We start from the raw sequence: 114991 nt of genomic DNA, 5'->3' as shown, positions 1-114991 counted from the left end.
AGACCAGGGTCGCGAGGGCGACATTCCAGGCCAGTCGACGTTGTTCCTTGCGCGAATAACCGCGGGTCAGGCTGATGAAGCAGGACAACACGAAGAAGGGGCTGTAGAGCACCAGCATCTTCAGGTAAACGCTGAACAACACGTGGAGCATGGGGCAAGCTCACTGGCGAGGGAAGTCGAGGAGGAGTCTATCAGGCGCTGCGGGGTCTGTCGGCTCAGGACGTCTGAGCCGTTGCCTGATTCTGCTGATCGCGCTGTGCGACCCAATGCTCGATCAGTTCGCGCAATTGTGAAAGCTCGACGGGCTTGGCCATATGGCCATCCATGCCGGCCTGGCGTGCGCGTTCTTTGTGTTCGGCCAGGATGTGTGCGGTAAGTGCTACTACCGGTGTGCGAGTTCGCTGGTTGCCGACCTCCCAGGCACGCAATTGCTGGGTGGCGGAGAAGCCATCGAGGATTGGCATTTCGCAGTCCATCAACACCAGGTCGTAGCGCTGGGCCTTCATCGCTTTCAAGGCTTCTTCACCATTGCAGGCGGTGTCCGGCTGAAGGTTGAGCTTGCCGAGCATGCCGCGAATCACTTTGGTTGAAATGCTGTTGTCTTCGGCCACCAGAATGCGGAAATCGCTCGGCACCTTGACCGCCGCAGGCGCGCCGCTCGGCAGTTGCTGCGAGACCGCCAGGCCTTTGCTGCGTTGGCTCAGTTCGTCCGCCAGCGTGGTCTTGAGGGTGTAGCCGGCCACGGGTTTGGCGAGGATGCGTTTGATCCCGGCATTGCGCGCGATGACCTTGCTCGGCGCGTTGCTGATGCCGGTGAGCATGATCAGCAGAATGTCGTGATTCAGGCTCGGGTCTTCCTTGATCTTCGCCGCCAGTTGCATGCCGGTCATGCCGGGCATGTTCTGGTCGAGCAGGACCACGTCGAAGTAATCGCGCAGGTGCGCCTTGGTGCGCAGCAGGGCGAGGGCTTCCTTGCCGGAAGGTACGGCGCTGACGTTCAGACCCCAGGCGCTGCATTGCTGCACGAGGACTTTGCGGCAGGTGTCGTTGTCGTCGACCACCAACACGCGGGCGCCTTGCAGCGGGCCATCGAGATCGCAGGTCGGGTGTTCGAGGCGCTCCGGGTCCAGCGGCAAGGTCAGCCACAGTGTGCTGCCCTGATTGCTGCCGCTCTTGATGCCGAACTCGCCGTGCATCAGCAGGATCAATTGGCGGGCGATTACCAGCCCCAGGTTACCGCCCAGGCGGGTGGCGGAAAGGAAGTTCTTGCTGTGCAGTTCGGCATGCAGAAGGGCTTCTCGTTCTTCGGCATCCATGGGTTGCCCGCTGTCTTGCACGGCAATGCGCAGGCGCGGTTTGTGGCTGCGTTCGTCGAGGGCAACGACGATCAGGATTTCGCCTTCGTCGGTTTTCTTCAGGGCGTTTTCCAGCAGGCTCAGCAGTGTCTGGCGCAGACGCGTCGGGTCGCCGCTGATCACGCGAGGGACCTGTGGCTGGATGAAGCTGATCAGCTCGACGTTCTGTTGTTCGGCCTTGGCGCGGAAGATGCTCAGGCAGTCTTCGATCAGTGCGTTGAGGTCAAACTGCACATCGTCGAGTTCGATTTGTCCGGACTCGAGCTTGGAGATGTCGAGGATTTCGTTGATCAACGTCAGCAGTTCATTGCCGGCGCTGTGGATGGTTTGCACGTAGTCGCGCTGTTTGACCGACAGCGGGGTGCCCAACAGAAGTTCGGTCATGCCCAGCACGCCATTCATCGGGGTGCGGATTTCGTGGCTGATCTTTGCCAGGAATTCGGCTTTGGCATTGATCTCGGCATTACTCGCTGCCAGGTCACGGCTGACGCTGAAGCGGTCTTCGGTGATGCTGCGCTGGCGTTCGCTCAAGGCGATGCTCATCAGCACGCCGCAGATGCAGATGAAGGCCATCAAGGTCATGATCAGGCCTTGCGGTGCAACCAGGGTCAGCCCCAGCAACGCCGGCAGGATGATCAGCGTGCCGACGTTGAACACCACCATCGCAGCCACGAACAGGCGTGCCGGCCGATAACCCTTTTGCCAGTGATAGGCGCTGACAAAGAGCATGCTCAGGCCCGCCAGGGCAACCAGCGCATAGGTGATGATGTTCAGCGGCAGGGTGTCGACGAACAGCAACAGCAGGCTGCACAGGACAATGAACAGGATGTCCCCCAGCAGTAGCTTGTTCAGTGGATGCGGGCCGAGCGGGGCGAAGAAGCGGTAGGCGAACATCAGGCCGCAAGGGGCCGTCAGCAGCAGCGACAGGTAGGCGCCGGGTGTTTGCACGGCATGCCAGTCGGGTAGCCATGGGCCTGCCAGGTTCAGCAGCAGCACCAGGCTGAGCAGTAACAGTCCCTCGCACGCTGCCAGCCAGACGCTGCTGCGCGAGCGGCTATAGCCGTAGCGCGTGAGGTTGTACAGGATCAGCATCGCGATGCAGCCAAAAAACAGGCCATAGATCAGCGTCTGGTTCTGGTTCGCCGCCACCATCACTGCTGATTGCAGGGTGATATAGGGGCGCAACTCGTGTTCGGAAACCAGTCGCAGATAGACGTCGAGAGGTTTGTCGCTTTGTGGAAGCGGCAACATGAAGTCGCTGCTGGGGAGTGGTCGCTCGCTCTGCGGTTGCTCGTTGCCGCTGGTCAATTGCTCGACCAATGTGTCGCCATCCAGAACGTAGAGGTTCAGGTGCGACAAATCGGGGGCGAAGATGCGCAGCAGTTGTTCGTGTTTGCCGGGGCTGAGCTTGAAACGTAGCCATAACGCGCCACTGGGTTCGGCAGCGGTGATTTGGTCGAGTTCAATCGGGCTGAATTGGTTGGTGTAGCGAGCCGAGCGGATATCGCTCAGTTGCAGGTCTGCCTGTTCGTCGAGCAATACCGCCCAGCCACTGCCTTGCGCGGCCTGGGCCGGGAGCATGCAGAGCAGGGTCAGCAGAGTGACGGTGAAGCCTATGGCAATCCTGAGCCAGCGCACGGCGAAATCCCTTCGTAGGTTGATGCCAGATTATAACTATGCGCGGCGCCGGAATAGTACGGCAAGGGCCATAGGCCCCTGCCTAGCCGAATGGATAGCTTATTCCTGATTTTCGCCACGCTCACGGGCAATGGCGCGGTAGCCAATGTCCTTGCGGTAGAAACAGCCTTCCCAGTTGATTTTGGCGGCCAGCTTGTAGGCCTGCTGCTGGGCGGCATCGACGCTTGCGCCCATGGCGGTGGCGCAAAGTACCCGACCACCGGCCGTCACAACCTTGCCGTCCTTGAGTGCGGTACCGGCGTGGAAGACTTTACCTTCCAGCGCAGCGGCGGCATCCAGGCCTTCGATCACGGCGCCCTTGGCGTAATCGCCCGGGTAGCCGCCAGCAGCCAGTACGATACCGACGCTTGGACGTGGATCCCACTGAGCTTCGACCTTGTCCAGTGCCTGTGCCAGCGCCGCTTCGACCAGCAATACCAGGCTCGACTGCAGGCGCAGCATTACCGGTTGGGTCTCGGGGTCGCCGAAACGGCAGTTGAACTCGATGACTTTCGGGTTGCCGGCTTTATCGATCATCAGACCAGCATAGAGGAAGCCGGTGTAGACGTTGCCTTCTTCGGCCATGCCACGCACGGTTGGCCAGATCACCAGGTCCATGACGCGCTGGTGAACTTCGCTGGTGACCACCGGGGCAGGGGAGTAGGCACCCATGCCGCCCGTGTTCGGGCCGGTGTCTGCGTCGCCAACACGTTTGTGGTCCTGGCTGGTGGCCATCGGCAGCACGTTCTTGCCGTCGACCATGACGATGAAGCTGGCTTCTTCGCCATCGAGGAACTCTTCGATGACCACGCGCGAACCGGCGTCGCCAAAAGCGTTGCCGGCGAGCATGTCGCGTACGGCGTCTTCGGCTTCGCTCAGGGTCATGGCGACGATCACGCCTTTACCGGCTGCCAGGCCGTCGGCCTTGATCACGATCGGCGCACCTTTTTCACGCAGGTAAGCCAGGGCAGGCTCGATCTCGGTGAAGTTCTGGTAGTCGGCCGTCGGGATCTTGTGGCGAGCCAGGAAGTCCTTGGTGAATGCCTTGGAACCTTCCAGCTGGGCGGCGCCAGCGGTTGGGCCGAAGCAGTCCAGGCCACGTTGGCGGAACAGATCGACTACGCCTGCGACCAGCGGGACTTCCGGACCGACGATGGTCAGGGAGACGTTTTTCTCGGCAAAGTCGGCCAACTGCTCAAGGGCCAGCACGTCGATAGCGACGTTCTCGCACTTGGCTTCAATGGCAGTGCCGGCGTTGCCCGGGGCAACGAAGACTTTCTGTACGCGCGGATCCTGAGCGACTTTCCAGGCCAGGGCGTGTTCACGGCCACCGCTGCCAATGATCAAAACATTCATTTCAAAAACCTCGGATGACGCTAATTCTGTGGGGGCTGATCGTTCCCACGCTCTGCGTGGGAATGCCTCTACGGACGCTCTGCGTCCGAGGGACGCGGAGCGTCCCGGGCTGCGTGCCCACGCAGAGCGTGGGTACGATCAAGCAAAGTAATCAGTGACGGAAGTGGCGCATGCCCGTAAAGACCATGGCGATACCAGCCTCGTCTGCGGCCGCAATCACTTCGTTGTCACGCATCGAGCCACCCGGTTGAATCACGGCGGTGATGCCAACCTTGGCGGCGTTGTCGATGCCGTCGCGGAACGGGAAGAACGCGTCCGAGGCCATGACCGCGCCCTGCACTTGCAGGCCGGCGTGTTCAGCTTTGATGGCAGCGATACGCGCAGAGTTCACGCGGCTCATCTGGCCAGCGCCGACACCGATGGTCTGACGGTTCTTGGCGTAGACGATGGCATTGGATTTGACGTACTTGGCGACTTTCCAGGCGAAGATCAAATCGTTGATCTCTTGCTCGGTCGGTGCGCGCTTGGTCACAACCTTCAGGTCTTCGCTGCCGATCATGCCGATGTCGCGGCTCTGTACCAGCAAACCGCCATTGACGCGCTTGTAGTCCCAGGCAGCGGCACGATCCGCCGACCATTGGCCGCAGGCCAGCAGGCGAACGTTGGCTTTTGCGGCGACGATGGCACGGGCTTCGTCGCTGACCGATGGGGCGATGATCACTTCGACGAACTGACGCTCGACGATGGCTTTGGCGGTTTCAGCGTCCAGTTCACGGTTGAACGCGATGATGCCGCCGAAGGCCGACTCGGTGTCGGTGGCGTAAGCCAGTTCGTACGCCTGGCGGATACCGCCTTCAGCGTCCGGGCTCACGGCAACGCCGCACGGGTTGGCGTGCTTGACGATCACGCAGGCTGGTTTGACGAAGCTCTTCACGCATTCCAGCGCGGCGTCGGTATCAGCCACGTTGTTGTACGACAGCTCTTTGCCTTGCAGTTGGGTCGCGGTGGCGATGCCAACTTCGGCTGGCTTGGCTTCAACGTAGAACGCCGCGCTCTGGTGCGGGTTCTCGCCGTAGCGCATTTCCTGAGCCTTGATGAACTGGCTGTTGAAGGTGCGCGGGAATTCGCTGCGACCTTCGGTGGTGAGGGTGTCAGCGGCCTGGTTCACGGTGCCCATGTAGTTGGCGATCATGCCGTCGTAGGCGGCGGTGTGTTCGAAGGCCTTGAGCATCAGGTCGAAACGCTGAGCGTAGGTCAGGCCACCGGCCTTGAGGCTTTCCAGCACGCTGGCGTAATCGCTGGCGTTTACTACGATGGCCACGTCTTTGTGGTTCTTGGCAGCGGAGCGGACCATGGTCGGGCCGCCGATATCGATGTTCTCGATGGCGGTCGGCAGGTCGCAACCTGGCTTGTTGATGGTGGCTTCGAACGGGTAGAGGTTAACGGCGACCAGATCGATCGGCTTGATGCCGTGCTCGTTCATGATCGCGTCATCGATACCGCGACGACCGAGGATCCCGCCGTGGATTTTCGGGTGCAGGGTTTTCACCCGACCGTCCATCATTTCTGCGAAACCGGTGTAATCCGCGACTTCCACAGCGGCTACGCCATTGTCCTGCAGCAGCTTGAACGTCCCGCCGGTGGAGAGGATCTCGACGCCGAGGGCTTCGAGTTCCTTGGCGAATTCGAGGATCCCGGTCTTGTCGGAAACGCTGATCAAGGCGCGGCGGATCGGCAGGCGGGTGGTCTGGTCGGTCATCTCAATTTCCATCAAAAGCAAAGGAAGTCAGCAAAAAAGGCGACCGGTTTTACGCGGGCGCCTTTCTGGTTTGATTGAATGCTTACAGCAAATCGTACTGCTTGAGTTTCTTGCGCAAGGTGCCGCGGTTCAGTCCCAGCAGCTCGCTGGCCTTGGTCTGATTGCCCTTGACGTAGTTCATCACGCTTTCGAGCAGGGGAGCCTCGACTTCGGAGAGCACCAGGTTGTACACATCCGTGACGGCAGCGCCTTCAAGGTGGGCGAAATAATTGTGCAGCGCCTTCTCGACACTCCCGCGAAGGGTCTGGCCTTCTTCGCTCGGTGTATTGAGGTGCTGTTTCAAATTTACGTTGTCGCTCACGGGTGCTGTTCCACTCACTAAAGTCTCGGTCATCATCGTCATGCGGCCACCCCTTCTCCGTCCCCTGTCAGGCTCTTGTAGCGCTCGGCGAAGAACTCCCGAACGTTGGCGCATTGTGTTTCCGTACCATCCAAACGATTGAAGTGGGCGCGAAACTCCCTGGCGCCCGGCAGGGTTGCGAGATACCAGCCGACATGCTTGCGGGCGATGCGTACGCCCATGACATCTCCATAGAAAGCATGGAGCGCGGCCAGATGCTCAAGCAGAATACGTTCCACCTCGATCAATTCCGGTGCCGGGAGTTTTTCGCCGGTACGCAGATAATGCTCGATCTCACGAAAAATCCATGGCCGCCCCTGGGCAGCCCGGCCTATCAGCAGGCCATCGGCACCGGTCGCGTCAAGCACGTGCCGGGCCTTCTCGGGCGAGTCGATATCGCCATTGGCGAAGACCGGAATCGACACCGCCTGCTTGATTGCGGCAATGGTGTCGTACTCGGCTTCACCGGTGTACAGATCGGCACGGGTCCGGCCATGCACCGCCAGTGCCGTAATGCCTGCCTGTTCGGCGATCTTCGCCACCGTCAGGCCATTCTTGTTCGCACGGTCCCAGCCCGTACGGATCTTCAGCGTGACCGGCACATCAACCGCCGCCACGACGGCGTGCAGGATCTCGGTCACCAACTCTTCATCTTTCAGTAACGCGGAGCCGGCGGCCTTGTTGCAGACCTTCTTGGCCGGACATCCCATGTTGATATCAATAATCTGGGCGCCCAACTCGACGTTGGCGCGTGCTGCCTCCGCCAGCATCTGTGCATCGCCACCGGCGATCTGTACCGAGCGTGGCTCGGGATCACCTTCGTGGACCATGCGCAGACGCGATTTGCGGGTGTTCCACAAACTCATGTCGCTGGTGACCATTTCCGAGACTACAAGCCCTGCGCCCAGTCGTTTGCACAGCTGACGAAAGGGCTGGTCGGTGACTCCTGCCATCGGGGCGAGAATCAAGCCGTTGTGCAATGTATATGGGCCGATGCGTACCGCCGACATAGGACTTCCCTGTTGTGGGGTCGGATCATGAGAGTTCGAAAAAGGGTTGGCATGATACCCGCTCTCGATGACTGGATAAAGGCTGAATTGGATAAAATCTGAACAGTTATTCCGTTATTGCCATCAGTTTGGTTCGAGGCGCCGGGAGTCGGAAAATTGCCGTCAACGGCGCGAGACTCGGTGCCGAGTGAAGCGATTCACTCGGGCGAGTGGAAGCTCAGGCTGTAGTTCACGGCTTTTGGGCCGGGATCGAGGATGTCCAGGGCAATATGGATCGGTGTTTGCGGTGGCATTTCTGCGAGGTCCGCGAGGTCGCCATTGAGGTATTCGCCCGGTTTGAAGCGGCGGCTGGCGATCAGGTGGCCATTGAGGTCGGCAAAGCGCAGTTCCAGCAATGGGAATGGCTGCGAGAAAGACGCGCGGTTGTAGATGATCGCGTCGACCACCAGTGCGCCGCTGAAGTCCGGGTGGCTACGGACCACCAGATTGCTGCTTTTGATTTTCGCGATATCGACCTTGGACGGCACGCTGCAGCCAATCTGCGGGCACACTTTCTGGAACCAGGGGCGGTATTGATCCTGACGGGCCAGTTCGTCGAAGTGATAGGCGATGTACTGGCCAGCAAGGGCTGCTGAGCCCAGCAGGACCATCAGGCTCCAAAAGAGCCGGCGACCCCAGGGGGAGCGGCGTTTTTGCCAGTCGAGTTGCAGCGGGTCGTCGATCAGGTCCTGCAGCACCTCGTCATGCATGGCTGGTTCGTTGCGCGTGCGCTTCTTGCGTACGGGCTCGGCTTCAGGGGTTTCGTCGTCGATATCGTCATCGGTCGCGGACAGGCGTTCGTGTTTCGCTGCAGGCTCCGGCGTCTCGAAGGGCTGGTCGAGGCGCAGTTGCGGTGCCTCGGGCTCATCGTCCAGATCGACCAGCTCGAGCGACAGCGAGGGTTCGGTGCGCGAGGGTTTTTCCGGCTCGTCGGCGATGTCTGCCGATCGATGGTTCTCGGCCGGTGCGTGCGTGTTTTCGCTGGCCTGCGCGCGTTCGGCGGCTGAATCGCTGAACAGGCTGTCGGACCAAGGCTCTTCACCTTCGGGCGTATCCCGACGGGCACTCAGCGAGTCTTCCTTGTGCTTGCGCTCATGATGGCCGAACTCTTTGGTAGGCTGGATTTCCCGTTGTTCGAGCTTGGCGAGTTCTTCGTCAAGGTCGAGGCTGTCCAGATCCAGTTCGGCGGCTGTCCACTGCTTCTGGCTGATGGCCCGTTGCGTGGGCGGCTCAACCGGTGGCGGGGTCGTGAGGGCGATAGCTTCCTTGCCCATGCGTTGCTCGAGCAGCTGCCGTGCAGCATTGAACACTTGCAGGCAAGAGCCGCAGCGAACCACCCCACGGGCCACGCTCAATTGGGCGTGGCTGACGCGGAAACTGGTCTGGCAATGCGGGCACTGGGTGACGAAGCTATCGGTCATGCGGCCATCCGGAGTATGCAGGCGCTCATTTTAGCGCCGACGGCCGGTGATGCGCACCCAGCCATCGCGATTGGCAATCGGGTCCAGATCAAAGTCCTTGGCATAAGCCTCTGCGACTTCCGCGCCTTGCTCGGCAAGGATGCCCGACAGTGCCAGGCGACCGCCGGGCTTGACCAGGCTGGAGAGTTGCGGGGCCAGGGAAACCAGTGGTCCGGCGAGAATGTTGGCCACCAGCACGTCAGCCTGCACTTGCGGCAAATCTTGAGGCAGGTACAGCGGGAACAGCGCTTCGTCGATGTTGTTGCGCCCGGCGTTGTCGCGGGAGGCTTCCAGTGCCTGCACGTCGATGTCGGTGCCGACCGCTTCCTTGGCGCCCAGCAGCAGGGCAGCGATCGCGAGGATCCCCGAGCCGCAGCCGAAGTCCAGTACGTGGCAGTCTTTCAGGTCCTGGCCGTCGAGCCATTCCAGGCACAAGGCGGTGGTCGGGTGGGTCCCGGTGCCGAACGCCAGGCCCGGATCAAGCAGCAGATTGACCGCATCAGGCTCGGGCGCAGCGTGCCAGCTCGGGACGATCCACAGGCGCTGACCGAAGCGCATTGGCTGGAAGTTGTCCATCCAGCTGCGTTCCCAGTCCTGGTCTTCGATGACTTCGCTGTGATGCTCGGGCAGCGGGCTGCCGGTCAGCAGCTCAAGGTGAGCCAGCACGCTGGCGGCTTCGGTGCCACCTTCGAACAGGGCAAGCAGGTGCGTGTGCGACCACAGTGGGGTGGTGTTCAGTTCCGGCTCGAAGATCGGCTGATCTTCGGCGTCCATGAAGGTTACCGAGACGGCGCCCACTTCAAGGAAAGCGTCTTCGTAGGTTTCGGCTTGTTCTGGGCTGATGGCGAGACGGACTTGCAGCCAAGGCATGGCGGGCACCTTTGAAAAATGTAATGTGCAGCCTAGCGGGCTGCGAGAAGCGCGCAAGTTTACGCGAGAGCGGCGCAGAAGACGACCGGCTTGCCAGGGATATACCTGTGGCGAGGGAGCTTGCTCCCGCTGGAGCGCGAAGCGGTCCAAAAATGGGCGCCTCGGTTTTACCTGGGACACAACTGTTGGATGGTTTGCGGCTGCTTCGCAACCGAGCGGGAGCAAGCTCCCTCGCCACAAGGGTTCTGCATTCAGTAATCCCGGATACAACAAAGCCGCTCGAAAGCGGCTTTGTTGGTCTGGATCAAGCTTTAGTGTTGTGCAGCCAGCTTGTGTTCCAGGTAGTGGATGTTGACTCCACCTTTGCAGAAGCCTTCATCGCGGGTCAGGTCGCGGTGCAGCGGGATGTTGGTCTTGATCCCGTCTACCACGATTTCGTCCAGCGCATTGCGCATGCGCGCCATGGCTTCTTCACGGGTTGCCCCGTAAGTGATCAGTTTGCCGATCAACGAATCGTAGTTCGGTGGAACCGCATAGCCGCTGTACAGGTGCGAATCAACCCGCACACCGTTGCCGCCCGGGGCATGGAAATGCTTGACCGTGCCTGGGCTTGGCATGAAGGTTTTCGGGTCTTCAGCGTTGATCCGGCATTCCAGTGCGTGACCGCGGATGACCACGTCTTCCTGGGTGAACGACAGTGGGTTGCCGGCGGCGATGCTGAGCATCTCCTTGACGATGTCGATGCCGGTGACCATTTCCGAAACCGGGTGCTCTACCTGGACACGAGTGTTCATCTCGATGAAGTAGAAGCTGCCGTTCTCGTACAGGAACTCGAAAGTGCCCGCGCCACGGTAACCGATGTCGATGCACGCCTTGACGCAGCGAGCGAAGACTTCCTGGCGAGCCTTCTCGTCGATGCCCGGTGCCGGCGCTTCTTCGAGAACCTTCTGGTGGCGACGTTGCAGCGAGCAATCGCGGTCACCCAGATGGATGGCATGGCCCTGGCCATCGGAAAGTACCTGAACTTCCACGTGACGTGGGTTGGTCAGGAATTTTTCCAGATAGACCATCGGGTTGCCGAACGCCGCGCCTGCTTCGGAGCGGGTCAGTTTGGCCGAGGAGATCAGGTCTTCTTCTTTGTGCACAACGCGCATGCCACGACCACCACCGCCGCCAGCGGCTTTGATGATCACCGGGTAACCGACTTCGCGACCAATGCGCAGAGCGGTTTCTTCGTCTTCCGGCAGCGGGCCGTCGGAACCTGGAACGGTTGGAACGCCGGCAGCGATCATGGCGTGCTTGGCCGAAACCTTGTCGCCCATCAGGCGGATGGTTTCAGCTTTCGGGCCGATGAAGGCGAAGCCGGAGTTTTCCACCTGTTCGGCAAAGTCGGCGTTTTCCGCGAGGAAACCGTAGCCTGGGTGAATGGCGGTGGCGCCGGTCACTTCGGCAGCGGCGATGATCGCTGGAATGTGCAGGTAAGAGTGCGCGGCCGATGCCGGACCGATGCAAACCGACTCGTCTGCCAGACCCAGGTGCATCAGCTCCTTGTCGGCCTTGGAGTAAACGGCGACGGTCTTGATGCCCATCTCTTTGCAGGCACGCAGGATCCGCAGGGCGATTTCACCGCGGTTGGCGATCAGAACTTTTTCCAACTTCGCAGGTTTCAACATCGTTGGCTCTCCGCGGTTCAAACGATGGTGAACAGCGGTTGGTCGTACTCAACCGGCTGGCCGTCTTCGACGAGGATGGATTCGATCACACCGCTGGTTTCAGCTTCGATGTGGTTCATCATCTTCATGGCTTCGACGATGCACAGGGTGTCGCCTTTCTTCACGCTCTGGCCAACTTCAACGAAGGACGGCGAGGACGGCGAAGATTTGCGATAGAAGGTGCCAACCATTGGCGAACGGGCAACGTTGCCGTTCAGCACTGGCGCAGCGGGAGCGGCGGGTGCAGCGGCAGCAGGCGCGGCAGCAGCGACAGGTGCCGGAGCCGGAGCGTGCATTGGCGCAGGAGCGTAGTACTGCTGAGCCGGGGTTTTGCTGTGGCGGCTGATACGTACGGACTCTTCGCCTTCCTTGATCTCGAGCTCGTCGATGCCGGACTCTTCCAGCAGTTCGATCAGTTTCTTAACTTTACGGATATCCATGAATCATCAACTCCCAAGGGTCGGTCAGGGGCGTTTAACGCTTGTTGTTCAAGCTGTTGCCTGTTTTTCAAGCTGCTCTAGGGCGGCCTCCAGGGCCAGTCGATAACCGCTGGCGCCAAGGCCGCAGATCACTCCCACCGCAACGTCGGAGAAGTAAGAGTGATGGCGGAAAGGTTCGCGTTTGTACACGTTAGACAAATGCACTTCGATGAATGGGATGCTCACCGCCAGCAGCGCGTCACGTAATGCGACACTTGTATGCGTAAAAGCTGCTGGATTGATCAAAATGAAGTCCACACCCTCGCCGCGAGCGGCGTGAATGCGGTCGATCAATTCATACTCGGCGTTACTTTGCAGGTAGAGCAAATGGTGGCCGGCATTGCGCGCGCGCTGTTCCAGGTCCTGATTGATCTCGGCCAGGGTCACAGCCCCGTAGACGCCCGGTTCGCGGGTGCCGAGCAGGTTCAGGTTGGGTCCGTGCAAAACCAGTAGGGTCGCCATTGGCTGTTCCTTGTTATCTGTGTGCAGTTATCAGAACCCGGCGACTATGCCGCAAAGCCTTTGTGACTGTCCAGTTCTCTGCAATAGCCAGCACAATGACCGATGATTGCGCGATTTATGTGACCAACTGATTAAATCTGGTCATTCGCTTTAGCGACACGTTCGGCGAAGTCCCTGGCGTTGATCTCGCCAACCACCCGCACATCGCCACGTTCCTTGCCATCCTTGCCGAAAAACATCAGCGCCGGAGGTCCAAACAGCTTGTAACGGTCGAGCAGGGCGCGTTGTTCGGCGTTGCTGGCGGTAATGTCGAAGCGAACCAGTCGATAACCTTTAAGGCGTTCAACGACGTTGTTGTCGTTAAGCACCTCGTGTTCGATGACTTTGCAGCTGATGCACCAGTCGGCGTACCAGTCGAGCAGCAGCGGGGTGTTGGTGGATTTTGCTTCAGCCAGCACTCGATCGAGTTCCGCCGGGGTGCTGATGGTTTGCCATTCGCTCGGGTTTTGAACTTGAGCGCTGCCAGGAGCATTGATGACTTTTGGCTGGCCGATCGGATTGAGCGGATCGGCCTGGCCGCTGAAGGCGCCGTACCAACACGCCAACCCGTAAAACACCAGAAGCATTCCGAGCAGTTGGCCCAGGCGTTTTCGCGGCGGTTTATAGCCAAGCTCCAGCGCCCCGAGAAACAAGCCGACCCCGACCGCCAGCAGACCGATCAGCAGCAAGGTGATGGGACCCGGCAATACCCGGCTCAGCAAACCGATTGCCAACCCCAACAGCAACACGCCAATCGCGTTTTTCACGTAGATCAGCCACGGGCCGCTTTTCGGCAGCCAGGCCGCGCCGCCGGTGGCGACCAGCAACAGTGGCGCACCCATCCCCAGGCCCAGAACGAACAGCTTCAGCGCACCGCCCAACGCATCGCCGCTGGCGCTTATATACAGCAGTGCTCCGGCCAAAGGTGCAGATACGCACGGCGAGACCAACAGGCTCGACACCACTCCGAGCACCGCCGCGCCCCACAGCGAACCCCCTTCGGTGCGACCGGCAATGCGGTCCAGGCGGTTGCTGATCGCGTGGGGCAATTTCAGTTCGAACACCCCGAACATCGCTAAGGCAAACACCGCGAAGAACAAGGCAAACGGCACCAACACCCACGCCGATTGCAGGCGTGCCTGAAGGTTGAGCTGGGCACCGAACAGCCCCATCAACGCGCCGAGCACAGCGAAACAGGCGGCCATTGGCAAGACGTAGGCCAGCGACAAATTAAAACCGCGCAGTCCGCCGACCTGACCGCGCAACACCACACCGGAGAGGATCGGCAGCATCGGCAGCACGCATGGGGTAAAGGTCAGGCCAAGACCCGCGAGGAAGAATAGCGCCAGTTCGCGCCAGCTCCAGCCCGCGGCACTGGCGGGAGGGGTAATGGCTGCACCGTCGATCGTCAGGCGTTCGGTTTCCGGTGGATAACACAGGCCTTTATCGGCGCAGCCCTGGTAGGTGACGGCCAGCGTGAAAGCCCGCTGATCGGCGCTGCTGCGTGGCAGGTCTACGTCGAGAATGCCGTGGTAGACCTCGACATCGCCGAAGTACTCGTCGTGCTTTTTTTCGCCTGAAGGCAGTTGTGCGGCGCCCAGGCCAATGTCGGCGGGCTCGCTGTGAAACTGGAAGCGATGCCGGTAGAGGTAGTAACCCTCGGTGGCGACGAAACGCAGTTTGATCGATTGCGGCGTGCTCTCCACCAGGCTCAGCTGAAAAGCTTCGCGCACGGGCAGGAAGTCGGCGCTGTTATTGATCGAGCCCAGGGTCGAACTGGGGCGACTGTCCAAAAGGCCGGCGGCATTCACCGGCAGGACCAGCACTAACAGCATCAGGCAGAGCAGACGGCGCATGACAATCTCGCGTATCGGAAGTGAGCGCATGATAGCGGACAGATTTGCATCTGTGGCAGATCGGCCTTTGTGGCGAGGGAGCTTGCTCCCGCCGGCCGGTCCGCGCTCGGGCGCAGCAGTCGTGAAACCTGAGTATGCGGCGTACCTGACAATACCGGATCGCAACATTTAGGGCTGCTTCGCACCCCAGCGGGAGCAAGCTCCCTCGCCACAGAGATTTTGCCAGGCTCAGGGTTTGTGTCAGACGCGGAAGGCTTGAACGGCGGTATGCAGCTGCCCACCCAGCACCAGCAGATTCTCGCCTTGACTGCGGCCTTCCTCGATACGCACCAGATAATCCCCACCCAACTGGTGAATCCGCTCACTGTGATCGCGAATCTCACTGACGGCGCCACTTTGCTGCGCCGTGACATCGGCGATGCGCACCGCGGTGTCGGCAATGGTCTGGATGGCTCCGACGATTTTATCCAGTGCGCCGTCAGCGGCTTGTGCCTGGTTGGCGGTGGCTTCGGCATGTTCGACCTGGGCGCGCATGCCTTCCACCGATTGTCGTGCGGCCAGTTGCAGGCCGGCAATCAAGGTCTGGATTTCTGCGGTAGCACCGGCAGTGCGTTGCGCCAGTGAACGAACCTCCTCGGCAACCACCGCAAAACCGCGGCCCATTTCCCCGGCGCGGGCGGCTTCAATTGCCGCGTTCAGGGCGAGGAGGTTGGTCTGATCGGCAATCGAGCGAATCACCGTCAGTACGCCGCCGATGGTGGCCGACTCTTCGGCCAGATGCTCGATCATTTGGGCGTTGCCCTGAACTTCGCCGACCAGCGCGTGCAGTCCGGTCAGGCTCAAACCGATGACTTTTTGCCCGTGCTCGACCGCCAGACCGGCGTGACGGCTGGCGTCGGCAGCCTGGCTGGCATCGCCGGCGACTTGTTGAATGGTCGCTTCCAGCTCACCCAGCGAGTCGCGGATCAGCGCGGTGTCGCCGGCCTGATGTTCGGCGCCACTGTGCAAGTCGCTGCTCAGTTCGGCCAATACCCGGCTGCTGCCGGCAACCTGTTCGGCGTTCAAACGGATTGTCCCGACCAGATCCACCAGATAAGCGCGCAGGCGATTCAGCGACTCTTGAATGTCCTGTAGCTCACGGTTGGTTGCGCCGAGATGGATGTCCCGACTGAAGTCGCCTTCGGCCCAGGTCGACAGCGCTGGCGCCAAATTGGTCAGCACGCGGGCGAGGCGACGTTGCAAGGTGTCGATCAACAGCGCGATCAGCAGGATCAGGCCGATCATTACGCCCTGCATGAGCCGCACTTCACCCTGGATTTGCCCATGCTGCGCGCGCACGGTCGGTTCCAGCCCGGCGATGGCCTGCTGCACGGCGGCAATTTTCAGGTGGGTGGCGGCGCTGAGGTCGGCGCGTTTCTGAATCTGTTCGCGGGTCCGGCCGAGTTCGGCGGGGTAGCGGCTGAGCAGGCTGGCGAGTTCGCGTTTTAAGCCGGTGCCGGCATCTTCGGCGACGGTTTTTTCGGTGTTTTCCAGCCCCATCATCGCCGAGAAATCGTCGGTATTCGATTCTTTGCTGGCGGTCACGCCAAGCAGCGGCAGCGCTTCGATCAGCTCGGCCTGAGTGCGGATGCTACTGACCTCGCGCTCGACATCGGCCGCCAGTTCGCTGCGGCCACTGCTGACCAGTTTGTTCCGGGCCAGCGAGAGTTTGCCCACGTGCTGCGAAGCGATAAGCAAGGGGGGTAGATAGGCGGCAGCGGCAGGCGTATTGGCGCTGGTGGCGTATTGGCTGAGTTGCTCCAGGCTGGCGCCCAGTTCGCGCTCGGCCTGGAGCAGCAAGGCTTGCGGATCACCCGCCAGTTTGCCGGCGGCCAACAGGTCTGTCTTGCTGAAGTCATCGAGGCTGGCAAGGCTCGGCCGCACGCTGTCAGCCAGGTCGGCCGGCAGTTCGTCGAGTTCTTTTTGCAGGTTTTCGATGGTCTGGCTGGCGCTGCTCAGGCGAAGGGCATCGCCGCTGGCCAGGTAATCTTCGACGTTACGCGCCACTTGATTTTGAAAGTGCTGCGACAGGCCCAGGTAGCGCTCCATCAACAGATAAGGACGCTCCAGGGCTTTTTGCGACCACCAGAGTGTGGCGCCGAGTGCGAGGCACACCGCGACTAGAAGCAGGGTATTGAGATTGGTCAGCAACTTCAGGCGCATCGCGGTTCTACCAACGACAGAATGGTAAGTGCCTGAAGTTATTGCGGTTGTATTACAGGGTTATGACCGAATCAGTGGATTCAGGTGAAAAAGTGGCACTTTGATTCGACGACCGCGCCGCTTGAACGCGATTGCGTCCGGCGTGCTTGGCGCGGTACAGCGCCTCGTCTGCCTGGCTGGCCATCATCAGGCTGTCGCACTCTTCATGCAGGTCCACCACGCCGGCACTGAAGGTGCACCAGAGGTCTTGCGGCTGGGCCGGGTAGTGGATCTCGGCAAAGCGCTGGCGGATTTCATCGAGCACTTTATAAGCCGATTCGATATCGGTGTCCGGCATCACGATGGCGAACTCTTCACCACCATACCGTCCGATGAAGTCGGTCTTGCGCAGGCGTTGCTTGAGAAACAGTGCCAGGCTCTTGATCACCCGGTCGCCCATGGGGTGGCCGTGGCTGTCGTTGACCCGCTTGAAATGGTCAATGTCGAGCATCGCAAAACTCAATGGCTTGTTCTCGCGGCGGGCGCGGAAGCTGCAGTCTTCGAGTAATTGCAGAATATGGGTGTGGTTATAGAGGCCGGTCAGGCTGTCACGGACCATCCGCGCCTTGAGGTTGCGCGCCCGGGCCGCACGGTTGCGCACGGTGGTGATCAGGTGCCGCGGCTTGATCGGCTTGGTCAGGAAGTCGTCGCCGCCTTCGCTCATGGCGTCGAGCTGCTTGTCCAGGTCGTCTTCGGCCGACAAGTAGATGATCGGCACGCTGACGTAACGGTCATTGTGCCGGATCACCTTGGCCAGTTCGGTGCCGGTGCAGGCCGGCATGTACATGTCGAGGATGATGAGGTCCGGCTGGAAATCCGCCAGCTCGGCCATCGCCTGAATCGGCTCGATCAAGGTGCGGGTGACGATCCCGGCGCTGTTGAGCAGGCGCTCGGTGTGCAGGGCCTGGGCACGGGAGTCGTCGATGATCAGCACTTTATAAGGTTCGTACTGGGCGACGCAGGTCAGCACTTCGATCTTTTCCAGCAGGCTCGACGCTTCGAGGGTGCCGGTCAGAAACTCCTGGCCGCCGGCGCGTACGGCCGCGAGGCGGGTCGGGGTGTCGGTTTCCAGCAGGCTGAAAAACAGCAGCGGCAGTTTCTGCTCCAGGCCTTCCTGGGCTTCGGCTGCCAATTGCAGGCCCATACCGGGGCCGCTGAAGTCGACGTCCATGACAATCGCTGCCGGCAGCCGCTCGACCATCGAGGAGCGAAACGCCGCCACGCTGTCCAGCGATTGCGCGCTGAGACCGAAAAATTCGAGTTGCTTGGCCAGTCGCTCGGCGCGGTCGTGATCGTGCAGCATCACGTAGATCGGCTTGCGCAGTGGCGGTAAAAAGGTTTGTTCGAGCTGGTCGCCATGCCGCAGGCCAGTGCGCGACAGGCGCTGCATCAGGCGATTGAGGTCGGTGATCAGCCCGCTGCTCAGGCGCCCGCGGTTAGCGTCGACGGCCGCAAGCGACTGGCTGATGCTGTGCGCCAAGTGGGTGTGTTCGGGTTGTTCGAAACGTTCGGCGAAACGCAGCAGCCGCAGGTTCGCTTCACTCAGCTCCGCCAGGTCGGCGCCTGACCATTCGCAGCGTTGCAGGCGCTGCCATATCTCAAGAATCTGACGTGCTTGATGAATTACCCGCTGGGCAAAGTGGTGCTTGAGGCGCTCACGGCTGGGGTCTTCTGGCTCGGTCATATCCTGACTACTAGTTAGGGTGCATGCTGAGGTCGACTGGTGGCTCTATGCTAGCACCTCTTTCCAATGCCATGAGTGTCGTACATCAATAAACTGTAAAGCGACGTTATTCAGTTCCTGACCGACTGGTCGCATAGGATCAACGCTGTGCTTCATTTATAGTGGCTGCTCGACTCGCGGCCACTGTGCGATCCACGGTCTGCCGGGCAGGTTTAATCTGCTCGCAGCAGAGCACGATGGAGTAGGGTTGTGGTCGAACCGACGAACTCAAGTGATTGAAAGGATATCGCCATGCTGGACTGGAAGAACCGCACAGGCAGCGCGCCTGAACGTGCCGCCGAACCCAAGTCGGCAACCCGCAGCTATTTAGGTGGCCTGCTGTTCAGCCGCGCATTGGCCACCTTGATCGGCCTGTATTTGCTGGTGGTCCTCGCCGTGGGCTGGTACTGGAGCCATGAACCTGCGCTGTTTCCGGTTCAGCAGAACGCACAACTGGCCGCCGAGAAGGAAGGCAAGCAAATGGTCATCGGCTACACCACGGTCGAAACCCTCAAGACCGTCGCCGGTACCTTGCTGCACAAGCCGGGTGGCTATATTTCCAACGACCGTTTTCCACCAGGCGTGTGGCTGGACGACATGCCGAACTGGGAATACGGGGTACTGGTGCAGGTACGCGATCTGACTCGCGCCTTGCGTAAAGACTTTGCCCGTTCGCAATCGCAATCGGCTGAAGACGCCGATCTGGCCAAGGCCGAGCCGCGTTTCAACTTCGATAACAAGAGCTGGATGCTGCCGTCCAGCGAGTCGGAGTACCAGGAAGGTATCAATTCCCTGAGCCGCTACCAGGCTCGCCTGTCCGATCCAACGCAAAAAAACGCCCAGTTCTATGCGCGTGCCGACAACCTGAACAACTGGCTGGGTGATGTCGCGACCCGTTTGGGTTCGCTGTCGCAACGGCTGTCGGCCAGTGTTGGCCGGGTCAAGCTGAACACCGCGCTGAAAACCGAAACCCTGGCGCCGGGTCAGGTGCCGCAGCTGGATGAAGAGCGGGTGGAAACCCCTTGGCTGCAGATCGACGACGTATTCTATGAAGCGCGTGGTCAGGCCTGGGCACTGTCGCATTTGCTGCGCGCCATTGAAGTCGATTTCGCCGATGTGCTGGCGAAGAAGAACGCCACGGTCAGCGTGCGCCAGATCATTCGTGAGCTGGAGGCGTCCCAGGAAACAGTCTGGAGCCCGATGATCCTCAACGGCAGCGGTTTCGGGATTTTGGCCAACCACTCGCTGGTCATGGCCAACTACATCTCGCGGGCCAACGCGGCAGTTATCGATTTGCGTCAATTGCTCAATCAGGGCTGAGTCATGGTTGATAACCTGAATGAGGCTGCGCACCGCGCGGCCTCGGACGCCGAACAGATCGCCTGGGTCGACGAGCAGGACACCCTGCTCGGTTCGCTGGTGCGCTCGGACTTACGCTTGCGCGGGCTGATCGGGCGTGGCACTTACATCATGCTGTTCAACTCGGCCGGCGAACTGTGCGTGCATCAGCGCACGTTCAGCAAAGCCATCTATCCGGGGTTCTGGGATGTGGCGGCGGGCGGCATGGTGCTGGCGACTGAAACCTACGCCGAATCGGCGGCCCGTGAACTGGAAGAAGAGTTGGGCGTCAGTGGGGTCGAGCTGACCGCCCATGATCATTTTTTCTTTGAGGACACCGGCAACCGCCTGTGGTGTTCGGCGTTTTCGGCAGTCTGGGACGGGCCATTGATCCTGCAGCCGGAAGAAGTGCTTCAAGCCCGCTTTATTCCTGTCGAACAGGTGATGCAGGAAATCACGCAGAAGCCTTACTGCCCGGACTCTTTGGCGGCGTTGAAGCGCTATCTGCGCGCGCGCGGGGGTGACGCTCTGAAGGGCGTCGCAAAAGATCTATAAAATGGCGCCGATTGGCTCTTAGCAAGTGCGCTTTTTGCCGTTACACTGCGCGACCTTTTCAAGCTGAACCGGCACTCCTTTTTTGTAAGGGCGTCCGGTCCAGTAGCGCTGCCCCTGCCTGAGTGGGGCTTCGCGGTCGATAGCACTTGCCAAAGTTGCTGCGACCAGTCTTTGTCCTCCCAAGAGGATTGCCGGTGGCCAAAAAAGCCGCATCCTTCGCCGCCCTTGGTGGCCTGGTATTTTCCACCGACGCAGGTCGACATTGCCCGGACTGTAGCCAGCCGGTGGCAGCCTGCATCTGCAAACAAACCGTTATCCCGGCCGGCGACGGCATCGCGCGCGTGCGCCGCGAAAGCAAGGGCCGGGGCGGCAAGACGGTGACCACCATCAGCGGCGTGCCGCTGGCTGAAGACGCGCTCAAGGAGCTTGCCACGACGTTGAAGAAACGTTGCGGCACCGGTGGTGCGTTGAAGGACGGGATCATCGAGATCCAGGGCGATCATGTCGAGCTACTCTTGGCAGAGCTGATCAAACACGGTTTCAAAGCGAAGAAATCCGGCGGCTAGCAGCCTCTGTGAAAACCACCCCGACTTGATGCAGTCCTGATCGATTCAGGTTGAACGTCGTCTCCATGGTTTTCACAGAGCCTGTTCTGACCGGTTTCTAAACTCAGCGCTGCAAGTGTGGTCTATCCCGCTTGCAGGCTAATCGTCATTTTTTCACTTTAGACTGCGCCAGCCCTCAACCCGGGTGGCGCTCTTTGACTTCTTTATAGGGGACTTCGATGTCCGTACGACGCACACGCAAAGACGATGGCAGCCAATGGACAGTTGCGGACAGCCGCAGTGTTTACGGGATTCGCCATTGGGGGGCCGGGTATTTCGCGATCAGTGACGCCGGTCGCGTAGAAGTTCGTCCGAACGGCCCGAGCAGCGCACCTATCGATCTGTTCGAACAAGTCGCACAGCTGCGCAAAAGCGGCCTGTCCTTGCCACTGCTGGTGCGCTTCCCGGACATCCTGCAGGACCGTGTCCGTCAGCTGACCGGCGCCTTCGACGCGAATATCGAGCGTCTGGAATACCAGAGCAAGTACACCGCGCTGTACCCGATCAAGGTTAACCAGCAGGAAGCGGTGATCGAGAACATCATCGCCACCCAGAACGTCTCCATCGGCCTGGAAGCCGGTTCCAAGCCGGAACTGCTGGCCGTGCTGGCCCTGGCGCCAAAGGGCGGCACCATCGTCTGCAACGGTTACAAGGACCGTGAGTTCATCCGCCTGGCACTTATGGGCCAGAAGCTGGGCCACAACGTGTTCATCGTGATCGAGAAAGAATCCGAAGTCGGCCTGGTGATCGAAGAGGCTGCCTCGCTGAAGGTCAAGCCTCAAGTCGGCCTGCGGGTTCGCCTGTCGTCCCTGGCATCGAGCAAATGGGCTGACACGGGCGGCGAAAAATCCAAGTTCGGGCTGTCTGCTGCCCAGTTGCTGTCGGTAGTCGAGCGCTTCCGTGCGGCCGGTCTGGATCAGGGCATTCGTTTGCTGCACTTCCACATGGGCTCGCAGATCGCCAACCTGGCGGACTACCAGCACGGCTTCAAGGAAGCGATCCGTTACTACGGCGAATTGCGCAACCTTGGCCTGCCGGTGGATCACATCGACGTGGGTGGTGGTCTGGGCGTCGACTACGACGGTACCCACTCGCGCAACGCCAGCTCGATCAACTACGACATGGACGATTACGCCGGTGTCGTGGTCGGCATGCTCAAGGAATTCTGCGACGCGCAGAGCCTGCCGCATCCGAACATCTTCTCCGAGAGTGGGCGTTCGCTGACGGCTCACCACGCCATGCTGGTGGTACAGGTCACCGACGTCGAGAAACACAACGACGACGTGCCGATGATCGAGAACAAGGAAGAGCTGCCGGAAACCGTGCAATGGCTGGTCGACCTGCTCGGCCCGACCGATATCGAGATGGTCACCGAAACCTACTGGCGCGCGACTCACTACATGAGCGATGTGGCCACCCAGTACGCCGATGGCAAGCTGACCCTGGCCGAAAAAGCCCTGGCCGAGCAATGCTACTTCGCTGTCTGCCGTCGCCTGCACAACTCGTTGAAAGCCCGTCAGCGCTCGCACCGTCAGGTGCTCGACGAACTCAACGACAAGCTGGCCGACAAATACATCTGCAACTTCTCGGTATTCCAGAGCCTGCCGGACACCTGGGCCATCGGCCAGGTCCTGCCGATCCTGCCGCTGCACCGTCTTGATGAAGAGCCGATGCGCCGTGCCGTGCTGCAAGACCTGACCTGTGACTCCGACGGCAAGATCAAGCAATACGTCGACGAGCAGAGCATCGAAACCAGCCTGCCGGTACACGGGCTCAATGATGGCGAAGACTACCTGCTGGGGATTTTCCTGGTGGGTGCTTACCAGGAAATTCTCGGTGACATGCACAACCTGTTCGGAGACACCGACTCGGTAAACATCTACCAGAATGCCGACGGCAGCGTTTACCACGCCGGTATCGAAACCCACGACACCATCGAAGACATGCTGCGTTACGTGCATTTGTCGCCGGAAGAGCTGATGACGCACTACCGCGACAAAGTGGCCAGCGCTCGAATCAGTGCCACCGAGCGCACTCAGTACCTCGATGCCTTGCGCCTGGGTCTGACTCGTTCGTCTTACCTGTCTTCTTGAGGTAGCGAACCGCTGTGACCAGGTTGTCGGAAAATACTCCGCGTAGTGCGGAATTTTCGGAGGACCTGGCACGGCATTTCTTTATTTTTGTAGCGATTTGCCGCGTTGGCGCACTATCAACGCTGTGTGGTCTTCATTTCGCGTAGGTCATTTCCTAAGTTGTACTTCGGCACTCTACTCGGCCATGTCTCTCAGCGAGAATCCCCGGCCGTCCCTCCTGTAGAGAAACGCCGATGTTCGATCCCGTCAACGAGCCGTCATTTCGTCTGGAGATAGCGGGTCAGCCCCAACCCTTTGTTGTTGTCGCCTTTACCGGCTGCGAGTCCATCAGCCAACCCTTTGCTTTCCAGCTGGATCTGCAGTTCGATGAGCCGCGGCTGGACATGGCGAGCCTGATGTTTCGCTCGGCGTACCTGGGGTTTGGGGGCGCGGGCACCGGTATCCACGGACAGATTCATGACCTTGCCCCGCTTCATGACGACACGGTGCCGGCGCTCTGGCGTCTGTGCCTCGGGCCGAAGCTGGCCTGCCTGGCGCAACGCTGCAACCAGCGAATTTTCAGCGGACTGTCAGTCCCGCAGATTCTGGTGCAGGTACTGAAAGAACACGGTATAGACGAAAAAAACTGTCGATTCGAACTCCGGAACGACTACCCCGTGCGGGAATTTTGCACCCAGTACCGTGAGTCGGACTTGGCGTTTCTTCAGCGCCTGTGCGAGCAAGAGCGGATTCACTACCACTTTCAGCACCGCAAGCACGGTCATTACCTGATTTTTGCCGACACTCGGCGCAGTTCGTCTCCAGGTGCCGGCACACCCTTTGATACCCAAGGCACGACACCCGCCGTCAGGCGTTTCACGGTTCATGCTCATGCCGATGGGGCACGTCACGATGGATTGCCGAAACCTGTTGCAGAAGGCGAAACGGACCTGCCGAACCTGCGTAGCGGCATGCTGATGCCGCTGTCGGGCCATCCGTTTGCCGACTGGAATCACCTGTGGTTGCTGACCCAGGTCGAGCATTCGGGCAGTCAGGCGCAGTTGCCGTACTACCGCAACCGCATTGATGCGATTCCCTGGGAGGCGCCGTTCGTAGCGTTTCGTCCAAGCGAGAAGCCTCAGATGAACAGCCTGCAACGTGGCTGGGTGGTCAATGTCGACGAACCTCGCAGCGACGCGGCCCAACGCATCGCCGTGCAGTTCGATTGGCTTTATCAGGGCGAGGGTGCACGGCCCAGCCATTGTTGGCTGCCGGTCTCGCCCCAGCTGTCTGCAGAGTCGGTTGCCGGTTTGACGGCGGGGGTTGAGGTCTGTGTGAGCTTTATCGAGGGCGACCCGGACCAGCCATTGATCACCGGCATATTTCAGGGGGCGCCGTTGAATGTCGACGGCGTGTTGCCTGTCGAAACCTCCCCGCCTTCAATGGCCGGGGAGGCGCTCCCGGCACGGGAGGAATTGCCGCCCGATGATCGCCATGACTTGTTGGCATTGGTTCAGAGCAGTCAGCCCTTGGTATTGCTGTGTTTGATACCCGGCGGGGGGAGTTTCATGCATTGCCGGCAAGCGATCTGCACCTGCCGCACAGTGGCAGGGCTTGGCCAAAGTGGTGCGGCATGATCGCTGCCCGGTCGGCTCAATGGCTTTTGCTGGATGTACCAGGTTCGCCGCAGGCAGGGTGGAGCCTGCAGCAGCGGTTTGCCGACGTACCGTGTTATGCGTTGTTCGAGAGCACCGACCTGCATGCATTGCGCGACCAGGGGCCGCAGTTGATCGAACTGTCGGCGCAATCGCCGCTGATGCAATGTTGCCACGACGAGCCAGCGGACTGGCCGGGGTTGCTGCTGGTCAGCTCTGCATCCCCGGAGCAATTGCTCGGGCACCTTCGACGTATGCTCACGGTCACGTTCGGGCTTCATTACAAAGGCTTGCTCAGCTACTACAACCCCTTTATCGCCAGTTACTTTTTTGATGCCAGTGATGCCCGCGAGTTGAGTCGCTGGCTGGGGCCGATCGATAAACTGTACTGGCACGGTGGAACCTGGGAGGACCGGGCGATCGGCAGTCTGGGTTGGTTGCATTTGGTCAATCCGCGATTGGCCGTCAGTGAACTGGCCATCGAAGACAGCCTCAGCCTTCGCCAGCAGAACAAGTTGCAAACCTGCCTGCTGGAGCGCCATGCGTGGCACTGGAGTCGCTCGACGGGCCACGACTTTGGCACGATCTGGTCTTTTGTGCAGGAAGGACTCGAACAGGGCTTCAGCGAGCAGACGGTGCTCGATGGCTGGTTACGATTACGTTTGCAATACCCGTCAGCCACACCCGAAGAACACCTGCCGGGGCGCACTCAGCAAGAGCGGCTCGACAGCTTGCGCAACCGCTGGCAGAGCCATCGTTCCTGAACTCACCGCACTCTGCAGGCCAAATCACGATGAAGAACTGCACTCGTAGCAGCTGCCGAGAGCTGGAACTGCACGCTGTTCAGACGGTGAACCAGCCATCATTCTTGCGCAGGTTCCAGGCGAATGCCCCAAGCATCAGGCTGCGCAGCACCATGAACAGCAGGAAGGTCAGCCATAGTCCGTGGTTGCCGAACCCTTGCAGTGCCCAGGCAAATGGCAGCAATAGCAGCACCGTCAGCAGCATGCCGTTGCGCATTTCCCGGGCACGGGTGGCGCCGATGAACAGGCCGTCGAGCAAGTAGCTCCAGACGGCGATCAGTGGCAGTGCGGCGAGGTACGGCAAGTAGACGAACGCAGTGTCGCGCACGCTCTGGATGTTGGTCTGCATCTCTATGAACAAATGCCCGGCGCAGAAGAACAGCAGCGCAAAACCCAGGCTGGCAATCAATGACCAGCCGCAGGCAACCACCAAGGACCGACGCAAAGCCTGACGGTCATGGGCACCGATGGCATGGCCGCACAGAGCCTCCACCGCGTGGGCCAGGCCATCCAGGGCATGGGCGGTCAACAGCAAGCCATTGAGCAATAATGCATTGGCCGCCACCGTCGCATCGCCGAGCCGTGCGCCTTGCACGGTCACCATGAAGAACACCGATTGCAGCGCCAGACTGCGAATGAAAATGTCCCGGTTGACCGCCAGCAGCGGCCGCCAGCTCTGCCACAGCGCCAGTGCTGCCCAGGCGATATGCCCGGGGTAGGCGCGCAGGGCGTTACGGGTCATGGCCAGGCCGAGCAGGGCGCCGGTCCATTCGGCGATCACTGAAGCACGGGCCGCCCCGACAACGCCCCATTGCAGACCCAAGACGAACCACAGGTTCAGAGCGATGTTCACCAGGTTGGTGGTCAGCAGAATCGCCAGCGGTGCGCGGACGTTCTGGGTGCCGAGGAACCAGCCGACCAGTGCATAACTGGCCAGCGCTGCCGGTAAGCCAAACAACCGGGTGTGGAAGAACTCGCGGGTCAGTTGATCGAGCTCGGCAGAGGGCTGCATGAAGTGCAACGCCACGCCACTGAGCGGTACACCCAGCATCCCGAGCAGCAGCGCCAGCCCCATCGCCAATAGCAAGCCTTGCAGCAGGATCTGCCGCAGCGCCGCGCCGTCACCGCGCCCGGCTGCCTGCGCTGCAAACCCGGTCGAGCCCATGCGCAGAAACCCCATGGCCCAGGCCAGAAAGGTGTACAGGCTGGCGCCCACCGCGACAGCACCGAGCTGATGTGCGTGGGGCAGGTGGCCGACCACCGTGCTGTCGACCAGCGCCACCAGCGGCACGGAAATGTTCGAAAGAATCATCGGCGCGGCAAGTGCCCAGACGCGGCGATGGGTCGCACGATCGCGCCAGTCGGTGATCAACGTAGACATTCAGGCTCCTTTCGAGAGCGGGCATTGTAGCGGCAGATCCCGGCGTCGTTGGGCGCTTGTTGTGGGGCGTCGGTCAATCTGCCCCACATGGAATCTCGGTGTTAGTGAACCACCCAGCTCAACACCCACAACCCCAGCACCAGCCAGATAATCCCTGCGATGATCGACGCACGCATGAACGCGCGGACCGCCGAGTACAGCAGCATCAAGCCGATGATCAGCACGAGAATGCTGATCATCGAGGGCTCCATGCCCAGTGCTCGTGACAGCCCGTCGACAAAATTGCCGCTGGCGTGAGTCAAGGCACTGAACAACCCACTGAGCGTATCGACGATGAACCGGATGACCGAACCCAGCGCCTGGCCAAGCCATTCGAAAAAGCTATCTACCTGCATGTGTACGTCCTGATGAAAGAGTGGGTGCCGGCGCTGAGCGCTTTGGCCATTGTCAGGGCTGGCGAGCACCCTTGAAGCATAGAGGTTTGGTGGTTTGAATTTGCGAATAGTAACTGAACGTCTGCACCCACTGGGCAAGCTTCTGCGTTCTGTACTGGCTAGAGTCAGAATCGGGCTTTTAGTCCCTCCCACCCCTTCAAGTCTAAACACACACGCGGGTTTGCTCGTGAACTGTCACGAAACGACAGCAGTGTTCGGCGCTTGCCTTCATCCGCCATCCGCCCGAAGCTATACGCCTTCAGGAGAGCCCGATGAACCTTGTTGAACTGACCGAACGCCTGCACTGCATCCGTGACCGCAACGACTGGCGGCAATTTCACAGCCCGAAGAACCTGGCCATGGCCGCCAGTGTCGAAATGGCCGAGCTGGTGGAAATTTTCCAATGGTTGAGCGAAGACCAGTCGCGCCAGTTGCCAGCGGACAAACTCGCGCATGCCGGTCAGGAAGTCGGCGATATCGTGCTTTATCTACTGCTGCTGTGCAGCGAGCTGGGGTTGGACATGGAACAGGTAGTACGCAGCAAGCTGGCTGACAGCGAACGGCGGTTCAGCTGATGAGCGACCGTCATTTCGATCAGCTGGCGACCCGTTTCGCCGAAAAAATCTACGGCGGTGCCAAAGGCGCGATCCGTCTGGCGGTGCTGCAGGCCGACCTGGCCGAAACCCTGCCGGATCGCCCGTTGCGGGTGCTGGATATCGGCGCAGGTCTCGGACACATGTCGTTATGGCTGGCCCAGCGCGGCCATCAAGTGACATTGGCCGAGCCTGCCGAACCGATGCTCGAAGGCGCCCGCCAGCGCTTCGCCGAGGCCGGGCAAGCGGCGACGTTTATCCAGGCTCCGTGGCAAGAGCTGCTCGGTCAACTCACCGAGCCTTATGACCTGGTGCTGTGCCACGCGGTGCTGGAGTGGTTGGCCGAACCCCACGCGATTCTGCCGGTGCTGCATCAACTGACGACCAAAGACGGCTGGCTGTCGCTGGCGTTCTATAACCGCGATGCGCTGATTTACCGCAACTTGCTCAAGGGTCATTTCCGCAAGATGCGCAAGAACGATATGGCCGGCGAGAAGCAGAGCCTGACCCCGCAGATGCCTCTGGATCCGCGAGAGCTGGCGACGCAACTGGAAGGTTTGTGGCAGGTCGAAACCCAAAGCGGAGTGCGGGTTTTTCATGACTACATGCCGGTAGAGTTTCAGGCCCGTGCCGAACTGATCGACTTGCTGGAAATGGAGCTGGCCCACCGCCGTCACCCGAGCTTTGCGGGGCTGGGGCGTTACCTGCACTGGATCTGTCGCCCGGTCTGAACCGTGGTTTGTGTGGAGAGCATCATGAAACGCCGTTTGGGATTGATCATGTTGTGTCTGGGGCTCGGTGCCTGTCAGGGCAGCAATCCATATGTCGCCAGCTCCAACCCGCTGCCGCCAGCCCCGCCGCACGCTGCCAACACCTTTGATCGCAGCGCCTATCCAGCGGCGCCGCGTGATTACAGCCGTTACCAAAGCTGGGCCTGGCTCAACGGCCGGTTGCCCAACGGTTCGGTCTTGGCCGACTCGGCGCAGATTGCCGAAGCGGTGAGCAATGCGCTGGATCAACGGGGTTTGCGTCCGCTGCACGACAATCGTCCGGCGGACCTGTGGGTCAGCGCCGACCTGCATCAGGAAACCCGCCTGAAGCAGGTCCAGGAGGATTACGGTTATGGCGGCTACGGCGGTTATAACCGTTATGGCAATGGCTACGGGATGTACAACACGGTGCCGATCGTTCGTACCTATCAGGTGCAAGTGCTGGTGATCCGGGTGGATTTGTTCGACGCCAGCACCGGGCAACCGGTCTGGAGTGCCAGCGCTGAAGCGGGCCTTCAGGGCAACGAAATAGAGCGTGGCGATGCGTTACGAACCGCTGTGGAAAAGGCGGTAGCGGCGTATCCTCCTAGTTAGGTTCCCTGCTTAGGACCGGAGAAAAATCATGTCCCGCCGTCTCTCATTACTGGCTTGCGCCGTGCTGCTCGGCGCCTGCCAAACGACACAGGTCAATCACGATTTTGATGCCAGCCGCGACTTCGCCGCCTATCGCAGTTGGGCCTGGAAAGAGCCCTCCGTGCAATACCGTCCCGACGATCCGCGGATCAAGAGCGACCTTACCGAACAACGGATTCGCCAGGCGGTTGCCGATCAACTCGACCAGCGTGGTCTGCGCCCGGCCGCTGCCGGTGCCAAGGCTGACGTCAATGTACGGACCTACCTGATCGTCGAGGATCGCCAGCAGCAAATCACCACCAACTATGGCGGTGGTTGGGGTGGCCCCTGGAACGGCTACTGGGGCGCACCGATGTACAACGAAACCCGCAACGTCTCCTACAAGGTCGCCACGCTTCAGATCGACCTGCTCGATGGCAAGGATGGCAAGCTGGTCTGGCGTGGCAGTGATGAGCAATTGCTCAGCAGATCGCCGCAGCCCGCCGACCGCAGCGCCGCGATTCGCGCGACGGTAGGGCGGATATTGAGCAACTACCCGCCGAAATAAATGCGGGAATATGACTGGCCGACCTTTCAAGGAGCTGCCCTCACCACCGGAGGTAGCGCTCGGCAGTGCGCCGGCAAAGGAGTGCTCGATGTCTCCCCGTTTGCGGTTTCGCAGCCCCGCCGGGCAACGTGGTGCTATTGGATTGCTCGCGCACTGGCCTGGATCCGCTAGTCGTGCGGCTCGACTAGCGCTATGTACATAGTAGGAAAGTAGGTCTACTTTCAATTCAGGCCTGTACAGCTCGCCGCTGTCGGTACAGGAAGTGACAGTCTTCGGACAGGGCATGGAGGCGCACGTGAACAAGCCTACCTCTGCGGTAAAAGTGCTGGTGGTCGATGATCAACCGCAGATCGTGGAAGAGCTTTGCGAGTTTCTTGAAAGCAGCGGTTACCGTTGCGTCCCTTGTGAGTCCAGCCAGCAAGCCATCGCGCGCTTTCGTGAAGATGTCGACATCGGCCTGGTCCTCTGTGATTTGCACATGCCCGGGCTCGACGGTATTCAACTGGTTCAGGAGCTGCAACGCATCGCCGGCAAGCACCGGGCATTTGAAGCCATCATGCTCACCGGTCGTGCCGACAAACAGGATGTGATCAAGGCTTTGCGCACCGGGATCGCTGACTACTACCAGAAACCGATTGATCTGGATGAGCTGCTGGAAGGGTTGAGGCGTCAGGAAGTCGCGCTTCACGAACGGCAAAAAAGTGTGGAGTTGGGGCACTTGAATCAGAAGCTGCGAGACCTTTCCGAATCGATCGATGACCTTTATCAGGACCTTGATAAAGTTCGTCGTGCTCCGCTTGTGCCGTCGGGTGGGGAGGTTGATCGGGAGCATATGCCGGCGATCTTTGATCAGCTGTCGCCTCGTCAGCTCGATGTTGCGCGGTTGGTGGGCAAGGGGCAGACCAATTACCAGATTGCCTGTGAGTTGGGGATTACCGAGAACACGGTGAAGTTGTATGTGTCGCAGGTGTTGCGGTTGACGCATATGCATAATCGGACGCAGTTGGCGTTGGCTTTGTCGCCGGGGAGTTCTGGGGGGCGGGGGCGGGTTACGGCGCACTAGGCTCTGGTGTACATATCCGTTGCTGCGGTAACGGCCGCTTAGGGTTCCGCTCTTACAGCGTGTCACTTTTGCAGACGCCCAAAAGTAACCAAAACGCTTCGCCCCAAGCGTACGGCACCTCGCCTAGGCTCGGCGTTCCCTCGCTCCGGTGTCCATCAGGGGGCATCGCCTACGGTCTGCTTCGCGACGACCTCCTCTCGATGTGTCCGGCTGCGCCGTACGGCGCTACGCGCCCACCCCCTGATGAACACCTCCACTCGGCCTGCCGAAGGGGCGGGTGGATCAAGATCAACGGCAACAGCACGGCGGCCTGACAGCCGGCCTGAGTGGTTGGGGTGTGTAGGACTTGAGATCGTTCCACTCCGCGTGGGAATGCCGCCAGGGACGCTCCGCGAGCCGACGCAGAGCGTGGGGACGATCACTTATCTGTAGGAGCAAGGCTTGCCCGCGATGACGGTGTCGTAGGCAGCGTAGAAACATCTGACAAGTCTTTAGGGTTGCCGCTCGGAAGCGCCACCTCTAGCCTTCAAGCGTCGCTGCCAATTCAGCGTCCGGGCGTCGCGGCCCGAATAACTTGGTATATCCATTTCATATTCGGAGTACCGACATGACTACATCCATCCCCAATCCCCCCGAACACGACGACGTTTCCCCCTATGACTCTCCCGACTCAAAAAAGCTCCACGACGCTGCCCATCGAGCCCTCGATCATTACCTGAAACCGACCCTTGTGAAGCTGCGTTTCAGCGATCTGCATTCGGATCGGTTGTTTGCGGTCAACCCGGGTATCGACAATGAAAGCCTGCTGGCGAACGCTTCGGAAGACCTGGCTTCGGTCAAGGCCATGGCCGCTGATCTGGCGTTCGAGATCGAAGGGTCTCGACGCAATGTGGCGTTGGGTATTTGCAGGATGATCGACGGGATCCGGCTGCTGGTGGATCGAGCACTGGACAATCTGGACCCTGAAGAACCGGCGGAGTATGTCGTCAAACCTTGAGTGCTTCCTCGAAGGGCATCTGATGACATGGGCTACCAGCCGTTTCATCAGATGCCCTTCAAGACCCAAACGCCCGGCCAATAGCAGTGAAACCCGGGCCGGCCAAAACGATCAGCAAGGCGGGAAACAAAAACAGCATCATCACCACGGACATCTCTTCCACCACCTCGCTGACGCAGCGTCGGCCATCGGGCAGGCGCGTCAGTTGGATCACCACGTCGAGTGCCGCGCAAATCATCTGTCGTAGTGTGCGTTCGGCGATCTGACGTCCGGTCAGGCCCACCAAAGTCTCCAGGCGCAACAGTGCGTCCTGAGCATTGTTGGCGTGGACAGTGCTCATCGAGCCGTCGTGACCGGTGTTCATGGCGGTCAGTACATGGACAATGTCAGCGGCCTGTTGCGTTTGCAGGTTCTGGACCTGTTCCACAAACCTGTCTATCACGTGCGTCTGCTGGAAACCCTGGACAATCTTTTTCCTAAGCCGAGGATTCACAGGGTCAGTCCTTGAGCGTTCGTGTTTTTCCCCGATGCAAAAATTGACGTCATGCATTTGGCATTTTTTGGTGGTGTCTAAATGATGGCACCTGTATATTGCCCGCGCCTGAACCAGCCCCCGCTGGTTGGCCGGTATGGATGCCTGAAAGAAGCTGGGCGCGCCTGCTGAAAAACGCGTCTTCTATAGGCTTCTGAAGGGAATCTGCATTGAACACCTCTTGCCTGCGCCGCTCGTTGTTGGCGCTTTCCGTGGCTGCCGCCGCGATTCACACCCCTGCCATTGCCGCACCTTTGAACCTGATCAACGACGGCTCGATCAAGGTCTATGGTGACGGTGCTTTTGGCATCAAGGATCAGGGCAGCGTTGTCACCAACAACGTCCTGAATTCGGGCGATATCGCTGTCAGCGGAATGAACGCGACCGGGATGGCACTGATCGGTACCCGCATCGGTAACGTTGTGATCAACCAAGGCACGATCACGGCCACGGGTGCCAACGCTGAAGCGTTGCGACTGGATGGCGCTTCGTTCGCGCTTACGTCCAGAGACACCTTCTCGAGCATTAACAACACTGGCCTTATCTCCGGCGAAAGGTTTGGCATCCATATCCGTAACCAGGTGGATACCTATCCTCTCCTGTCGATCAGCCAATCCCGTGGCTCGATCGAAGGCGGCGATGCAGCCATTCAGGTCGACGACGGAAACGCCTATTTCTACTGGAATGGCGGTAACGTCAAAGGCAATCTGATGGGCCTTTCCGGCGTGAAGATCAATGGTGATGTGAACTTCGACGGTTCGACCATCAAGGCTGGCTACATCACGGTGGAAAAGGGCGAGCTGACGCTACAGCAGGCCCACACCACGATCATCGGCGAATTCGACATGGAAGAGCCGAGTTCGGTGCTGCATATGTTCCTGGGCAACGACACCAACCCCAATCTTCCGGTGCTCAAAGTCACCGGCCTGGCAGACATCGGCCCAGGTGCTCGTCTTGAGTTGAAGGCGCGCTCCGAAGACTTCCGTACGGCTAATGGCGGTACCCGTTATACCTTGATCAGCTCCGGTAAGCTGGAAGGCGGCGAAAACCTGACGGTTTCGTCTTCTTCGGCGTTGCTGGAAGTGAAGAGCTACGGTGTCGAGGGCAACGACGTGAAGGCATTGGTCGATGCCAAGGGTGATGCCGTCGTGGGGCAAAACGTTCTGAATGCCGGTGGTTCCTCGAACGCCGCCAGCGCGGCAGCGCGTGTCTCGAATGGCTTGATGACCAAGCTGGATGAGCACGATCCAGTGTTCCAGGCCTTCGCCAACGCCAGCAGCGACGCCGAACTGGCCAAACTGGCTGAAAAGCTCACTCCTGACGTCAGCGGCGGTGCGACCCAAGCTGCCGTCAGCGGACAGTCGTTGATCAACAGTGTGATCAACGCGCGCTCCAGCAGTGCCCGCAGCGGTTTGTCCTCGGGTGATGTGTTGGCCGAAAAAGGCGTGTGGCTGCAAGCCTTGAACAGTGATGCCGATCAAGGTTCGCGCGGCGGTGTCGCTGGTTATAGCGCCAACAGCCAGGGTATCGCCGTGGGCGCTGACGGTCAGTTGAATGCCGACACCACGCTGGGTATCGCTTACAGCTACCTGAACAGCAACGTGACGTCCGACGCCGGGAGCAAGACCGATGTAATCGGTAACGCGCTGACGCTGTACGGCAACTGGACTCACGACAATTTCTTTGTCGACACCTCGCTGACCTATGGCTGGAACACCAACGAGTCCAAACGCTACATCGCCGGCACCCGTGCCAAGGGCGATTACGACAGTGATATCTTCGGCGTGAACGCGTTGGCCGGTTACACCTTGCGCTTCAATCAGCAGGTAGTGCTGGAGCCGCAGATCGGTGCGCGCTATGCCAACGTAGCGATCGATGCGTACCGCGAGAAGGGCAGTTCGGCCGCGTTGAGTGTCGGCAGCCAGCGTTATGAAGTGGGTGAAATGGGCCTCGGTGCACGCCTGGCCGCCGCCTTCGATGTCGGCGCCGGCAGCCTCCAACCCGAAGCCAAGGCCATGGCGTGGCACGACTTCATCGGTGATCAGGCTAACGCGACCTCGACCTTTGTGCTCGGCGGCACACCGTTCACCACCAGCGGTGCGAAACCTGCGCGTGACAGTTATGAACTGGGTCTGGGCGCCACCTACCGGATCGGTGCCTGGAGCGTGGGCGGTTCGTATGATTACCTGACCAAAGCCGACTTCAATGCAGACACCTTCACCGCCAAGGTTCGCTACGACTTCTGATTGATTGGCTGTAACCCAAGCGACCCGCCATGAGGGGGTCGTTTTGTTTGTGGCGGTAGTGGCTAAGGCGCGGCGTATACTGCGCGCCTCATTTACTCAGTGGAGAACAGCATGCCGGCCCCTGTCTGGTGGTTGCTTTGCCTGCCTTTTGTCGCGGGTGCGTTTTTGCCCTTGCAGGCCGGTATCAATGGCCAGTTGGCCAAACAGGTGTCGAGCGTACTGGCCGCTGCGTTGATTTCGTTTTTTGTCGGCACCGTGGCGTTGTTGCTGCTGGTCCTGATCCAGCGCGAAACCCCGGCATTGGAGACACTCAAAAGCCTGACCTGGTGGCACTGGAGCGGTGGTCTGCTCGGCGCATTTTTTATTACCACGGCGGCTTTCGCGGGGCCGCGCATCGGCGCCATGCTGTTCATGGCGCTGGTGCTGGCCGGGCAACTGGGGATGGCGATGACCCTGGATCATTTCGGCTGGGCCGGGTTTCGCGAAGCACCCGTCAGCGCCGGCAAAATTGCCGGGCTGGTGTTGATTATGGCGGGTGTGTTCTTTATCAGGCGCGGCTGATTCGGCGCGGCTGAGCCGTCTCAGGCAAGCGGTCGCCAGGTGCCGGACATGTGTTCCAGATCCCCGGCGCCGATCACCTTGAAGTCACCGCTTGAGCCGGCAACGCTGGCCAGCAAGGAGACCTCACTGGGCAAGCGCACCGGCTTCTTGAACTGCACGGCAATCTCGATATTCGAGGTCGGCAGATGCCCGCTCAGGGCAGCGAGGGTGCGCGCCTTGATCCACAATCCGTGGGCGATGGCCCGGGGGAAACCGAAGAGTCTGGCGCTGAGAGCGCTCAGGTGAATCGGGTTGTAGTCACCGGAAACCCTGGCGTAGCGTCGGCCAATCTCACTGGGCGCCCACCAGCGGGTGACCTCGTTCATGGTCAGAGCAGAATCCGTCGACGGCTCGATTGCTTCGCCGGGAAGCTTCACGCCTTTGCAGAGCATCTGGCTTTCGGCTTCCCAGAGCGGCCCGAGTGCGTCGTCAATCGTGGTGATCAACTCAAACACCGCGCCCTTGGCGTGGGGTTGCAGGTTCTGCACCCGCACGCTTACCCGTACTCGATCGACTGCGCCCAAGGGACGCAGAATGCGGATGCGATTGGCCAGGTGAACCAGCCCCAGCAGTGGAAACGGAAACGTCCTGGCAGTGAGCAATTGCATCTGCAAGGCGAACGCCAGCATATGAGGATAGGTCGGTGGTAACAGGCCGTCATCGGTAAACCCGCACACCCTGCGATAGGTTGCCAAACGCTTGAGGTCAACGTTGACCCAGCAACGAAAGCCATCCTCGGGCAGGGTGGTGCCGGTGATCTTGCGCCGCGTCGCTGCCCGCCAATACAACTCGGGCATGTACGGTGTTCTGCTTTGCGAATGCCAATCCGTTGTCATGTTCAGGCCCCTAATACACTTTGCCCACACACCCGCAGCGCTTGCCCGCTGACCGCGCCGCTGCCGGGTTGGGCAAGCCAGGCCACGGCTTCAGCAACGTCTTGCGGCAGTCCGCCTTGGCCCAGTGAACTCATGCGTCGCCCCGCCTCACGCAAGGTAAATGGAATCTGCGCGGTCATTCGGGTTTCGATAAAGCCTGGGGCGACGGCGTTGATGCTGATTCCGCGCGCTGCCAACAGTGGCGCCCAGGCCTGTGCCAGACCGATCAGCCCGGCCTTGCTCGCGGCGTAATTGGCTTGCCCGCGATTGCCGGCGATGCCACTGATCGACGCCAGCAGAATCACCCGAGCGTTATCGTGCAGGGCGCCGCTGTCGAGCAGCGCTTTGGTCAATACTTGCGGTGCATTCAGGTTCACTGCAAGCACCGCATCCCAGAATTCCGGCGTCATGTTGGCCAGGGTTTTATCGCGGGTGATGCCGGCGTTATGGACCACAATGTCGATGCCGTTCGGCAATTGCTCGATCAATTGCGCGGCGGCGTCTTCGGCGCAAATGTCGAGGGCGATGCTGTGGCCGCCGAGGCGGGCGGCGAGGGCATCGAGATCGGTCTTGGCCGGTGGCACGTCGAGCAGCACCACCTGCGCACCATCGCGGGCCAGGGTTTCGGCGATCGATGCGCCGATCCCGCGAGCCGCGCCCGTGACCAGCGCCGTGCGTCCCGCCAACGGGCGAGTCCAGTCCTGGACCTGAGTGTCGCAAGCGTTCAGCCGCACCACCTGTCCCGAGACATAAGCACTCTTTGGCGAGAGGAAAAACCGCAGCGCCCCTTCGAGTTGGCCTTCAGCCCCGGCCCCGACATACAGCAACTGCAAGGTGCCGCCATTGCGCAACTCTTTGGCCAGCGAGCGACTGAAGCCTTCGAGTGCACGTTGGGCACTGGCGGCGAACGGGTCGCTCAAGGTCTCCGGTGCCCGTCCGAAAATCACCAGATGGGCGCTGTGCTCGAGGTTTTTCATCAGCGGTTGAAAGAATTCACGCAGCTGTTTGAGCTGCCCGGTCTGCATCAGGTCACTGGCATCGAACACCACGGCCTTGAGCTTGGGACCGTAGCTGTAAATCTGCTCGGTGAGTTTGTTGGCAAACGCGCTGACGTTCTGCGTCAACGGGCCGCCACCGATCAACAGCGCGCCATTGACGGGCCGTAGGCGACCGGCCTCCCAGCGTTCCAGACGAACCGGCGACGGCAGGCCAAGGGCCCCGACCAAGCGGTGGCCGAGGGCCGAATTGGCGAAGTCGATATAGCGGTCAGACATGGAAGGCTCTCCGGCAGTGGGGGTTCAAGGTGTGGACCATGAATTGCGATCAGTCGTTCGACCCACGAGATAAGGCCTACGCTTGTGGGTTATGCCTTTCACAGAATAGGAGCTTTTCATGACTCAGCTGCGCCGCGTTGCGATCATCGGCGGTAATCGCATTCCTTTTGCTCGCTCCAACGGGCCGTATGCCACTGCCAGTAATCAGTCAATGCTGACGGCGGCGCTCGAAGGCTTGATCGAACGCTACAACCTGCATGGCCTGCGCATGGGCGAAGTGGTGGCGGGGGCGGTGCTCAAGCTATCCCGGGACCTCAATTTGACCCGTGAATGTGTTCTCGGCTCGCGACTGTCACCGACCACCCCGGCCTACGACATTCAGCAGGCCTGCGGCACCGGGCTGGAAGCAGCGTTGCTGGTGGCGAACAAGATTGCCCTGGGGCAGATCGACTGCGGCATTGCCGGTGGTGTCGACACTACTTCGGATGCGCCGATCAGTGTCAGCGAAGGATTGCGCAAGATTTTGCTGCAAGCCAATCGTGCCAAGAACACCGGCGACAAGCTCAAGACTTTCCTGCAATTGCGTCCCCGGCATTTGATCCCCGAGTTTCCGCGTAACGGCGAGCCGCGCACAGGGCTATCGATGGGGCAGCATTGCGAGTTGATGGCGCAGACCTGGAACATCCCCCGTACCGAGCAGGATCAGTTGGCGCTGGAAAGCCACCAGAAAATGGCCGCGGCCTACGCCGAGGGCTGGCAGAACGATCTGATGACCCCATTCCTTGGCCTGACCCGCGACAACAACCTGCGCCCGGACGTGACGCTGGAAAAAATCGCGTCGTTGAAGCCGGCATTCGAAAAGAGCGACAAAGGCACGCTCACCGCCGGCAACTCGACACCGCTGACCGATGGCGCGTCGCTGGTGCTGCTCGGCAGTGAGGAGTGGGCGAAAGAGCGCGGCCTGCCGATCCTCGCTTACTGGCGCGACGGCGAAGCGGCAGCGGTGGATTTCGTTAACGGCGCCGAAGGATTGCTGATGGCGCCGGTCTACGCCGTGCCGCGTTTGCTGGCGCGCAACGGCCTGACCTTGCAGGACTTCGACTACTACGAAATCCACGAAGCCTTCGCCGCGCAAGTGCTCTGCACCTTGAAGGCCTGGGAAGACCCGGACTACTGCAAAACCCGGCTCGGCCTCGACGCCGCGCTAGGCTCGATCGACCGCAGCCGACTCAACGTCAAAGGCAGTTCACTGGCAGCCGGGCATCCGTTTGCCGCGACCGGTGGGCGCATTGTCGCCAACCTTGCCAAGCTGCTGGACGCCGCCGGGAAGGGCCGCGGGTTGATCTCGATCTGCGCTGCCGGAGGTCAAGGTGTGACGGCGATTATTGAGCGCTGAGAACAGCAGTGTTTTGTTGTTCGGCCAACACCCGATTGCGGTTGGCATAACGCTCGGCCATCACCGAGCAGACGATCAACTGCAGCGGGTGATAGATCATGATCGGCAACAGGATCAGACCGAGCCCCGGGTTGGCACCGAAGATCAGCGCGGCCATCGGTGCCCCGGCGGCCAGGGATTTTTTGCTGGCGCAGAACACTGCGGCGATCTCATCGGCGGGACTGAACTTCAGGGCGCGGGCGGTGCGGGTGGTCATCCACAGAATGATCGCCAGCAGCAAGGCACTGCCGACCAGTGCGCTGAGAATCACTGTATTGCCCTGTTGCTGCCACATGCCGGAGACCATCGAGTTGCAGAACGCCGCGTAAACCAGCAGCAGGATCACCAGTTTGTCGACGATGTTGGTGTAGCGCTTGTGTCGACTGAAAAACTTGCCGAACAGCGGCCGCAGCAACTGACCCAGTACCAGCGGCAGCAGCAACATGGCACAGAGATCGAGCAGGGTTGAACCCAGGTCGATACCGCCAGCACCGCTGCCCACCACCAGGCTCACCAGCAACGGCGTGAGGAAAATCCCCAGCACGCTGGACAGGCTGGCATTGAGAATCGCCGCCGGCACGTTGCCGCCGGCGCTGCCGGTCAAGGCCACGGAAGAGGAAATGGTCGAGGGCAGGGCGCACAGGTAGAGGAACCCGAGCATCAGCAGCGATGGAATGTGCGAGCCCAGCAGCTTGTCGCTGACCAGCCAGATCAGCGGGAACACCAGAAAGGTGAAGCCCTGGACCATCAAGTGCAGGCGCCAGTTTTTCAAACCGTGGCGGATCTGCTCGCTCGACAGGTTGACCCCGTGCAGGAAGAACACCAGGAACACGCCAATGTTGATCACCCACTCAGCATGCATCGCGCCCCCCGTTGCACCGAAGCGCGGGAAGACCCAGGACAGCAGCGTGGCGATCAGCATCCCGCACAGGAACCAGTCGGTGACCACGCGTTTGAGGTGTTTGAAGGCATGCATAACGGGCACCGAAGGCATTGTCAGAAGGGGTGACCTAGCCTAAGGTCAAGACTTCCGCCCGTCTTGCGACATAAGGCCAATCAATGCCGGCTAACGGACAAATTTCCCTCGAACGGACCATCCCGACCCTGACAGCGTTGCCGCGCCCGCTATATGCCCGTGCGGAAAGCCTCAGCGCCGGCTCGTGGACGCCACCTCATCGCCACGATTGGGTGCAGTTTTCCTACGCCATCAGTGGCGTGCTCGGCGTACACACCGCCGAGGGCAGTTTCTTTGCGCCGCCGCAGTGGGGGATCTGGATTCCGGCTGATCTGGAGCACCAGGTGGTGACTTCGATGCGTGCCGAAATGCGCAGTCTCTATGTGCGGCGCGAGGCGTGTGCCTGGGCGGACGAGCGTTGCCGGGTGCTGGAAGTCACGCCGCTGGCGCGTGAGCTGATCAAGAGTTTTTGCCTGCTGCCGGTGGACTATCCAGAGGGCGACAGCCGTGAAGCACGCTTGGTCGAGGTGCTGCTGGATCAGCTGGCGAGCCTGCCGGAAGTCGGTTTCTCTCTACCGTTGCCACGTCACCCGCGTTTGCTTGGGTTGTGCAACGAACTGATCGAAAGCCCTGAACAGAACGTGACGTTGCATGAATGGGCCGAACGATTGGGGACGTCGGAGAAAACCTTGATGCGCCTATTCCAGCGTGAAACCGGATTGAGTTTCCGCAGCTGGCGCCAGCGCATGCGGCTGTTGTCGTCATTGAGTTTGCTGGAAGACGGTAACAGCGTGACCACGGCGGCGCTGTCCAGCGGCTATGACTCGACCTCGGCGTTTATTGCGGCGTTTAAAGGATTGTTCGGGTTTACCCCGGGAGAGTTGTTCAGACAGTGAAGCCGCGGTGCGACCCTGTGGCGAGGGGGCTTGCCCCCGTTCGGCTGCGAAGCAGTCGCAAATCCAACCACTGCGGTGTGCCTGAAAAGATGCGGTCGCTGATTTCACGACCGCTTCGCGCTCGAACGGGGCGTTGCGGCGTTCCGACAAGCCCCCTCGCCACAAGTGTTCGGCTCTCTTATGTGCGGAACCGCCGAACCAACCCGTCCAGTTCATTCGACAACCCCGCCAGACTCTGGGAGTCGAGCCGTGCCGAGTTGGCCAGTTCGGCCACCAACTGCGCATCGCCATGGATCTGGCTGATGTGGCGGTTGATGTCTTCGGCGACCTGATGCTGTTCTTCGGCGGCGGTGGCGATCTGGGTGTTCATGTCGCGGATCACATCCACCGACTCGCGAATCTGCCCGAAACTGTTGCGCGCTTCGCCGATCCGGCTGACCGACTGTTGCGACACCTCGAGGCTGGCGTGCATTTGCTGGGTGACCTGACTGGTGCGCTTGGCCAGGTTGCCGAGCAGTCCGTCGATTTCCGCGGTGGAATCGGCCGTGCGTTTGGCCAGTGCGCGAACCTCATCAGCCACCACCGCAAAACCACGACCCTGCTCGCCAGCGCGAGCCGCTTCGATCGCGGCGTTCAGTGCCAGCAGGTTGGTTTGCTCGGCGATGGAGCGAATGGTGCCGAGGATTGACTGAATGTCATTGCTGTCGCGTTCCAGCTGCTGCATCGACTGCGCCGACTGTTCGATTTCCTGGCTCAGCTTGTCGACGCTGTTCACCGCGGCATCGATCTGTTGCTGACCCTCACGGGCCTGACGCTGGCCGCTGTCGGCCGACTCGGCGGCCTGGCTACAGGAGCGCGCGACTTCGTTGGCGGTGGCGACCATCTCGTGGAACGCCGTGGACACCATGTCCACCGCTTCACGTTGGCGCCCGGCGGCGTCAGCCATGTCGCTGGAGACCCGAGTCGCGCTTTGCGAGTTGGCAAGGATTTTGGTCGCAGCGCCGCCGATGTGCTGGATCAGGCTGCGAATCGCGGCGAGGAACTGGTTGAACCAGTTGGCCAGTTGCGCGGTTTCGTCGCTGCCACGGATCTGCAGGTTCTGGGTCAAGTCACCTTGACCTTGGGCGATGCCTTCCAGACCGCTGGCGACGCTGCGGATCGGCCGCACGATGAGGCTGGCGAAACTGGCGCCGACCACGGCGAAGAATACGGCCAGTACGGCGGCGATGATCGCGATCAGCCAAGTCAGCGCAGTGGCAGAGCTCATCACGTCGGTTTGCTTGATCAGGCCGATGAAGGTCCAGCCCAGTTGCTCCGACGGCCAGACGTTGGCCATGTAGCGCTCGCCGTTCAACTCGACTTCGACCAGACCTTTGCCAGCCTTGGCCAGTTGCGCGTAACCGTCGCCCAGGCTGCCCAGCGCTTTGAAGTTGTGCTCTGGCTGTTTCGGGTCGACCAGCACCGTGCCGTTGTTTTCCATCAGCATCAGGTAGCCGGTTTCACCGAGCTTGATCTGTTTGACGATCTCGGTGAGCTGCTTGAGCGTCACGTCGATGCTGACCACGCCGCCATTGGCGCCGAGCTTGTTGTCGAGGGTGCGCACGGTGCTGACGTAAGTCGCATCATCCTGAGCCCAGTAATAAGCCTCGGTGCGAAACGGTTTGCCCGGTTTGGCTTGCGCCGCCTTGTACCAGGGACGTTGGCGCGGGTCGTAATTGGCCAGTTTCGGGTCATCGGGCCAGGACACGTAACCCCCGGCACTGGTGCCGACGATGGCGTACGCGTACGACGGATGACTGGCGCCCAGATCTTGCAGCAAGGCAAACACCTGCTTGTCCATCTCGCCTTGCGGAATTTCCGTCGCATTGGCGCTCATGTAGGTTTTGAGGCTGGCGTCGGTGTTTTTGATCAGCGGCTGGGAGGCCAGGTAGTTGACGTTCTGGCTGATGCCGTCGAAGAACAGTTGCATGGCGTTGCTGACCTGACGGATCTCTCGACCGCTGCCGTCGACAAAGTTATCTTTGGCATCGCTGCGCAGGTTCATGACCACCAGGGTGGCAACCAGCACAACCGGCAAGCAGGCGATGATTGCAAATGCCCACGTCAGTTTTTGTTTGATGTTCATCCGCGCTCCAGTTTTTTTTCTTATTAAACCCACGCAGTACTGACGACTCGCGGATTGTCGGACAAATTCCTTTCTCTTTGATGGCTTCGGCCGCCAGAGGCGGAAATTGAGGACTATTGGTAAAAATCCTACAAGGAGTGGCTTGGCTGATCTCAGACTCTGTCGCAAATGCCTGCTGATCCAGTCGCCAACGTGCAGCTGACTCTCGGCTATGATCTTCGTCGCTCAGCAGGATTTGCCTGACTAATCTGGCACATTGGGTGCATCTGCAACGTTCATAGGTCGGCAACCCCTCCCCGACGGGAGAGGATTGCCGTATAACGAGTGACATTCGCGTGTTTGGTAATAAAGGACCCACAATAAAAGCTGATGAAGACTCCAAAACGCATTGAACCGCTGATCGAGGACGGTCTGGTTGACGAGGTGCTGCGCCCACTCATGAGTGGTAAAGAAGCAGCTGTTTATGTGGTGCGCTGCGGCAACGAGTTACGTTGCGCCAAGGTTTACAAGGAGGCGAATAAACGAAGTTTTCGTCAGGCGGCCGAGTATCAGGAAGGCCGTAAGGTCCGTAACAGCCGTCAGGCTCGCGCGATGGCCAAGGGCTCCAAGTTCGGTCGTAAAGAAACCGAAGACGCCTGGCAGAACGCCGAGGTAGCAGCATTGTTCCGTTTGGCCAGTGCCGGGGTGCGAGTACCCAAGCCGTTCGACTTCCTGGAAGGCGTGCTGCTGATGGAACTGGTGGCGGACGAGTACGGCGATGCCGCGCCGCGTCTCAATGACGTGGTGCTGGAAGCGGATCAGGCGCGTGAATACCACGCCTTCCTGATTTCGCAGATCGTGCTGATGCTGTGTACCGGTCTGGTGCACGGTGACCTGTCCGAGTTCAACGTACTGCTGACCCCGGATGGTCCGGTGATCATCGACTTGCCCCAGGCAGTCGATGCTGCTGGCAACAACCACGCGTTCAGCATGCTGGAGCGCGACGTGGGCAACATGGCCTCGTACTTCGGGCGCTTTGCGCCGGAGTTGAAGCGGACCAAGTACGCCAAGGAAATGTGGGCCCTGTATGAAGCCGGCACCCTGCACCCGGCCAGCGTCCTGACCGGTGAGTTCGACGAGCCGGAAGAGCTGGCGGACGTTGGCGGCATCATGCGTGAGATCGAGGCCGCACGCCTTGACGAGGAGCGACGGCAAGCGGTTCGCGCCGCAGACGACGCCCCACCGGGCAAAACCGAAGAACCGCCTCCACCGTGGATGCAGTGATCGGTTGAATAAAAAATCCGGCTTCGGCCGGATTTTTTGTATTGAGCGAATGCAATCAACGCCGGGTCAGCAAGACCCCGGATTCCATGTGGTGCGTCCACGGGAACTGATCGAACATCGCACAGCGGGTGATGCGGTGGGTGTCGTGCAATTGGGCGATGTTGGCCGCCAGCGTTTCCGGATTGCACGAGATATACAGAATGTTCTCGAAGCGTCGGGTCAGCTCGCACGTGTCCGGGTCCATGCCGGCGCGCGGTGGGTCGACGAACACGCTACCGAACTCGTAGCTCTTCAGATCAATGCCGTGCAAACGGCGGAACGGGCGAACTTCATTCAGCGCTTCGGTCAGCTCTTCGGCAGACAGACGCACCAGGGTGACGTTATCCACAGCGTTTTCACTGAGGTTGCTCAGCGCCGCATTCACCGAGGTCTTGCTGATTTCGGTGGCCAGCACTTTGCGCACGCGGGTCGCCAGCGGCAGGGTGAAGTTGCCGTTACCGCAATACAACTCCAGCAAGTCGTCGGAACGATCACCCAGAGCGTCGTAAGCCCAGTTGAGCATCTTCTGGTTCACTGTGCCGTTCGGCTGGGTGAACGCGCCTTCCGGTTGGCGATAGCTGAAGGTGCGACCACCGACTTCAAGTTTCTCGACCACATAGTCATGGCCGATCACTTCGCGTTTGCCCTTGGAACGACCGATCACGCTGACGTTGAGGTCCGTGGCCAGTTTCGACGCGGCCGCGTGCCAATGCTCGTCCAGCGGGCGGTGATAACACAAGGTGATCATTGCATCGCCGGCCAGGGTGGTCAGGAACTCCACCTGAAACAGCTTGTGGCTCAGGGCGGCGCTGGCTTGCCAGGCGGCCTTGAGCTGCGGCATCAACTGGTTGATGCGCAGGCTTGCGATCGGGAACTCTTCGATCAGGATCGGCGTGCGTTTGTCTTCCTGGGAGAACATCGCGTAATGACGCTCGCCGGCTTCGCGCCACAGGCGGAATTCGGCGCGCAGGCGAAAGTTCGCCAACGGCGAGTCGAACACCGCAGGTTCTGGTGCATCGAACGGCGCCAGCAGGTCACGCAGGCGCGTGGCCTTTTCTTCGAGCTGAGCGGTGTAAGCCTGGGAATCGAAAGTCATGCGCTGAACCAACCCAACTTGATCACGAACAGAATCGACAGAACCACCAACGCCGAGTTCAGTTCACGGCCACGGCCGGACAGCAACTTGATGGCGGTCCAGGAAATGAACCCGAACGCGATACCGTTGGCAATGGAGTAAGTGAACGGCATGGCCAGCGCGGTAACGACCACGGGAGCGGCAACGGTGATGTCGTCCCAGTCTATTTCCGCCAGGCCGGAGGTCATCAGTACGGCGACGAACAGCAGCGCTGGTGCGGTGGCAAAGGATGGAATGCTGGCAGCCAGCGGTGCAAAGAATAGCGCCAGCAGAAACAGGATCGCCACGACTACTGCCGTCAGGCCGGTACGGCCACCGGCGCTGACACCCGCAGCCGACTCGATGTAGCTGGTGGTGGTCGAGGTGCCCAGCAGGGAACCGGCCATGGCCGCGGTGCTGTCAGCGATCAGCGCACGGCCCATTTTCGGCATGTGGCCGTCCTTGCCCATCAGACCGGCGCGCTTGGCAACGCCGATCAAGGTGCCGGAGTTGTCGAACAGGTCGACGAACAGGAAGGCGAAGATCACGCTGAACAGACCGATGTCCAGCGCCCCCTTGATGTCCAGTTGCAGGAAGGTCGGCGCCAGCGAAGGTGGCATCGCCATCACGCCGCCGAACTGTGTGAAGCCCAGGGCGATGGAAACGATGGTCACGGCCAGGATGCCGATCAGCACTGCACCGCGCACTTTCAGGGCTTCGAGGGCGACGATCAGCGCAAAACCCAGGGTCGCGAGGATCGGTGCCGGTTGTTTCAGGTCGCCGAGGCCAACCATGGTCGCCGGGTTGCTGACCACGATGCCGGCGTTGTGCAGGGCGATCAGCGCCAGGAACAGACCGATACCGGCGGCAATCGCCGAGCGCAACGCCAGCGGGATGCTGTTGATGATCCATTCGCGGATGCGAAAGATCGACAACAGGAAAAACATGACCGCCGAGATGAACACCGCCCCCAATGCCACTTGCCAGGTATGGCCCATGTGCAGGACAACGGTGTAGGTGAAGAAGGCGTTCAGGCCCATGCCCGGCGCCAGCGCGATCGGGTAGTTGGCGATCAGGCCCATCACCGTCGAGCCAATGGCCGCTGCCAGGCACGTCGCGACAAACACCGCGCCCTTGTCCATGCCGGTCTCGCCGAGGATGCTCGGGTTGACGAACAGAATGTAGGCCATGGCCAAAAAGGTCGTGATACCGGCAAGAATCTCGGTACGCACGTTGGTGTTGTGTGCCTTGAGTTGAAACAGCCTTTCCAGCATGCCTGCTCCCCGTGGCGCGCCCGGCGCCGTGAATGTATCGACTTCAACAGCAAAGCACAGGCCGTGCCAGGCGCCTGAGTATTTTCTGTCGGTCGGAAAAAGCCGCGCATCATACCAGCAGCGTGCGGCTATGGCTGCCTAATGGCGTTGATCGTCGGCGATGTTTTGCAGTTTGAGGGAGTGGGGCATACTGCGCGCTGGTTTTGGGAGTGGATATGTCTTCTATAAAGAACAGGATGATTCTGGCTTTTGGCTTGTCTGGCGCCATGTTGCTCGGTGCGCACACCGCACTGGCAGCGTCCGCACCACCGCTGAGCGAAGTCAAGGTGCTCAAGGTCCAGTCGACCTCCTGCGGCATTGAAGATATTGCACCAGGGCAGGAGACGACGAAGTGCGATCACGCAGGCTCCAACATCAAGATCTACGTGCTGGAGATCGGCTACGGCCGCCTGCCGAATGCAACGCTGGACGGCTTTGAAGTCAATGGCGTGCGGGCGCCTGTCTGCGCCTATGGCAACGGCAATCTGACGGAATGCTCCGGGGTGGCCAGCAAAATCGTCGGCAACCTCTACACCTTTGATCTGGCGGGTAAGCAGGAAGGCACTTTCACCTTCAGCAATACCTCGATCAATGCACCGGGCAATACGATGTCGACGCAGCTGTACATCAAGTAACTTTCACTGGGTAACAGCAGGCTCGAACATCTGTCAGCAAAGCTGACTACGCTTTAAGGATCACCCTGTGGACGCAGACCATGACCTTTAGAGCCCTGATTACCCTTGCCGAAGGTATCGACGACCTGCAAGCCGTGACACTGATCGACGTGTTGCGCCGGGCGAAAGTCGAAGTGGTGGTAGCGAGCATCGAATCACGGCGCATGCTCACCTGCGCCCGTGGCACCCGTCTGACTGCCGACGCGATGCTGGTCGATGTGTTGGCGCAACCTTTCGATCTGGTCGTTTTGCCGGGTGGCGCCGTCGGCGCACAGCGCCTGGCGGCTCATCAACCCTTGCAGCAGCTGGTCCAGGATCAATCCGCCGCCGGGCGCCTGTTTGCCGGTATCGCCGAGTCGCCGGCGCTGGCGCTGCAAGCCTTTGGCGTATTACGTCAGCGGCGCATGACCTGCCTGCCCGCGGCCAGTCATCAACTGCTCGGCTGCACATTCGTCGATCAACCCGTGGTCATCGACGGCAACTGCATCACCGCTCAAGGTTCGAGTGCTGCCCTGGCGTTTGCGTTGGTGCTGGTTGAACGACTGTGTGGCAAAGCCGTCAGGGCTGCGGTGGCGGGGGAGTTGCTGGCGTAGCGGCTTTCACGCCTGGGCGGCGAAACGCTCGATGGGGGGCTGTTCGCGGTGCTCGGCTTGCCAGAGATCGTAGTCAGTCTGAACGCCTAGCCAGGTTCTTGCCTTGCCGATACCGGCGCGCTCCAGCCGTACCGCCAGATCCGGGCTGATAGGGGCATGACCATGAAGCACCCGCGAGAAATGCGGGCGGGCGTAGCCAAGCCGCTTGGCCAGTTCGGTGATACTGACGCCGAGTTCCGGCAACACATCCAGCAGAAGTGTTTCGCCAGGGTGTGGCGGGTTGTGCATAGGCATGTCCTGCCTCCTGTTCAGTGATAGTCCAGATAATCGACCAGTTCGATGTCTGAACCGATAAAACGAAAAATCAGCCGCCAGTTCCCGGAAACGTTCAGTGACCAATAGGTCTGAAGATCGCCCTTGAGCGGATGCAGTCGCCAACCGGGAAGGTCCAGGTCGCCCGGGCTCAGTGCACGATCCATGAACGGCAACATGCGGGCCAGGCGTTTCGCATGATCGGCGCGGATCCCGCGAGTCGAACCGGTTTCATAGAAGCCACGAAGGCCTTTGTGCTGAAAGGATTTGATCATGGCGTCAGTGTAAGGCGATACATTACACCTTATGCACTAACTATGTACCGCCCTGCGTCGCCTAAATGCTGCTTTGTTCACCTGGCAAACTCTCGGTACTGGCCTTCGTTTCATCCACCGGCACATGCATGCGGTCGCGTTGGGCCAGGGTCGGGAACAGTTTGATCCATGTCCCGGTGACCAGCAGCGTACCGATCCCGCCCATGACCACCGCCGGTACAGTGCCGAACCAGTGGGCAGTGAGTCCGGATTCGAACTCGCCCAACTGGTTCGAGGCACCGATGAACAAGCCGTTCACCGCGCTGACCCGGCCGCGCATTTCGTCCGGGGTTTCCAGTTGCACGAAGGACGCGCGGATCACCATGCTGATCATGTCGGCGGCGCCGAGCACCACCAGCACCGCCAGCGAGAACCAGAACGAGGTCGACAGACCGAAGGCGATCGTTGCGACGCCGAACACCCCGACGGCGGTGAACATTACGCGTCCGACGTTGCGCTCCACGGCAAACCGCGCCAGCCATAACGACATCAACAAGGCCCCGACCGCTGGCGCCGAGCGCAGCAGCCCGAGTCCCCAGGGACCGGTCAGCAGAATGTCCTTGGCAAATACCGGCAGCAGCGCCGTGGCGCCCCCGAGCAATACCGCGAACAAATCCAGGGAGATCGCACCAAGAATGTCCGGGCGGCTGCGAATGAAGCGAATCCCGGCAAGCAACGAATCCAGGGTCGCCTTGCCCTTGTTCAGCGGGGTTTGCCGTGCGGGCAGGTTGAGCATCAGGGTGCAGGCAATGAGGTACAGAATCACCGTCGGGCCATACACCCAGACGCTGCCGAAGGCATACAGCAAACCGCCCAGTGCTGGCGCGACGATGGTGGCCGATTGTTGCGCCGACTGCGCAGCCGCAACGGCGCGGGGGAACAGCGCGCTGGGCACGATGCTGGGCAGCAACGCCTGGGTGGTCGGCATTTCGAACGAGCGGGCGGCGCCGAGCAGGAACGCGAGGATGAAGATCATCTCGCGGGTGACATGGTCGGTAGCACTACCGATGGCCAAGGCGAGGGCGATCATTGCCTGCAACGATTGGCAGATGGCCGCGACCTTGCGCCGGTCATAGCGGTCTGCCACATGCCCGGTGTGGAGCATGAACAACACCCGCGGCGCGAACTCCACCAGCCCGACCAGACCCAGGTCCAGCACGTTGCCGGTGAGTTGATAGAGGTTCCAGCCGATGGCCACCGTCAGCATCTGAAAGCCGCTGGCGGTGAATACTCGTGCCAGCCAGAACGCAATGAACGGGCGGTGATGGCGCAACAACAGCGGGGCTTGGGTCGGCATCGGCGGGTAGTTCTGAACGGGGAAAAATCGAGATTATCACCAACTTGTAACCTGAAGTTGCGTGCGTCGGGAATTTAGTTAGCTAGACACCTATCCTGGAGCCCGCGTCGTACCTTCGCCACAGCGAATACCGCAGCCCTGAACAGAACGGTGAGGCAACCTGTCACGCGGCAAAAGACCACACAGTCGGGCGCTGAAAATGGGACTACTCTTTCATCGTTACTTGATCCAGATCAAAACCCTTGGTGGATTTGCTCTGGCGGCCAGATGGCTAGACTCCCTGCGTTGCGATGGTTGTAAAAAACAACGAATTTGAATTCGCCACACTCCATAACCGTGGGGGCGGTGGGTGCAGGCTCCCAGCCAGCAGCCGTATTACCAGACAGAGGAAGACTTATGTTCGGCTTGGAGGCACTTGATCTCGCCCGAATTCAGTTCGCGTTCACCATCTCGTTTCACATCCTGTTCCCGGCGATCACCATCGGCCTGGCGAGTTACCTGGCGGTGCTCGAAGGCTTGTGGCTGAAGACCCACAACGATACCTACCGTGATTTGTATCACTTCTGGTCGAAGATCTTTGCCGTCAACTTCGGCATGGGCGTGGTCTCCGGATTGGTCATGGCCTATCAGTTCGGCACCAACTGGAGCCGCTTCTCGGACTTTGCCGGTTCCGTCACCGGGCCGCTGCTGACCTATGAAGTGCTCACGGCGTTCTTCCTCGAAGCCGGTTTCCTCGGCGTCATGCTGTTTGGCTGGAACAGGGTCGGGCGCAAGCTGCACTTTTTCGCCACGGTCATGGTGGCCATCGGCACGCTGATCTCGACGTTCTGGATTCTGGCCTCCAACAGCTGGATGCAAACCCCGCAGGGCTACGAAATCGTTAACGGCCAGGTGATTCCGGTGGACTGGCTGGCGGTGATTTTCAACCCGTCGTTCCCGTACCGCTTGATGCACATGGCCACCGCAGCTTTTGTGGCCACTGCATTCTTTGTCGGCTCGTCGGCGGCCTGGCACTTGCTGCGCGGCAGGGACAATCCGGCGATCCGCACCATGCTGTCGATGGCCATGTGGATGGCCCTGATCGTCGCGCCGATTCAAGCGGTGATCGGTGACTTCCACGGTCTCAACACGCTCGAGCATCAGCCGGCAAAAATCGCCGCGATCGAAGGACACTGGGAAAACGTCGGCAATGAGCCGACCCCGCTGATCCTGTTCGGCTGGCCGGACATGAAAGCCGAGAAGACCAAATTCGCGGTAGAGATTCCGTACCTGGGCAGCCTGATCCTGACTCACTCGCTGGACAAGCAAGTCCCGGCACTCAAGGAGTTCGCGCCTGAAGACCGGCCGAATTCGACCATCGTATTCTGGTCGTTCCGGATCATGGTCGGGTTGGGTTTCCTGATGATCTTCACCGGTCTGTGGAGTCTGTGGCTGCGCAAGCGTGACAGGTTGTATTCGAACCGTGCGTTCCTCTACCTGGCGCTGTGGATGGGGCCATCGGGCCTGATCGCGATACTCGCCGGTTGGTTCACTACCGAGATCGGTCGTCAACCATGGGTGGTGTACGGGTTGATGCGAACTGCCGACGCCTCATCCATGCACAGTTTCTTGCAGATGAGCATTACGCTGGCGCTGTTCGTCGTGGTGTATTTCTCGCTGTTTGGTGTCGGTCTGGGCTACATGATGCGCCTGGTGCGCAAAGGGCCGAAGATCAACGAAGGTGCCGAACCGAGCCACGGTGGTCCCGGGCAGCAACGCACACCGGCCCGTCCGCTTTCCGCTGCCGATGAAGGCGACGAAAACGGCGACGCCAGCCTGAACAAGGGGAATTGAGTCATGGGTATTGATCTTCCGCTGATCTGGGCCGTGATCATCATCTTCGGGATCATGATGTACGTGGTCATGGATGGTTTTGACCTGGGAATCGGCATTCTCTTTCCCTTCATCAAGGGTCATCGTGACCGCGATGTGATGATGAACACCGTCGCGCCGGTCTGGGACGGTAACGAAACCTGGCTGGTCTTGGGTGGCGCAGCGTTATTCGGCGCCTTCCCGCTGGCGTATTCGGTGGTGCTGTCGGCGCTGTACCTGCCGCTGATCCTGATGCTGATCGGCTTGATCTTCCGCGGTGTGGCCTTCGAGTTCCGTTTCAAGGCCAAGGACGACAAGCGGCACATCTGGGACAAGTGCTTCATCGGTGGCTCGCTGACGGCGACGTTCTTCCAGGGTGTGGCGCTGGGGGCATTTATCGACGGCATTCCGGTGGTCAATCGGCAGTTCGCGGGCGGTACGCTGGACTGGCTGACACCGTTCTCGCTGTTCTGTGGCGTGGCGCTGATCGTCGCTTATGCGCTGCTCGGTTGCACCTGGCTGATCATGAAGACCGAAGGCAAGTTGCAAGAGCAAATGCACGACCTGGCCCGCCCGCTGGCGTTCGTGGTGTTGGCGGTGACGGGTATCGTCAGCATCTGGACTCCGCTGGCCCATGCCGAGATTGCTGCGCGCTGGTTCACCCTGCCGAACCTGTTCTGGTTCCTGCCGGTGCCGATCCTGGTGCTGGTGACGATGTACGGTTTACTGCGTGCTGTGGCGCGTAACGCTCACTACACACCGTTCCTGTTGACCCTGGTGCTGATCTTCCTCGGTTACAGCGGTCTGGGAATCAGCCTGTGGCCGAACATCGTACCGCCGTCGATCTCGATCTGGGACGCCGCCGCACCGCCGCAAAGCCAGGGCTTCATGCTGGTCGGCACCTTGTTCATCATCCCGTTCATTCTGGGCTACACCTTCTGGAGCTACTACGTGTTCCGCGGCAAGGTGACCCACGAAGACGGTTACCACTAGTCTGCGTGACCGCGGTTCGGGCCGGGTGCCTGAACCGCCTTACAGGAGCATTCGATGATGGCTGATAAACATTCTTTGCAGGAAATCGAACAGGCTGAAAAGAAGCCGCTCTGGCAGCGGCTTGGCTGGCTGGTAATGATCTGGACCGGCAGCGTACTGGCGCTGTTTGTCGTAGCCAGCCTGATGCGCATGTTCATGAATGCTGCAGGCCTGACCACTCACTGATCGACCCGAACATCCCATCCCGTGCTTTGCGGCACGGATTTATAACCCTCCACCGGAGGGTTTTTTTTGCCTGGGCGTTGGCCGTTATTTGCGGGCCTTGAGGATCACGAATTTGGGCGTTGCCGCAACCTGCTCGACACCCCGGAACAGACGCGCCAGTTTGCTGTGATAGCCCAGATGACGGTTGCCGACGATGTACAGCGCGCCACCCACCACCAGTGCTTCGCGAGCTTGCTGGAACATCCGCCAGGCGAGAAAGTCCCCGACCACTTGTTGCTGGTGGAAAGGCGGATTGCACAGCACCACGTCCAGCGATTGCGGTTCCTGCCCGGCCAGACCATCGTCCGCGCGCACGATGACATCGCGCTCACCGAGGGCGGCCTGCCAGTTCTCGGCAGCGGACTGCACGGCCATGAACGACTCGTCCACCAGCGTGTAGTGGGCTTGAGGGTTTTGCAGGGCGCTGGCGATGGCCAACACGCCGTTGCCGCAACCCAGGTCGGCGACCCGCGCGTTACCGAGGTTCTTCGGCAGGTGAGGGAGAAACGCCCGGGTGCCGATGTCCAGGCCTTCGCGACAGAACACGTTGGCGTGGTTGAGCAACTCGATTGCCGGATCGTCGAGTGTGTAGCGAGTCGGGTAGGGCGACTGCGCGGGTTGTCTGGCATCGGGTGTGGCAATCAGCAAGCGGGCTTTCTTGACTGCAAGCGATGCTTGCACCGGGCCAATGTAGCGCTCCAGCAGGTCACCCGCTGCCCGCGGCAAGTGTTTGACCATACCCGCAGCAACCACTTGCGCGCCGGGTGCCAGTTGCGTTTGCAGGCGGATCAATTGTTCTTCCAGCAACGCCAGGGTTTTGGGGACGCGGATCAGTACCCGATCGAACGGACCGACCAGTGGCGCACTGGCCGGCAGCACTGACACGACATCAAAGGGAAGGCCATTGCGTACCAGGTTCTTTTCCAATGCCTGGGCTGCGAGAAACGAATCACCGCTACTGGTGACCTGAACCTTGCCGACAAGGCTCGCCGCCAGTGCACCAAAACTGTCATTGAGCACCAGAACCCGGGTATCAGCGTTCGGCTGCTGTTCGGCCAGAAAATTGAGCAGGTACTCGTCAGCCGCATCGAAGGCTTGCAGCGGTTCGTTCTGCTGTTCGGGCTGGCGGATCAGGTCAAGTTGAGCGAAGGGGCTTTCGAGCAGGGGCATGGGGCGGGGACTCTGGGTAATCAACGGGTGTCCCGCGGTTTTGCACGTATTCAATGCTGGACGGGATCGTCTGAGTGGACTGCGTTGCGGTGTCGTTCGCTTCATCACTCAGAAAGGGCGTAAATGGTACTTTTTTTTCCGTCGGATTACTCGCAGGTTTTCCGTCGTGGTCAGCGCAGACAAGCACTGGTATTGGGTCAGGCTCAGATATATCTGCACTTCGCGGCCTGCACCACCGCAGAAATTTTGTTGGTGACACCCAGTTTCTTGATCGCATTGCACATGTGGAAATTTACCGTACGTGCGGTGATGTTTAGGATGCGCCCGATTTCAAATGCGGTCTTGCCTTGCGCAGACCACTTCAGCACCTCCATTTCCCGCGTCGATAATTGAGTCGTGCTCAAGCCGTCCGGATTCTTGCAGGCCAGCTTTTGCATCGCGAGGACATGCAGCTTATGGCTGATGAACGTTGCATAACCGAGGTTTTCATAGAGTTCATAAGCTGTGATACGGCAATGGCTTCGGGCGACGCAGAGCATGCCGCTGCTATGGTTGTTCAGGTCATGTACCGGCAGCGACCAACCGTGCTGCATGCCTTGACCCGCGAGTGCGCGCCGTAGACCGGGGACGTTGGTGAAGGTATTAATGTCCCAGAGAATGGGCAGCATTGAGTGATTGCAATGAGCTACTATTGGGTCTATCGCGCAGTAGTTGTTTTGTTCATAACGTGTGTTCCAGTCAGGTGAGTAATTATTAAGGTTCAGGTCATTGTCACAATGATTTGGCGCATGAGAAGTCATTGAAAACGCACAATATTCGTAGCCAAGATTATTAAAGAAGCCAAGTGCTATCTTATAAGCCTTTTCAAGGTTTGACTCATAGATCAGCTGTTTTAACCGAGTCTCCTTCCAAGTATCCATACAAACTGCTCCCTGTGTTTCGCTTCGTAGGTATTTATTGGATCCAAAATTGGTACGTTGCCAGTGTAGGGTAAATCCTACAGGTGCGAAGTGAGTTTTTTGCTCTTGATAGGTTCGCAAAATAAATAACCGGTTATTAGAGAAACAGTACCTGTACAGACCATGCGATTTCCTCCGTCATCTGTAGAGATATTAAAACTATCTTTATCTTCAGGTTGCGAACCCTGCCTTTAACTCTTTAGTTAACAGTTAGTCATCTGTTGATTAATACCACTACAAATCGGCGGTGTTTCTTCGTCCGGCTTTGCGGGACACTGGAGCAACCAGATCTATGGAGCGCCCCATGACCGCCAGCGCAGAGAAGTTCACCCGACAAACCCTGCTCGATGTCCAGCCACTGACGCCCAGCCTGTTCACGCTACGTACCACGCGAGATCCGGGTTTTCGTTTTCGTGCCGGGCAATTCGCCCGCTTAGGGGTTACCAAGGCTGACGGCAGCACGGTATGGCGCGCCTATTCCATGGTCTCTTCACCCCATGACGAGTTTCTTGAGTTCTTTTCCATCGTCGTTCCGGGTGGCGAATTTACCAGCGAGCTGAGTCGTCTGGAGGTGGGCGATACCTTGATGGTCGACCGTCAGGCCTTTGGTTTCCTGACCCTTGACCGCTTCGTCGATGGGCGTGATCTCTGGTTATTGTCCACAGGGACGGGTATTGCGCCGTTTCTGTCGATCCTGCAGGACTTCGAGGTCTGGGAGAAATTCGAGCGAATCATTCTGGTGTATAGCGTGCGCGAAACGCGGGAACTGGCTTATCAGGCGCTGATTGCTGAGTTGGAAGAGCGTGAGTATTTGGCGGAGCACGCCCATAAATTGCAATTTATCACCACGGTCACCCGTGAGCCGCATCCGCAAGCGTTGAGCGGGCGTATCACCCAGTTGATCAAAAATGGCGAGCTGGAGCGGGTGGCTGGGGTCGCCATCACGGCCGAACATTCGCGAGTGATGCTCTGTGGAAACCCGCAGATGATCGATGACACGCGCAACTTGCTGAAAGCGCGTGACATGCAACTGAGTCTGACTCGGCGACCTGGTCAGGTGGCTGTGGAAAATTACTGGTAATGAAAAACGACGCCATCAGGCGCCGTTTATTTCGCAACCCAGCCTTCAGGGCTTATTGTTCTGCGCTTTGAGCAGGTCGCGAATCTCGCTCAACAGTTCTTCTTCCTTGGTCGGAACCGGCGGCAGGCTTGGCGCCACCGCTTCTTCACGCTTCAGGCGGTTGATGGCTTTCACACCCATGAAGATTGCGAACGCGACGATCAGGAAGTCGATAATGCTCTGGATGAATTTACCGTAGGCCAGCACCACGGCCGGGACAGTGCCCTGTGCCGCTTTCAGCGTGACCGCCAGGTCCGCGAAGTCCACCCCACCGATCAGCAGGCCGATTGGCGGCATGACAACATCGCCGACAAACGACGAAACGATCTTGCCGAACGCGGCGCCGATGATAATACCGACGGCCATGTCGACCACATTACCTTTGACCGCGAAGGCCTTGAACTCACTTATCACGCCCATAGGTTATTCCTTGTTACAGATGAGGTTGGTGAACGCAGTGTAAATCAGCACGTCGGCTCTTGCTCGACACAACTTCTTATAGCGTTCGCTGCTATCGACCCGATTGGCGGTAAATAGTTTTCAAAGTGCCATCAATCGCGCGCGAAATACCCGCCACCCCACAGATAGACCAGAAAAAACTCTCAATCGACTCGTTGTGTTCTTTCTATTTATGTTTTGACTGTCTGGTCATTAGCCTCTGTTCAGCGCACCTGGATGCGCTGCACAAAACCAGAGGAGTTCGACATGACCACCGCCATTAGCCGAGGGGCTTTTTCCCATCGCCGTGTATTCGGCGTCTTGACCGCCAGCCTGCTGTCATTCTCCGTTCACGCGGCGACCCTGACCCGCGATAACGGCGCCGCCGTGGGTGATAACCAGAACTCGCAGACCGCGGGGGCCACTGGTCCGGTGCTGTTGCAGGACGTGCAACTGATCCAGAAACTCCAGCGCTTTGACCGCGAACGCATCCCGGAGCGGGTCGTACATGCCCGCGGCACGGGTGCCCATGGCAGTTTCACGGTAACCGATGATCTCAGTGACCTGACCAAGGCCAAAGTCTTTGCCGCTGGCCAGACGACGCCGGTGTTCGTGCGGTTTTCTGCGGTGGTGCACGGCAACCATTCCCCGGAAACCCTGCGCGACCCACGAGGCTTTGCCACCAAGTTCTATACCGCAGACGGCAACTGGGACCTGGTCGGCAATAACTTCCCGACCTTTTTCATCCGCGATGCGATCAAATTCCCGGACATGGTCCACGCCTTCAAGCCAGACCCTCGCACCAACCTGGATGATGACTCACGCCGGTTCGACTTCTTTTCCCATGTCCCGGAAGCCACTCGGACGTTGACCGAGTTGTATTCCAACTCCGGTACGCCGGCGAGTTACCGGGAAATGGACGGTAATGGAGTTCACGCCTATAAATTGGTCAATGCCAAAGGCGAAGTCAGTTATGTGAAGTTTCATTGGAAGAGTTTGCAGGGGATTAATAACCTTGACCCACAAGCTGTTACCAAGGTTCAGGGGCAAGACTACAGTCATATGACCAATGACTTGGTGGCACATATCAATAAAGGCGACTTTCCAAAGTGGGACTTGTACATTCAGGTTCTAAAACCGCAAGACCTGTACAAGTTTGACTTCGATCCTTTGGATGCTACCAAGATCTGGCCGGGTATCCCTGAGCGAAAAGTTGGACAAATGGTGCTCAATCGTAATCCTGCGAATGTCTTTCAGGAAACCGAACAAGTTGCCATGGCGCCAGCCAATCTAGTGCCGGGAATTGAACCTTCGGAAGATCGTTTGTTGCAAGGTCGAGTGTTCTCTTATGCCGATACGCAACTGTATCGCCTGGGCGCCAATGCGTTGCAGTTACCGATCAATGCACCAAAAGTAACGGTGAACAACGGTAACCAGGACGGAGCGATGAACACGGGTCGCAGCAGCGGCGGTGTGAACTATCAGCCGAGTCGTCTGGAGTCGCGTGAGGAACCTCAAGCGGCACGCTACAGCCAGTCGGCGCTGTCGGGTACGACCCAACAGGCGAAGATCCAGCGCGAGCAAAACTTCAAGCAGGCCGGCGATCTGTATCGTTCGTTCAGCAAGAAGGAGCGCAGCGACCTGATCGAAAGTTTTGGTGGCTCGCTGGCCACCACGGATGACGAAAGCAAGCACATCATTCTGTCCTACCTCTATAAGGCTGACCCGGAATATGGCACTGGCGTGACCAAGGTCGCCAAGGGGGATCTGAGTCGCGTCAAGGCGCTCGCGGACAAACTGGTCGACTGATCGTCATTGCCTCAACCGGCTCTCGCACGACTCAGTGCCGTGCGAGAGCCCAGGAGCTGTGCCATGCGAATGTATCTTTGCCTGTTTCTGGCCAGCCTGGCGTGCAGCGTTTATGCAGAGCCGGGTGCCGACCTGACCAAGGATCCGGTAGCGCTCAAGGCGCAATTGCAGGATTACTACTTTGACGCCGCTCGTCGCGGTGACGTGCCGATGCTCGAGACGTTCATCGAGGCGGGCTATTCCCTCGAGACTCGCGACAGCAAGGGCTACACCGCGTTGATCCTGGCGGCTTACCACGGTCAGTCTGCAGCGGTAGAGCGCTTGCTCGGCGCCGGGGCCAATGCCTGCGCCCAGGACCTGCGCGGCAACACGGCGCTGATGGGGGCGATCTTCAAGGGCGAAGTGCAAATCGCCCGGCGACTGTTGGCGACCGATTGCAGCCCGGAGCAACGTAATGGCGCAGGCCAGACAGCGGCGATGTATGCGGGCCTGTTCAAACGGGTCGAGTTGCTCGACGCCTTGGCTGCCAAGGGTGCCGACCTGAATGCCGAGGATCCGCTAGGTAACAGCGCCGCGCGTCTGGCCGCGGGCGAAATCCGTACCGCGGCGCCGCGCTGATCGTGTCCAGCTGAGCTATCATCGCGGTTTTTTCCGGGAGTTCAGATGGCCAAGGCAAAGCGCATGTACGGCTGCACCGAGTGCGGCTCGACCTTCCCCAAGTGGGCCGGCCAATGCGGCGAATGCGGGGCCTGGAACACCCTGACCGAAACCCTGGTGGAAAGTGGCGGTGCTGCTGCCCCCAGCGGTCGCACCGGCTGGGCCGGGCAGCAGGCGCAGATCAAGACGCTGGCCGAAGTCAGTGTCGAAGAAATTCCACGTTTCTCCACCGCGTCCGGTGAGCTGGATCGGGTGCTCGGTGGCGGCCTGGTCGACGGCTCGGTGGTGCTGATCGGCGGTGATCCGGGGATCGGCAAGTCAACCATCCTTCTGCAAACCCTGTGCAACCTCGCAACCCGGATGCCGGCGCTCTATGTCACGGGCGAAGAGTCCCAGCAGCAAGTGGCCATGCGCGCTCGACGTCTGGGCTTGCCGCAAGATCAACTGCGAGTCATGACCGAAACCTGCATCGAAACCATTATCGCCACGGCACGGGTGGAAAAGCCCAAGGTCATGGTGATCGACTCGATCCAGACGATTTTCACCGAACAACTGCAATCGGCACCGGGCGGCGTCTCTCAGGTTCGCGAAAGTGCGGCGCTGTTGGTGCGTTACGCGAAACAGAGCGGCACGGCGATTTTCCTCGTCGGCCACGTGACTAAAGAAGGCGCATTGGCAGGTCCCAGAGTGCTGGAGCACATGGTCGACACGGTGCTGTATTTCGAAGGCGAGTCGGATGGACGCCTGCGTCTGTTGCGTGCGGTGAAAAACCGCTTCGGTGCGGTCAATGAGTTGGGCGTGTTCGGTATGACCGACAAGGGCCTGAAGGAAGTCTCCAACCCTTCGGCGATTTTCCTCACCCGCGCGCAGGAAGAAGTGCCGGGCAGCGTAGTGATGGCGACGTGGGAAGGCACGCGACCGATGCTGGTGGAAGTTCAGGCACTGGTGGACGACAGCCACCTGGCCAACCCACGCCGTGTCACCCTCGGCCTGGATCAGAATCGCCTGGCCATGCTGTTGGCGGTGCTGCACCGTCATGGTGGCATACCGACTCACGACCAGGACGTGTTCCTCAACGTGGTCGGCGGGGTCAAGGTGCTGGAAACGGCGTCCGACCTGGCGTTGATGGCGGCCGTGATGTCCAGCCTGCGCAATCGGCCATTGCCTCATGATCTGCTGGTGTTCGGCGAGGTTGGCTTGTCCGGTGAAGTGCGGCCGGTGCCAAGCGGTCAGGAGCGCTTGAAGGAAGCCGCCAAGCACGGTTTCAAACGCGCCATCGTGCCCAAGGGCAATGCGCCGAAGGAAGCGCCCGCCGGGTTGCGGATCATCGCGGTGACGCGACTTGAACAGGCTCTGGACGCTTTATTTGAATAAACCCAGCCCTCGTAGGAGCAGCCTGCGGCAGCTCCTACGAGAGTGGTCCAATGTGGATCAGCGCACTCAGTTCCCGCTCAAGCTCGGCCTGATCACCCGTATTGAGTTCGACCAGTCGTCGCAGGCTGCTGACGGACTCCAGGCCGATGTACCGACAGACGAAGCCCAGCTGGTGGTTATTGTCATGGGACAGCTGTACGTCCATGCGGATCTCGGCGTCCTTGCTCAAGTGAATGTCGACCGAAAACATCTTCTCTTTGTCCCCAAGCCAGGGCTCGGGGCGTTCGATCAACAGGCCCTTGAGTGACAGGTCGAGCAGTTTCACCGGCCAGCGATACTCACCCTGGCTGAGCTCGGTTTTGGCATCGAAGGCAATGCGTTTGAAGCGGCGGCGATTGGCGGGGTGATCCCTCATGGCGCAATCCTCTGGATGTTCGCTGACTATAGACCGGCATCCGCACAGGCTGCCACCCTAGGACCTACGTCGGGGTATGGTCTTTGGCGCCAGTAGCGCTAAACTCGGGGTGACTGTGTTTTTTGTCCACTCTGGCTGGAATAAAAAAATGAAAAATAATAATAGCCCGCTGCGCCACTTACCCTGGCTGTTGCTGGCAATCGTAGGTGCCTGTGCCCTGGGCGTAGTGGCCTTGCGCCGCGGTGAGGCGATCAATGCCTTGTGGATTGTGGTCGCGGCAGTGGCCATCTACCTGGTCGCTTACCGTTACTACAGTCTGTTCATTGCCAATAATGTGATGCAGCTCAATCCACTGCGAGCCACCCCCGCTGTCGTCAACAACGACGGTCTGGACTATGTGCCAACCAACAAACACATTCTTTTCGGTCACCACTTCGCGGCCATCGCGGGTGCAGGTCCGTTAGTCGGTCCAGTGTTGGCGGCGCAGATGGGCTATTTGCCTGGCACGCTCTGGCTGATCGCCGGCGTGGTACTGGCCGGTGCCGTTCAGGACTTCATGGTCCTGTTCATGTCGACCCGCCGCAACGGCCGCTCCCTGGGCGACATGGTCCGTGAAGAAATGGGGCAGATTCCCGGGACCATCGCGCTGTTTGGCTGCTTCCTGATCATGATCATCATCCTCGCGGTGCTGGCGCTGATCGTGGTCAAGGCCCTGGCCGAAAGCCCGTGGGGCATTTTCACGGTGATGGCGACCATCCCGATCGCGATGTTCATGGGCGTGTACATGCGCTACATCCGCCCGGGCCGCATCGGTGAAATCTCCATCGTCGGCGTGCTGCTGTTGCTCGGCTCGATCTGGCTGGGCGGGCAGATCGCCGCTGATCCGGTCTGGGCCAAGGCCTTCTCCTTCACCGGGATCCAGATCACCTGGATGCTGATCGGCTACGGTTTCGTCGCGGCAGTATTGCCGGTCTGGCTGATCCTGGCGCCACGTGACTACCTCTCGACTTTCCTCAAGATCGGTACCATTGTCGCCTTGGCGATCGGCATTCTGATCACCATGCCCGAGCTGAAAATGCCGGCATTGACCCAGTTCACCGACGGCACCGGTCCAGTGTGGAAAGGCGGGTTGTTCCCGTTCCTGTTCATCACCATTGCCTGCGGTGCAGTCTCGGGTTTCCATGCGCTGATTGCCTCCGGGACTACTCCGAAACTGCTGGATAACGAAAGCAATGCCCGTTACATCGGTTACGGCGGCATGCTGATGGAGTCCTTCGTGGCTATCATGGCGATGGTGGCGGCTTCGGTGATCGAACCGGGTGTCTACTTCGCCATGAACAGCCCGGCGGCGATCGTCGGCGGTGAAGTGATGCAAGTCGCGCAAACCGTCAGCAGCTGGGGCTTTGCGATCACCCCGGAAGCCCTGCAAGCGGTGGCCAAGGACATCGGTGAAACCACCGTGCTGGCCCGTGCCGGTGGTGCGCCGACCCTGGCGGTCGGTATCGCGCAGATCCTGCACAGTGTTCTGCCGGGTGAAAACACCATGGCGTTCTGGTACCACTTCGCGATCCTGTTCGAAGCGCTGTTCATCCTGACGGCGGTCGACGCCGGCACGCGTGCCGGGCGTTTCATGCTGCAGGATTTGCTTGGCTCCTTCGTTCCGGCGCTTAAACGCACCGAGTCCTGGACCGCCAACCTGATCGCGACCGCCGGTTGCGTGGCAATGTGGGGCTACCTGCTGTACCAAGGCGTGATCGACCCGCTGGGTGGCATCAACACCTTGTGGCCGCTGTTCGGTATCTCCAACCAGATGCTGGCCGGTATCGCGCTGATGCTCGGCACGGTGGTGCTGATCAAAATGAAACGCCAACGCTACATCTGGGTGACCTTGCTGCCAGCCGCCTGGCTGCTGATCTGCACCACCACCGCAGGCTTCATCAAGCTGTTCGACGCTAACCCGGCGATCGGCTTCCTGTCGCTGGCCAAAAAATACAGCGATGCCCTGGCCAACGGTCAGATCCTCGCCCCGGCCAAGGACATCACGCAGATGCAGCACGTGATCTACAACGCCTACACCAACGCAACGCTGACGGCGCTGTTCCTGTTCGTGGTCTTCAGCATCCTGTTCTATGCGATCAAGGTCGGTATTTCCGCCTGGGGCAGCAAAGAACGCACGGATAAAGAATCGCCATTCCAGGCTATTCCAGAAGCGTAATCGAGGGTTGCAAGCATGTTCAATGACCTGAGTCGCCTCGGTAAATACCTCGGTCAGGCCGCGCGCCTGATGGTCGGCATGCCCGACTACGACACCTACGTCGAGCATATGCAAACCAAACACCCGGACAAACCGGTGATGAGCTACGAGGCGTTCTTTCGGGAGCGACAGGAGGCTCGTTATGGTGGCAAGGGTGGGCCGAAGTGCTGTTGATGCATGAGGTCTAGGTAACACACGACTGTAGGAGCACAGCTTGCTGGCGATAGCGATCTTGAAGACGCCATCGCCAGCAAGCTGTGCTCCTACAGTTTTTTCAGCGTTTGGGAGATCTTCTTTTGCTACCCCCTATCCCTGTTACGGTCCTCAGCGGTTTCCTCGGCGCCGGCAAAACCACGTTGCTGCGTCACCTGCTCAAAGCCGAGCACGGCCTGAAAATCGCCGTGATCGAAAACGAATTCAGCGACGCCGGCATCGACACCCAGCTCTTGGGCGATGAGCCGGTGCAAGTCATGACGCTGTCCAACGGCTGCGTCTGCTGCACCATTCACACCGACCTGACCAAGGCCCTGTACCTGTTGCTGGAACGTCTGGACAGCGGCGAAATCGCCTTCGACCGCCTGGTGATCGAATGCACCGGCCTGGCCGATCCGGCACCCGTGGCGCAGACCTTCTTCATCGATGAAGAGTTGCGCGAGCGCTACATCCTCGACGGCATCATCACCTTGGTCGATGCAGCTCACGCCGGGCAGCACTTGACCCAGACCATCGCCCAGGCGCAGATCGGCTTTGCCGACCGCTTGCTGGTGAGCAAGCGCGATCTGGTCGACGAGGTGACGTTCAGCGCGCTGAGCGAACGTCTGACCCGTATCAATCGTCGTGCGCCGATCCGTGTCGTTGAACACGGCAAGATCGATCTGGCCGAGTTGCTCGACGTGCGTGGTTTCAATCTCAACGCCGATCTCGGCGGTGGCGTAAGTCTGCGCCCGGTGGGCAAGGCGCCGTCTATCGACCGCATCTCGAGCCTGGTGCTGCGGACCGACAAACCGCTGGATATCGACAAGCTCAGCGAGTTCATGAACGAACTGCTGGAAGACCACGGCAAGCAACTGCTGCGCTACAAAGGGGTGCTGAACATCGTCGGCGAACCTCGGCGCATGGTGTTTCAGGGCGTACTGAAGTTGTACGGTTTTGACTGGGATACTGAGTGGGCCGAGGATGAAGGGCGGGAAAGTGTGATCGTGTTTATTGCCGATGATCTGCCGGAGGAGAAGATTCGCGAGGGGTTTGCGCGGGTTGCTGCGGAGTAAGGTCGGATATCTTCCGCGTGTTTGAGGCTGTTATCGCGGGCACGCCTTGCTCCCACAAGGCGTGCGTATCACTTGTAGGAGCAAGGCTTGCCCGCGATGGCGATCTAACCGGCGACGCTATCAGGGGCCGATTCCGGGCTCAGTAATTTCTTCTCAAGATGATCCAGGTGCTCGGTCATCAACCCCACGGCAGCCTTGGCGTCTGCGCGCTCTATCGCCTCGACAATCGCCGCATGCTCCTGCCACGCACAATGACTGGGCGACTGTTCTTCGTAGCAGGCGATAGCCAGCGATGTCAGCGGCACCAGGCTGCCAAGAAATTGTGCCAGCGGCGCGTTACCGGCGACTTGCGCCAGTTGCAGATGGAATTCACCTGACAGGCGAATGGAGGGCCCACGCTGGTTTTGCTCGATACAGCGGCGTTCGCGTTCGATCAGTTCGCGTAACTGCGGCAGATGCCGGGAAGTCGGTTGCTGACAGGCCAGTCGCACCAGGGTGGTTTCAGTCAGCCTGCGGGCGTGGAGTATCTGGCGGGTTTGTTCGGCATCGGGCGCCGCGACTTGCGGGCGATGATTGGGCCGCAGGATGACCACCCGCTGATGGGACAAACGCGCCAGTACCTGGCGGATGATACTGCGGCTGACGCCGAATGCCTGGCCAAGGCTTTCTTCGGTGAAGCGGCTGGCCGGGGCGATGCGTTGTTCGAGAATGGCGTCGAAAATCTGCGGATAGATGTCATCGACGCAACGCTTCTTTTCGCTCTGGCGGCGCAAGGGCAGGGCGGCGGAAATCGAGAAAACGGGATTCTTCAAGGCGTAGGAACTCATGGCCAGTCTCCAGTCCGGTTGCCGATAGGGGGGTTCTACAAACAGTTATTGGCCCAGATTGTCGTCCGGGATGTTCAATTCAATGCCCATCCGTTTCCCTTCCTGAAGGATGTGCCGGCGCATTTCGGCGCTGGCCAGGGCGCTGTTCTTGTTGCGGATCGCGCGTACCACGGCTTCGTTTTCTTCCAGGCGCTCGGCCAAATGTTCTGGTGAGTTGCGCAGCATCTCGGCGCTCTGTTTAAGGGCGTTACTGGTTTGCTGCACAACGTTCTGGAAGATCGGGTTCGAGGTCAGGGTAAACAGCTCTTCGTGGAACGCGATGTAGGCGTTCATTCCGGCTTCGCTGTCGTTGGCTTCGAGGGCTTCGCGCATGTCCATCAACGTCAGGCGCAGTTGGCCGATTTCCTTGCTGCTGATGGACTGGGCAACCAACCCGACAATGAACGGCTCGAGGGTGTAACGCAGTTGCAGCACATCCTCGAGACTGGCGCCGGCTACGCCACTGTCGTTGGCGGGGGCGTCGTTCAGGTTGGCCTCCAGCACCACCACGCCTTTGCCGGGCATGGAGCGCACCAGGCCGAGGGTCTCCAGCACGATCACCGCTTCACGCAGGCTAGGCCGGCTGATACCCAGTTGTTCAGCCAGTTCGCGTTGCCCCGGCAACATGTCGCCAGAGCGCCACTGCCCGCGCGCCAACGCGGCACGAAGCTTTTCAACCACTGAATTTACAACTGTCGACGAGGTGATCACTGTTCGCTCCATGAGAGACGGTAAAACGCTGATTGTTGTGCCTGCCAGTGACAGGCACACGTTCGGTCAAAACTCTTGCTGATGTGCCGGTGTCGCTGATTTACGTGACTGGAAGGCGTAGCCCTGCTCGCCGGACAGTACCTTGTTGGCACGCTGGATATCGATGTCTTTTTCCCAGCGGGCGATGGCCACGGTGGCGACGCAGTTACCGATCAGGTTGGTCAGTGCCCGGCCGATGCCCATGAACCAGTCCACCGCCAATACCAGCACCAGGCCCACCACCGGAATCGCCGGGATCGCGGTCAGGGTCGCCGCCAGAATCACCAAGGCCGAGCCGGGAATGCCGTGGGCACCTTTGGAGGTGATCAGCGAAACCAACAGGATCGTCAGCAAATCGCTCATGGCCAGCGGTGTGCCGGTGGCGTTGGCGATGAACACGATGGCCAGGGTCAGGTAGATCGAAAAACCATCGAGGTTGAACGAGTAACCGGTGGGAATCACCAGGCCAACCGTCGAGCTGCCGATGCCCAGGTGCTCCAGTTTGCGCATGATCTGCGGGAGCACGGCGTCAGAGGAGGCGGTGCCCAGGACGATCAGCAATTCTTCGCGCAGGTACTTGAGAAATGGCAGCAGCCGCAGGCCGGAAAGGCGCATCACCAGCCCCAGGATCAACGACACGAACACTGCACATGTCAGGTAGAACAGGCCGATCAGGCTGCCCAGGTGTTGCAGCGAATCCAGGCCATATTTGCTGGTGGTGAAGGCAATCGCACCAAACACACCAATCGGTGCCAGACGCACGATCATGCCCATGATGCGGAAGATCACATGGCTGAGCTCGTTGATCAGTCGCGAGATTCCCGACGCCGCTTCACCCACCAGGTTCAGCGCGCTGCCGAACAAGACCGAGAACAGCAGCACTTGCAGGATGTTGTTGTCGGCAAAGGCGCCAATCACCGAGGTCGGGATCAGGTCCATCAGGAACTGCGTGGTGGTGTGCATGTGCTGGCCGCGCTGGGCGATATCGCCCATGTCGGCGGTGGAAAGCTGATCCAGATGAATGTTCGCGCCGCTGCCGATGCCGGTGCTGAACGCGAATACCAGACCGATCACCAGGGCGACGGTGGTCAGCACTTCGAAGTAGATCACCGATTTGAGGCCGATGCGTCCGACCTTTTTCAGATCGCCAGCGCCGGAAATGCCGCTGACCACCACGCAGAACACGATCAGGCCGATGAGCATTTTGATCAGTTTGATGAAGCCGTCGCCGAGGGGTTTTAACTGGGCGGAGTATTCGGGAAGGGCCAGTCCGCAGATGATGCCGAGCACCAGTCCAAGGACAACTTGAAGGAAGATTGAGCGCGAGCACCATCTGAGCATGGGAGGAGTCCTGGTGAGTGTCCTGGGTGCCGTGCGCTGTGCGCATCAGATTCAGGACTTAATTATTGTGGTCTTACCGGTATGTCCAGTGCGGGCGCAGTTTAGGCGCTGTTTTCAGAGGGCTGCAAGCAGAAAATGACGAATTGGCTTTACCGGTCTTACCAGTTGTGCGGTAAGGGCCGATCTTGAGCGGTTTCGCAGGCGAAAAAAAACCGGCCATCACTGGCCGGTTTCTTTTTGCTGCGGTCAAGCGGGCTGATTAAGCGCCATATACCGGCAGCTTCTTGCAGATGGCCTTGACCTTCTCGCGAACGGCGTCGATCACCGCTTCGTTGGAAAGGTCAGCCAGGATGTCGCAGATCCAGCCGGCCAGCTCTTTGCACTCAGCTTCTTTGAAGCCACGAGTGGTCACAGCCGGAGTACCGAAGCGCAGACCGGAGGTGACGAACGGGGAGCGTGGATCGTTCGGTACCGAGTTCTTGTTCACGGTGATAAACGCTTTGCCCAGAGCGGCGTCGGCGTCTTTACCGGAGATTTCCTGCTTGATCAGCGACAGCAGGAACAGGTGGTTTTCAGTACCGCCGGAGACCACGTCAAAACCGCGCTCGATGAACACACCGGCCATGGCCTGGGCGTTCTTGACCACTTGTTGCTGGTAGGTCTTGAACTCAGGCTGCAGTGCTTCCTTGAAGCAGATCGCTTTAGCGGCGATCACGTGTTCCAGCGGGCCGCCCTGGGCACCCGGGAATACGGCGGAGTTCAGCTTCTTCTCGATGTCGGCGTTGGCGCGAGCCAGGATCAGGCCGCCACGTGGACCGCGCAGGGTCTTGTGGGTGGTGGTGGTGACCACGTCAGCGAATGGAACCGGGTTCGGGTAGACGCCAGCAGCGACCAGACCGGCTACGTGAGCCATGTCGACGAACAGGTAGGCGCCAACCTTGTCAGCGATCTCACGGAAGCGTGGGAAGTCCAGAATCTGCGAGTAGGCAGAGAAACCGGCCACGATCATTTTTGGCTTGTGTTCTACAGCCAGACGCTCGACTTCGTCGTAGTCGATCAGGCCGTTGCTGTCGATGCCGTACTGCACGGCGTTGTACAGCTTGCCGGAGGAGGAAACGCTGGCGCCGTGGGTCAGGTGACCGCCGTGGGCCAGGCTCATGCCCAGGATGGTGTCGCCCGCTTGCAGCAGGGCCAGGTAAACGGCGCTGTTGGCTTGCGAGCCGGCGTGTGGCTGGACGTTGGCGTAATCGGCGCCGAACAGTTGCTTGGCGCGGTCGATGGCCAGCTGCTCTACCACGTCGACGTACTCGCAACCGCCGTAGTAGCGCTTGCCTGGGTAGCCTTCGGCGTACTTGTTGGTCAGAACCGAGCCTTGAGCTTCCATCACCGCTGGGCTGGTGTAGTTTTCCGAAGCGATCAGCTCAATGTGTTCTTCCTGGCGCTGAGCTTCTTGCTCCATGGCGGCAAAAAGGTCGGCGTCGTACTTGGCAATAGTCAAATCACGGCTGAACATGGCGGTCCTCAAGGATCGGGGGCAGAAAAGGAAGGCATTCTAACTCAATGGGTTTTGTCTGGCATATGAAAGGACATCATGTCGCAGACAAGTGGTGTTCATGAGCCATTGGGGCGACGAATAACGCCTGTGGCGAGGGAGCTTGCTCCCGCTGGATTGCGAAGCGATCCCAAAATGGGTGAATGTGGTGTGTCAGGTGGAGCACGGTTGTGGTTTTGCGACTGCTTCGCCCGAGCGCGGACCGGCCGGCGGGAGCAAGCTCCCTCGCCACAAAGATCTCAGTCGAACATGAACAACGCATCATTGCTGAACTGCGCTTCGAAATGCGCCGCCGGCATCGGGCGGCCAAACAGATAACCCTGCACCTCGTCGCAGCCGTGTTCACGCAGGAAGTCGAGCTGTTCGTGGGTTTCCACGCCCTCGGCGATCACCGCCAGGTTCAGGCTGTGGGCCATGGCAATGATCGCTCGGGCAATCTGCGCGTCCTGTTCGCCGGACGGCAGGCCGTCGACGAAGGTCCGGTCGATTTTCAGTACATCGATCGGGAATTGCTTCAAGTAGTTCAGCGATGAATAACCGGTGCCGAAGTCGTCGACGGCGATGCTCAGGCCGAGGTTTTTCAGCCCGGCGAGAATCTGCATGGCTTCGCTGACTTCACGCATCAGGATACTTTCGGTCAGTTCCAGCTCCAGGCAGGCCGGTGGCAGGCCCGTGTCCTTGAGGATGGTGGCGATGCGCGTGCCAAGCTGGCCGTCGGAGAACTGTCGCGCAGAGATGTTCACCGAGACTTTCGGAACACGGACCTTGCTCTGGTGCCAGCTCTTGAGCTGACGGCAGGCCTCGCTGATCACCCAGTCACCGACATCCACCACCAGTCCAAGCTCTTCGAGCACTGGAATGAAGTCTCCCGGTGGCACCAGTCCGCGACGTGGATGCCGCCAGCGCAGCAGGGCTTCGGCGCCGGTCAGGCGTTTACCGTCGCCGCTGAATTGCGGTTGGTAATACAGGACGAATTCGTTTTGCTCAAGGGCGTGGCGCAGGTCGCTTTCCAGTTCCAGGCGCTCCAGGGCGCTGGCGTTCATGTCCGCCTGATAGAACTGGAAGTTGTTCTTGCCGCGCTCCTTGGCGTGGTACATCGCTGTGTCGGCGTTCTTCATCAACTGGCTCAGTTCATTGCCGTCCTGCGGACTCAAGGCGATGCCGATACTGGCGGTGACAAAGAACTCGCGGCCTTCGAGGACAAACGGCTTCACCAGGCTGGCAAGGATTTGTTCGGCCACATGAATCGCCCGGTTCAGCGCGATCTCGCGGCTGGCACGCGGTTGCAGGAGCAAGGTGAACTCATCGCCACCCATGCGCGCCACCGTGTCGTCATTGTCGACGCAAGCGAGCAGGCGGGTGGCCATTTCCTTGAGCATGCGGTCGCCGGCGGCGTGGCCGAGGGAGTCGTTGATCGGCTTGAAACGGTCGAGATCGAGGAACATCAGCACGACCCACGACTTCTGCCGCTCCGCCGATTGCAGCGCGGTGTGCAACCGGTCCTGGAACAAGGTGCGGTTGGGCAGGTGGGTCAGGGCGTCATAGTAGGCGAGGCGGTGAATCCGCTGTTCGCTGGCCTTGCGCTCGCTGATGTCACTGAAGAAGCACACGTAGCTGGCGAGGTCGCCTTCGTCATCGAGTACCGCCGTAATGCCGACCCACGCCGGGTAGTGTTCACCGTTGCGGCGCTTGAGCCAGACTTCGCCTTCCCAAGTGCTGTGCTGGTGCAGTTGCTTGAGCACATAGCGCAGGTGGGCCTCCTGCTGATCATCGACGGTCAGCATGTTCGGTAGCTGGTCGAGGACCTGCGCCACTTCGTAACCGCTGACACGGCTGAAGGCTTCGTTGGCCTGCACGATGTAGCCGGCCGGGTCGGTGATCAGAATCGCCGACGTCGAGTGCTCGAAAACCGTGGCCGCCATGCGCAGGTCTTTCTCGGCGCGGCGCTGCTGGCTGATATCGCGACCGACCCCGAGCACACCTTCGAACGCGCCATGTTCATCCCAGACCAGGACCAGGCGCAGTTCGATCGGGATTTTGCGCCCGTCGGCGCGCAAACAGTCGAACAGGAACAGCTGGGTTTGCACCTGGCTGCGCAGTTGCGCCAGTTGCTCGGGTTTATCCAGAGCCTTGCTGACCCGCTCCATCAGACTGTAGATGCCGGTCAATTGTTGCGGGTTGGCGATGGTAGATTGCCAGCCGTTCTGGAAAATCCAGTCAACGTCATAGCCGAGCACGGCGTTCACCGACGGGCTGACGTAATTGAGCGAGAGTTTGCTGTCGGTGGAGAAAATCACGTCGCTGATGCTTTCAGCGAGCATCCGGTAACGCTGCTCGCTGTCGCGCAAGGATTCGCTGGCTTCGATCTGATCGGTAATGTCTTTGGCCACGCCAATGATGCGGGTGACCTGGTCATGTTTGTCCCGCGCCAGCGCCTGTTCGCGGATTTCGAAACGCCGCCATTTGCCGTCGCGGTGGCGAAAACGCAACTGGCACTGCATCAGTTGGGTGTATCCGGCCTGGCGCTGTTCCTGACGCAAGCGGTGGTAGTGATCGGCATCTTCGGGGTGCAGCAGAATCTCCCAGAAGTATTCGCCCATCTGGTGCAGTTCGGTTTTGTTGTAACCCAGCGTCTGGCCCAGGTGGTGGTTACTGAAAATCATCCGCTGGCTGATCACGTCCTGCACGTAGAGATGATCGGGGACGGTACGCACGACATCCGACCAGAAACCTTCACGCTCCAGCAGCGACAACTCGACAATTTTACGGCTGGTGATATCGCTGATGCTGAGGATCACCGCTTTGGCGTCGTGCTGTGCTTGTGGCAAATGCAACACCAGCCACAGATGCTGGTCGTGGCCCTGGGTGTCCCTGAGCTTGATCTCCAGTTCCAGCTGTTTCTGCTGGTTGAGCACGGCATCGAGCAACTGGTTGCCGATGGCATTGCCATCCAGTGGCCCGCCTTCGATCAGCAGCTTCCAGGCTTGCTCGCTGGACTGGACGTTGAGCAGGTGCAAGGCGACCTGGTTGACCTCGGTGATGCGCAACTCTTGTAGCAACTGTCGGCGTTGTTCGGCGTTCTCCAGCCACCGCTGCAATTGCTCGCTGGTGTGCAGTTGCGCCTTGTCGAGGCAGGCTTTGAGTCCGGAGAGATCCAGTACGCAGAGCGCAACACCGGTGCCGTCGAAAATGTCCCGATAGCGCCGACGTCCGTCGTGCACCTGACGCTGGCGTCGGCGCATATTCAACAATGCGATGAGTGGTAGCAGCGAGAAGGCCAAACCCAGCAGGCATTTGCCGATAAACACTGGCAGCAATTGTTCGAACACTCGTTGCCGGTCAAACAGTCCGCGTAATTGCCAGTCGCTGTTACTGAGTGGTACGACCAGTACGCTGTTCGCCAGGTCATTGGCGTTTACCGTGTCCGGTTTGTTCGAAGGTAATCCGTCGTCGCGGCTGATGATCTGTTGGTTGATGCGGTTTTCCACCACCCACAGCGGACGGATTCCTGTGTCACTCTGTTTGGTCAGTGAAGAGAAAAAAGTCGGCCGCAGGCGCAAGACCCAGTAGCCGCGCGTGTTTCCGCTGGCCTGGTGCAGCAACAGGTGCACCACCGAGCCGTCGTTGGCGTTGCTGAAGTAATGCGCCTGCGCGTGACTGCGCCGGACCAGCTCGCTCAGGTAGTCGGCATCCTGGCTGTCGCTGGCGCTGTCACTGAGGATTTTTCCCGAGGGGCTGAGCAGCGCGAGGCTGAGTAAATCAGGCAGCGATTGCTGCAGTTTGCGCAGCAGCGCCTGTTGCTGATCAACGGTCTGCGGTTTTTCGACGATCGGTAGCAGATTCAGTGCGATCTGGGCGTTGAGTGTCATGTTCAGGCTGACTTGCGCGGCCAGATCGGCGGTGTAGTCAATGGTGTACTGGCGCTGGCTGTTCTGGGTTTCGCTCAGTTGGTCGAACAACTGCCAGAGCAGCAATCCGATCAACAGCAGGACAAGCGTCGCCAATGCACCTTTCAAGGTGCCGCGCAGGGGCGATCCGGTCGCAGGACTCAGTGCGCTCACGGACGAAGGCGGAGTGACATTGGACAAACTGTGATCCTGCGGTTTGGCTGGATTGGCGCGACGTGCACTATAAGCCGGACGCCCGGAGGGCGGCTAGCATGCCTTGAGCTGTGGCAAAGTGCCAGCCCCTCTCGGCTGGACTGCCTTTCATCATTAAGGTAGCTTTGCCGGTTACGCGGGAGCGTTCCAGCTCTTAGACTCAGGCTTTTTTCGCGCGCACGAATTGATAGCGATCAATCGCTGGCGGCGCGTATGGCCTGGCCCGGGCTTCGCCCGTGCTTATATTCATCAGTCACTGACCCTAGGTTCTCCATGGCTCAATACGTCTTCACCATGCATCGGCTGGGCAAAGTTGTTCCGCCGAAGCGGGAAATCCTGAAAAACATTTCACTGTCGTTCTTCCCGGGCGCCAAGATCGGCGTGCTCGGCCTCAACGGCTCGGGTAAATCCACACTGTTGAAAATCATGGCCGGTGTCGACACCGAGTTCGACGGCGAAGCCCGTCCGATGCCGGAACTGAATATCGGCTACCTGCCGCAAGAGCCGCTGCTGGATCCGACCAAGACCGTGCGTGACGTGGTCGAGGAAGCGGTCAGCGTGATCAAGGATGCGCAAGCTCGCCTGGATCAGGTCTACGCCGAATACGCCGACCCGGATGCCGACTTCGACAAACTGGCCGCCGAACAGGCCAAGCTCGAAGCCATCCTGCAGGCGGGCGACGGTCACAACCTGGATCGCCAGCTGGAAGTCGCCGCCGATGCGCTGCGTCTGCCGGCCTGGGATGCCAGGATCGAACACCTGTCCGGTGGTGAAAAGCGTCGTGTGGCCCTGTGCCGCCTGCTGCTGTCCGCACCGGACATGCTGCTGCTCGACGAACCGACCAACCACCTGGACGCCGACTCCGTGGCCTGGCTGGAGCATTTCCTCCATGACTTCCCGGGTACCGTGGTTGCGATCACGCACGACCGTTACTTCCTGGACAACGTCGCCGGCTGGATTCTGGAACTCGACCGCGGCGCCGGTATTCCTTACGAGGGCAACTATTCGGGCTGGCTTGAAGCCAAGTCCGATCGTCTGGCCGCCGAATCCAAACAGCAGTCGGCCCATGAAAAGGCCATGAAGGAAGAACTGGAGTGGGTGCGCAAAGGCGCCAAGGCCCGTCAGTCGAAATCCAAGGCGCGTCTGCAACGCTTCGAAGAAATGCAATCGCAGGAATTCCAGAAGCGCAGCGAAACCAACGAGATCTACATCCCGGCCGGTCCACGCCTGGGCGACAAGGTCATCGAATTCAAGAACGTCAGCAAGGGCTATGGCGATCGCGTGCTGATCGACAACCTGTCGTTCTCCATGCCTAAAGGCGCCATCGTCGGCGTGATCGGCGGTAACGGTGCGGGTAAATCCACGCTGTTCCGCATGCTGATGGGCAAGGAAACACCGGATTCGGGCAGCATCGAAGTCGGTGAAACCGTGCAGCTGGCCTGCGTCGACCAGAGCCGCGAAGACCTGGACGGCAGCAAGACCGTGTTCCAGCAGATCTCCGACGGTTCCGACCAGATCCGCATCGGCAACTACGAGATCCCGTCGCGCACTTATGTCGGTCGCTTCAACTTCAAGGGCGGCGATCAGCAGAAGTTCGTCAAGGACCTGTCCGGTGGTGAGCGTGGTCGCTTGCACCTGGCCCTGACCCTGAAAGAGGGCGGCAACGTCCTGCTGCTCGACGAACCGTCCAACGACCTCGACGTTGAAACCCTGCGTTCCCTGGAAGAAGCCCTGCTGGACTTCCCGGGCGCCGCCATTGTGATCTCTCACGATCGGTGGTTCCTTGACCGCGTCGCGACTCACATCCTGGCGTACGAAGACGACTCGCAAGCGGTGTTCTTCGAAGGTAACTACACCGAGTACGAAGCCGACCGCAAAAAGCGTCTTGGCGATGCCGCTTCCCAGCCACACCGGGTGCGTCACAAGAAACTGGCCTGATCGGCCGGGTGCATGAAAAACGGAGCCTTCGGGCTCCGTTTTTTTTGCGTGAGCTTTCTCTGGCTCAGGGCTCAGGGCTCAGGGCTCGGTTCAGTTCGGCTCGATGCGGATGATTTCGATCAACTGATCGCCGGCCGGTCGTTGCCAGAGCACTTCGTCGTTCAGCTGTGCGCCGAGCAGCGCCCGTCCCAGCGGTGAGCTCCAGTTGATCAGGCCTTTGGCGGCATTGGCCTGATCTTCGCCAACCAGTTGCACGCGTCGTTCGGTGCCCCGTTCATCGGCGTAGGTCACCCAGCTGCCAATCTGAACCTTCTTGGTGGAAGTGGCCGGTGTCACTACTTGAGCGCTTTGCAGGCGTTGCTTGAAGTAACGCAAATCACGCTCGAGATCGGCCAGCCACTGTGGGTCAGCCTCCTCGCGGGCCGATTGTTCGCCGTGCAGGTTTTGCAACTCGGCGACTTTGGCCTGCAGCAGGGCGAGGCCTTCGGGCGTGACGTAGTTGGGCTGCGTGCTGACCTGGCGTTCAACCGGTTGGTCGGCTTGTGGGGTGGCGTTATCTTCATTGACGAAAGCGCGGCTCATGGCGGTTCTCCCTGAATGGGGTTTCGGCCATCGTCGCAGGCTTCTGGTTTCGAAGGTTGTCCGAAAACGACCTGCTGCGAGCGATAGCCCCTTGCTACACCCTTGAAAGGTGGTGATCAATCCATCGTCGTGGTTGCAAGGTGGGCGTGTTCAGCCAGTTCCTGTTCGATGAACGCGGCGATCATGGCTCGATACACCTGCTCGATGACCTGCGGGTTGGCACCGACCTCTTCAGACAGTGCCCGGACTTTGGCGATGACCTGTTCAACACGCTGCGGTGCCTTCACCGCGTCGCTGTCTTTCTTGAAGCGAGCGGCCTGCGACACATAAGCGCCGCGCGCGGCCAACAGGCTGACAATTTGCCGATCCAGCCGGTCAATGTTATCGCGTACTTCCTCGAGGGAGCGGCAGTTGGCATCCATGTAGTTTGAGCTCCTTGTATAAACATAGTCTTCAACGTCGGGGGATTCACACTCCCGTTGTGGGAGCGGGGTTCAATAGTGATACCACTTCACCTCAAGCATAACCTCGTTTTCGGGGGAAGCGATGTGGCTGAACTCACGTTGGGCGCTCAGGCGCAGGCCGAGGTTACGCGACAGCTCCCACTGCTGGTTCAGACTCAGGCTGCGGCGCACTTCACCATTGGTGAAGTAATCACCTTTGGTTTCCAGGCTCAGATTGCCCAACGGGTTCTTCCACAGAACACCGCTGTTGAAACCGGCGGCGGGAGTGATGAAACCGGCAAAGTCGCTGTTGTGCTCGATGCGTACGGTGCCAAGGGCGAAGCCGAGAACGTCGTCGCCCAGTTGCCAGGTGCCGCCGGCGCCGCCGTTGACATGGCTGACCAGGGTTTCGTCGTTATGCTTTCCCGGGACCCGTTCCAGGCCACCGGTCACCTGCCAGGACCACGGTTGCAGCAGCTCGTTGCGCGGGGTCAGTGAGCGGATGGTCGCGAGGTCCAGTTGCTGCAATTGCCAGTGATTGCCTTCGTACTGGCGCAGCTTCATCTGGAGAATTTCAATCTGCGCACCGAGGGGAAAGCTTTCGGCGTTGTCGTTGAGGTCGTGATAGGCCATGCGCAGGCCATATTCACCAAAGGCTTTGTCGCCACGGGTGCCGATGCCGGCCTGCCAGGTGCGCGATTCGTGACCGTTTTCCGGCAAGCCCGGGCGTTCGATGGACAACTCCGGTGGCGGGTTCTGGTTGATCGCCCGCAGCAGCTCGAAGCTGCGTTGGGCGCGCTGTGGATCGCGTTCCTGGCCGTTGGCGCGGTAGCGCTCAAGACGGTAGGCCGCGTCGATAATCAGTGCCAGACGATCACGTGGCAGCGCCTTGAAGGTCGGCTCCTGCAAGCGTTTCTGGTCGGCGCTGACCTTCAACACCCATTGCTGTTCATCGCCTGAGAGCGGTTTGGCACGGCTCAACAGCTCACGTTCGCGGGACGGACGGTAATCGATTTTCTCCACCAGCCCGGCGTCTTTCACGGCTTTGACGGTGTCGGTGGGGATCGCCGTCAGCGGGAATTGTTCGGTGAGCCTGAGGCTCGGTCGCGCCACTTGCAGCAACTCCAGCAAGCGGTAGGAGCAGTTTTCATCGAAGAAGAAATAATCGAACTGAATCTGCTTGAGCTCCCAGACATGCTCGACCATGCGCTCGGTTTCTGCCTGTGTCAGGTTCAACCGGTACTCCCACAGATCGCGGTTTTCCAGGCTGCGGTATTCCGAGAGTTTTTCCTGGTAGGGCACCAGCGCGAACAGCCCCGGATAGCCGCCCATCAGGCCTTTCCAGGCATACAGAATGCTGTTGTCCGAACCTTCGATATAAGCGCCGAAATTGATCGCGTAACTGAGCAGGGCAGTGTGGTCGGTTTGCACGTCAGCCTGATCGATGCGCAACAAGGTATGACCGAACATCGATGACGGGCTGTTCAGATAGGCCGCCGGAAAAATCATCACCGCGCTGTGGGGTGATACGTCCTTGAACCATTGTTTGAACTCGCTGCAATCCACCGTCGGCAAATCGTTCAGGTTCAGTTGGGCTTTCAACCAGCGGGTACGTGCCGGGTAAACACATTGCGCGTGCTGCTGGCCTTTGCTGGCGGGAGCGTAGAGCGCTTGTACGGTGGCCGCCAGCTCTGCGTCGGGATGTTCGGCGCCGTTGGCCGCCAGGAAGAACTTCTTGTCGCTGACATAGCTGCGCCAGCCACCGAGTTTTGCGCTTTCGTAGTGGCCCAGGGAAATCCAGAACCGGTCGTTGGCCAGTTGCTGCAAACGTTGGTTGTCGATCAGAGTCGCGGCGGACAGCGGGGCGCAGACAAACAGCGCCAGACAGGCAAGGCGTTTGAGCATGGTGGGCTACTTAATTCAAAAAAAGACCCAAAGTGGGCTAGGTCCAAAAAACAAAACCCGCTCCGGTAACAGAGCGGGTGAGGTCGAGCTTAAGCCGGGGTGGCATATTTGGCCAGGCGAGCATCGCCTTTGAGTACCGCCAGGGTATTGGTATGCACGTCTTCAGCGGTCACGTCAGCCTTGCTGAAAATCTGCTGGAAATGCTCGTGGGTGACGGTGGCGAAATACGCACGGTCTTGCGGCGCGACGCCCAGTACCACGGCATAGGTGGTCAGCGCTTCGCCGGAGCCCTTGGCCATGTCTTCGGACAGTTCGTTCATCATGCCGTTCATGGCGATCCAGGATTTGCCGCCATAGGTCAGCGCGGCGTTGGTTGCGCAACCGTTGGTGCCGGATGTCATGCCGAAAGTGGCGTTGCCAGAAGTGCCGTTGGTGGTGGATGCCAGGAAGTGTGCCGGGGTGCCACGCTGACCTTCGAACAGCATGTTGCCCCAACCGCAATCCGGGCCGCCTGGCGCCTGGGCCATGGCGTTGAGGGATGCAACGGTGAAGAGAGTACCAAGAAGAATCCGTTTCATAGCTGTGTTCTCTTTTGTTTGCGTACCAATGGACAGGGGTTCTGGCGCCGCTCCGACGCCATTGGGCCGGTGATTAGTCCAGCCGCGCAGTTTGGAGTTTAGGCACGATCCGGGGGTTCCGTGATTTTTTGCCAAACATTCCCAGTAACCATTGATTTAGCCCTGGCCCGTCCAGGGTTTGGCTCTTGACTATGCTTTTACCCAAGGCGCGCCTTGCCAGTCGGGCACGGGCAGCGCCAGAATGCCTTCAATTGCCCCGCCTGATGTAAGGAAGCCCGATGCCTGATCCTGTTGCTGCCAGCTTGCGTCTAGCGCCTGAAGCGCTGACCCGTCCGTTTTCCGCTGAACAGTTCAGCTTCTCTACCACCAATGAGCTGGAGCCTTTTCGCGGCGTGCTCGGCCAGGAACGTGCGGTTGAAGCCTTGCAGTTTGGTGTGGCCATGCCACGCCCCGGTTACAACGTGTTTGTCATGGGTGAGCCCGGTACCGGCCGGTTCTCTTTCGTCAAACGCTACCTGAAAGCCGAAGGCAAACGCCTGCAGACCCCGGCGGACTGGGTCTACGTCAACAATTTCGATGAGCCGCGCGAACCTCGCGCACTGGAGTTGCCGTCGGGGACGGCCGGTGCGTTCATCACCGACATCAACGGCCTGATCGATAACCTGCTGGCGACGTTTCCAGCGGTCTTCGAGCACCCGTCCTACCAGCAAAAGAAGAGTGCCATCGACCGCGCCTTCAATCAGCGCTACGACCGTGCACTGGACGTGATCGAGCGCCTGGCGCTGGAGAAAGAAGTCGCGCTGTACCGTGACAGCACCAACATCGCCTTCACCCCGATGAGCGAAGGCAAGGCGCTGGACGAAGCGGAATTCGCCCAGTTGCCGGAAGCCGTTCGCGAGCGCTTTCACGAGGATATTTCCGGACTGGAAGAGCGGCTGAACGAAGAGTTGGCCAGCTTGCCGCAGTGGAAGCGCGAGTCGAGCAATCAACTGCGCCAGCTTAACGAAGAAACCATCACCCTGGCCTTGCAGCCATTGCTTTCGCCGCTGTCGGAAAAGTACGCAGAAAACGCGGCGGTGTGCGGTTACCTGCAAGCGATGCAGGTGTATCTGCTCAAGACGGTGGTCGAGCAACTGGTCGATGACAGCAAGACCGACGCGGTCGCCCGTAAGTTGCTCGAAGAGCAATATGGCCCGAGCCTGGTGGTCGGTCATCCGCACAGTGGCGGTGCCCCTGTGGTGTTCGAACCGCACCCGACTTACGACAACCTGTTCGGCCGTATCGAGTACAGCACTGATCAGGGCGCGCTCTACACCACTTATCGGCAGTTGCGTCCGGGCGCGCTACACCGGGCCAACGGCGGCTTCCTGATTCTGGAAGCCGAAAAAATGCTCAGCGAACCCTTTGTCTGGGATGCGCTGAAGCGGGCCTTGCAGTCACGCAAACTGAAAATGGAATCGCCGCTGGGCGAGCTGGGCCGACTGGCCACGGTGACCCTGACACCGCAACATATTCCGTTGCAGGTCAAAGTCGTCATCATCGGCGCACGCCAGCTGTATTACACGCTGCAAGACCTCGATCCGGATTTCCAGGAGATGTTCCGGGTACTGGTGGATTTCGATGAAGACATCCCGATGGTCGATGAGAGCCTCGAGCAGTTTGCTCAGTTGCTCAAAACCCGCACCTCGGAAGAAGGCATGGCCCCGCTGACCGCCGATGCAGTGGCGCGTCTGGCGACCTACAGTGCGCGGCTGGCCGAGCATCAGGGCCGTTTGTCGGCGCGCATTGGCGATCTGTTCCAGTTGGTCAGCGAGGCGGACTTCATTCGCGATCTGGCCGGTGACGAGATGACTGATGCCGGGCACATCGAACGTGCGCTCAAGGCCAAGGCCACCCGCACCGGGCGTGTGTCGGCGCGGATTCTCGATGACATGCTGGCCGGGATCATCCTGATCGACACCGCGGGCGCGGCGGTCGGCAAGTGCAACGGGCTGACGGTGCTGGAAGTCGGCGACTCGGCCTTCGGCATACCGGCGCGAATCTCTGCCACGGTTTACCCCGGTGGCAGCGGCATCGTCGACATCGAGCGTGAGGTCAACCTCGGGCAGCCGATCCACTCCAAGGGCGTGATGATCCTCACCGGGTATCTGGGCAGCCGTTACGCCCAGGAATTCCCGTTGGCGATCTCGGCGAGTATCGCGCTGGAGCAGTCCTACGGTTACGTCGATGGCGACAGTGCATCGCTGGGCGAGGCCTGCACGTTGATTTCGGCATTGTCGAAAACCCCGCTCAAGCAGTGCTTCGCGATTACCGGTTCGATCAACCAGTTCGGTGAAGTGCAGGCGGTGGGCGGGGTCAACGAGAAGATCGAAGGCTTCTTCCGTCTTTGCGAGGCGCGTGGCTTGACCGGCGAGCAGGGCGCGATCATTCCTCAGGCCAACGTCGCCACATTGATGCTCGATGAGCGGGTGCTGGCGGCTGTGCGTGCCGGGCAGTTCCATGTCTATGCGGTGCGTCAGGCCGATGAGGCACTGAGCCTGCTGGTGGGCGAGGCGGCCGGCGAGCCGGACGAAGAGGGTCAGTTCCCTGAGGGCAGCGTCAACGCGCGCGTGGTGGAGCGTTTGCGGGTGATCGCGGAAATGATCAGCGAAGATGATTTGAAAGAGGCCGAGAAGGAGCATGCGCAGGCGCAGGAAGCATTGGTTGCGGCCAAGCCTGCCTGATCCAGAAACTGTACACAGCCATTGTGGCGAGGGAGCTTGCTCCCGCTGGGCTGCGAAGCGGCCCTGAAATCGGTAACGCGGCTCTTCAGTCAGAGCGCGTGCACCGGTTTACGACTGCTTCGCCGCCGAGCGGGAGCAAGCTCCCTCGCCACGGGGTTTGTGCATGGCGCTGGGTCGTCATCGTGGTAACGATTTTTGCCGCTCGGGTGACGTCAAAAAACCAACAACGACCATTCGGCGCCTTCTAAGCTCCGTCAACTTGCTGACTCGACTTTTCTTCTATGCTCAGGACAAGGACATCGACAGTCATCACTGGATCGAGACAGCCTTCCCGTGGAGGCTGAATACCCGATTTACCGAGGGTCGCCGCCATGCCGCGCAACCTCTGCCTCACCCGCCAATGCCTGGGCCTGGTTACCCGTATTGAATGCAGTATTCGCCCGCTTGCCGGGGACACCGGTATGTGGACCTTGTTGTTTGCCGCCGGAATGGCCGGTGAGCAACCTTCCGCCATCAAGGCCCAAGGCCCGTTTCATGGTCCTTTCGTGGCTGAGTCGATACTCGATACCATCGTTGAAAGCCTGACTCTGCACGGCTATCAGCTGGCCGATGACCCGCAAATCTGGTGTTTGCACTTGCAAGCCCAGCTGCGGGAAATCAATGGTGGACGCTGCCGAAATCCGGGTGGTTTTCAGTTCAACCCCGAGCATTAGTGACTATTCGACAGGGTTGGGGTTTTCGGCCTTGTCGAGCTTGACCTCGAATCCGTATTCGACGGTATTGAGGTTGGTGCGCTGGTAGGTTTCCAGGCTGGTCGGCTGGCCGTAGAAATAATGCACCTCAACCACCGCCGGGCCTTCTGCGCTGGCGTCATGGCTGACCGCAAGAATCTCCTTCAGGTAGTTACCGCTCGCGTCCTTGGCGAAGAAGCGCCAGTCCTGGGCGGGGAATACTTTCTGGTCAACCACCAGGGCATTGCCCTTGAGCTCCAGACCTTTGGGCAGCTTCTGGGTGTCGAGGCTGCTTTTTTCAATATTGGCCAGAAACAACGGCATCGAGCCGACGGCATACGCCGGCGTCTCGGGGAACAAGGTCAGGTCGTAGGTGATGGTGGCGCGTAGCGGGTCGATTTCGAAGGCCTCGGCTGGCAATTCGATGGGCTCGCCACGTTTACCCTTATCGTCCTGGGTGAAGAAGGTCACGGGAGTGTCACCAGGGCTGAATGAGGAACCGAGCAGTTCGTCGTTGAAGCTTTTCGGGTGATCGAATTCGATGCGTGCCGCACTGGCGTCCTCGACGGACTGATTGACGTGGATGTTCTTTTTCAGCTGTTCCTCATCCAGTGTGGCGCCTTTGAGCCAGGTTGCGGCCTGATCGTCGTACACGACCACGGGCAGGTTCAGGCTCTGGAGGGTTTTATCCGTGGTATTGCGGTCGAAGCGGCGTACTGGCAGTTCCAGGTCTTTACGGGTCACGGTGACGGCCGAGAAGTCGAGGACGTTGACTTCGAGGTTTTCGATGGGACCGTTGAAGTACACCTTGGTGTAATGATGAGTCTGCTTGTGCTCGAAAGCCTGTTGCTCGTCTTCTAGCTGTTTTTCGAACGCATCGCTCCAGGCGGTCTGCTTCTGCATCTCGGCCAGTTGTTTTTGATAGAACCCGATTTGTGCGGCATCTTCGTTGATCGAGCCCGAGCGTGAGAGAAGCTGTCCGGTCGTGTCCCTGGCCTGGACAATCAGCGGATTGAGCTGGGTATCGCTGACGTCTGGTGCCAGTGCTGCGCTGTTGTTGACTTCGACCTCGGCGTAGTTCTTTTCGAGAGCCTTCAGGGTGACGCTGATGTTGTCGTCAGTGCGGGTCTGGCCCACGTCCTTTTTCGTCAGGTCGAAGGTGAATACCTTGCGCGGTGCAATGACCTCGACTTTACCTTTCAGGGTTGTCGGTTGCGGCTGGCTTTTGCTGTCGATGTTCTCGCCCTCGACAAAAGGGTAGGCCACGGTCAGGTCATCCGGATTGGTCAGGCTGGCGCTTGAAGGGCTCAACTGAATGCCGGGATCGGTTTCCGACCATTCGGGCTGGAAAGGGACGACCTTCTTGTTGCTCAGCGTGACCGACTGCCATTCCAGCCCATGCGGAAAGGGGAACTCGGAAGGCATGTTGAAGCTGAAGGGAAACACCGGCTGCAAGTCGGTCAGGTAGTCGGAGCTGGAGTCCTTGCGCAATACGAACAGGCCGTTGATGTAGGTGTCGACCAGGGCTTGGGGGGTTGGATAGTGCTTGAGCAAGGCCATGGCGTCTTCGCCGTATTCGGTGGCGATCGGCTTGATGGCAAGCTTTTGCTGTGCGCGTTCGAGCAGCAGCAACGAGCCGCCGAGGTTGGCCACGGCATCCTTGAGCTGGGGATCCTGAATCGCGTCCAGCGACTTCTCGAACTGTGCGGTCTTCTCCTCGAGGTTTTGCGGGCGCTTCTCATCGCTGGGTGAGCAGCCGCCGATCAATACCGCGAGGCAAAGGCCGACAGTCGTTAAAGGCAATCGCAAATCCATTTTCCGGTTTTCCTCTACAACGCAAATAAACAATGCGAATGCTTTGGACACTAGCAGAAAAACGCTTTGGCAGACTCGCAGGTTGTGGATTTGTCTGCGGTTTATGGGGTTTTGAGCGGCTGATATACTCGCCGCCGTTTAAAACCCTTGTGTGAGATTCAATGGAACGTTTTGTCGAAAATGCAATGTACGCCTCGCGCTGGCTGCTGGCGCCGATCTACTTCGGTTTGTCCCTGGGCCTGCTGGCCCTGGCGCTGAAATTCTTTCAGGAAGTCTTCCACGTTATCCCCAACGTGTTCTCGATGGCCGAGTCCGATCTGATTCTGGTGCTGTTGTCGCTGATCGACATGGCGCTGGTAGGCGGCCTGCTGGTGATGGTGATGATTTCCGGCTACGAAAACTTCGTGTCCGAACTCGACATCGATGAAGGCAAGGAGAAGCTCAACTGGTTGGGCACGATGGACTCTTCTTCCCTGAAGATGAAAGTCGCGGCCTCGATCGTGGCCATTTCCTCGATCCACCTGTTGCGCATCTTCATGGACGCCAGGAACGTCGATCCCGAGCACCTGAAGTGGTACGTGATCATTCACATGACCTTCGTGATCTCGGCGTTTGCCATGGGTTACCTGGACAAGCTGACCAAGCACTGATCCGCTTGGGAATGCTCCCTGTGGCGAGCGAGCTTGCTCGCGCTCGGCTGCGCAGCAGTCGTAAAACCTGAGGGCGCGATTTACCTGATGAACTGCATTGGCAGGTTTCAGGACCGCTTCGCGCCCCAGCGCGAGCAAGCTCGCTCGCCACAGCCGTTGTGAAACGGACGGGCGGCGGCGTTTCTGGCTTGTGCTTTTGTGCGCCGAGGCATATCCCTGTAAATGTCTTGGCTCGCCATCGCGCGGGGTGCGCTCATGAACCTGCAAGAGTTGAACGCCTATGCCATCGCCGGGAAGGTCGATGAGCTGAATCTGATCTCGATGGAAGGCGGGATTTATCTGTTGGAGGCACGGATACATGGCGCCGCTCATCCGCTCGACGACTCCCATGGACAAACAGTGCTTCTGCGTTCGGTGGAGCACGCTCGTGAAGTCCTTCATGCCTTTCCCAAGCTGACATTCAACCTGATTCACACCTCGGTGCACGACGAGATGTGCGGTCTGGGCACCAGCGGGGAAGAGAGCCTGAAGGTGCCCATCTCCTGATAGCGCTGACAGCCCTGATCACCGCAATGGCATCTGTGCTAGTCTGCTCGCCCTTTTGGTTCCGGGCGCTCCGGGATGCGCTGTGCACGCACGGCAATGTCCCGAGCCGTCCGCACAGCGGAGCAGTGTCATGTCCGAAGTAAATCTGTCCACCGACGAAACCCGCGTCAGCTACGGCATCGGCCGTCAGTTGGGCGACCAACTGCGCGACAACCCGCCACCGGGCGTTAGCCTGGACGCGATCCTGGCCGGTCTGACCGACGCATTCGCCGGTAAGGAAAGCCGTGTTGGCCAGGAAGCAATGTCTGCCAGCTTCAAGGTCATCCGCGAAATCATGCAAGCCGAAGCGGCTGCCAAGGCTGAAGCGGCCGCTGGCGAAGGCCTGGCATTCCTGGCTGAAAACGCCAAGCGTGACGGCATCACCACTCTGGCTTCCGGCCTGCAGTTCGAAGTACTGACTCAAGGTGAAGGCGCCAAGCCAACCCGTGAAGATCAAGTGCGCACTCACTACCACGGCACGCTGATCGACGGCACTGTGTTCGACAGCTCCTACGATCGTGGTCAGCCTGCAGAATTCCCGGTTGGCGGCGTGATCGCCGGCTGGACCGAAGCCCTGCAACTGATGAACGCCGGTAGCAAATGGCGCCTGTACGTGCCAAGCGAACTGGCTTACGGCGCACAAGGCGTTGGCAGCATTCCGCCGCACAGCGTTCTGGTGTTCGACGTTGAGCTGCTCGACGTTCTGTAAGCCCCCGAATGTGTAGGAGCAGAGCTTGCTAGCGATCGCATCACTGCGGTTTTACCGTTGAACCGGGTCGCCTGCATTGCGAGCAAGCTTTGCTCCTACGGGGTTTACGTCACTCATATTTCGAACTTGGTGTTCGAATCATTCATCGGGCGCAATGCCCGGGCGTAGCAGAATAGGAACAGGTTGCGTACCAGCTCCTTGAGCACCACTGGCTCGCTGGAACTCAGGCCATTGAGGTCGAGGTCGCCCTGGTCTTGCAGCTCACTCAAGGCTTCTTCTTCCAATACCGCACACACTTCCCCGGTTTCCCGATGCAGGATCCTGAGGTACGGGTGTGGACGATCCAGCCATGCATCGATCAAGTAAGTCATGATGCTCATCTCCTTTTTAATGGTTTGATGAGAATAATTCCTATTCAATTAATAGCAAGTACCTATTGGCGATTTCTGCTGTTTTCTGTAGGGGAATTGCTGAGCGTCAAAACGGCTGGCGTTTTGCTATTGGGAGGATTGCTGGGGGATCAGGCGAGGGTGAGGCTCCATCCCACGCAGGGCGCAGGATGGAATACAGCAGGTTCAGACTTTTCTGACGAACTCGGATTTGAGCTTCATCGGGCCGATACCGTCGATCTTGCAGTCGATGTCGTGGTCGCCATCGCACAGGCGGATGTTCTTGACCTTGGTGCCGACCTTGACCACCAGCGATGTGCCCTTGACCTTGAGGTCCTTGATCACGGTAATGGTGTCGCCATCTTGCAGGACGTTGCCAACCGAATCCTTTTTCACGGTTTCATCGGACGCTGCGTCGGCTTCGCCGTTGGCGGACCACTCGTGGGCGCACTCTGGGCAGATCAGTTGGGCGCCGTCTTCATAGGTGTATTCGGAATTGCATTTCGGGCAGGGTGGCAACGTGCTCACTAAAGCTCCTTGGATTCAGGATGGCTAAAAGCGCACATTATATAGGGTTTTAAGCAGGAGAGGGCGCAGCGGTGACAAGCCTGTGGGAGCGGGCTTGCTCGCGAAGACTGACGAACATTCAACATTGATGTCGACTGCTATGCCGCTTTCGCGAGCAAGCCCGCTCCCACAAAGGTTGGCTCTTAGTGCGTGCGGGCGACCGCAAACTCGCTCAGTTCGACCAATGCATCCCGGTATTCGCTGGCAGGCAGCATTTCGAGGCATTTGATCGCACGGGCCACGTAATCGCGGGCCAGTTGTGCGGTGTAGTCCAGCGAGCCCGAGGCTTCCACGGCAGCGCGGATGCTTTCCAGGTCTTCGATACCACCTTTCTGAATTGCCCGGCGCACCAGTGCCGCTTGTTCTGGCGTGCCTTCGCGCATGGTGTAGATCAGCGGCAGGGTCGGCTTGCCTTCGGCCAGATCGTCACCGACGTTCTTACCCAGGGTTTCAGCGTCGCCTTTGTAATCCAGCAGGTCGTCGACCAGTTGGAAGGCCACGCCGAGGTGGTCGCCAAAGGTGCGCAAGGCTTCGCTCTGTTCTGGCGTCGCGCCAGCCAGGGCCGCGGCACTGTGGGTCGAAGCCTCGAAAAGCATCGCGGTTTTGCCGCGGATGACTTCCATGTAGGTTTCTTCGGTAGTGCTGGCGTCGCGCACCTTGGACAGCTGCAGGACTTCGCCTTCAGCGATGATCCGCGTGGCTTGCGAGAGAATCTTCATCACCGGCATCGAGCCCAGTTCGACCATCATCTCGAACGAACGCGAGTACAGGAAGTCACCCACCAGCACGCTCGGGGCATTGCCCCACATGGCGTTGGCGGTCGAGCGGCCACGGCGCATGCCGGACATGTCGACCACGTCGTCGTGCAGCAGGGTGGCGGTGTGCAGGAATTCGATGGTGGCGGCCAGCAAGCGCATGTCGTCGCCTTCGCGCCCCAGGGCCTTGCCACACAGCAACACTAATAAAGGACGCAGGCGTTTACCGCCAGCCGAGGTAATGTAGTCGCCGATTTTCGATACCAGCGGCACTCGGGAAGTCAGCTGCTTCTTGATGATGCCGTCGACGGCGTTAAAATCGTCCGCCACCGCGCGGTAGAAAGCTTGGGGTTGCATCAGCGACAGTCGCTCCAGAAGGGTTGCGCGGCATGCTAGGACCCACGTCCGGGCCTGTCAAGGCGCGATGGACGGCCACTTGCAACGCGCTCGTGCCTTGCGTACAATCGCGCACCCTGAACTTCCTGGGCAGCACCTGCCTTACGCAATTGCATTTGGGTCGTTCCATCCCATGCAGCCATGCCAGCCAATACCTCTTCTTATAAAGAGCTGGGTGAGCAGGATTATCGGAGAAATACCATGTCGTACGCAGTAATCGTTACTGGTGGCAAGCAATACAAGGTCGCCCCAGGTGAATACCTGAAGATCGAGAAACTGGAAATCGCTACCGGCGAATCCGTGACTTTTGATCGCGTTCTGTTGGTCGCCAATGGCGATGACGTGAATATCGGCGCTCCAGTTGTTGCTGGCGCTACCGTTGTGGCTGAAGTGATCTCCCAAGGTCGTCACGATAAAGTCCGCATCATCAAGTTCCGTCGTCGTAAGCACCACATGAAGCGTATGGGCCACCGCCAGTGGTACACCGAGATCAAAATCACCGGTATTCAGGCTTAATTTCAGCCTAATTCCTCACTAGGAGAATTGAACTCATGGCACACAAAAAAGCTGGTGGTAGTACCCGTAACGGTCGCGACTCAGAAGCCAAACGCCTTGGCGTGAAGATGTATGGCGGCCAGAAAATCATTCCGGGCAACATCATCGTGCGTCAGCGCGGCACCCAATTCCACGCCGGTTACGGTGTTGGCATGGGTAAAGATCACACCCTCTTCGCGAAAATCGAAGGCGTGATCAAGTTTGAAGTAAAAGGCGCGTTCAACCGCCGTTACGTGAGCGTTGTCGCGGCTTAATTGCGCGATCGCTGGAAAAGCCCTGTCTTGCGACGGGGCTTTTTCGTTTGTGGGGTGAGTCTCTTGCAAAACTGTTTGTATGGGCTGCCGGCGCTGGATTATGCGGTCGTTGATTGAGGTCGCTGCGCTCATTTTTGCAAGAGTCTTATGTCTTAGTGTTTTTCGGCTCGTCCGTATGGCGAGAGGCGTTTTGTTATGAAGTTTGTTGATGAAGTATCGATTCGAGTAAAGGCTGGCGATGGCGGCAATGGCTGCATGAGTTTCCGTCGGGAAAAATTCATCGAAAACGGCGGTCCTAACGGCGGTGACGGTGGTGACGGCGGCTCGGTCTACATGATCGCCGACGAAAACCTCAACACCCTGGTCGACTACCGTTACACCCGGCACTTCGATGCCGAGCGTGGCGCCAACGGCGGCAGCACTGACTGCACCGGTAAAAAAGGTGAAGAGCTGGTCCTGCGGGTTCCGGTCGGCACCACGGTCATTGACTCTGCTACGCAAGAAGTCATTGGCGACCTGACCAAGGCTGGTCAGCGTCTGTTGGTGGCGCATGGCGGCTGGCACGGTCTGGGTAACACCCGTTTCAAATCCAGTACCAACCGCGCGCCGCGCCAGACTACGCCGGGCAAGCCGGGCGAGCAGCGTGACCTCAAGCTGGAAATGAAGGTGTTGGCCGACGTGGGCCTGCTGGGCTTGCCGAATGCCGGCAAAAGTACCTTTATCCGTTCGGTCTCGGCGGCCAAGCCGAAAGTTGCCGATTATCCGTTCACCACGCTGGTGCCAAACCTTGGTGTGGTCAGCGTCGATCGCTGGAAGAGCTTCGTCATTGCTGACATTCCAGGTCTGATCGAAGGTGCTTCCGACGGCGCGGGCCTGGGGATTCGCTTCCTCAAGCACTTGTCGCGTACCCGTCTGTTGCTGCACCTCGTCGACATGGCGCCGCTGGATGACACCAGTGCTCCGGACGCAGCTGAAGTCATTGTCAGCGAGCTGACCAAGTTCAGCCCTTCGCTGGCAGAGCGCGATCGCTGGCTGGTGCTGAACAAGTGCGACCAGATCCTTGAAGAAGAGCACGAAGAGCGGGTCAAGGAGATCGTTGATCGTCTGGAGTGGACCGGTCCGGTCTACGTGATCTCGGCCATTGCCAAAGAAGGCACCGAGCGCCTGACGCGCGACATCATGCGTTACCTGGAGGATCGTGCCGATCGTCTGGCTAACGACCCGGTCTACAAGGAAGAGTTGGCCGATCTCGATCAGCGCATCGAAGATGAAGCCCGCGCCCAGTTGCAGGCGCTGGATGACCAGCGTGCCCTGCGCCGCAGCGGCGTGAAGTCGGTCCATGACATCGGTGACGATGACTGGGACGAAGAAGATGTGGATGATGAAGATGGTCCGGAAATCATTTACGTGCGCGACTGATTCGTTGCAGTAAACTTAAGCGCCGCTCTATCGAGCGGCGTTTTGGTATCTGGAAATCGGTAGTCACGAATAACGTTACGGGCAGCGCTGGGTCGCGCTGTCCTCAAGCTAAGGTTGAAGATGATGCGGAGCAAGGTGACAGGTGCGCAGCGTTGGGTCGTGAAGATCGGCAGCGCTTTGCTGACGGCTGACGGCAAGGGTCTGGATCGCGCAGCAATGAGCGTCTGGGTTGAGCAGATGGTCGCGCTGCATGAGGCGGGTGTCGAGCTGGTGCTGGTGTCCTCGGGGGCGGTAGCGGCAGGCATGAGTCGCCTTGGCTGGACCGCACGACCCAGTGCGATGCACGAGTTGCAGGCGGCTGCAGCCATCGGTCAGATGGGGTTGGTGCAGGCCTGGGAGTCGAGCTTTGCCGAGCATGGTCGGCACACGGCGCAGATTCTCCTGACTCACGATGACTTGTCCGATCGCAAGCGTTACCTCAATGCCCGCAGCACCTTGCGAGCGCTGGTCGATCTCAAGGTCATTCCGGTGATCAACGAGAACGATACGGTGGTCACCGACGAAATCCGTTTCGGTGACAACGATACGCTGGCGGCGCTGGTGGCCAACCTGGTCGAGGCTGACCTGTTGGTGATCCTCACTGATCGTGACGGCATGTTCGACGCCGATCCGCGCAACAACCCTGATGCCAAGCTGATTTACGAAGCGCGCGCCGATGATCCGGCGCTGGACGCGGTCGCGGGCGGCACCGGTGGTGCGTTGGGTCGTGGCGGTATGCAGACCAAATTGCGTGCGGCGCGTCTGGCGGCGCGTTCGGGGGCTCACACGATCATCGTGGGTGGGCGTCTTGAGCGTGTGCTGGATCGTTTGAAGGCGGGCGAGCGCATCGGCACCTTGCTGTCGCCTGAGCGCGGCCTGCTGGCAGCGCGCAAGCAGTGGCTGGCGGGGCACTTGCAGACTCGCGGCACGCTGGTGCTGGATGAGGGGGCGGTCACGGCGTTGTCTCGGGGTAATAAAAGTCTGCTGCCGGTTGGCGTCAAGCTGGTTCAGGGCAGCTTCCGTCGCGGTGAAATGGTGGTGTGCGTGGCGCCGGACGGTCGTGAGATTGCCCGTGGTTTGGCCAACTACAGTGCGCTTGAGGCGCAAAAAATCATCGGTCAATCGTCTGAGGCGATTGTCGGTTTGCTGGGTTACATGGCGGAACCGGAGCTGGTTCACCGCGATAACCTGATTCTGGTTTAAGGAAAACGCGAATGCGCATGGCAAAAGGATTGTTGGGGTTGCTGTTGGCGATGCCGTTGCTGGCATCGGCGGAAGAAATCGGTCAAGTATCGACGGTGTTCAAATTCGTTGGGCCGAATGACCGCATCGTCGTCGAGGCCTTTGATGATCCGAAGGTCGATGGCGTGACCTGCTACCTGTCGCGAGCCAAGACGGGCGGCGTGAAGGGTGGTCTGGGGTTGGCCGAGGATCGGTCGGAAGCGTCCATTGCTTGTCGTCAGGTCGGCCCGATCAGCTTCAAGGGTGAGCTCAAGGATGGCGAAGAGGTGTTCAAGGAGCGCACATCGCTGGTGTTCAAGACCATGCAGGTGGTGCGTTTCCTCGACAAGAAGCGCAATACCCTGGTGTACCTGGTCTACAGCGACCGCCTGATCGAAGGCAGTCCGCAGAATGCCGTGACCGCGATTCCGATTTTGCCGTGGGCGCACGCTCAGTAATCTGACGCAAATCCAGCGTGGGGGCGAGCAGGCTCGCTCCCGCTTTTTTTGCATTGCATTCACTAAATCGCAGGCAATAAAAAACCGACCCTGGGGTCGGTTTTTTAATGAGCGTGTCGCTTAGGCAGCAGCGGCAACGTTCAGAGCCTTGACGTGGCCATTCAGGCGGCTCTTATGACGAGCAGCTTTGTTCTTGTGGATGATGCCTTTATCGGCCATACGGTCGATAACTGGCACGGCCAGAACGTAAGCGGCTTGCGCTTTTTCAGCGTCTTTTGCGTCGATGGCTTTAACTACATTCTTGATGTAGGTACGAACCATGGAACGCAGGCTGGCGTTGTGGCTGCGACGCTTCTCAGCCTGTTTTGCACGTTTTTTGGCGGAAGGTGTGTTGGCCACCGTCGAGCTCCTCGAAAGACTTTTTAGGAAATAGCAAACAAAATAGGCCGCGAATCATGCCGATGAGTTGAAGTCTTGTCAAGGGCGGGTGATGCGTTCCGCTGAGTGGTCGATCTAAAGAGGCGGGATATTTATTTCCGGCGCTTGACCTGTAAACTCGCGAGCTTTGGCTCTGTGCTGTTGCGGCGCGGAGTATCGCATAAGTGGGCGGTTTGTTCGCCTGCTGTTTATCGACAGGCAAAAACTCTTCAATGAACCTGCTTAAATCGTTGGCCGCCGTCAGCTCTATCACGATGCTTTCCCGGGTTCTGGGGTTCGTCCGTGACACGCTCGTCGCACGCATATTTGGCGCCGGGATGGCCACAGACGCCTTCTTTATCGCCTTCAAACTGCCCAATCTGTTGCGGCGAATCTTCGCCGAAGGGGCGTTTTCCCAGGCCTTTGTGCCGATCCTGGCGGAATACAAAAGTCAGCAGGGCGAGGAGGCGACACGAACTTTCATCGCTTACGTGTCGGGCTTGCTCACGCTGGTACTGGCGCTGGTCACGATTCTGGGGATGGTCGCGGCGCCCTGGGTCATCTGGGCAACGGCCCCGGGGTTTACCAATACGCCGGAAAAATTCCAGCTGACCTCCAGCCTGTTACGAGTGACCTTTCCTTATATATTGCTGATCTCGCTGTCCTCGCTGGCCGGGGCGATCCTCAATACCTGGAACCGTTTTTCGGTGCCGGCCTTCGTGCCGACGCTGCTCAACGTCAGCATGATCGTCTTCGCATTGTTCCTGACGCCGTACTTCGATCCGCCGGTAATGGCTCTGGGCTGGGCGGTGCTGGTCGGTGGCCTGGCGCAATTGCTCTATCAACTGCCACACCTGAAGAAAATCGGCATGTTGGTGTTGCCACGCCTTAATCTGCGCGACACCGGTGTCTGGCGCGTGATGAAACAGATGCTGCCGGCGATCCTCGGGGTCTCGGTCAGCCAGATTTCGCTGATCATCAACACCATTTTTGCCTCGTTTCTGGTGGCGGGTTCGGTGTCCTGGATGTATTACGCCGACCGCCTGATGGAGTTGCCATCCGGCGTTCTCGGTGTGGCTTTGGGCACGATTTTGCTGCCGACGCTGGCAAAGACCTACGCCAGCAAGGATCGCCACGAATACTCGCGTATTCTCGATTGGGGGCTGCGCCTGTGCTTCGTGCTGGTGCTGCCGTGCTCGCTGGCGTTGGGGATTCTGGCGGAGCCGCTGACTGTTTCGCTGTTCCAGTACGGTCAATTCAGCGCATTTGATGCCTCGATGACCCAGCGCGCCCTGATTGCCTACTCGGTCGGTCTGCTCGGGATTATCGTGATTAAAGTGCTGGCGCCGGGGTTCTATGCGCAACAAAACATTCGTACGCCGGTGAAAATCGCGATTTTCACGCTGGTCGTCACTCAGCTGTTCAACCTGGCCTTGATCGGCCCGTTGAAACACGCAGGGCTGGCTTTGGCCATTAGCTTGGGTGCATGTCTCAACGCCGGTCTGTTGTTCTATCAATTGCGCAAACAGAAGATGTATCAGCCACAGCCGGGCTGGGGTCTGTTCGGGCTCAAGCTGGTGATCGCGGTGACGGTGATGTCCGCAGTCTTGCTGGGGGCGATGCATTTCATGCCGGCCTGGGGCGAAGGGCACATGCCGGCGCGCTTCCTGCGTCTGGGGGCTTTGGTGGGTGCAGGTGTGGTGACCTATTTTGGTATGTTGGCGTTGATGGGCTTCCGTCTGCGGGACTTCAATCGCAAGGCGTTGAGCTGAAGACGCGGCATCAATAATCGCGGGTCGGGCGCCAGTTTTGTCGGTTCGATCACTTTGGGTTACGGTGTTGCCTGTTGTCGGCCGCCGGGTGTGGTTATAATCGACCACTTTATGAGCAAGAAGCGCGTTATGCAGCTGGTTCGAGGCCTCCACAATTTGCGCCCCCAGCATCGGGGCTGTGTCGCCACTATTGGCAACTTTGACGGTGTTCACCGTGGTCACCAGGCGATCCTGGCCCGACTGCGTGAGCGTGCGCTCGAGTTGGGTGTACCCAGCTGCGTGGTGATTTTCGAGCCGCAGCCGCGTGAGTTTTTCGCCCCGGACACGGCTCCAGCCCGTCTGGCGCGCTTGCGCGACAAGCTGCAACTGCTGGCCGACGAAGGTGTCGACCGAGTTCTGTGCCTGGCCTTCAATCATCGTTTGAGCAAGCTCAGCGCCGCCGAGTTCGTCGACACCATTCTGGTCGATGGCTTGGGCGTGCAGCATCTGGAGGTCGGTGACGACTTCCGTTTCGGCTGTGATCGGGTAGGGGATTTCGATTTCCTGCTACAGGCCGGGGCCGTTCAGGGGTTCACCGTCGAAGCGGCGCAGACCGTTGAACTGGACGGGTTGCGTGTCAGCAGCACCCAAGTGCGTAATGCCTTGGCCGCCGCTGATTTTACCTTGGCCGAGCGCTTGCTCGGCCATCCGTTCGGGATTGCCGGGCGGGTCCTGCACGGGCAGAAGCTGGCGCGCCAATTGGGTACGCCAACCGCCAACGTGCAACTCAAGCGTCGTCGTGTACCGCTGACCGGGGTTTACCTGGTGAGCGTCGAAGTCGACGGCAAGACCTGGCCGGGCGTCGCCAATATTGGTGTTCGGCCAACGGTTGAAGGTGATGGCAAAGCCCACCTTGAAGTCCATATTCTAGATTTTGCCGGCGATCTGTATGACCGGCGTTTGACGGTGGTTTTCCACCACAAGCTGCGCGAAGAGCAGCGTTTCGCCTCTCTGGAGGCGCTTAAGACGGCGATCAATGCGGATGTCGCCGCCGCCCGTGCCCTAGCCGCACCTAGCGCCAATCGCTAATGAAGAGCCTTAAATGACCGACTATAAAGCCACGCTAAACCTTCCGGACACCGCCTTCCCAATGAAGGCCGGCCTGCCTCAGCGCGAACCGCAGATTCTGCAGCGCTGGGACAGCATTGGCCTGTACCAGAAGTTGCGTGAGATTGGTAAGGATCGTCCGAAGTTCGTTCTGCACGACGGTCCTCCGTACGCCAACGGCACCATTCATATCGGTCATGCGCTCAACAAGATTCTCAAGGACATGATCATCCGCTCGAAGACCCTTTCGGGTTTCGATGCGCCTTATGTTCCGGGCTGGGACTGCCACGGTCTGCCGATCGAGCACAAAGTCGAAGTGACCCACGGCAAGAACCTCACGGCGGATAAAACCCGTGAGCTGTGCCGTGCCTACGCCACCGAGCAGATCGAAGGCCAGAAGTCCGAGTTCATCCGCCTGGGTGTGCTGGGTGACTTCGCCAACCCGTACAAGACCATGGATTTCAAGAACGAGGCCGGCGAAATCCGTGCCTTGGCTGAAATCGTCAAGGGTGGTTTCGTGTTCAAGGGCCTCAAGCCTGTGAACTGGTGCTTCGACTGCGGTTCGGCCCTGGCTGAAGCCGAAGTTGAATACGAGAACAAAAAGTCCTCGACCATCGACGTGGCGTTCCCGATTGCCGACGAAGCCAAACTGGCTGCCGCCTTCGGCCTGCCATCGTTGGGCAAACCGGCTTCGATCGTGATCTGGACCACCACCCCGTGGACCATCCCGGCCAACCAGGCGCTGAACGTTCACCCAGAGTTCAACTACGCCCTGGTCGACGTCGGCGACAAACTGCTGGTGCTGGCTGAAGAGCTGGTCGAGTCGTGCCTGGCTCGCTACAACCTTGAAGGTTCAGTCATCGCCACTGCCACTGGCGCGGCGCTGGAACTGATCAACTTCCGTCACCCGTTCTACGATCGCCTGTCGCCGGTTTACCTGGCCGAGTACGTCGAACTGGGCGCCGGCACTGGCGTGGTTCACTCCTCGCCGGCCTACGGTGTAGACGACTTCGTGACCTGCAAAGCTTACGGCATGGTCAACGACGACATCCTCAATCCGGTGCAAAGCAACGGCGTTTACGTGCCGTCGCTGGAGTTTTTCGGCGGCCAGTTCATCTGGAAGGCCAACCCGGCTATCGTCGACAAGCTGACGGAAGTTGGTGCGCTGCTGCACACCAGCATCATCGAACACAGCTACATGCACTGCTGGCGTCACAAGACCCCGCTGATCTACCGCGCTACGGCGCAGTGGTTCATCGGCATGGACAAACAGCCGGCAACTGGCGACACCTTGCGCAAACGCGCGATAAAAGCCATCGAAGACACCAAATTCGTACCGGCCTGGGGCCAGGCGCGCCTGCATTCGATGATCGCCAACCGTCCGGACTGGTGCATCTCTCGTCAGCGCAACTGGGGCGTGCCGATCCCGTTCTTCCTGCACAAGGAAAGCGGCGAACTGCATCCACGTACCGTGGAACTGATGGAAGAGGTCGCCCAGCGCGTCGAAGTCGAAGGTATCGAAGCCTGGTTCAAGATGGATGCGGCCGAGCTGCTCGGTGACGAAGCGCCGCAGTACGACAAGATCAGCGATACCCTCGACGTCTGGTTCGATTCGGGCACCACGCACTGGCACGTCCTGCGCGGTTCGCACCCGATGGGCCACGAGAACGGTCCGCGTGCCGACCTGTACCTGGAAGGTTCCGACCAACATCGTGGCTGGTTCCATTCTTCGCTGTTGACCGGTTGCGCCATCGACAACCACGCGCCGTACCGCGAACTGCTGACCCACGGTTTCACCGTCGACGAAGCCGGCCGCAAGATGTCCAAGTCCCTGGGCAACGTGATCGCGCCACAGAAAGTCAACGACACCCTGGGCGCCGATATCATGCGCTTGTGGGTGGCTTCGACCGATTATTCGGGTGAAATGGCGGTTTCCGACCAGATCCTGCAACGCAGTGCGGACGCCTACCGGCGTATCCGTAACACCGCGCGCTTCCTGCTTTCCAACCTGACCGGTTTCAACCCGGCCACCGACATCCTGCCGGCAGAAGAAATGCTCGCGCTGGATCGTTGGGCCGTGGACCGTACCTTGCTGCTGCAACGCGAGCTGCAAGAGCACTACGGTGAATACCGTTTCTGGAACGTCTACTCCAAGGTGCACAACTTCTGCGTGCAGGAGCTGGGCGGTTTCTACCTCGACATCATCAAGGACCGTCAGTACACCACTGGCGCCAACAGTAAGGCCCGCCGTTCGGCGCAAACCGCGCTGTTCCACATCTCCGAAGCGCTGGTGCGCTGGATCGCGCCGATCCTCGCCTTCACCGCTGATGAGCTGTGGCAATACCTGCCGGGCGAGCGCAATGAATCGGTCATGCTCAACACCTGGTACGAAGGCCTCAGCGAGTTGCCGGAAGGCTTCGAACTGGACCGCGCCTACTGGGAGCGGATCATGGCGGTCAAGGTCGCGGTCAACAAGGAAATGGAAATCCAGCGTGCGGCCAAGGCCGTGGGCGGTAACCTGCAAGCCGAAGTGACGCTGTTTGCCGAAGAAGCGCTGAGCGCCGACCTGGCCAAGCTGAGCAACGAACTGCGCTTCGTGCTGATCACCTCGACAGCCAGCATTGCACCGTTCGTGCAAGCGCCGGCCGACGCGGTTGAAACCGAAGTCAGCGGTCTGAAACTCAAAGTGGTCAAGTCGAGCTTTGCCAAGTGCGCCCGTTGCTGGCACTGCCGCGAAGACGTTGGCGTGAACCCTGAGCATCCGGAAATCTGCGGTCGTTGCGTCGACAACATCAGCGGCGCTGGCGAGGTTCGTCACTATGCCTAATGCTGCTAGCCGTTTCGGACGGCTGAGCTGGCTTTGGTTGAGCGTGCTGGTTCTGGTCATTGACCAGGCCAGCAAGTTCCACTTCGAAAGCTCGCTGACCATGTACCAGCAAATCGTGGTGATCCCTGATTACTTCAGCTGGACCCTGGCCTACAACACAGGCGCGGCCTTCAGTTTCCTGGCTGACAGCTCCGGCTGGCAGCGCTGGTTGTTTGCCCTGATCGCGGTCGTGGTCAGTGCGGTGCTGGTGGTCTGGCTCAAGCGTCTGGGGCGCAATGACACCTGGCTGGCGATTGCGCTGGCACTGGTGCTCGGCGGCGCGCTGGGCAACCTGTACGACCGCATTGCCCTGGGCCATGTGATCGATTTCATTCTGGTGCATTGGCAGAACCGCTGGTATTTCCCGGCGTTCAACTTTGCCGACAGCGCCATCAGCGTCGGGGCCGTGATGCTCGCGCTGGATATGTTCAAAAGCAAGAAGACCGGAGAAGCCGTTCATGACTGAACAGGTATTGGCTGAGCAACGCATCGGCCAGAACACGGAAGTCACTTTGCACTTTGCATTGCGCCTGGAGAACGGCGACACCGTCGACAGCACCTTCGACAAAGCCCCGGCGACCTTCAAGGTCGGCGACGGCAACCTGCTGCCAGGTTTCGAAGCTGCGCTGTTTGGCTTCAAGGCGGGTGACAAGCGTAATCTGACGATTCAGCCAGAAAACGCCTTTGGCCAGCCCAACCCGCAAAACGTGCAGATCATCCCGCGTTCGCAGTTCCAGGATATGGAACTGTCCGAAGGCCTGCTGGTGATCTTCAACGATGCGGCGAATACTGAGCTGCCCGGTGTGGTCAAGGCGTTCGATGATGCTCAGGTGACCATCGACTTCAACCACCCGCTGGCTGGCAAGACATTGACCTTTGACGTAGAAATCATCAACGTCAAAGCGCTGTAACCTGTAGGAGCTGAGCTTGCTCGCGATGAGGGCCTGACATTCAACATTGATGTTGACTGACAATAAGTCATCGCGAGCAAGCTCAGCTCCTACAAATGATCTAATTTCTTGCGCGCAAGACACGAGGCACAGCATGCAAATCAAACTCGCCAACCCCCGTGGCTTCTGCGCCGGCGTGGACCGGGCGATCGAAATCGTCAACCGCGCCCTGGAAGTCTTCGGGCCGCCAATCTATGTGCGCCACGAAGTGGTCCACAACAAATTCGTCGTTGAAGACCTGCGTGCACGCGGGGCAATCTTCGTTGAAGAACTGGATCAGGTGCCGGACGACGTCATCGTGATTTTCAGCGCCCATGGGGTTTCCCAGGCCGTTCGCACCGAAGCGGCAGGCCGTGGTCTGAAGGTCTTCGATGCGACTTGCCCATTGGTGACCAAAGTGCACATCGAAGTGGCGCGCTACAGCCGCGACGGTCGTGAGTGCATCCTGATCGGCCATGCCGGTCACCCGGAAGTCGAAGGCACCATGGGCCAGTACGACGCCAGCAACGGTGGTGCGATCTACCTCGTCGAAGACGAAAAGGACGTTGCCGCACTGAATGTGCGCAATCCTGAAACACTCGCCTTCGTCACGCAGACCACCTTGTCGATGGACGACACCAGCCGTGTGATCGATGCCTTGCGCACTCGTTTCCCGGCCATTGGCGGCCCACGCAAGGACGACATCTGCTACGCCACGCAAAACCGTCAGGACGCGGTAAAGCAACTGGCTGACGAATGCGACGTGGTGCTGGTGGTCGGCAGCCCGAACAGCTCAAACTCCAACCGCTTGCGCGAGCTGGCGGAGCGCATGTCTACCCCGGCGTACCTGATCGACGGTGCCGAAGACATGCAGCGCAGCTGGTTCGATGGCGTCGAGCGTATCGGCATCACCGCCGGGGCCTCGGCACCGGAAGTGCTGGTTCGTGGCGTTATCGAGCAATTGCAGGCCTGGGGCGCTACCGGCGCCGATGAACTGGCCGGTCGCGAGGAGAACATCACCTTCTCCATGCCCAAAGAGCTACGCGTTCGCTCCCTGCTCTGATTCCTCACCTCCCGCACACAAGGCCTGCTCGGCCTTGTCGCTGCGCAGGCTGACGCGGCCGCTTCTGGACAGCACCACCTGGTGATGACTGACCGGCTCGCGGTCCGCGCAGATGTGCAACGTCCCGGCCTGAAACGCACCGCCGGGCATCAGCGGCTCGCCGAGGCTGCTGAACCGTACAAAACTCCTCACCGGCCGATTGCCCACAATCGGCACCACGACGCTTGTCTGGCGCTCGAGCAACAGCGGGTTACTGCTGTCCTGATGACCCTCGCCACTAATGTCCAGAATGATTCGCCAGCCTTGACCCCAATCGTCGTTCAACGCGTGGATGACAAGGGTCTGATTGCGCAGGATGGCCTCGGTGCGGGCATTGCGCATGCCACTGGCGAGCGTTTGTGCCGCGGTCTCACGTCGTACTGATTGTGTGTACTCGCTGAGCACCGGACTGACCTGGTGCAGAACGATCGCTGCGATCGCCAGTCCGATAAGCAGTTCGATCAGGCCGAAACCCTTCTGATGCATGACATCTCCTTCCCTGGAGAGGGCGCTGGTTTGTGCAATGAGTGTGAAAACACCCCGACGGTCACCGGTTGAATGTTCTAGCTTGTTACAGCTAGGTGTAGTCGTTGGCAGCGGAGGGCAGCGATGAATCATCGTACAAAAGGTTTCACGTTGGTCGAGTTGCTGGTGATCCTTGCGGTCATGGCGATTCTGCTTACCCTGGCGGTACCGGCGTTCAACAGTTCTATACAGAACGCCAAGGCCGATACCGAAATCAGTGATCTGCAGCGAGGGCTCAATTACGCAAGATTGGAGGCGATCGACCGGGGTATCACCACGCGCATCCGGCCAACCGCTGGCGGCAGCGTCTGGACCGGGGAGTTGACGGTGTACGACAGCACCGGCTCGCCGGCGAATGTATTGCGGGTTATTCCGGCAATGAGCAGCGGCGCCACTCTGACGCTAACCTCTGGAGTGACCAGCATCGATTTCAACAACTTGGGTGGGTTGTCGGCACCGGCCACGGCAGTGCTGTTCAATTACGTATCAGGGGCGCAGAGCCGGACGCTCAGCGTGTGTTTAAACGGACGGATTGTCTTGGGTGGAAGCTGCGGATGACAGGAGCGGGATCGCGTGCACAGGACGGCATGACACTGATCGAAGTGTTGGTTGCGCTGTTGATTCTGAGCGTAGGGCTACTGGGCGCGGCGGCGACTCAGCTGAATGCGCTGAAGTACACCGACAGCTCGCTGATGACCAGCCAGGCGAGCTTTATCGCCTACGACATGATGGACCGGATTCGCGCCAATTCGGGGGCCGACTACACCGTCACGCCGCCGACCTCGGGTAATTTGAATGTCACCCGGGATCAGGACCTGTATGACTTCACCACCAATATCACCAACTTCGGCGGCCCGACCGCTACGGGCAGCATCACCCTGAACCAGCGGGTGTATACCATCACCATCACCTGGGATGATTCGCGCGCAGCAGCCGCCAGTTCGACCCGCAGCTTTGTCCTGAGCAGTCGCGCTACCGTCGATCCGCTGGTGACGCCATGAACCGTTCTTCCCGAGGGTTTGGTCTGATCGAACTGATGATCGCCCTGGCGATCAGCCTGATCGTGGTGCTCGGCGTGGCGCAAATTTTCATCTCGGCGAAAAGCACCTACATCAGCCAGAACACCTCTGCCGGGATGCAGGAGGATGCGCGGTTTGTCCTGAGCAAGATGATTCAGGAAATCCGTATGGTCGGCATGTTCGGTTGCCTGGGGACGATTACCGATGCAAGCTCGGCCGGTGACTTCAGTGCCAACCAGATCACTCCGATCAGTTGGGATAACACGGCGCTCAAACTGACCCTGGTGACTTCGGATGTCGGCGGTAACGGTGGCGCGCCAACCTGGACCGTGGTGTCTGACTGCCGAACCAGCGCAACAGCCTACACCGGGGCGCACACCCCGGCAGCCGGGCAACTGGCGTTTCCGATCCGGCGGTTGGCCTATAGCCTCAGCAATGGCCAGATCCTGATGACCACGGGCACCGCCGGCGCATCGGCGGTACTGGTGAACAACGTCAGTGCCTTCAACGTGACCTTCGGCATGGCCACCAGCGCCACCGATGTTGCCGCGTCGAGTTACAGCAGCAATCCGACCGACCCGACGCGAATCCGCAGTGTGCGCTTGACCCTGACCCTGACGGACCCCAAAAACCGTGTGCGCAATCAGACCTTCAACGTGGTTGCCGCCTTGCGCAACCGGTTGATGTAGAGGAGATGCCGATGATTCTTTCTCCCCTCAAGGCACACGCCCAGCGCGGCATGGCGCTGTTGATGAGCCTGGTGTTTCTGCTGTTGTTGACGCTGATCGGTATCTCGTCGATGCAGAACGCCACGCTCCAGGAAAAAATGGCCGGCAGCGTGACGCTGCGCAATCAATCTTTCCAGGGCGCAGAGGCAGCGTTGCGGATCGGTGAAAGCGCCGTACAACTGAGCGCATATACCCTGGCGGCATGTGCCAATACCACCCAGTGTGCCCCGCCGGCCGAATCTTCAGTGATCACGGCCGCGGGCTTCAACGCCACCTCCGGGGTGACCTGGATCGCTGCCGGCAGCGGCTTTTATGGCGTACAGAACATCGGCACCACACAGGGCGCAGTGAATATTCCGAGCAACACCTCGGCGACGCTCTATCGGGTCACCGCCGTCGGGTTGGCGGGTACTTCGCGCAGTGTGGTGGAGAGCATCTATGCGAAATACTGAGGCTCGTCGTCGGGAGCCGCGCCATTGGTTGACGCAGTTAGCCTGCGGCTGGCTGCTGGGTCTTTATCTGGCCGCTCCGGCGTATGCCTTCACGCCATCGGATTCACCGCTGCTCGGCGCGTCGGCTGTCGCGCCAAACGTGATGCTGCTGCTCGATGATTCGGGGAGCATGAACAGCATCATCTATGCTCCCGGTTTTGACCCGACGGTGTCGCGGACCCCGGCCAAGCAATGCAATGCGTTTTTCGGGTCGTGTTTTAGTGGGTCAGACATCGTCGGCGATCCGATCTTTCTGTCCAGCCTGCCGACGTCCGGTTGTTCCAACGGTTACTACGCGTTCTACAACAACAGCACCACGCCGTTGTGCCTCAAGCTCCCCGACCCGGTGGGCAACGGCAATACCCGTTATTACGACGACTACATCTCCTACGTGGTAAGCCTGGCCAACGGTAAGAACCGTGACTTTACCGACGGCTCGATACCCAACGACTACCGCATCAACGTGGCGCGCAACGTTTCCACTACGTTGGTTACCAGCAACCGCTCACTGCGTATTGGTCTTGCGACCTTCAATCCCCCGGCCAACAACGACCCCGGGAATGGTGGATATATCGCCCGCTCCATCAGTGATCTGGCGCCGGTCAGCGGCAGCGTGACCCAGGCCCAGGCCGATGCGAACTACAACGCACTGATTTCTGCCATCAATAGCTTAAGCGCGGTAACCAACACCCCGCTGGCGGAAACCTACTATGAGATCACCCGCTATTTTCGCGGGATGACGCCCTACTACAACTCGACACCGAAAACCTATGCCAGCCCGATCCAGTATCGCTGTCAGAAAAATTACGGCGTAGTCATAACCGATGGCTTGCCAACCTACGACCGAACGTTCCCGAACAACGACCCTTTGGGCGGTAAAAATCTGCCCAACTGGGACGGGATCAACAATGACGGCAATGACCTCAACGGTGATGCCGAAGGCGATACTCTGTACCTGGATGACATTGCCAAGTTCGCCTTCGATATAGACATGCGCTCCACCGGCACCGACGCGGCAGGCAAAAGCTGGGCATCGACGGACTTCCCCAAGCAATACATGAACACCTACACCGTGGGTTTTACCGCTGCCAACCAGATGTTGTCGGATGCGGCCAACTACGGGCAGGGCAAGTATTATCAGGCAACCGACAGCGCCAGCCTCAACGCTGCGTTATCGGCAGCCTTGAGCGACATCACTGCCAAGGCCGGTTCGGGTGGCAGCGGCGTCACCAGCAGCAACACGGTGGCCAGCGGTTCCAGTTATTACCAGACCAGCTACGATCCCAAGGACTGGCGCGGCACCATCAAATCCTTTGGTTTCACCGCAAGCGGCACCGTGAACACCGCCTCCGTGCTGTGGACCACCGACACAGCCATCGTCCCCGGTGCGACGGCACCGACCTATCAGTCCTGGAACACCACGACCAACGCAGTGGTCACTCTGGCCTACGGCAACTTCTCCAGCACCCAGCAAACCAGCCTCAGCCAGAACCTGCCGACCGGTATCAGCGGCAGCGATCTGGTGGAGTGGAGCAAGGGCACCAATAAAGCCGGCTTGAAGACCCGTACCGTGCTGCTGGGGGACATCATCAACTCGCCATTGACGCTGGCATCGCCCACTGACAAAACTGCTTCGGACCTGGCCGGCAGCACCAGTTACAGCACGTTCCTGACCAGCAAGGCCGCGAACATGAACACCAGCCTGGTGGTGAATGCCAACGACGGCTTCGTGAATGTCATCAACGCCGGCAACGGTGCGCGGCGCTACGGCTACATGCCTTCCAGCGTGCTGTCGTCGCTGCATTTCATCGCCGATACCGCCTACATCAATGGCACCAGCCACAAGTTTCTCAACGATGGCCAGGTTGGCGTGTTCGATGCCCAGCTCAACAGCGCCTGGAAAACCCTGGCCCTGGGTGGCGTGGGGGCGGGCGGCAAGACCTTTTACGCCGTGCAGCTGTTCGATGGGACGGCGGGGAACGTGACCAATGCCTTGTGGGAAATCAGCGCACCGACCACCGCCAATACCGCGAACGCTTTCAATGACCTGGGTTATGCCTACGCACGGCCGGAAGTGGCACGCTTGGCCGATGGTCGTTGGGCGGCCTTCATCTCCAATGGCTACGGCAGCAATTCGGGTGTTGCCGCGCTGTACGTGGTGGATATTCGCGACGGTTCGCTGATCAGGAAAATCGTTATCGACAGCACCGAAACCACCAATGGCCTGTCATCGGTCAAGCTTAAGGTCGACTCGCAAAGCATTGTGCAGGCGGCCTATGGCGGCGATTTGAAAGGCCGGTTGTGGAAGTTCGACTTGAGCAGCTCGAACCCCGCCAGCTGGGGCGTGGCCTTTTCCGGTAAGCCGCTATTCACTGCACCGGGCGGCGCGACGCAGCCGATCACTGCGCAACCGTTGCTGGCGGACCATCCGATCAACGGCAAAGAGGTGTTTTTCGGCACCGGGAAATTCAACGAGACTGCTGACAAGCTCAGCAAGGACCTGCAAGCGTTCTATGGGGTGTGGGATGCCGATGGAGGCTCGGGGCAGATCAGCGTGTCGAGCTTGCAGGCGCAGGCTGTGACCGGGGTCTTCACGGGGACCGCCGGGGGGCAGTTCATCACTACCTCACAGAACCCCGTGACCTATCCGGCGCAGAACGGCTGGTACTTGCCGCTGGTGTACAACAATGCCCTGACCGGTGAACGGGTGATCAACCAGGCAGCCCTGGTGCTTGGGCGAATTGTATTTACCACGGCCAGCATCGACACCACGGATCCCTGTTCGAGCTTCGGCACCGGCAAACTGGTCGAACTCGATGCGTTCAGCGGTAAGATGCTCAACTATGCGGTGCTCGACACCAATGGCGATGGCCTGGTCGACACGAACGACACGATCTCCAGCGGGGTGATTTTTACCGGTGGTATTCCGACGCTGAATGCGATCGTCAACAGTGCGGCCCGTAAAATCGTGAACGACTCCAGTGGCGGCATCACCACTCTGGTTGAAAAATCCGGCGGCGGCAGCCGTCGAATCATGTGGCGACAAATACAGTAAGTGAGAGTTGAGGCAATGCGCAGATCCAACCAAGGTTTTACCCTGATCGAAATCATGATCGTGATCGCGATCATCGGGATTGTGGTGACCATTTCCGCTCCACTCCTTACCGAGTACGTGAAGCGAAGCCATCGCACCGAAATTGCCGGGCTGCTGTCCGAGCAGGCACAAAACCTTGAACGGTTCTATTCGAAAAACAATGTGTACAGCAACGCTACCGGGCTGAGTGCCGGCAATGACTACTACACCATTACCCCGACACTGACTGATCAGACCTTCCTGCTCACCGCCGTGCGCAAGGCCGGGTCAACGATGGCCAGTGACAAGTGTGGGGATTTCACCCTCAGCAACACCGGCGTCAGAGGCATGAACAATGCGACAACCGGGCTGACCACCAAAGATTGCTGGGGTCGCTGAGTACCTTTCCTCGGGCGCGTTGGCGCCCCCTGTCTTTTTTATCGTTGGATCAGATGATGGCCAAGCAACAGCAAGTGGTGATTGTCGGCGGTGGAGTGATCGGCCTGCTGACCGCGTTTAATCTGGCGTCGCACGTGCAGAGCGTGGTCCTGCTGGATCGCTCGAACGTGGGGCAGGAGTCTTCGTGGGCCGGTGGCGGCATCGTTTCGCCGCTGTACCCGTGGCGCTACAGCCCGGCGGTCACTGCATTGGCCCACTGGTCCCAGGATTTTTATCCACAACTGGCTGAGCGTCTGTTTGCGAGTACCGGAATCGATCCCGAGGTGCACACCACAGGCCTGTATTGGCTGGATCTGGATGACGAGGCTGAGGCGCTGGCCTGGGCAAAACGCGAAAATCGTCCGCTGAGCCCTGTGGATATCTCGGCTGCTCACGATGCCGTGCCGGTATTGGGACCGGGGTTCTCGCGGGCGATCTATATGGCCGATGTCGCTAATGTGCGTAACCCGCGACTGGTGAAGTCCCTCAAGGCGGCCTTGCTGGCGCTGCCCAACGTGACTATTCACGAACAATGCGAGGTCAGCGCGTTCATTCGTGAAGGCGATGCGGTAGTGGGCGTCGAGAGTTCAAAAGGCCCGATCCATGGCGATCAGGTGGTACTGACCGCTGGCGCCTGGAGCGGTGATTTACTGAAAAACCTGGGCCTGGATCTGCCGGTCGAGCCGGTCAAGGGGCAGATGATTCTCTACAAGTGCGCGTCTGACTTCCTGTCGAGCATGATTCTGGCCAAGGGCCGTTACGCCATTCCGCGCCGGGACGGACACATCCTGATCGGCAGCACGCTGGAGCACGAAGGGTTCGACAAGACACCGACCGAGTCCGCGCTGGAAAGCCTCAAGGCCTCGGCGGTCGAGCTGATTCCGGCGCTGGCCGAGGCCGAGGTGGTCGGGCATTGGGCAGGGCTGCGGCCGGGTTCGCCGGAAGGGATTCCGTACATTGGCGCAGTGCCCGGATTTGCCGGGTTATGGCTCAATTGCGGGCATTACCGTAACGGCTTGGTGCTGGCACCGGCGTCGTGTCAGTTGTTTGCGGATGTAATACTGGGGCGCGAACCGGTTATCGATCCGGCGCCTTATGCACCGACCGGGCGAATCTAGTTCTTCAGGCAAAAACACAGACTGTGGCGAGGGAGCAAGCTCCCTCGCCACAGTGACCGGGTCGTCTATATAAAACGGCCTCAGTCCAGCCCCAGCTTTTTCAGCCTGTAACGCATCGACCGAAACGACAGGTTCAACCGCTGGGCCGCCGCTGTGCGGTTCCAGCGGGTTTCTTCGAGGGCCTGGAGAATCAGTTTGCGTTCGACGTTCTCCAGATACTGCTCAAGGTTGTCGATTTTCGTCAGGTCCGGCAATCCGCTATCGGCGCTGCAATTGCCATCAGTCAGGCGCAGGTCGCTGGCTTCAATCTGCTTGTTTTCGCACAGGGTGTACGCGCGTTCGAGCATGTTTTCCAGCTCGCGGACGTTGCCCGGAAAACGGTAGTGCTTGAGTGCATCGAGGGCTTGCGGATGGAGATGGACGGCCGGCAAGCCGCTGCCTGCCGCGAGACGCCTGAGTACATGACTGGCCAGCAGCTCGATGTCGTCACGGCGCTCGCGTAGCGGCGGGACGCGCAACTCGATGACATTCAGCCGATAGTACAAATCCTGCCGAAAGCGCCCAGCGGCCACTTCGGCGTCCAGATCCCTGTGGGTCGCGCAGAGTATTCGCACATCGATGATGGCTTCCTGTTGTCCACCGATACTGCGTACGGCCTTCTCCTGAATCGCGCGCAGCAACTTGACCTGCATCGCCAGCGGCAAGTCGGCCACTTCATCGAGAAACAACGTCCCGCCGTTAGCCGCCTGGAACAGCCCGGGGTTATCTTCGATGGCGCCGCTGAAACTGCCTTTGCGATGACCGAAAAACTCGCTTTCCATCAATTCGGACGGAATTGCCCCGCAGTTGACCGGCACAAACGACTGGCTGCTACGTGGGCCTTGTTCATGAATCAGCCGGGCGACCAGCTCCTTCCCACTGCCGGATTCGCCGCTGATGTACACCGGTGCCTGGCTGCGCGCCAGTTTGTCGATTTGTGTGCGCAGGTTGCGCATGGGCACTGAGTCGCCGAGCAGCCGGCGATCGATGGCACTGGCAGCGTCGCCCGCGACCGGCAAGCGCAGGGCGCTGACCACCAGCTCGCGCAGTCGGGTGAGGTTCACCGGTTTGGTCAGGAAGTCGAAGGCCCCGGCTTTCAGCGCATTGATGGCGGTATCAAGGCTGCCATAAGCGGTGATCATCGCCACGGGCACGTAGGGATGGGTCAGCTGAATGTGCTGCACCAGCTCCAGGCCGGTACCGTCGGGCAACCGCATGTCGGTCAGGCACAGGTCGAACCGCTCCTGGGCCAGCAACGACCGCGCTTCGCTGACATTACGCGCGCTCAGCGTATCGAGTTTCATTCGGCCGAGGGTGATTTCCAGAAGTTCGCGAATATCCGGTTCGTCATCGACGATCAGGACTTTTTGCCGTGGGCTTGTCTTCAACTCTGTTTCCGTCCGTGAGCAAAGGTGATGCGAAAGCAGCCGCCGCCTTGGCGTGGTTTGAAGTCTAGGCGGGCCTGGTTGCTTTCGCACAGCTCACGGGACAGATAGAGACCCAGGCCAGTACCCTGGCTACTGGTGGTGAAGAACGGTTCGAACAAATGCGCTTGCTGCTCCGCTGAAACGCCGGGGCCATTGTCCAGCACATCCAGGGTTGGAAGCTGACTGTCGGGGTCGATAAACAGCGTGAGCCAGACTTCGGCCTGTTCGTGCGCAAGGGCGCTGTGGCGCCAGGCATTGCGCAACAGGTTATCGAGCACCTGAGTCAGTTGGTCTGGGTCTATCAAGGTGGTGAAGGGGCCTGGACCGGCGTTCAGATGAATCTGTTGGCGATCCGTTGCTCCTTCGCGCACCGTGCACACGAACTGCTCCAGCCACTGCTTCAAGTCGAGCCGTTGCGGTACGACTTGCTGGCGCCGTGAAAGCTGCAGGACGTTTTCTATCACTCGGTTCATGCGTTGAGAGTGGTCTTGAATAATCTGCGTCAGACGCCGGTCGGCGCCGATCAGTTCCTCAGACTCGTTCAGCAACTGCGCCGCATGGCTAATGGCACCCAATGGGTTGCGGATTTCATGGGCAATGCCTGCGGTCAGCCGGCCCAGCGCTGCAAGCTTGAGTTGCTGGGCTTGTTGCGCGACCTGGGCAAGGTCTTCGAGAAATACCAGGGTCTGACGTTGTTCGTTCAGGCCCAGCGCGATGAAGCTCGGTTGCAGTTCCAGGCCAGTGCGGGCGACTTTCAGGCTTTGTGGGCGCAAGGTCGGGTTGTTGAACCAGAGTTGCAGGCGCTCGACCAGAGCTGTCGAATAATCGTCGATGAGTTGGCCGTCGAGGTGTGTCTGGCCAAACAGACTCAAGGCGCTGTGATTGGCCAACTGAACCCGGCGCTCACTGTCGAGTACCAGGATGCCGGTGCGCATGCGTTGCAGGATCAGCGCATTGAGCGCTTCCAGGCTGACCACTTCGCTGGCGCGCTGCTGGGCCAGACTCTCGCTGACCTCCAGTTGTCGGGTCAGGCCTTGCACCAGCAAGGCTGCGGCAAAGCACAGGGCGCCCAGGGTGCCGGCTTGCAAGTAGTGATTGGCGCCAGTCGGGTGGCTGCCGCTCAGGGAGAAAGTCAGGGAAATGATACCGATGGCGGCGACTGCCGCGAGCAGCAGGCCGATGCGCCGGCGCAGTAGTGTATTGCCGATCGCCACGGACACGATCAGCAGATTGCCGATGGCGCTGGGGACGCCACCTGCGGCATAGAACAGCGCTGACAACAGCAGGATATCAACCAGCGTGAGGCCGAAGACCTGTGCGGGTTGCCTGGGGTTTCCCGCAAATACCACCAGCAGGATATTCAGAATCAGGTACAACCAACTGCCGTTGCGCAGCAGGTCGTCATTGGTGAATTCCAGCAACTGGTTGTCCATGTTGCTGGAGATCAACAGCACCAGAAGGAGGCCGATGCTTAAACGGTAGAAATGATAGAGGCGCAGCAGTCGCTGGGCCTGTTTGTCGCCGAGACTCGAGATCTCAGCGATCACGTGAACTCGGGCCTTGCTCGAGGTGAGCCTGGCTGCAATACCACTGTTGTTGAAGGCTCAGCGCGCGGTCGCGTGGCAGGTGTACACCGCAATGGGCGCAGCGAACCATGGGCGGTGCATCGAGTTCGCTGGGCGTATGGGAGGTTTCGGCCGGGCGCTTGAACTTGCGCCAGAACCATACCGCTGCAGCAATCAGGGCAATCCAGAACAGTAAACGAAGCATGATGAGCCGCTTTGCAATGAATAATCCGGCAGTTTAGCCAAGGACTGGAGAAGCGCACAGCGCAATAAAACGCGGCCATAAAAAAGGGAGACTCGAAAGTCTCCCTTTTTAGCGCATCCGGGTGTCAGTCGAACACACCGAAGGTCAGGCGGCTGAACCACGAGCGGTCGCTGCTGTTGCCTTCGGCCTCGTGCGGCTGTTCTTCAACCGCATCGCCTTCTTTAGGTTTGAGCTCGGCAGGGATCGCGTCCTTGGCATCCTGGAACTGCTTCATCACGTCCTGGTTGGCGCGGGTTTCGCCCGGCGGCAGCGGTGGACGGGATTCGATCAGGCCCAGAGTGGCCTTGCTCATCCACGAACGGTTGTCGGCTTCGGCAACGCGCGGTACGAACTGACCGTCGACCAGGGTCGGGTGGTTCGGGTAGTTGAGCTTCAGGGTTTCGAGGCTGGTGTTGGCCAGTTCGTCCAGGTGCAGGCGCTGGTAGGACTCGACCATCACCGCCAGGCCGTCACCGACCGAAGGGGTTTCCTGGAAGTTTTCCACTACATAACGACCACGGTTGGCCGCTGCAACGTACGCCTGACGGGTCAGGTAGTAGTCGGCTACGTGAATCTCGTAGGACGCCAGCAGGTTGCGCAGATAAATCATGCGTTGCTTGGCGTCTGGCGCGTAGCGGCTGTTCGGGTAACGGCTGGTGAGCTGGGCGAACTCGTTGTAGGAGTCACGTGCGGCGCCCGGGTCACGCTTGGTCATGTCCAGTGGCAGGAAGCGCGCCAGCAGGCCGACGTCCTGGTCAAAGGAGGTCAGGCCCTTGAGGTAGTACGCGTAGTCTACGTTCGGGTGTTGCGGGTGCAGGCGGATAAAACGCTCGGCGGCAGACTTGGCAGCCTCCGGCTCGGCGTTCTTGTAGTTGGCATAAATCAGTTCGAGTTGAGCCTGATCAGCGTAGCGGCCGAACGGATAACGCGATTCCAGAGCCTTCAACTTGGCGGTGGCGCTGGTATAGCTATTGTTATCCAGATCGTGCTGAGCCTGCTGGTACAGCTCGACCTCGCTCAGGTTTTCGTCGACGACTTCCTTCGATGAGCAAGCAGCGGTCAATGCGAGGATGGCGATCAGCAGCAGGTGTTTCACTTGCATGGCGGCTTGCGTCCCTATGACGGCCGCTGTCTTGGGCGGGGCCGTCCTGTTATGATGAGTGCCCCGTTGAAAAGCCTCGGGGCAAAAGACGCCGTATTTAACCACAAGCGCGCAGCCGAAACCAAAGGCTGTAGCCGACGCCTAGTCTGAGCATGTCCGATAAAATTGAACTTCGCGCAGAGGTGCCGTCCGAACTGGGCGGCCAACGCCTCGATCAAGTCGCCGCACAATTATTCGCTGAGCACTCGCGCTCGCGCCTTTCCGCCTGGATCAAAGACGGCCGCCTGACTGTGGATGGAGCGGTTATCCGCCCGCGAGACATTGTCCACGGCGGCGCCATCCTTGAGCTGACTGCCGAGCAGGAAGCTCAAGGAGAATGGGTTGCTCAGGACATCGCCCTGGACATCGTCTATGAAGATGACGACATCCTGGTGATCAACAAGCCTGCGGGCCTGGTGGTGCATCCTGCCGCCGGTCATGCCGACGGCACCTTGCTCAACGCCTTGCTGCACCACGTGCCGGACATCATCAATGTGCCGCGCGCCGGTATCGTGCACCGTCTGGACAAGGACACCACCGGTCTGATGGTCGTGGCCAAGACCATTCAGGCGCAGACGCAGCTGGTTACGCAGTTGCAGAGCCGCAGCGTCAGCCGGATCTACGAATGCATCGTGATCGGCGTGGTCACTGCCGGCGGCAAGATCAACGCGCCGATCGGTCGTCACGGCCAGCAACGCCAGCGCATGGCGGTGATGGAAGGTGGCAAGCAGGCGGTCAGTCATTACCGCGTGCTCGAGCGTTTCCGCTCCCACACTCACGTGCGGGTCAAGCTGGAAACCGGTCGTACGCACCAGATTCGCGTGCACATGGCCCACATCAACTTCCCGTTGGTCGGAGATCCCGCCTACGGCGGTCGCTTCCGTATTCCGCCGGCAGCCAGTGTGACCATGGTTGAATCGCTGAAACATTTCCCGCGTCAGGCGCTGCATGCGCGTTTCCTGGAACTGGATCATCCGACCACCGGTAAGCGCATGAGCTGGGAGTCGCCACTGCCGGACGATTTCGTCTGGTTGCTGTCGCTGCTCAAGCAAGACCGTGAGGCGTTCATCGGATGATTGACTGGCTGATTCCTGACTGGCCTCTGCCTGCCGGGGTGAAAGCCTGCGTCACCACCCGGGCGGGCGGCGTCAGTCTGGCGCCGTTCGACAGCCTCAATCTGGGCGATCACGTCGACGACAACCCTGAAGCGGTTGCCGAGAACCGCCGTCGCCTCACCGATCATTTCTCTATTCAACCGGCCTGGTTGCAACAGGTTCACGGGGTTACCGTGGCCTGTGCCGACCCGACTACAGTGGCGACAGCTGATGCCAGCTGGACGGCCACGCCGGGCATCGCCTGTACGGCAATGACGGCGGACTGCCTGCCAGCGTTGTTCTGTGACCGCGCTGGCACGCGTGTCGCTGCCGCTCACGCCGGTTGGCGCGGTCTGGCGGCGGGGGTGCTGGAGGCAACCGTCGAAAGCCTGGCCGTAGACCCTGCCGAGGTGCTGGTCTGGCTCGGCCCGGCCATCGGTCCGAAAGCTTTCGAAGTCGGCCCGGAAGTTCGCGAAGCCTTTGTCCGGCAACTCGCGGAATCCGATCAGGCCTTCGTCCCGAGCCATAACGCCGGCAAGTTCATGGCCGACATCTATACGCTGGCGCGCCTGCGCCTGGCAGCCTGCGGTGTTACTGCTGTTTACGGTGGCGGCTTCTGCACCGTGACCGATCCACGCTTCTTCTCTTACCGCCGCAGTCCGCGCACCGGTCGGTTTGCTTCCCTGGTCTGGCTCGAACGCTAGACTTATCTGATCTGCGTCAATCAAACGCTGCTTGAATCTTCCAGAATTGACCGCATCTAGTGGGGTATCTGGCAGGTTTCTCTATTTAGGTGTGTCCATCGCTCCGGCCTGCTCAAAGGAAGGTGACCAATGCGTATAGACCGTTTAACCAGTAAATTGCAGTTAGCCTTGTCCGACGCCCAATCCCTGGCTGTCGGCCTCGACCATCCGGGTATTGAACCTGCGCACCTGATGCAAGCGCTGCTGGAGCAGCAGGGCGGCTCGATCAAGCCGTTGCTGATGCAAGTCGGTTTTGACATCAACAGCCTGCGCAAAGAGTTGAGCAAAGAGCTCGACCATCTGCCAAAAATCCAGAATCCCACCGGTGACGTGAACATGTCGCAGGATTTGGCGCGTCTGCTCAACCAGGCCGATCGCCTGGCCCAGCAAAAGGGTGACCAGTTCATCTCCAGCGAGCTGGTGCTGCTCGCCGCCATGGACGAGAACAGCAAACTCGGCAAGTTGTTGCTGGGTCAGGGCGTCAGCAAAAAAGCCCTGGAAAACGCGATCAACAACCTGCGTGGCGGCGAAGCGGTGAATGACGCCAACGTCGAGGAATCGCGTCAGGCGCTGGACAAATACACCATTGACCTGACCAAGCGCGCTGAAGAAGGCAAGCTCGACCCGGTGATCGGCCGTGACGACGAGATTCGCCGGACCATTCAGGTTCTGCAACGCCGTACCAAAAACAACCCGGTGCTGATCGGTGAGCCTGGCGTGGGGAAAACCGCGATCGCCGAAGGCCTGGCCCAGCGCATCATCAATGGCGAAGTGCCGGATGGCCTGAAAGGCAAACGCCTGCTGTCGCTGGATATGGGCGCGCTGATTGCCGGTGCCAAGTACCGTGGCGAGTTCGAAGAACGCCTGAAATCCCTGCTCAACGAACTGTCGAAGCAGGAAGGTCAGATCATCCTGTTCATCGACGAACTGCACACCATGGTCGGTGCCGGTAAGGGCGAAGGCTCGATGGATGCTGGCAACATGCTCAAACCGGCTCTGGCCCGTGGCGAGTTGCATTGCGTCGGCGCGACCACGCTCAATGAGTATCGCCAATATATAGAGAAGGACGCGGCCCTTGAGCGGCGCTTCCAGAAAGTGCTGGTGGACGAGCCGAGTGAAGAAGACACCATTGCGATTTTGCGTGGCCTGAAAGAGCGCTACGAGGTTCACCACAAGGTGGCGATCACCGACGGCGCAATCATTGCGGCGGCCAAGTTGAGCCATCGCTACATTACCGACCGTCAGCTGCCGGACAAGGCTATCGACCTGATCGACGAAGCGGCCAGCCGCATTCGCATGGAGATCGACTCCAAGCCGGAAGTGCTGGATCGTCTGGAGCGGCGTTTGATTCAACTGAAGGTTGAATCCCAGGCGCTGAAGAAAGAAAGCGACGAAGCGGCGAAAAAGCGTCTTGAAAAGCTTCAGGAAGAAATCGTTCGTCACGAGCGCGAGTACTCGGACCTCGAAGAAATCTGGAATTCGGAAAAAGCCGAAGTGCAGGGTTCTGCGCAGATCCAGCAGAAAATCGAACAGTCCCGTC

The 114991-nt window shown here is 59.6% G+C and carries 104 protein-coding genes and 2 pseudogenes (2 of these 106 only partly in view); 57 read left to right on the top strand and 49 right to left on the bottom strand.

Annotation, left to right across the window (positions count from 1 at the left end; all coding sequences use genetic code 11):
- The 14 genes from KRR23_RS17355 to gcbA form a co-directional block, all read right to left on the bottom strand.
- On the bottom strand, nt 1-151 hold the 5' end (the start) of the coding sequence (locus tag KRR23_RS17355; RefSeq protein ID WP_216743489.1) for a MarC family protein. 446 nt of this gene lie to the left of the window's left edge; 151 of the gene's 597 nt are visible here — the first part of the coding sequence; it begins with the start codon at nt 149-151; the stop codon falls past the left edge of the window.
- A gap of 64 nt (nt 152-215) precedes the next feature.
- The gene (locus KRR23_RS17350) at nt 216-2993 is read right to left on the bottom strand and encodes a hybrid sensor histidine kinase/response regulator (RefSeq protein WP_216743488.1); all 2778 of its coding nucleotides are present in this window, start codon (nt 2991-2993) and stop codon (nt 216-218) included.
- 99 nt (nt 2994-3092) lie between these two features.
- A complete protein-coding gene (gene purD / locus KRR23_RS17345; RefSeq protein ID WP_216743487.1) occupies nt 3093-4388 on the bottom strand; it encodes a phosphoribosylamine--glycine ligase in 1296 nt (431 codons plus the stop codon).
- Between the two features lie 151 nt (nt 4389-4539).
- Nucleotides 4540-6147 (bottom strand): bifunctional phosphoribosylaminoimidazolecarboxamide formyltransferase/IMP cyclohydrolase, encoded by a 1608-nt coding sequence (gene purH / locus KRR23_RS17340; RefSeq protein WP_216743486.1) that lies wholly within the window; start codon nt 6145-6147, stop codon nt 4540-4542.
- A gap of 82 nt (nt 6148-6229) precedes the next feature.
- Entirely contained in the window at nt 6230-6550 is a 321-nt protein-coding gene (gene fis, locus KRR23_RS17335) for a DNA-binding transcriptional regulator Fis (RefSeq protein WP_007921650.1), read from the bottom strand.
- Nucleotides 6547-7557 (bottom strand): tRNA dihydrouridine synthase DusB, encoded by a 1011-nt coding sequence (dusB, locus tag KRR23_RS17330; RefSeq protein WP_054595437.1) that lies wholly within the window; start codon nt 7555-7557, stop codon nt 6547-6549. Before dusB ends, fis begins: the two co-directional genes overlap by 4 nt.
- 197 nt (nt 7558-7754) lie before the next feature.
- Nucleotides 7755-9017 (bottom strand): DUF3426 domain-containing protein, encoded by a 1263-nt coding sequence (locus tag KRR23_RS17325; protein ID WP_216743485.1) that lies wholly within the window; start codon nt 9015-9017, stop codon nt 7755-7757.
- A 30-nt stretch (nt 9018-9047) separates the two neighbouring features.
- Nucleotides 9048-9926, bottom strand: coding sequence for a 50S ribosomal protein L11 methyltransferase (prmA, locus tag KRR23_RS17320; protein WP_216743484.1), 879 nt, complete (start codon nt 9924-9926; stop codon nt 9048-9050).
- 311 nt (nt 9927-10237) lie between these two features.
- Nucleotides 10238-11599 (bottom strand): acetyl-CoA carboxylase biotin carboxylase subunit, encoded by a 1362-nt coding sequence (gene accC, locus KRR23_RS17315; protein WP_216743483.1) that lies wholly within the window; start codon nt 11597-11599, stop codon nt 10238-10240.
- A 17-nt stretch (nt 11600-11616) separates the two neighbouring features.
- Nucleotides 11617-12078, bottom strand: coding sequence for an acetyl-CoA carboxylase biotin carboxyl carrier protein (gene accB / locus KRR23_RS17310; RefSeq protein WP_216743482.1), 462 nt, complete (start codon nt 12076-12078; stop codon nt 11617-11619).
- Between the two features lie 48 nt (nt 12079-12126).
- Entirely contained in the window at nt 12127-12579 is a 453-nt protein-coding gene (gene aroQ, locus KRR23_RS17305) for a type II 3-dehydroquinate dehydratase (protein WP_216743481.1), read from the bottom strand.
- Nucleotides 12580-12710: 131 nt separating this feature from the next.
- Nucleotides 12711-14474 carry a protein-disulfide reductase DsbD gene (locus KRR23_RS17300; protein WP_216743480.1) on the bottom strand — a complete coding sequence of 588 codons (1764 nt, stop codon included), beginning with the start codon at nt 14472-14474 and terminating at the stop codon, nt 12711-12713.
- Nucleotides 14475-14714: 240 nt separating this feature from the next.
- Nucleotides 14715-16676: a methyl-accepting chemotaxis protein gene (locus KRR23_RS17295; protein ID WP_216743479.1), complete on the bottom strand. Its 1962-nt coding sequence runs from the start codon at nt 16674-16676 to the stop codon at nt 14715-14717.
- Between the two features lie 52 nt (nt 16677-16728).
- Nucleotides 16729-18399, bottom strand: coding sequence for a diguanylate cyclase GcbA (gene gcbA / locus KRR23_RS17290; protein ID WP_216743478.1), 1671 nt, complete (start codon nt 18397-18399; stop codon nt 16729-16731).
- A 291-nt stretch (nt 18400-18690) separates the two neighbouring features.
- Here gcbA and KRR23_RS17285 point away from each other — a divergent pair, with 291 nt between their 5' ends.
- From KRR23_RS17285 to KRR23_RS17260, 6 genes are all read left to right on the top strand, one after another.
- Nucleotides 18691-19758: a DUF2333 family protein gene (locus KRR23_RS17285; RefSeq protein WP_054595444.1), complete on the top strand. Its 1068-nt coding sequence runs from the start codon at nt 18691-18693 to the stop codon at nt 19756-19758.
- Between the two features lie 3 nt (nt 19759-19761).
- On the top strand, nt 19762-20331 hold the full coding sequence (locus KRR23_RS17280) for an NUDIX hydrolase (protein ID WP_216743477.1): 570 nt from the start codon (nt 19762-19764) through the stop codon (nt 20329-20331).
- A 194-nt stretch (nt 20332-20525) separates the two neighbouring features.
- Nucleotides 20526-20897, top strand: a complete 372-nt coding sequence (locus KRR23_RS17275) for a translation initiation factor Sui1 (RefSeq protein ID WP_054595446.1) — start codon at nt 20526-20528, stop codon at nt 20895-20897.
- Nucleotides 20898-21115: 218 nt separating this feature from the next.
- Nucleotides 21116-23029, top strand: coding sequence for an arginine decarboxylase (speA, locus tag KRR23_RS17270; RefSeq protein WP_054595447.1), 1914 nt, complete (start codon nt 21116-21118; stop codon nt 23027-23029).
- Between the two features lie 233 nt (nt 23030-23262).
- Complete coding sequence (locus KRR23_RS17265) at nt 23263-24645, top strand: contractile injection system protein, VgrG/Pvc8 family (RefSeq protein WP_216743476.1); 1383 nt, start codon at nt 23263-23265, stop codon at nt 24643-24645.
- Nucleotides 24642-25427 carry a DUF4123 domain-containing protein gene (locus KRR23_RS17260; protein WP_216743475.1) on the top strand — a complete coding sequence of 262 codons (786 nt, stop codon included), beginning with the start codon at nt 24642-24644 and terminating at the stop codon, nt 25425-25427. The genes KRR23_RS17265 and KRR23_RS17260 overlap by 4 nt, the downstream gene beginning before the upstream one ends.
- A gap of 79 nt (nt 25428-25506) precedes the next feature.
- Here the strand turns inward: KRR23_RS17260 and KRR23_RS17255 are convergent, their stop codons facing one another.
- Together KRR23_RS17255 and KRR23_RS17250 are read right to left on the bottom strand one after the other, a co-directional pair.
- Complete coding sequence (locus KRR23_RS17255) at nt 25507-26847, bottom strand: MATE family efflux transporter (RefSeq protein ID WP_216743474.1); 1341 nt, start codon at nt 26845-26847, stop codon at nt 25507-25509.
- A 101-nt stretch (nt 26848-26948) separates the two neighbouring features.
- The gene (locus KRR23_RS17250; RefSeq protein ID WP_216743473.1) at nt 26949-27242 is read right to left on the bottom strand and encodes a hypothetical protein; all 294 of its coding nucleotides are present in this window, start codon (nt 27240-27242) and stop codon (nt 26949-26951) included.
- A gap of 311 nt (nt 27243-27553) precedes the next feature.
- Between KRR23_RS17250 and KRR23_RS17245 the strand changes: the two genes are divergently transcribed.
- From KRR23_RS17245 to KRR23_RS17220, 6 genes are all read left to right on the top strand, one after another.
- On the top strand, nt 27554-27856 hold the full coding sequence (locus KRR23_RS17245; protein ID WP_054595452.1) for a MazG-like family protein: 303 nt from the start codon (nt 27554-27556) through the stop codon (nt 27854-27856).
- Nucleotides 27856-28605: a methyltransferase domain-containing protein gene (locus KRR23_RS17240; RefSeq protein ID WP_103316940.1), complete on the top strand. Its 750-nt coding sequence runs from the start codon at nt 27856-27858 to the stop codon at nt 28603-28605. The genes KRR23_RS17245 and KRR23_RS17240 overlap by 1 nt, the downstream gene beginning before the upstream one ends.
- A gap of 24 nt (nt 28606-28629) precedes the next feature.
- On the top strand, nt 28630-29238 hold the full coding sequence (locus KRR23_RS17235; RefSeq protein WP_054595454.1) for a DUF4136 domain-containing protein: 609 nt from the start codon (nt 28630-28632) through the stop codon (nt 29236-29238).
- A gap of 28 nt (nt 29239-29266) precedes the next feature.
- Nucleotides 29267-29824, top strand: coding sequence for a DUF4136 domain-containing protein (locus tag KRR23_RS17230; protein ID WP_216743472.1), 558 nt, complete (start codon nt 29267-29269; stop codon nt 29822-29824).
- A 295-nt stretch (nt 29825-30119) separates the two neighbouring features.
- Nucleotides 30120-30887, top strand: a complete 768-nt coding sequence (locus KRR23_RS17225) for a response regulator transcription factor (protein WP_216743471.1) — start codon at nt 30120-30122, stop codon at nt 30885-30887.
- A 607-nt stretch (nt 30888-31494) separates the two neighbouring features.
- Nucleotides 31495-31884, top strand: a complete 390-nt coding sequence (locus tag KRR23_RS17220; RefSeq protein WP_216743470.1) for a DUF6124 family protein — start codon at nt 31495-31497, stop codon at nt 31882-31884.
- A gap of 157 nt (nt 31885-32041) precedes the next feature.
- On the opposite strand, the pseudogene KRR23_RS17215 reads toward KRR23_RS17220, so the two are convergent.
- Nucleotides 32042-32272, bottom strand: a pseudogene (locus KRR23_RS17215) (ATPase, T2SS/T4P/T4SS family); the annotation flags it as partial.
- Between KRR23_RS17215 and KRR23_RS29140 the strand changes: the two are divergent.
- The 3 genes and pseudogenes from KRR23_RS29140 to KRR23_RS17205 form a co-directional block, all read left to right on the top strand.
- Nucleotides 32261-32392, top strand: a pseudogene (locus tag KRR23_RS29140) (response regulator); the annotation flags it as partial. The pseudogenes KRR23_RS17215 and KRR23_RS29140 sit on opposite strands and share 12 nt — an antisense overlap.
- Before the next feature lie 194 nt (nt 32393-32586).
- On the top strand, nt 32587-34662 hold the full coding sequence (locus KRR23_RS17210) for an autotransporter outer membrane beta-barrel domain-containing protein (protein ID WP_216743469.1): 2076 nt from the start codon (nt 32587-32589) through the stop codon (nt 34660-34662).
- A 111-nt stretch (nt 34663-34773) separates the two neighbouring features.
- Complete coding sequence (locus KRR23_RS17205) at nt 34774-35223, top strand: DMT family transporter (RefSeq protein WP_145022473.1); 450 nt, start codon at nt 34774-34776, stop codon at nt 35221-35223.
- Nucleotides 35224-35243: 20 nt separating this feature from the next.
- Here the strand turns inward: KRR23_RS17205 and KRR23_RS17200 are convergent, their stop codons facing one another.
- Together KRR23_RS17200 and KRR23_RS17195 are read right to left on the bottom strand one after the other, a co-directional pair.
- Nucleotides 35244-36098, bottom strand: a complete 855-nt coding sequence (locus tag KRR23_RS17200) for a MaoC/PaaZ C-terminal domain-containing protein (protein WP_216743468.1) — start codon at nt 36096-36098, stop codon at nt 35244-35246.
- A 2-nt stretch (nt 36099-36100) separates the two neighbouring features.
- The gene (locus KRR23_RS17195; protein WP_216743467.1) at nt 36101-37411 is read right to left on the bottom strand and encodes a 3-oxoacyl-ACP reductase; all 1311 of its coding nucleotides are present in this window, start codon (nt 37409-37411) and stop codon (nt 36101-36103) included.
- Nucleotides 37412-37529: 118 nt separating this feature from the next.
- Between KRR23_RS17195 and KRR23_RS17190 the strand changes: the two genes are divergently transcribed.
- Complete coding sequence (locus KRR23_RS17190; RefSeq protein ID WP_216743466.1) at nt 37530-38807, top strand: acetyl-CoA C-acetyltransferase; 1278 nt, start codon at nt 37530-37532, stop codon at nt 38805-38807.
- Here the strand turns inward: KRR23_RS17190 and KRR23_RS17185 are convergent.
- A complete protein-coding gene (locus KRR23_RS17185) occupies nt 38794-39822 on the bottom strand; it encodes a bile acid:sodium symporter family protein (protein ID WP_216743465.1) in 1029 nt (342 codons plus the stop codon). The genes KRR23_RS17190 and KRR23_RS17185 overlap by 14 nt on opposite strands.
- Nucleotides 39823-39905: 83 nt before the next feature.
- Here KRR23_RS17185 and KRR23_RS17180 point away from each other — a divergent pair, with 83 nt between their 5' ends.
- A complete protein-coding gene (locus KRR23_RS17180; protein WP_216743464.1) occupies nt 39906-40697 on the top strand; it encodes a helix-turn-helix transcriptional regulator in 792 nt (263 codons plus the stop codon).
- 178 nt (nt 40698-40875) lie between these two features.
- Here the strand turns inward: KRR23_RS17180 and KRR23_RS17175 are convergent, their stop codons facing one another.
- Nucleotides 40876-42822, bottom strand: a complete 1947-nt coding sequence (locus KRR23_RS17175; protein WP_216743463.1) for a methyl-accepting chemotaxis protein — start codon at nt 42820-42822, stop codon at nt 40876-40878.
- A gap of 369 nt (nt 42823-43191) precedes the next feature.
- Between KRR23_RS17175 and KRR23_RS17170 the strand changes: the two genes are divergently transcribed.
- Nucleotides 43192-44085 (top strand): PA4780 family RIO1-like protein kinase, encoded by an 894-nt coding sequence (locus tag KRR23_RS17170; protein WP_054595482.1) that lies wholly within the window; start codon nt 43192-43194, stop codon nt 44083-44085.
- A 55-nt stretch (nt 44086-44140) separates the two neighbouring features.
- Here KRR23_RS17170 and trmA read toward each other — a convergent pair whose 3' ends face one another.
- Complete coding sequence (trmA, locus tag KRR23_RS17165) at nt 44141-45220, bottom strand: tRNA (uridine(54)-C5)-methyltransferase TrmA (RefSeq protein WP_216743462.1); 1080 nt, start codon at nt 45218-45220, stop codon at nt 44141-44143.
- Nucleotides 45217-46512 carry an NCS2 family permease gene (locus KRR23_RS17160; protein WP_216743461.1) on the bottom strand — a complete coding sequence of 432 codons (1296 nt, stop codon included), beginning with the start codon at nt 46510-46512 and terminating at the stop codon, nt 45217-45219. Before KRR23_RS17160 ends, trmA begins: the two co-directional genes overlap by 4 nt.
- A 215-nt stretch (nt 46513-46727) precedes the next feature.
- On the opposite strand from KRR23_RS17160, the gene KRR23_RS17155 reads away from it, so the two are divergent.
- Both KRR23_RS17155 and KRR23_RS17150 read left to right on the top strand, forming a co-directional pair.
- Nucleotides 46728-47186, top strand: coding sequence for a DUF4879 domain-containing protein (locus KRR23_RS17155; RefSeq protein WP_216743460.1), 459 nt, complete (start codon nt 46728-46730; stop codon nt 47184-47186).
- Between the two features lie 80 nt (nt 47187-47266).
- Nucleotides 47267-47818: a DJ-1 family glyoxalase III gene (locus tag KRR23_RS17150; RefSeq protein ID WP_216743459.1), complete on the top strand. Its 552-nt coding sequence runs from the start codon at nt 47267-47269 to the stop codon at nt 47816-47818.
- Nucleotides 47819-47824: 6 nt separating this feature from the next.
- On the opposite strand, the gene KRR23_RS17145 is transcribed toward KRR23_RS17150, so the two are convergent.
- The 3 genes from KRR23_RS17145 to KRR23_RS17135 form a co-directional block, all read right to left on the bottom strand.
- Complete coding sequence (locus KRR23_RS17145) at nt 47825-48112, bottom strand: HigA family addiction module antitoxin (RefSeq protein WP_173860029.1); 288 nt, start codon at nt 48110-48112, stop codon at nt 47825-47827.
- Between the two features lie 14 nt (nt 48113-48126).
- Nucleotides 48127-48405 carry a type II toxin-antitoxin system RelE/ParE family toxin gene (locus tag KRR23_RS17140; RefSeq protein WP_019691583.1) on the bottom strand — a complete coding sequence of 93 codons (279 nt, stop codon included), beginning with the start codon at nt 48403-48405 and terminating at the stop codon, nt 48127-48129.
- A 61-nt stretch (nt 48406-48466) separates the two neighbouring features.
- Nucleotides 48467-49741, bottom strand: coding sequence for an MFS transporter (locus tag KRR23_RS17135; protein ID WP_216743458.1), 1275 nt, complete (start codon nt 49739-49741; stop codon nt 48467-48469).
- A gap of 396 nt (nt 49742-50137) precedes the next feature.
- On the opposite strand from KRR23_RS17135, the gene KRR23_RS17130 reads away from it, so the two are divergent.
- The 3 genes from KRR23_RS17130 to KRR23_RS17120 are packed head-to-tail and all read left to right on the top strand — an operon-like array spanning nt 50138 to nt 52810.
- Entirely contained in the window at nt 50138-51574 is a 1437-nt protein-coding gene (locus KRR23_RS17130) for a cytochrome ubiquinol oxidase subunit I (RefSeq protein ID WP_216743457.1), read from the top strand.
- 3 nt (nt 51575-51577) lie between these two features.
- Nucleotides 51578-52585 carry a cytochrome d ubiquinol oxidase subunit II gene (gene cydB / locus KRR23_RS17125; protein ID WP_216743456.1) on the top strand — a complete coding sequence of 336 codons (1008 nt, stop codon included), beginning with the start codon at nt 51578-51580 and terminating at the stop codon, nt 52583-52585.
- A 57-nt stretch (nt 52586-52642) separates the two neighbouring features.
- Complete coding sequence (locus tag KRR23_RS17120) at nt 52643-52810, top strand: DUF2474 domain-containing protein (RefSeq protein WP_216743545.1); 168 nt, start codon at nt 52643-52645, stop codon at nt 52808-52810.
- Between the two features lie 84 nt (nt 52811-52894).
- Here the strand turns inward: KRR23_RS17120 and KRR23_RS17115 are convergent, their stop codons facing one another.
- Both KRR23_RS17115 and KRR23_RS17110 read right to left on the bottom strand, forming a co-directional pair.
- Entirely contained in the window at nt 52895-54019 is a 1125-nt protein-coding gene (locus tag KRR23_RS17115; RefSeq protein WP_216743455.1) for a class I SAM-dependent methyltransferase, read from the bottom strand.
- Between the two features lie 203 nt (nt 54020-54222).
- Complete coding sequence (locus KRR23_RS17110) at nt 54223-54939, bottom strand: autoinducer binding domain-containing protein (protein ID WP_216743454.1); 717 nt, start codon at nt 54937-54939, stop codon at nt 54223-54225.
- Between the two features lie 343 nt (nt 54940-55282).
- On the opposite strand from KRR23_RS17110, the gene KRR23_RS17105 reads away from it, so the two are divergent.
- The gene (locus tag KRR23_RS17105; protein WP_216743453.1) at nt 55283-56059 is read left to right on the top strand and encodes a ferredoxin--NADP reductase; all 777 of its coding nucleotides are present in this window, start codon (nt 55283-55285) and stop codon (nt 56057-56059) included.
- A gap of 45 nt (nt 56060-56104) precedes the next feature.
- On the opposite strand, the gene mscL is transcribed toward KRR23_RS17105, so the two are convergent.
- Nucleotides 56105-56518, bottom strand: a complete 414-nt coding sequence (mscL, locus tag KRR23_RS17100) for a large-conductance mechanosensitive channel protein MscL (RefSeq protein WP_216743452.1) — start codon at nt 56516-56518, stop codon at nt 56105-56107.
- Nucleotides 56519-56803: 285 nt separating this feature from the next.
- Here mscL and katB point away from each other — a divergent pair, with 285 nt between their 5' ends.
- From katB to radA, 3 genes are all read left to right on the top strand, one after another.
- Nucleotides 56804-58345 (top strand): catalase KatB, encoded by a 1542-nt coding sequence (katB, locus tag KRR23_RS17095; RefSeq protein WP_216743451.1) that lies wholly within the window; start codon nt 56804-56806, stop codon nt 58343-58345.
- Between the two features lie 63 nt (nt 58346-58408).
- The gene (locus KRR23_RS17090; RefSeq protein WP_216743450.1) at nt 58409-58963 is read left to right on the top strand and encodes an ankyrin repeat domain-containing protein; all 555 of its coding nucleotides are present in this window, start codon (nt 58409-58411) and stop codon (nt 58961-58963) included.
- A 45-nt stretch (nt 58964-59008) separates the two neighbouring features.
- Nucleotides 59009-60376, top strand: a complete 1368-nt coding sequence (gene radA / locus KRR23_RS17085; protein WP_019691594.1) for a DNA repair protein RadA — start codon at nt 59009-59011, stop codon at nt 60374-60376.
- A 34-nt stretch (nt 60377-60410) separates the two neighbouring features.
- Here the strand turns inward: radA and KRR23_RS17080 are convergent, their stop codons facing one another.
- A complete protein-coding gene (locus tag KRR23_RS17080; protein WP_216743449.1) occupies nt 60411-60791 on the bottom strand; it encodes a PilZ domain-containing protein in 381 nt (126 codons plus the stop codon).
- A gap of 148 nt (nt 60792-60939) precedes the next feature.
- Here KRR23_RS17080 and KRR23_RS17075 point away from each other — a divergent pair, with 148 nt between their 5' ends.
- The 3 genes from KRR23_RS17075 to yjiA all read left to right on the top strand — a co-directional run bounded on the left by KRR23_RS17075 (nt 60940) and on the right by yjiA (nt 64313).
- Nucleotides 60940-63006 carry a carbon starvation CstA family protein gene (locus KRR23_RS17075; RefSeq protein WP_216743448.1) on the top strand — a complete coding sequence of 689 codons (2067 nt, stop codon included), beginning with the start codon at nt 60940-60942 and terminating at the stop codon, nt 63004-63006.
- 15 nt (nt 63007-63021) lie between these two features.
- A complete protein-coding gene (locus tag KRR23_RS17070; protein ID WP_010448516.1) occupies nt 63022-63219 on the top strand; it encodes a YbdD/YjiX family protein in 198 nt (65 codons plus the stop codon).
- Nucleotides 63220-63341: 122 nt separating this feature from the next.
- A complete protein-coding gene (gene yjiA / locus KRR23_RS17065; RefSeq protein ID WP_216743447.1) occupies nt 63342-64313 on the top strand; it encodes a GTPase in 972 nt (323 codons plus the stop codon).
- A gap of 104 nt (nt 64314-64417) precedes the next feature.
- On the opposite strand, the gene KRR23_RS17060 is transcribed toward yjiA, so the two are convergent.
- From KRR23_RS17060 to KRR23_RS17040, 5 genes are all read right to left on the bottom strand, one after another.
- Nucleotides 64418-65140 (bottom strand): GntR family transcriptional regulator, encoded by a 723-nt coding sequence (locus KRR23_RS17060; protein ID WP_216743446.1) that lies wholly within the window; start codon nt 65138-65140, stop codon nt 64418-64420.
- A 45-nt stretch (nt 65141-65185) separates the two neighbouring features.
- A complete protein-coding gene (locus KRR23_RS17055; protein ID WP_216743445.1) occupies nt 65186-65890 on the bottom strand; it encodes a FadR/GntR family transcriptional regulator in 705 nt (234 codons plus the stop codon).
- A 66-nt stretch (nt 65891-65956) separates the two neighbouring features.
- The gene (locus tag KRR23_RS17050) at nt 65957-67270 is read right to left on the bottom strand and encodes a C4-dicarboxylate transporter DctA (protein ID WP_216743444.1); all 1314 of its coding nucleotides are present in this window, start codon (nt 67268-67270) and stop codon (nt 65957-65959) included.
- 259 nt (nt 67271-67529) lie between these two features.
- Complete coding sequence (gene glyA / locus KRR23_RS17045; RefSeq protein WP_123583177.1) at nt 67530-68783, bottom strand: serine hydroxymethyltransferase; 1254 nt, start codon at nt 68781-68783, stop codon at nt 67530-67532.
- Between the two features lie 278 nt (nt 68784-69061).
- Entirely contained in the window at nt 69062-72910 is a 3849-nt protein-coding gene (locus KRR23_RS17040; protein ID WP_216743443.1) for a bifunctional diguanylate cyclase/phosphodiesterase, read from the bottom strand.
- Nucleotides 72911-73195: 285 nt separating this feature from the next.
- Here KRR23_RS17040 and ettA point away from each other — a divergent pair, with 285 nt between their 5' ends.
- Nucleotides 73196-74860 (top strand): energy-dependent translational throttle protein EttA, encoded by a 1665-nt coding sequence (gene ettA, locus KRR23_RS17035; RefSeq protein WP_216743442.1) that lies wholly within the window; start codon nt 73196-73198, stop codon nt 74858-74860.
- A 90-nt stretch (nt 74861-74950) separates the two neighbouring features.
- Here ettA and KRR23_RS17030 read toward each other — a convergent pair whose 3' ends face one another.
- From KRR23_RS17030 to KRR23_RS17015, 4 genes are all read right to left on the bottom strand, one after another.
- A complete protein-coding gene (locus tag KRR23_RS17030; protein WP_019691604.1) occupies nt 74951-75442 on the bottom strand; it encodes a GreA/GreB family elongation factor in 492 nt (163 codons plus the stop codon).
- Between the two features lie 116 nt (nt 75443-75558).
- On the bottom strand, nt 75559-75864 hold the full coding sequence (locus KRR23_RS17025; protein WP_216743441.1) for a chorismate mutase: 306 nt from the start codon (nt 75862-75864) through the stop codon (nt 75559-75561).
- 72 nt (nt 75865-75936) lie between these two features.
- A complete protein-coding gene (locus KRR23_RS17020; RefSeq protein ID WP_216743440.1) occupies nt 75937-77790 on the bottom strand; it encodes a DUF4105 domain-containing protein in 1854 nt (617 codons plus the stop codon).
- Between the two features lie 89 nt (nt 77791-77879).
- Nucleotides 77880-78368 (bottom strand): DUF3015 domain-containing protein, encoded by a 489-nt coding sequence (locus tag KRR23_RS17015; RefSeq protein ID WP_054595506.1) that lies wholly within the window; start codon nt 78366-78368, stop codon nt 77880-77882.
- Nucleotides 78369-78646: 278 nt separating this feature from the next.
- On the opposite strand from KRR23_RS17015, the gene KRR23_RS17010 reads away from it, so the two are divergent.
- Together KRR23_RS17010 and KRR23_RS17005 are read left to right on the top strand one after the other, a co-directional pair.
- Entirely contained in the window at nt 78647-81091 is a 2445-nt protein-coding gene (locus KRR23_RS17010; protein ID WP_216743439.1) for a Lon protease family protein, read from the top strand.
- A gap of 371 nt (nt 81092-81462) precedes the next feature.
- Entirely contained in the window at nt 81463-81804 is a 342-nt protein-coding gene (locus KRR23_RS17005; RefSeq protein ID WP_019691608.1) for a hypothetical protein, read from the top strand.
- 3 nt (nt 81805-81807) lie between these two features.
- On the opposite strand, the gene KRR23_RS17000 is transcribed toward KRR23_RS17005, so the two are convergent.
- The gene (locus KRR23_RS17000; protein ID WP_216743438.1) at nt 81808-83637 is read right to left on the bottom strand and encodes a hypothetical protein; all 1830 of its coding nucleotides are present in this window, start codon (nt 83635-83637) and stop codon (nt 81808-81810) included.
- 161 nt (nt 83638-83798) lie between these two features.
- Here KRR23_RS17000 and KRR23_RS16995 point away from each other — a divergent pair, with 161 nt between their 5' ends.
- The 3 genes from KRR23_RS16995 to KRR23_RS16985 all read left to right on the top strand — a co-directional run bounded on the left by KRR23_RS16995 (nt 83799) and on the right by KRR23_RS16985 (nt 85581).
- The gene (locus KRR23_RS16995) at nt 83799-84287 is read left to right on the top strand and encodes a TIGR00645 family protein (RefSeq protein WP_019691610.1); all 489 of its coding nucleotides are present in this window, start codon (nt 83799-83801) and stop codon (nt 84285-84287) included.
- A 255-nt stretch (nt 84288-84542) separates the two neighbouring features.
- Nucleotides 84543-84833, top strand: coding sequence for a DUF6482 family protein (locus KRR23_RS16990; protein ID WP_216743437.1), 291 nt, complete (start codon nt 84543-84545; stop codon nt 84831-84833).
- 130 nt (nt 84834-84963) lie between these two features.
- Nucleotides 84964-85581 carry an FKBP-type peptidyl-prolyl cis-trans isomerase gene (locus KRR23_RS16985; RefSeq protein WP_054595509.1) on the top strand — a complete coding sequence of 206 codons (618 nt, stop codon included), beginning with the start codon at nt 84964-84966 and terminating at the stop codon, nt 85579-85581.
- A gap of 113 nt (nt 85582-85694) precedes the next feature.
- On the opposite strand, the gene KRR23_RS16980 is transcribed toward KRR23_RS16985, so the two are convergent.
- The 3 genes from KRR23_RS16980 to KRR23_RS16970 form a co-directional block, all read right to left on the bottom strand.
- A complete protein-coding gene (locus tag KRR23_RS16980) occupies nt 85695-85952 on the bottom strand; it encodes a hypothetical protein (protein WP_054595510.1) in 258 nt (85 codons plus the stop codon).
- A 204-nt stretch (nt 85953-86156) separates the two neighbouring features.
- Entirely contained in the window at nt 86157-86498 is a 342-nt protein-coding gene (locus KRR23_RS16975; protein ID WP_054595511.1) for a zinc ribbon domain-containing protein YjdM, read from the bottom strand.
- A 182-nt stretch (nt 86499-86680) separates the two neighbouring features.
- Nucleotides 86681-87649 (bottom strand): polyprenyl synthetase family protein, encoded by a 969-nt coding sequence (locus KRR23_RS16970; RefSeq protein WP_054595512.1) that lies wholly within the window; start codon nt 87647-87649, stop codon nt 86681-86683.
- Nucleotides 87650-87889: 240 nt separating this feature from the next.
- On the opposite strand from KRR23_RS16970, the gene rplU reads away from it, so the two are divergent.
- The 5 genes from rplU (at nt 87890) to KRR23_RS16945 (ending at nt 91634) form a co-directional block, all read left to right on the top strand.
- Entirely contained in the window at nt 87890-88204 is a 315-nt protein-coding gene (gene rplU, locus KRR23_RS16965; protein WP_003176051.1) for a 50S ribosomal protein L21, read from the top strand.
- 35 nt (nt 88205-88239) lie between these two features.
- A complete protein-coding gene (gene rpmA / locus KRR23_RS16960) occupies nt 88240-88497 on the top strand; it encodes a 50S ribosomal protein L27 (RefSeq protein ID WP_003176049.1) in 258 nt (85 codons plus the stop codon).
- Between the two features lie 195 nt (nt 88498-88692).
- Nucleotides 88693-89916 (top strand): Obg family GTPase CgtA, encoded by a 1224-nt coding sequence (cgtA, locus tag KRR23_RS16955; RefSeq protein WP_019691616.1) that lies wholly within the window; start codon nt 88693-88695, stop codon nt 89914-89916.
- A gap of 123 nt (nt 89917-90039) precedes the next feature.
- Nucleotides 90040-91158, top strand: a complete 1119-nt coding sequence (gene proB / locus KRR23_RS16950; RefSeq protein WP_054595513.1) for a glutamate 5-kinase — start codon at nt 90040-90042, stop codon at nt 91156-91158.
- 11 nt (nt 91159-91169) lie between these two features.
- On the top strand, nt 91170-91634 hold the full coding sequence (locus KRR23_RS16945; RefSeq protein WP_019691618.1) for a CreA family protein: 465 nt from the start codon (nt 91170-91172) through the stop codon (nt 91632-91634).
- A 120-nt stretch (nt 91635-91754) separates the two neighbouring features.
- On the opposite strand, the gene rpsT is transcribed toward KRR23_RS16945, so the two are convergent.
- Nucleotides 91755-92033 carry a 30S ribosomal protein S20 gene (rpsT, locus tag KRR23_RS16940; RefSeq protein WP_003185593.1) on the bottom strand — a complete coding sequence of 93 codons (279 nt, stop codon included), beginning with the start codon at nt 92031-92033 and terminating at the stop codon, nt 91755-91757.
- Nucleotides 92034-92284: 251 nt separating this feature from the next.
- Here rpsT and murJ point away from each other — a divergent pair, with 251 nt between their 5' ends.
- The 6 genes from murJ (at nt 92285) to ispH (ending at nt 99767) form a co-directional block, all read left to right on the top strand.
- Entirely contained in the window at nt 92285-93823 is a 1539-nt protein-coding gene (murJ, locus tag KRR23_RS16935) for a murein biosynthesis integral membrane protein MurJ (RefSeq protein ID WP_216743436.1), read from the top strand.
- A 129-nt stretch (nt 93824-93952) separates the two neighbouring features.
- The gene (gene ribF, locus KRR23_RS16930; protein ID WP_216743435.1) at nt 93953-94891 is read left to right on the top strand and encodes a bifunctional riboflavin kinase/FAD synthetase; all 939 of its coding nucleotides are present in this window, start codon (nt 93953-93955) and stop codon (nt 94889-94891) included.
- Between the two features lie 13 nt (nt 94892-94904).
- Nucleotides 94905-97736, top strand: a complete 2832-nt coding sequence (gene ileS, locus KRR23_RS16925; RefSeq protein WP_054595516.1) for an isoleucine--tRNA ligase — start codon at nt 94905-94907, stop codon at nt 97734-97736.
- Entirely contained in the window at nt 97729-98241 is a 513-nt protein-coding gene (lspA, locus tag KRR23_RS16920) for a signal peptidase II (RefSeq protein ID WP_019691622.1), read from the top strand. Before ileS ends, lspA begins: the two co-directional genes overlap by 8 nt.
- 7 nt (nt 98242-98248) lie before the next feature.
- On the top strand, nt 98249-98686 hold the full coding sequence (gene fkpB / locus KRR23_RS16915) for an FKBP-type peptidyl-prolyl cis-trans isomerase (protein ID WP_173860013.1): 438 nt from the start codon (nt 98249-98251) through the stop codon (nt 98684-98686).
- 133 nt (nt 98687-98819) lie between these two features.
- Complete coding sequence (ispH, locus tag KRR23_RS16910) at nt 98820-99767, top strand: 4-hydroxy-3-methylbut-2-enyl diphosphate reductase (protein ID WP_103319409.1); 948 nt, start codon at nt 98820-98822, stop codon at nt 99765-99767.
- Here ispH and KRR23_RS16905 read toward each other — a convergent pair.
- A complete protein-coding gene (locus KRR23_RS16905; protein ID WP_216743434.1) occupies nt 99744-100292 on the bottom strand; it encodes a GspH/FimT family protein in 549 nt (182 codons plus the stop codon). The two genes, ispH and KRR23_RS16905, sit on opposite strands and share 24 nt — an antisense overlap.
- A gap of 123 nt (nt 100293-100415) precedes the next feature.
- Here KRR23_RS16905 and KRR23_RS16900 point away from each other — a divergent pair, with 123 nt between their 5' ends.
- The 7 genes from KRR23_RS16900 to thiO are packed head-to-tail and all read left to right on the top strand — an operon-like array spanning nt 100416 to nt 107198.
- Nucleotides 100416-100889: a GspH/FimT family pseudopilin gene (locus tag KRR23_RS16900; protein ID WP_054595520.1), complete on the top strand. Its 474-nt coding sequence runs from the start codon at nt 100416-100418 to the stop codon at nt 100887-100889.
- Complete coding sequence (gene pilV, locus KRR23_RS16895; RefSeq protein ID WP_216743433.1) at nt 100886-101332, top strand: type IV pilus modification protein PilV; 447 nt, start codon at nt 100886-100888, stop codon at nt 101330-101332. Before KRR23_RS16900 ends, pilV begins: the two co-directional genes overlap by 4 nt.
- A complete protein-coding gene (locus tag KRR23_RS16890; RefSeq protein WP_216743432.1) occupies nt 101329-102039 on the top strand; it encodes a PilW family protein in 711 nt (236 codons plus the stop codon). The genes pilV and KRR23_RS16890 overlap by 4 nt, the downstream gene beginning before the upstream one ends.
- 11 nt (nt 102040-102050) lie before the next feature.
- Nucleotides 102051-102530 (top strand): PilX N-terminal domain-containing pilus assembly protein, encoded by a 480-nt coding sequence (locus tag KRR23_RS16885; protein WP_216743431.1) that lies wholly within the window; start codon nt 102051-102053, stop codon nt 102528-102530.
- Nucleotides 102517-105624 carry a pilus assembly protein gene (locus tag KRR23_RS16880; protein WP_216743430.1) on the top strand — a complete coding sequence of 1036 codons (3108 nt, stop codon included), beginning with the start codon at nt 102517-102519 and terminating at the stop codon, nt 105622-105624. Before KRR23_RS16885 ends, KRR23_RS16880 begins: the two co-directional genes overlap by 14 nt.
- A gap of 15 nt (nt 105625-105639) precedes the next feature.
- Nucleotides 105640-106041, top strand: a complete 402-nt coding sequence (locus KRR23_RS16875) for a type IV pilin protein (protein WP_054595524.1) — start codon at nt 105640-105642, stop codon at nt 106039-106041.
- Nucleotides 106042-106097: 56 nt separating this feature from the next.
- Nucleotides 106098-107198: a glycine oxidase ThiO gene (gene thiO / locus KRR23_RS16870; protein WP_216743429.1), complete on the top strand. Its 1101-nt coding sequence runs from the start codon at nt 106098-106100 to the stop codon at nt 107196-107198.
- Between the two features lie 80 nt (nt 107199-107278).
- On the opposite strand, the gene KRR23_RS16865 is transcribed toward thiO, so the two are convergent.
- The 4 genes from KRR23_RS16865 to KRR23_RS16850 all read right to left on the bottom strand — a co-directional run bounded on the left by KRR23_RS16865 (nt 107279) and on the right by KRR23_RS16850 (nt 111575).
- A complete protein-coding gene (locus KRR23_RS16865) occupies nt 107279-108625 on the bottom strand; it encodes a sigma-54 dependent transcriptional regulator (RefSeq protein WP_216743428.1) in 1347 nt (448 codons plus the stop codon).
- The gene (locus tag KRR23_RS16860; protein ID WP_216743427.1) at nt 108622-110211 is read right to left on the bottom strand and encodes an ATP-binding protein; all 1590 of its coding nucleotides are present in this window, start codon (nt 110209-110211) and stop codon (nt 108622-108624) included. The genes KRR23_RS16865 and KRR23_RS16860 overlap by 4 nt, the downstream gene beginning before the upstream one ends.
- Complete coding sequence (locus KRR23_RS16855) at nt 110201-110434, bottom strand: PP0621 family protein (protein ID WP_123583150.1); 234 nt, start codon at nt 110432-110434, stop codon at nt 110201-110203. Before KRR23_RS16855 ends, KRR23_RS16860 begins: the two co-directional genes overlap by 11 nt.
- Nucleotides 110435-110558: 124 nt before the next feature.
- On the bottom strand, nt 110559-111575 hold the full coding sequence (locus tag KRR23_RS16850) for an outer membrane protein assembly factor BamD (protein WP_123583149.1): 1017 nt from the start codon (nt 111573-111575) through the stop codon (nt 110559-110561).
- A 152-nt stretch (nt 111576-111727) separates the two neighbouring features.
- Between KRR23_RS16850 and rluD the strand changes: the two genes are divergently transcribed.
- The 3 genes from rluD to clpB all read left to right on the top strand — a co-directional run.
- A complete protein-coding gene (rluD, locus tag KRR23_RS16845; RefSeq protein WP_019691637.1) occupies nt 111728-112690 on the top strand; it encodes a 23S rRNA pseudouridine(1911/1915/1917) synthase RluD in 963 nt (320 codons plus the stop codon).
- On the top strand, nt 112687-113412 hold the full coding sequence (gene pgeF / locus KRR23_RS16840; RefSeq protein ID WP_216743426.1) for a peptidoglycan editing factor PgeF: 726 nt from the start codon (nt 112687-112689) through the stop codon (nt 113410-113412). Before rluD ends, pgeF begins: the two co-directional genes overlap by 4 nt.
- Before the next feature lie 129 nt (nt 113413-113541).
- Nucleotides 113542-114991, top strand: the 5' portion of a protein-coding gene (gene clpB / locus KRR23_RS16835) for an ATP-dependent chaperone ClpB (protein WP_216743425.1). Its footprint extends 1115 nt past the window's final position; the window shows 1450 of its 2565 coding nt (coding positions 1-1450); its start codon is at nt 113542-113544; its stop codon lies beyond the right edge, outside the window.

Origin of the sequence: Pseudomonas sp. CVAP#3 (assembly GCF_018986375.1) — a bacterium.
Classification (GTDB): Bacteria; Pseudomonadota; Gammaproteobacteria; order Pseudomonadales; family Pseudomonadaceae; genus Aquipseudomonas; species Aquipseudomonas helvetica.
The sequence above is the reverse complement of the archived record's forward strand: the minus strand, read 5'-3'. Positions and strand labels throughout refer to the sequence as shown.

Coding starts and splice junctions, on each gene's coding strand:
- purD (WP_216743487.1), bottom strand. CDS start 4,388: ATGAATGTTTTGATCATTGGCAGCGGTGGCCGTGAACACGCCCTGGCC.
- purH (WP_216743486.1), bottom strand. CDS start 6,147: ATGACCGACCAGACCACCCGCCTGCCGATCCGCCGCGCCTTGATCAGC.
- fis (WP_007921650.1), bottom strand. CDS start 6,550: ATGACGATGATGACCGAGACTTTAGTGAGTGGAACAGCACCCGTGAGC.
- dusB (WP_054595437.1), bottom strand. CDS start 7,557: ATGTCGGCGGTACGCATCGGCCCATATACATTGCACAACGGCTTGATT.
- KRR23_RS17325 (WP_216743485.1), bottom strand. CDS start 9,017: ATGACCGATAGCTTCGTCACCCAGTGCCCGCATTGCCAGACCAGTTTC.
- prmA (WP_216743484.1), bottom strand. CDS start 9,926: ATGCCTTGGCTGCAAGTCCGTCTCGCCATCAGCCCAGAACAAGCCGAA.
- accC (WP_216743483.1), bottom strand. CDS start 11,599: ATGTTGAAACCTGCGAAGTTGGAAAAAGTTCTGATCGCCAACCGCGGT.
- accB (WP_216743482.1), bottom strand. CDS start 12,078: ATGGATATCCGTAAAGTTAAGAAACTGATCGAACTGCTGGAAGAGTCC.
- aroQ (WP_216743481.1), bottom strand. CDS start 12,579: ATGGCGACCCTACTGGTTTTGCACGGACCCAACCTGAACCTGCTCGGC.
- KRR23_RS17300 (WP_216743480.1), bottom strand. CDS start 14,474: ATGCGCCGTCTGCTCTGCCTGATGCTGTTAGTGCTGGTCCTGCCGGTG.
- KRR23_RS17295 (WP_216743479.1), bottom strand. CDS start 16,676: ATGCGCCTGAAGTTGCTGACCAATCTCAATACCCTGCTTCTAGTCGCG.
- gcbA (WP_216743478.1), bottom strand. CDS start 18,399: ATGACCGAGCCAGAAGACCCCAGCCGTGAGCGCCTCAAGCACCACTTT.
- KRR23_RS17285 (WP_054595444.1), top strand. CDS start 18,691: ATGCTGGACTGGAAGAACCGCACAGGCAGCGCGCCTGAACGTGCCGCC.
- KRR23_RS17280 (WP_216743477.1), top strand. CDS start 19,762: ATGGTTGATAACCTGAATGAGGCTGCGCACCGCGCGGCCTCGGACGCC.
- speA (WP_054595447.1), top strand. CDS start 21,116: ATGTCCGTACGACGCACACGCAAAGACGATGGCAGCCAATGGACAGTT.
- KRR23_RS17265 (WP_216743476.1), top strand. CDS start 23,263: ATGTTCGATCCCGTCAACGAGCCGTCATTTCGTCTGGAGATAGCGGGT.
- KRR23_RS17260 (WP_216743475.1), top strand. CDS start 24,642: ATGATCGCTGCCCGGTCGGCTCAATGGCTTTTGCTGGATGTACCAGGT.
- KRR23_RS17255 (WP_216743474.1), bottom strand. CDS start 26,847: ATGTCTACGTTGATCACCGACTGGCGCGATCGTGCGACCCATCGCCGC.
- KRR23_RS17250 (WP_216743473.1), bottom strand. CDS start 27,242: ATGCAGGTAGATAGCTTTTTCGAATGGCTTGGCCAGGCGCTGGGTTCG.
- KRR23_RS17245 (WP_054595452.1), top strand. CDS start 27,554: ATGAACCTTGTTGAACTGACCGAACGCCTGCACTGCATCCGTGACCGC.
- KRR23_RS17240 (WP_103316940.1), top strand. CDS start 27,856: ATGAGCGACCGTCATTTCGATCAGCTGGCGACCCGTTTCGCCGAAAAA.
- KRR23_RS17235 (WP_054595454.1), top strand. CDS start 28,630: ATGAAACGCCGTTTGGGATTGATCATGTTGTGTCTGGGGCTCGGTGCC.
- KRR23_RS17230 (WP_216743472.1), top strand. CDS start 29,267: ATGTCCCGCCGTCTCTCATTACTGGCTTGCGCCGTGCTGCTCGGCGCC.
- KRR23_RS17220 (WP_216743470.1), top strand. CDS start 31,495: ATGACTACATCCATCCCCAATCCCCCCGAACACGACGACGTTTCCCCC.
- KRR23_RS17205 (WP_145022473.1), top strand. CDS start 34,774: ATGCCGGCCCCTGTCTGGTGGTTGCTTTGCCTGCCTTTTGTCGCGGGT.
- KRR23_RS17200 (WP_216743468.1), bottom strand. CDS start 36,098: ATGACAACGGATTGGCATTCGCAAAGCAGAACACCGTACATGCCCGAG.
- KRR23_RS17195 (WP_216743467.1), bottom strand. CDS start 37,411: ATGTCTGACCGCTATATCGACTTCGCCAATTCGGCCCTCGGCCACCGC.
- KRR23_RS17190 (WP_216743466.1), top strand. CDS start 37,530: ATGACTCAGCTGCGCCGCGTTGCGATCATCGGCGGTAATCGCATTCCT.
- KRR23_RS17185 (WP_216743465.1), bottom strand. CDS start 39,822: ATGCATGCCTTCAAACACCTCAAACGCGTGGTCACCGACTGGTTCCTG.
- KRR23_RS17180 (WP_216743464.1), top strand. CDS start 39,906: ATGCCGGCTAACGGACAAATTTCCCTCGAACGGACCATCCCGACCCTG.
- KRR23_RS17175 (WP_216743463.1), bottom strand. CDS start 42,822: ATGAACATCAAACAAAAACTGACGTGGGCATTTGCAATCATCGCCTGC.
- KRR23_RS17170 (WP_054595482.1), top strand. CDS start 43,192: ATGAAGACTCCAAAACGCATTGAACCGCTGATCGAGGACGGTCTGGTT.
- trmA (WP_216743462.1), bottom strand. CDS start 45,220: ATGACTTTCGATTCCCAGGCTTACACCGCTCAGCTCGAAGAAAAGGCC.
- KRR23_RS17160 (WP_216743461.1), bottom strand. CDS start 46,512: ATGCTGGAAAGGCTGTTTCAACTCAAGGCACACAACACCAACGTGCGT.
- KRR23_RS17155 (WP_216743460.1), top strand. CDS start 46,728: ATGTCTTCTATAAAGAACAGGATGATTCTGGCTTTTGGCTTGTCTGGC.
- KRR23_RS17150 (WP_216743459.1), top strand. CDS start 47,267: ATGACCTTTAGAGCCCTGATTACCCTTGCCGAAGGTATCGACGACCTG.
- KRR23_RS17145 (WP_173860029.1), bottom strand. CDS start 48,112: ATGCCTATGCACAACCCGCCACACCCTGGCGAAACACTTCTGCTGGAT.
- KRR23_RS17140 (WP_019691583.1), bottom strand. CDS start 48,405: ATGATCAAATCCTTTCAGCACAAAGGCCTTCGTGGCTTCTATGAAACC.
- KRR23_RS17135 (WP_216743458.1), bottom strand. CDS start 49,741: ATGCCGACCCAAGCCCCGCTGTTGTTGCGCCATCACCGCCCGTTCATT.
- KRR23_RS17130 (WP_216743457.1), top strand. CDS start 50,138: ATGTTCGGCTTGGAGGCACTTGATCTCGCCCGAATTCAGTTCGCGTTC.
- cydB (WP_216743456.1), top strand. CDS start 51,578: ATGGGTATTGATCTTCCGCTGATCTGGGCCGTGATCATCATCTTCGGG.
- KRR23_RS17120 (WP_216743545.1), top strand. CDS start 52,643: ATGGCTGATAAACATTCTTTGCAGGAAATCGAACAGGCTGAAAAGAAG.
- KRR23_RS17115 (WP_216743455.1), bottom strand. CDS start 54,019: ATGCCCCTGCTCGAAAGCCCCTTCGCTCAACTTGACCTGATCCGCCAG.
- KRR23_RS17110 (WP_216743454.1), bottom strand. CDS start 54,939: ATGGATACTTGGAAGGAGACTCGGTTAAAACAGCTGATCTATGAGTCA.
- KRR23_RS17105 (WP_216743453.1), top strand. CDS start 55,283: ATGACCGCCAGCGCAGAGAAGTTCACCCGACAAACCCTGCTCGATGTC.
- mscL (WP_216743452.1), bottom strand. CDS start 56,518: ATGGGCGTGATAAGTGAGTTCAAGGCCTTCGCGGTCAAAGGTAATGTG.
- katB (WP_216743451.1), top strand. CDS start 56,804: ATGACCACCGCCATTAGCCGAGGGGCTTTTTCCCATCGCCGTGTATTC.
- KRR23_RS17090 (WP_216743450.1), top strand. CDS start 58,409: ATGCGAATGTATCTTTGCCTGTTTCTGGCCAGCCTGGCGTGCAGCGTT.
- radA (WP_019691594.1), top strand. CDS start 59,009: ATGGCCAAGGCAAAGCGCATGTACGGCTGCACCGAGTGCGGCTCGACC.
- KRR23_RS17080 (WP_216743449.1), bottom strand. CDS start 60,791: ATGAGGGATCACCCCGCCAATCGCCGCCGCTTCAAACGCATTGCCTTC.
- KRR23_RS17075 (WP_216743448.1), top strand. CDS start 60,940: ATGAAAAATAATAATAGCCCGCTGCGCCACTTACCCTGGCTGTTGCTG.
- KRR23_RS17070 (WP_010448516.1), top strand. CDS start 63,022: ATGTTCAATGACCTGAGTCGCCTCGGTAAATACCTCGGTCAGGCCGCG.
- KRR23_RS17060 (WP_216743446.1), bottom strand. CDS start 65,140: ATGAGTTCCTACGCCTTGAAGAATCCCGTTTTCTCGATTTCCGCCGCC.
- KRR23_RS17050 (WP_216743444.1), bottom strand. CDS start 67,270: ATGCTCAGATGGTGCTCGCGCTCAATCTTCCTTCAAGTTGTCCTTGGA.
- glyA (WP_123583177.1), bottom strand. CDS start 68,783: ATGTTCAGCCGTGATTTGACTATTGCCAAGTACGACGCCGACCTTTTT.
- ettA (WP_216743442.1), top strand. CDS start 73,196: ATGGCTCAATACGTCTTCACCATGCATCGGCTGGGCAAAGTTGTTCCG.
- KRR23_RS17030 (WP_019691604.1), bottom strand. CDS start 75,442: ATGAGCCGCGCTTTCGTCAATGAAGATAACGCCACCCCACAAGCCGAC.
- KRR23_RS17025 (WP_216743441.1), bottom strand. CDS start 75,864: ATGGATGCCAACTGCCGCTCCCTCGAGGAAGTACGCGATAACATTGAC.
- KRR23_RS17020 (WP_216743440.1), bottom strand. CDS start 77,790: ATGCTCAAACGCCTTGCCTGTCTGGCGCTGTTTGTCTGCGCCCCGCTG.
- KRR23_RS17015 (WP_054595506.1), bottom strand. CDS start 78,368: ATGAAACGGATTCTTCTTGGTACTCTCTTCACCGTTGCATCCCTCAAC.
- KRR23_RS17010 (WP_216743439.1), top strand. CDS start 78,647: ATGCCTGATCCTGTTGCTGCCAGCTTGCGTCTAGCGCCTGAAGCGCTG.
- KRR23_RS17005 (WP_019691608.1), top strand. CDS start 81,463: ATGCCGCGCAACCTCTGCCTCACCCGCCAATGCCTGGGCCTGGTTACC.
- KRR23_RS17000 (WP_216743438.1), bottom strand. CDS start 83,637: ATGGATTTGCGATTGCCTTTAACGACTGTCGGCCTTTGCCTCGCGGTA.
- KRR23_RS16995 (WP_019691610.1), top strand. CDS start 83,799: ATGGAACGTTTTGTCGAAAATGCAATGTACGCCTCGCGCTGGCTGCTG.
- KRR23_RS16990 (WP_216743437.1), top strand. CDS start 84,543: ATGAACCTGCAAGAGTTGAACGCCTATGCCATCGCCGGGAAGGTCGAT.
- KRR23_RS16985 (WP_054595509.1), top strand. CDS start 84,964: ATGTCCGAAGTAAATCTGTCCACCGACGAAACCCGCGTCAGCTACGGC.
- KRR23_RS16980 (WP_054595510.1), bottom strand. CDS start 85,952: ATGACTTACTTGATCGATGCATGGCTGGATCGTCCACACCCGTACCTC.
- KRR23_RS16970 (WP_054595512.1), bottom strand. CDS start 87,649: ATGCAACCCCAAGCTTTCTACCGCGCGGTGGCGGACGATTTTAACGCC.
- rplU (WP_003176051.1), top strand. CDS start 87,890: ATGTCGTACGCAGTAATCGTTACTGGTGGCAAGCAATACAAGGTCGCC.
- rpmA (WP_003176049.1), top strand. CDS start 88,240: ATGGCACACAAAAAAGCTGGTGGTAGTACCCGTAACGGTCGCGACTCA.
- cgtA (WP_019691616.1), top strand. CDS start 88,693: ATGAAGTTTGTTGATGAAGTATCGATTCGAGTAAAGGCTGGCGATGGC.
- proB (WP_054595513.1), top strand. CDS start 90,040: ATGCGGAGCAAGGTGACAGGTGCGCAGCGTTGGGTCGTGAAGATCGGC.
- KRR23_RS16945 (WP_019691618.1), top strand. CDS start 91,170: ATGCGCATGGCAAAAGGATTGTTGGGGTTGCTGTTGGCGATGCCGTTG.
- murJ (WP_216743436.1), top strand. CDS start 92,285: ATGAACCTGCTTAAATCGTTGGCCGCCGTCAGCTCTATCACGATGCTT.
- ribF (WP_216743435.1), top strand. CDS start 93,953: ATGCAGCTGGTTCGAGGCCTCCACAATTTGCGCCCCCAGCATCGGGGC.
- ileS (WP_054595516.1), top strand. CDS start 94,905: ATGACCGACTATAAAGCCACGCTAAACCTTCCGGACACCGCCTTCCCA.
- lspA (WP_019691622.1), top strand. CDS start 97,729: ATGCCTAATGCTGCTAGCCGTTTCGGACGGCTGAGCTGGCTTTGGTTG.
- ispH (WP_103319409.1), top strand. CDS start 98,820: ATGCAAATCAAACTCGCCAACCCCCGTGGCTTCTGCGCCGGCGTGGAC.
- KRR23_RS16905 (WP_216743434.1), bottom strand. CDS start 100,292: ATGCATCAGAAGGGTTTCGGCCTGATCGAACTGCTTATCGGACTGGCG.
- KRR23_RS16900 (WP_054595520.1), top strand. CDS start 100,416: ATGAATCATCGTACAAAAGGTTTCACGTTGGTCGAGTTGCTGGTGATC.
- pilV (WP_216743433.1), top strand. CDS start 100,886: ATGACAGGAGCGGGATCGCGTGCACAGGACGGCATGACACTGATCGAA.
- KRR23_RS16890 (WP_216743432.1), top strand. CDS start 101,329: ATGAACCGTTCTTCCCGAGGGTTTGGTCTGATCGAACTGATGATCGCC.
- KRR23_RS16885 (WP_216743431.1), top strand. CDS start 102,051: ATGATTCTTTCTCCCCTCAAGGCACACGCCCAGCGCGGCATGGCGCTG.
- KRR23_RS16880 (WP_216743430.1), top strand. CDS start 102,517: ATGCGAAATACTGAGGCTCGTCGTCGGGAGCCGCGCCATTGGTTGACG.
- KRR23_RS16875 (WP_054595524.1), top strand. CDS start 105,640: ATGCGCAGATCCAACCAAGGTTTTACCCTGATCGAAATCATGATCGTG.
- thiO (WP_216743429.1), top strand. CDS start 106,098: ATGGCCAAGCAACAGCAAGTGGTGATTGTCGGCGGTGGAGTGATCGGC.
- KRR23_RS16855 (WP_123583150.1), bottom strand. CDS start 110,434: ATGCTTCGTTTACTGTTCTGGATTGCCCTGATTGCTGCAGCGGTATGG.
- KRR23_RS16850 (WP_123583149.1), bottom strand. CDS start 111,575: ATGCAAGTGAAACACCTGCTGCTGATCGCCATCCTCGCATTGACCGCT.
- rluD (WP_019691637.1), top strand. CDS start 111,728: ATGTCCGATAAAATTGAACTTCGCGCAGAGGTGCCGTCCGAACTGGGC.
- pgeF (WP_216743426.1), top strand. CDS start 112,687: ATGATTGACTGGCTGATTCCTGACTGGCCTCTGCCTGCCGGGGTGAAA.